The sequence below is a fragment of the Catellatospora chokoriensis genome (genome assembly GCF_011297315.1).
In the GTDB taxonomy this organism is placed as follows: domain Bacteria; phylum Actinomycetota; class Actinomycetes; order Mycobacteriales; family Micromonosporaceae; genus Catellatospora; species Catellatospora citrea.
Genome location: NZ_JAAOTI010000001.1, coordinates 168,396 through 283,738, shown reverse-complemented (window position 1 = coordinate 283,738; position 115,343 = coordinate 168,396). Strand labels below are relative to the sequence as shown.

Genomic DNA, 115,343 nt, shown 5'->3' with positions numbered 1-115,343 from the left:
GAACAGCGCGTCGGCGACCTGTCCGATGGGGACGGCGCGGCTGCCGAAGGCCAGCGAGAGCAGGCACAGCACGGCCAGCAGCAGCGCGGCCGCGGGCAGGTAAGCGGCGGCGCGGCGCGACGGGGCGGGTGGCGGGGGAGCGGGGGTCATACCGACCTCATGGCGGTCATCTTAAGGTGAGCCTTGCCTTACTGCGCGACAGGGCATGAGCTGGGCAAATGCGGTGAATCTTGAAATTAGGTTAGCCTTACTTTACCATCCCCTCAGTTGCCCACCCAAGCCGAGGGGAAGTCATGTCCACCCTGCCGAAGCACGTCGGCCCCGTGCGCGCACGTCGTCTGTGGCCGGTCACCGGCCGGCTGTCGGCGGCGCTCGCCGTGGCCGCGCTGGCCCTCACCGCCTGCGGCGGTGACCCGGCCGCGACGCCCGCGCCGGGTGGCTCCGCAGCTCAGGGCGCCGCGTTTCCCGTCACCGTGTCGCACAAGTACGGCGACACCGTCATCGACAAGGCCCCGACCCGCGTGGTCACCCTCGGGCTCAGCGACCAGGACCCGGTGCTCGCCCTCGGCGTGGTGCCGGTCGGCTCGATCGACTGGTTCGGCGAGCGCCCCTACGGCAAATGGCCGTGGGCGCAGCCGCTGTGGGGGAGCAAGGCCCCCGAGGTCGTCGGCGAGCGCGACGAGTACAACCTGGAGAAGATCGCGGCGCTGAACCCCGACCTGATCATCGGGATGTACTCCGGTATGAGCCAGGAGCAGTACACCAAGCTCACCCAGATCGCGCCGACCGTGGCGCAGGTCAAGGGCTACGACGACTACAGCGCGCCGTGGCAGGAGATGACCATGCACGCCGGCCGCGCGCTCGGCCGGTCCGCCAAGGCCGCCGAGCTGATCGCCGCGATCGACCGGCGGCTGGCCGACCTCAAGGCCAAGAACCCGCAGTTCGCGGGCAAGACCGTGGCCGTGGTCGAGCCGTACGAGCCGGGCAAGTACGCCGTGTTCGCGCCCAGCGACCCGAAGGTCGTGCTGCTGACCCAGCTCGGCTTCACCGTGCCGGAGGCCATCGTCAAGGCCGCCGGCAGCGAGTATGCCGCCGAGATCGGCTCCGAGCGGCTCGACCTGATCGACGTCGACAAGCTGGTCTTCCTCACCGCCGACGCGTCCACCGAGAAGACCGTCAAGGCCGACAAGGTCTACACCACGCTCAAGGTGGCCAAGGAGAACCGGGCCGTGTTCCTGCCGTACGAGACGCCGCCGGTCGGCGCCGCGCTGTCCTTCGGCACGGTGCTGAGCATCCCGTACGCGCTGGACCAGCTGGTCCCGCTGCTCGGCTGAGCCCCCGTCCCACCGTTACCACCGCGCCACCCGTACCGCCCCCGAAAGGTGTCTCCCCGTGACCGAGACCGTGTCCCAGCCCGTATCGGACGAGGAACTGCACCGCATCCTCGTGGCGTGGAACGACACCGCCTGCGGCCAACCACCCGCGACCTGGCCGGAACTCTTCGCCGGCCAGGTCGCGGCGCGGCGTGACGCCATCGCGCTGGTGTACGAGCAGACCAGCCTCACCTACGGCCAGCTCGACGCCGCCGCGAACCGGCTCGCGCACGCGCTGCTCGCGCGCGGCGCGGGCCCGGAGCGGGTGGTCGGCCTGTGCCTGCCCCGCTCCGCGGAGATGATCGTCGCGCAGGTGGCCGTGATCAAGGCCGGTGCGGCCTACCTGCCGCTGGACCCGGACTACCCGGCCGACCGCATCGCGTACATGGTCGCCGACGCGCGCCCGGTGTGCCTGGTCACGACCGTCGACCTCGCCGCTGTCCTGCCGGGGCAGGCCGACCCGGCGACCGCCGGGCCGGACCGGGCGCAGCGGTCGGCCGTGCCGGTGCTGCTGCTCGACGACGTCTCCGTGCAGGCCGAACTGTCCGCGTCAGCCGAGACCACGCCGTCCGATGAGGAGCGCGGCGGGCCGCTGGGCCCGCTCGGGGCCGCGTACGTGATCTACACGTCGGGTTCGACCGGGCGGCCCAAGGGGGTCGTGGTGTCCCATGCCGGTGTGGTGAAGCTGCTGGCCACGGCCACCAAGCGGCTCGGCGTCGGGCCGGACAGCCGGGTGCTGCAGTTCGCCTCGCCGAGCTTCGACGTCGCCTTCTTCGACCTGTGCCTGGGCCTGCTCACCGGGGCCCGGCTGGTGGTCCTGCCCGCCGAGCGCCGCGTGCCCGGACCGGAGCTGACCGACTACGCCCGCGCCCACGGCATCACCTTCATGATCCTGCCCCCGGCGCTGCTGGCCGCCCTGCCGGAGGGCTGCGACCTGCCCGAGGGCGCGACCCTGCTGGCAGGCACCGAGCGCATCTCGACCGCGCTGGTGGCACGGTTCGCCCGCGGCCGGGAGATGTTCAACGCGTACGGCCCGACCGAGGCGACCGTGAACTCGACGCTGGGCCTGTGCGACCCCGACATGGACCCGCTGGCCGGCGTGCCGATCGGCGGGCCGGACCCGGGCACCCGCTGCTACGTGCTCGACGCCGAGCTGCGCCCGGTGCCCGTCGGCGAGCTGGGCGAGCTCTACCTCGGCGGGCCCGGACTGGCCCGCGGCTACCTCAACCGGCCCGGCCTGACCGCGACCCGGTTCGTCGCCGACCCGTTCGGCGCGCCCGGGGAGCGCCTCTACCGCACCGGTGACCTGGTGCGCTGGCTGCCCGACGGCCGGCTGGACTTCACCGGCCGCGCCGACGACCAGGTGAAGATCCGCGGGTACCGGGTCGAGCTGGGCGAGGTCGAGTCGGTGCTGCTGCAGCACGAGACCGTCGGCCAGGCCGTGGCCGTCGTGCGCCAGGACCGGCCCGGCGACACCCGGCTCGTGGCGTACGTGGTGGCCCGGGACGGCCAGTCCGCGGCGCCGGCGGAGGTGCGGGCGTACGCCCAGGGGTTCCTGCCCGAGCACATGGTGCCCGCGGCCGTGGTCGTGCTGGACCGGCTGCCCGTGACGACCAGCGGCAAGCTCGACCGGGCCGCGCTGCCCGCGCCGGACTTCACCGCGCTGACCGGCGGCCAGGCCGCCCGCGACGCGCGCGAGCAGCTGCTGTGCGACCTGTACGACCAGGTGCTCGGCCTGACCGGCGTCGGCGTCGACGACGACTTCTTCGCCCTCGGCGGCGACAGCATCGTGTCCATCCAGCTCGTCATCGCGGCCCGCCGCGCAGGGCTGACGGTCACCCCGCGGCAGGTCTTCGAGCAGCGCACCGTCGCCCGGCTGGCCCGGGTCGCGGTCGCGGCCGACCCGGCCCGCGAGGACGACCCCCTCGCCGGGGTCGGCGAGCTGCCGCTGACGCCGATCATGTCCTGGCTGGACGGCTGCGGCGGCGAGATCGACGCGTTCAGCCAGTGGCTCGCCGTACGCGTGCCCGCCGGGGCGACCCGGGAGACCCTGGTCGCGGCCCTACAAGCGGTCACCGACCGCCACGACGTGCTGCGCTCCCGGCTGGACCGGGCCGCGCCCGGCCGGGCCGGACGGCTCGTCGTCGCCGCCCCCGGTGCCGTCCCGGCAGCCGACCACCTGCACCGCGTCGACCTGACCGCCGTGTCGGTGCCGGCGGACAGCCCGGCTACCGGCGAGGTAGCCGAGGCCACGCGGCCAAGCGGCGGCCACGAGCCCTCCGGCGGGCAGGCGAGCCGCACGCCCGACCGCGCGCTCCGCGCGCACCTGGACGCGGCCGCGCACGAGGCCGGGCAGCGGCTCGACCCGACTCGCGGCGTGATGTTCCAGGCCGTCTGGCTCGACGCCGGGGCCGACGCCGCCGGACACCTGCTGGTCATGCTGCACCACCTGATCGTCGACGGCGTCACCTGGCGCATCCTGCTGCCCGACATCGCCGCCGCGTACGCCGACGCCGCCGCGGGACGCCTGCCCCGCCTCGCCCCGGTCGGCACCCCGCTGCGCACCTGGGCCCAGCAGCTGACGGCCGCCGCCGAAGACCGGCTCGCCGAGCTGGACCTGTGGACCGGCATGCTCACCGGCGACGACCCGGCGCTGTCGCACCGCGCCCTCGACCCGGTCGGCGACCTGGCCTCGGTGCGCCACCTCACCCTGCACCTGCCCGCCGCGGCGACCGCGCCACTGCTGACCACCGTGCCCGCCACGTGGCACGCGGGCATCAACGACGTGCTGCTGACCGCCCTGGCGGTGGCCGTCACCCGGTGGCGTGCCGCCCGCGACACCGCGACCCCGCCGGTGCTGGTGGCCCTCGAAGGCCACGGGCGCGAGGAGGACGTCGTGCCCGGCGCGGACCTGTCCCGCACTCTGGGCTGGTTCACCAGCATCTTCCCGGTGCGGCTGGACCTCGGACCCGACCCCGACGACCTCGGCGCGGCACTCCAGCACGTCAAGGAGCGGCTGCGCGCCCTGCCCGACCACGGCGTCGGATACGGCCTGCTGCGGCACCTGAACCCGGAGACCGCCCCGCTGCTGGCCGCGCTGCCGCAGCCGCAGCTCAGCTTCAACTACCTGGGCCGCTTCGGCGTCGACGAGGCCGGTGACTTCACCGCGCTGCCGGGCGTCGGCATGCTGGCCGGCGGGTACGACGCCGCGATGCCGGTCGCCCCGTACACGCTGGAGGTCAACGCGTTCGCGCAGGAGGGCCCGGACGGGCCGGCGCTCGGGGTCACCTGGGCGTTCCCGGCGGACCTGCTGACCGAGGACGCGGTACGCGAGCTGGCCGAGGGCTGGTTCGCCGCGCTCGGCGAGCTGGCCGAGGCCGCCGCCGTGCCGGGCGCGGGCGGGCACACCCCGTCGGACTTCCCGCTGGTCGAGCTGTGCCAGGCCGACGTCGACGGGCTCGCCGCCCTGGTGCCGGGGCTCGACGACGTGCTGCCGCTGTCGCCGCTGCAGGAGGGGCTGCTGTTCCACGCGTACGCCGGGGACGGCAGCTACCAGGTGCAGCAGGTCGTCGAGCTGCACGGACCGGTCGACGCCGACGCGGTCCGCCGTGCCGTGGACACGATCGTCGCCCGCCACGCGCCGCTGCGCGCATCGTTCCACGAGCTGGCCGACGGCCGACTCGTCCAGGCGGTCTCCGCGACGGCCGTCGCACCGTGGCGGCAGGTGGACCTGTCGCGGATGGACGCCGGGGCGGCCGCGGAGCTGTTCGCGCACCTGCTCGCCGACGAGAAGGCCGACGTCTTCGACCCGGCCGTCGCGCCGCTGGTGCGCCACCTGCTGGTCGACCACGGCGACGACCGGCACACGCTGGTCTTCACCCACCACCACATCGTCACGGACGGCTGGTCGGCGACGGTCGCGCTGCGCGAGCTGATGGCGCTGTACACCACCGGCGAAGGCACGGTCCGGCTGCCCGCCGTGACGCCCTACCGCGAGCACTTGAGCCACCTGGCGGTCCGCGACCAGGCGGCGGCCGAAGCCGCGTGGCGCGCGGCGCTGTCCGGTGTGGATGGCCCTACGCTCGTCGCGCCGGGGTCCGCAGGTTCGCCCGTTCCGGACGCCGAGCAGGCGCGGACGGGATCAGCCACGGACGCCGCCGAGGCGCATCAGGTGGAGGTCGCCGTCGCCGACGGCACGGGCGCGCGGCTGGCCGCGACCGCGCGGGCGTGCGGCGTGACCGCGAGCACCCTGCTGTACGGCGTCTGGGGCCTGCTGCTCGGACGCCTGACCGGGCGCCGGGACGTGCTGTTCGGCAGCACCGTGTCCGGCCGCGACGGCGACACCCCCGGCGTCGAGTCGACGATCGGCCTGTTCATCAACACGGTGCCGGTCCGGGTCAGCTGGGCCCCGCACGAGCCGCTGCGCGAGATCCTGTCCCGGCTCACGCGGTCGCAAACCGCCCTGCTCGACCACCAGCACCTGGGCCTGACCGCGATCACCCGCCTCGCGGGCGGCGGCGAGCTGTTCGACAGCCTCGTCACCGTGGAGAACCTGCCCGCCGACGGCGACCTGCGCGACGCCTCCGGCGCGGTACGGGTCGCGGGCGTGTCCTACCGCGAGGCCACGCACTACCCGGTCAGCCTGCTCGCCACCCCGGGAGAGGCGCTCTCGCTGGTCATCGAGTACGACCCGGCTCGCCTTCCCGAGGCGGCCCTGGCACGGCTGCGCACCGGGCTGCCCGCGCTGCTCGACGCCGTGCTGGCCTCGCCCGACCTGCCCGCCGGTGCCGTCGACCTCGGCGGCGCGCCCGAACCGCTGCGCGGGGAACCCGCCACCACGAGCGGCCTGGGCCTGGCCGCGCTGGTCGCCGCGCAGGCGGCCCGCACCCCGCACGCGGTCGCCGTCATCGCGGCCGACGAGCAGCTCACCTATGCCGCGCTGGCCGGTCGCGCGGCGGCGCTGGCGGCGCGCCTGACCGCCCGGGGCGCCGGGCCCGAGCACGTCGTCGCCGTCGCGCTGCCGCGCTCGGCCCGTCAGGTCACCGCCACGCTCGGCGTGCTGTACACCGGAGCGGCGTACCTGCCGGTCGACCCCGCCCAGCCGAACCTGGACGCCGTGCTCGCCGACGCCGGGGCCACCACCGTGGTGACCACCCCGGACCTGCTCTCCCGCCTGCCCCGCCGCGCCGGGCTGTCCTTTGTGCTGGCCGGGACCGACGAGATCGCGGGCACACCCGTCGCCGTCGACCCCGAGCACCCCGCGTACGTCATCTACACCTCCGGCTCCACCGGCCGGCCCAAGGGCGTGCTGGTCACCCACCGGGCGATCGGCAACCAGCTGGAGTGGTCGCAGCGCACCTTCGGGCTGCACACCGCCGACCGGATGCTGCAGCTCGCCCCGGCCACCTTCGACGCCTCGGTGTGGGAGCTGTTCTGGCCGCTGACCGCCGGTGCGGCGGTGGTGCTGCCGGAGCCCGGCGCGCAGCACGACCCCGCCGAGCTGGCCGCGCTCATGCGCGCCCACCGGGTCAGCGCCGCGACGTTCGTGCCGTCCATGGCGGAGGCGTTCCTGCTCGCCGACGACGTGCTCGCCGACACCTCGTGGGCCCGCGACCTGCGCTGGGTCTCCTGCGGCGGCGAGGCGCTGACCGGTGACCTGGCCCGGCGCTGGGCGCAGGCGACCGGCACCCGCCTGGACAACTTCTACGGGCCCACCGAGACCGCGGTGCAGGTCACCTGGTGGCCGAACGGCGGGGAGCACGGCGCGGCCGTGCCGATCGGCGGCCCGGTCGCCGGCACCGGGCTGCACGTGCTCGACGACTGCCTGCGCCCGGTGCCCGCCGGCGTGCCCGGCGAGCTGTACGTCTCCGGCGCGCAGCTGGCCCGCGGCTACCTGGGCCGTGCCGCGCTGACCGCGTCGCGGTTCGTCGCGGACCCGGCCGGTGCGCCAGGCGAGCGCATGTACCGCACCGGCGACCTGGTCCTCCGCGACGCCGACGGCACGCTGACCTACCTGGCCCGCACCGACCACGAGATCAAGATCCGGGGTGTACGCATCGACCCGGCCGACGTCGAGTCGTGGCTGACCAGCCGCCCCGACGTCGTCCAGGCCGCTGTGATCGCCCGCGCCGACGGTCCCGGTGTCCAGCTCGTCGCCTACGCGGTCCCGGCCGCCGGACGCGCGCTCGACCCGGCCGCCCTGCGCGACGCTGCCACGTCCGCGCTGCCCCCGGCCCTGGTTCCCGCCGCGTTCGTCGTGCTCGACGCCCTCCCGCGCACCGCCAGCGGCAAACTCGACCGCGCCGCCCTGCCCGTCCCGACGCCACCCAGGCCGTCGTCCCTCGATCACCCGGCCTCGCCGAGGCCGACGTTCCTCGATCACCCGACTTGCCAGGCATGTGGGCGAAAGCACGCCCAGGATACGCACGAGTGCCAGGCAACTCCGACGATCACCGGCGCGGCCGTGACCGGACCGGTCGCGACGCTGTGCGAGATCGTCGGGGCGGTCCTCGGGGGCGTGGCGGTCGGGCCGGACGACGACTTCTTCGCCCTCGGCGGCGACAGCATCCTGTCCATCGGGGTGTCCAGCCGCGCCCGCCGGGCCGGACTGCCGGTCAGCCCGCGCGACGTGCTCGGCGCCCGCACCCCGCGCCGCCTGGCCGAAGTCGCCGCGGCGGCAGGCGTCCAGCCGCCGCCCCGCGCCACGGCTGATGTGGCCACGACATCCGGGATGTCGCCGCACACCGAGACGTCCGGCACAACGGCAGCCGTGTCGGCTGGTGACGGCGTCGGTGACGTGCCGTTGCTGCCGATCGTGCACTGGCTGCGTGACAGCGGCGCGGCGATCGACCGGTTCACGCTGCCGATGCTGCTGGTCACTCCTGCCGGGGCGGACCGGCGGTCCATCGCGGCGACGCTGCAGACCGTGGTCGACCACCATGACGTCCTGCGGCTGCGGCTGCAGCGCATCGCGTCCGTGCTGTGGACGCTGCGCACCGAGCCCGCCGACACGTTGACCGCAACGGACCTTCTGGTCCGCGTGGACGTGTCCGGGGTGGACGACGGCGCACTGCCCGGCCTGCTGGCCGAGCACGCCGCGACGGCCACCGCGCTGCTCGACCCCGACGCGGGCACGATGCTGCGCGCGGTCTGGTTCGACGCGGGCGACCGTCCGGGTCGCCTCCTGCTGGCGGTGCACCACCTCGCCGTCGACGGCGTGTCCTGGCGCATCCTGTTCGAGGACCTGGCCACCGCCTGGCAGGCGGCCACCTCGGGCGTCGCCGCGGCATTGCCGCCGGTGGACACCTCACTGCGCAGGTTCGGGCAGGTCGTCACGGCCCAGGCCCAGCAGCCGCAGCGCCTTGCCGAGCTGGAGCATTGGGCGCGCACCCTCGCCCCCTGCGCGGACCTGCTGCCGGGCGTGACCGCAGCCGAGGCCGTCGCCAGCCGGACCACTACGCTGCCCGCGGACGTGACCGCGTCGCTGCTGGCGGCGGTGCCCGCGCTCGGCGGGGAGATCACCGACGGGCTGCTGGCCGCGTTGGCCACCGCGGTGCGCGGCTGGCAGGAGCGGCACGGCCGGGTAGCAGGCGAGCTGCTCGTCGATGTGGAGCGCCACGGGCGTGAGCAGGTGGAACCTGACCTGGACCTGTCCCGTACCGTCGGCTGGTTCACCAGCGTGCAGCCGGTCCGGCTGCCGGTCGCCGGCGCCGACCCGGCCGCGCTGATCGCGGCCGTCGGTGAGCGGGTGCGGGCGGTGCCCGACGGCGGCATCGGCCACGGCATGCTGCGCCACCTCAACGCGCAGACCGCACCTCTGCTGGCCCGCCTCGCCTCGCCGCAGGTGCTGTTCAACTACTTCGGCCGCTTCCCGGCGGCGACCGGCGCGCCGTGGTCACCCGCGCCGGAATCCGCCGCGATCACCCCGCTCAACGGCGGCCTGCCCGCAACCCACCTGCTCCAGCTCGACATCGTCGCCGCCGAGGGCCCACACGGCACCACTCTCACCACCACCTGGACCTGGCCCTCGGGCACCCTCTCCGACACCGACCTCACCGACCTCGCCACCTTCTGGCACGACGCCCTGACCGCGCTGGCGACCGCCGCAGGCGACGTGCAGTTGCAGGGAAACAGCACGAATGACGGACCGCTTTCACGCAGTTTCCGCGAAACTGCAGGCGCGGACCCGTCGGGGCCGCTGTTGGAGATGACAGCGGAGGAGATGCGGCGGCTGGCGGTGGTCAGCCCGGGGCCGGTGTCTGAGGTGTGGCCGTTGTCGCCGCTGCAGGAAGGGTTGTTCTTCCACGCCAGTTATGACACGGCGACGCTGGACGTCTACACCGGACAGGACACGTTCGACCTGGGCTACCGGGTCGACGGGGAGCGGCTGCGGCGGGCCGGGCGGGTGTTGCTGGGCCGGAACACGGCGATGCGGGCGGGGTTCACCAGCGAGGGGCTGCCGAGGCCGGTGCAGTTCGTGGCCGACGACCTCGATCTGCCGCTGACCGAGGCCGACCTGTCGGACCTGAGCGAGGAGCAGGCCGCGGCGCGTACCGCGGAGTTGACGGCCGCCGACCGGGTCGCCCGGTTCGACCTGGCCCGGCCGCCGCTGTGCCGGATGCTGCTGATCCGGATGCCGAGCGGCCGCGACCGGCTCGTCATCACGCACCACCTGATCCTGTGGGACGGCTGGTCCGAGGAGCTGTTCGTCGAGCAGCTGTTCACCCTGTACGAGCGGGACGCGGACGCGACCGGGCTGCCGGTGCCGGGCTCGTACCGTGATCACCTGGCATGGCTGGCCGCCCAGGACGAGCAGGTGGCCGCGGCCGCGTGGCGCGAAGCGCTGGCGGGACTGGCCGAGCCGACGCTGATCGGCCCGGCGGACCGCATCCCGGCCCCGGCCGTGCCGCAGCGCGTCGAGGCCGTGCTGCCCGAGCAGATCAGCGACCGGGTCCGCCAGGTGGCGCAGGCGCACGGGCTGACCTTGAACACGGTGCTGACCACCGCGTGGGGCCTGACCCTGGGCGCGCTGACCGGCCGCCCGGACGCGGTGTTCGGCATGACCGTCGCCGGGCGGCACAGCGACGTCGAAGGGGTCGAGGAAGTCATCGGCCTGTTCCTGAACACCGTCGCCATGCGGATCGCACCGGCGCCCGGCGAGCGGGTCGGCGACCTGCTGGCCCGGGTGCAGGAGCAGCGCCTGGCGCTGATGCCGTACGACCACGTCGGCCTGGGCCAGGTGCAGCGCGGCAGCGGGCACGCGACCCTGTTCGACACCCTCTACGTGCTGCAGAACTTCGTGGACGAGGACGGCAGCGCCGACCTGCGCGCCCGGCACGGCATCGAGGCCGTCGACGGCGTCGACGCCACGCACTACCCGCTGACGCTGGAGGTGACGCCGCAGCGGGCCATCCGGGTGGCGCTCGACCACCGGCCCGACATCGTGGACGGCCCGGCCGCCCAGGCGGTGCTGGACCGGCTGCTGACGATGCTCGACCGGCTCGTGTCCGACGTGGACGCGCCGGTGCGGGGGCTGGACCTGCTGCTGGCCGAGGAGCGGTCCGCACAGACGGCAGAGTGGGCGCGGACCGAGCACGACATCGGCGAGCTGACCGTCGCCGACCTGCTCGCCGAGCAGGCCGCCCGGACGCCGGACGTGACCGCGCTGGTCGACGGGGCGCTCACGCTGACCTACGCCGAGTTCGACGCGCGGATCAACCGGATGGCGCGGCTGCTGCTGTCCCGTGGCGCAGGCCCGGAGACGGTGGTGGGCCTGGCGCTGCCGCGCACCGTGGACATGGTGGTGGCGCTGTTCGCGGTGCTGCGCACCGGTGCGGCGTACCTGCCGCTGGAACTGGACCTGCCCGTCGAGCGCCTCGGTTTCATGATCGAGGACACCTTGCCGATGTGCGTGCTGAGCACGTCCACGGTCGCCGACCGCCTGCCGGGCGGCCTGGCGAACCTGGTGCTGCTGGACGACGCGGACACCCGCGCCGAGCTGGCCGCCCACGCGGGAGGGGACCTGGCGGACGCGGAGCGGCCGCTGTTCGCGCCCGGAGTGGCCGGGCGGTTGGACCACCCCGCATACCTGATCTTCACGTCGGGGTCGACGGGCCGCCCGAAGGGTGTCGTCACGGCGTACCGCGGCTTGACGAACATGCAGCTCAACCACCGGGAGGCGATCTTCAACCCGGTGATCGAGGCCGCGGGCGGACGCCGCCTGAAGGTCGCGCACACCGTGTCGTTCGCCTTCGACATGTCGTGGGAGGAGCTGCTCTGGCTGGTCGAGGGCCACGAGGTGCACGTCTGCGACGAGCAGCTGCGCCGCGACGCGCCCGCGCTGGTGGCGTACTGCGACCGGCACGGCATCGACGTCGTCAACGTGACCCCGACCTACGCCCAGCACCTGATCGAGGAGGGGCTGCTGGCCGACGGGCCGGGCCGGCACCGGCCGCCGCTGGTGCTGCTCGGCGGCGAGGCCGTCTCCGACGCGGTCTGGGCCGCGCTGCGCGACACCCCCGGCACGCTGGGCTACAACCTGTACGGGCCGACCGAGTACACCATCAACACCCTCGGCGGCGGCACCCTCGACAGCGACACCCCGACCGTCGGCGCGCCGATCTGGAACACCCGGGCGTACGTGCTCGACGCGATGCTGCGCGAGGTGCCGCCCGGCTCACCCGGTGAGCTGTACATCGCCGGCGTCGGCCTGGCCCGCGGCTACCACCTGCGCCCGGACCTGACCGCCGAGCGTTTCGTCGCCGACCCGTTCGGCGCACCGGGCGAGCGCATGTACCGCACCGGTGACCTGGTGCGCCGCCGCGCGGACGGGAACATCGACTTCCTCGGCCGCACCGACGACCAGGTCAAGATCCGCGGGTACCGGGTCGAGCTGGGCGAGATCGAGTCGGCGCTGGGCACCCACCGGGCCGTCGCGCACGCGGCGGTGATCGTGGACAGCTCCGGCGACGGCGCGAAGCGGCTGGCCGGTTACGTCGTACGCGGCCCCGGCTGGGACGGCACCGACGAGGTCGTGCTGCCCGCGCTGCGGGAACACCTCAAGCGCACGCTGCCCGACTACATGGTGCCCGCGGCCCTGATGGCGGTGGAGCGGCTGCCGCTGACCGTCAACGGCAAGCTCGACGTACGCGCCCTGCCGAAGGCGACCGTGGCCACCGGCGCGGCGAGCCGCCCGCCGGCCACACCCGCCGAGCAGACCCTGTGCGAGCTGTTCGCGCAGCTGCTGGGCCTGCCCGCGGTCGGCGTCGAGGACAGCTTCTTCGACCTGGGCGGCCACTCGCTGCTGGCGATCCGCCTGGTCAGCCGGGCCCGCACCGCGCTCGGCGCGCAGCTGTCCATCCGGGACCTGTTCGAGGCCCCGACGGTGGCGCAGCTCGCCGCCCGGATCGACCCGGCGGCAGCCACTGCGCGGGCCGAGCTGGTGGCCCGTCCTCGCGAGGGCGAGCTGCCGCTGTCGGCGGCACAGCAGCGGCTGTGGCTGCTGGACCAGCTCGCCGGTCCGTCGGCGGCGTACAACTTCCCGCTGGTCGTGCGCCTGCGCGGCCCGCTGGACCGGGCCGCGCTGCACGACGCGCTGCACGACGTGGTCGCCCGGCACGAGTCCCTGCGCACCGTGTTCACCACGGTCGAGGGCGAGCCGCACCAGCGCATCCTGCCCGCCGACCAGGCCCGGCCGGTGCTGGACCTGGTCACGGCCCCCGCGTCGACCGTGGCGCAGCTGATCGACGAGGTGTTGGCGCGGCCGTTCGACCTGAGCGGTGAGCTGCCGCTGCGCGGCGCGCTGATCGAGGCCGGGCCGGACGAGCACGTGCTGGCGCTGCTGCTGCACCACATCGCGACCGACGAGTGGTCCGACGGCCCGTTCCTGCGCGACCTGGCCACCGCCTATGAGGCCCGCCTCGCCGGGCATGCCCCGGACTGGACGCCGCTGCCGGTGCAGTACGCCGACTACACGCTCTGGCAGCGTGACCTGCTCGGCGACCCGGCCGACCCGGCCAGCCTCGCCGCCAGGCAGCTCACGTACTGGACAAAGACCCTGGCCGGGGCACCCGAGGAGCTGACCCTGCCCACCGACCGGGCCCGCCCGGCGGCGCCGGACGCCCACGGCGGCTCGATCTCCCTCGGCCTGCCCGCACCCGTGGCCGCGGGCCTGCGGGAGCTGGCCGCCCGGTCCGGCGCGAGCATGTTCATGACCGCGCACGCGCTGACGGCGGCGCTGCTGCACCGCGTCGGCGCGGGCGACGACCTGCCGCTCGGCGCGCCCATCGCGGGCCGGGGCGAGGAGGGCCTGGACGACCTCGTCGGGTTCTTCGTCAACACGCTGGTGCTGCGCACCGACCTGACCGGGTCGCCGTCGTTCACCGAGCTGCTGGCCCGGGTGCGGGAGACCGACCTGGCCGCGTTCGCCAACGCGGATGTGCCGTTCGACGCGGTCGTGGAGGCGGTCAACCCGGCCCGCTCGCCGGGTCGCAACCCGCTGTTCCAGGTGATGGTGGTGCACCGCAACCACACCGGCGACTGGTCCGGTCTGGCCGGGCTGGCGGTCGCCGACGAGCCGCTGGACACCACGACCGCCCGGTTCGACCTGGTCGTGGAGCTGCTCGACGGTGCGGACGGCGAGCTGGAGTGCCTGCTCACCTACCGCAGCGCGCTGTTCGACCGGGGCACGGTCGAGCTGCTCGGGCGGCGGCTGGCGCGCCTGGCCGAGGCGGTCTGCGCCGCACCGGACCAGCCGCTGGCCGACCTGGACCTGTTCGTCGACAGCGAGTTCGACCAGGTGCTGCGCGGGTTCAACGCGACCGCGCGGCCGGTGGCCGAGCTGACCCTGCCCGAGGCGTTCGCGCTGCGGGTGGCGCGGGCCCCGGAGGCCGTCGCGGTCATCGACGGCGAGCGCGAGGTGTCCTACGTGGAGCTGGCCGCCCGCGCCGGGCGGCTCGCGCGGGTCCTGGCCCACCAGGGCGTACGCCCCGAGAGCGTGGTCGGCGTCGCCGTGCCCCGCTCGCTGGAGACCATCGTGACCGTGCTCGCCGTCAACCGGCTGGGCGCCGCGTTCCTGCCGCTGGACCTCAACCACCCGGCCGACCGCCTCGCGTACATGATCGAGGACTCCGGCGCGGCGCTGGTGGTGACCACCGGCAAGGCCAAGGGCCTGCTGCCGGAGACGGCCGCGCCGGTGCTGGTGCTCGACGACATCACCGAGGTGACCCCGGTGCGCCCGGTGCTGCCCGCGCCGCATGGCCTGGACCACGCCGCGTACGTCATCTACACCTCCGGCTCCACCGGCCGCCCCAAGGGCGTGACGGTGTCGCATGAGGGCATCGGCAGCCTGGTCGAGACCGCGGTCGACCCGATGGGAGTCACCGCGGACAGCCGGGTGCTGCAGTTCGCCTCGATCGGCTTCGACGTGTTCGCGTTCGAGGTGTCGATGGCGCTGTGCACCGGGGCCGCGCTGGTCATCACGCCCGACGAGGCCCGCACGCCCGGGGCGGCGCTGTCCGAGCTGCTGTACGCCCACGGGGTCACCCACGCGATCCTGCCGCCGTCGCTGGTCTCCATCCTGCCGCCCGACGCCGACCTGCCTGCGGGGCTGTGCGTGCTGGTCGGCACGGAGACGGTGCCCGCCGGCCTGATCAACCGCTGGGCCGGGCACCTGAACCTGTTCGCCGCGTACGGCCTCACCGAGGCCACGGTCAACTCGACCCTGTGGCGGGCCGTGCCCGAGTGGGACGCGCCGGTGCCGATCGGCCGCCCCGACCCGAACACCCTGGCCTACATCCTCGACGAGTGGCTGCGGCCGGTGCCGGTAGGCGTCGTCGGTGAGCTGTACGTCGGCGGTCGCGGCCTGGCCCGCGGCTACCTCGGCAAGCCGGGCCTGTCCGCGCAGCGCTTCGTCGCCGACCCCTTCGCCGGGCCGGGGGCGCGCATGTACCGCACCGGCGACCGGGCCCGCTGGCAGGCCGACGGCAACATCGACTTCCTGGGCCGGTCCGACAACCAGGTGAAGATCCGCGGCTTCCGGATCGAGCCCGGGGAGATCGAGGCGGTGCTCGCCGGGCACGAGACCGTACGGCAGGCCGCCGTGGTGGCCGACCGCACCGGCGACACCACCAGGCTCGTCGCGTACGTGTCGCCCGACGGCCCCGCCGACCCGGCCGTGCTGCGCGCCCACGTCGGCGCGGTGCTGCCCGAGTACATGGTGCCGTCGCTGGTCGCGGTGCTCGACGGGCCGCTGCCGGTCAACCCGAACGGCAAGGTCGACCGCCGGGCGCTGCCCGCGCCGGACTGGGGCTCGCTGGCCGGTGACGCCAAGCCGGTCACGGCCCGACAGCACCAGCTGGCGGAACTGTTCGCCGAGGTCCTCGGCCTGCCCGAGGTCGGCATCCACGACAACTTCTTCCACCTGGGCGGCCACTCCATGGCCTCGATGCGCCTGATCGGCCGCGTGCGCACCGCGCTCGGCGCTGACCTCGCGATCCGGGACGTCTTCGACGCCCCGACCGTCGCCGAGCTGGCCGAACGCCTCGACCGCGCCGTCGCGGGCGACCGCCCGCAGCTGGTCCGCGCCGTGTCGACCACCGTCGACCCACTCGGCACAGGCAAGGCCACCGGCCGCGACAGCACCGTTCAGGGCGGCACTGGCCAGGGCGGCACTGGCGGGCTTGCCGATCGGCTCGCGCCGGTGCAGCTGCACCCGTGGGGGCTGCACCGGGTCGTGGACCGGCCGGGCTGGGACATCGCGTTCGCGGTGCCCGCCTCCGAACTGGACGTGGTGGCGTTGGAAGCGGCCCTGCGGGACGTGATCACGCGGCATCAGCCGCTGCACACCGTGACCGGCTCCGACGGCACGCTGCGCTGCGTGCTCGGCGAACGCGTGCTCGAACCGGTCGCCGACGACGGAACCCCCCTCGCTCGGCGCCTCGACGCCCTGGCCCGGGAGACCGTCGACCTGACCGAGCGTCCGCCGCTGCGGGCGCGCCTGGTCATCGGCGCCGACGAGCACGGCACGCCACAGCGGGCGCTCCTGCTCACCACCCACCACCTGGGCGTGGACGAGTGGTCGGTGGTCCCGCTGCTGCGCGACCTGGCGACCGCCTACCAGGCACGGCAGCGGGGAGCGGCTCCGGACTGGCAGTCGCTGCCGGTCGACTACGCCGACTACACGCGGTGGGCGTACGCCCTGCTGGGCGACCCGCAGGACCCGGCGAGCAGGCACGCGCGGCAGCTGGCGTACTGGCGCGACACCCTGGCGGGGATGCCGGACCTGGACCTGCGCGCCGACCGTGCCCGCGACGGGGGCGTGTCGCGGCGCGGCGAGACGGTCGAGTTCCTGCTCGACACCGACCTGCACCGCGGCATCGACGAGCTGGCCCGCCGCACCGGCACCAGCATGTTCATGGTGGTGCAGGCCGCGTTCGCGACCCTGCTCACCGGGTACGGCTGCGGCACGGACCTGCCCGTCGGCAGCCTGGTCGCGGGCCGGACCGAGGAAGCGCTGACCGACCTGGCCGGATGCTTCTACAACACCGTCGTCATGCGCACCGACACCTCCGGCGACCCGACGTTCCGCGCGCTGCTCGACCGGGTCCGGGCGACCGACCTGGCCGCGCTTGACCACCAGGACGTGCCGTTCGCGACCGTGCTCGACGCCGTCGCGCCGGGCGTCGACGGGCCGCGGGTGATGGTGGTGCACCACGAGGAGGCCCGCCTCGGCGACGGCGTGCTGCGCTTCGACCAGATCCCGACCGGCACCGTGCGCGCCGAGCTCACCGTCAGCTTCTACGAGCCCGCCGGGGACAGCCCGGTGCACGTGGAGCTGGAGTACGCCACGGCCCGCTTCGACCGGGCCACCGCACAGCGGATCGCCGCCGACCTGGTGGGCGTGCTCACCGCGGCGGTGGCGTCGCCCGTGACGACCCTGTCGGGGCTCGCCCCGCTCGCAGAGTTCCCGCCGGCCGCGGCCGGCACCGATGTTCAGGAGATGAAGCAATGACCAACCCGTTCGAAGACGCCGACGGCCGCTACCTCGTGCTCGTCAACGACGAGGACCAGCACTCGCTGTGGCCCGCGTTCGCGGCCGTCCCGGCGGGCTGGCGCACCGTGTTCGGCGAGGACACCCGCGAGGCGTGCCTCGCCTACGTCGAGACCCACTGGACCGACCTGCGCCCGCGCACCCTCCGCGAGCGCATGAAGGCCGCCACGGCCTGACCCGGCCCACCGCCCGACCAAGGTCGCGTCCAAGGGCATCCGACTTGCCGGGCACCTGTGCGTATCTTGCACGTTGATTCGCACAGGTGCCCGGCAAGTTCAGCGATCATGACCTGGTGAGGCGGGTTCGATGACCGCGGCTTGGTCGGCGGATGCCGGGGATGAAGCGCGTCGATTGCCTGGATTGGCCAGGGCGAGAAGGTCATCGGTGACGTTGTCACCGGCCATGATCTGTTTTTGTGGACGCTAGGTGTTGCTATAGCGACATTCAGCGTCCACAAAAACAGATCATGGAGGCACCGGCACGCCGGCGGTGCGTGCTTCAATCGGTGCATGGGTCTTGCTGAGCTGCGTGCGTTGCTGGATCGGCACGCCCGGCCCGACATGAGCACCGCGATCGAGGGCGTGCTCGTCTCGAAGGTCGACCGGCAGAGCCAGCCCGCGCCGTCGATGACCGGCAGTGTCATGGCCCTCATCGCCCAGGGCGCGAAGCGCATCGCACTCGGCGACCGGGTGTACGAGTACCGCGCCGGCCAGTACCTCGTCGCCTCGGTCGACCTGCCGGTCACCGGCCACTTCACCAAGGCCAGCCCCGACCGGCCCGCGCTGGGCTTCGGCCTGGTCCTGCACCCGGCCACCGTGGCGGAACTGCTGCTGCAGGCCGGCCCCGGGGACATGCCGCCCGCGGCTGCGGGCACGCCGTCGGCCCTGGCCGTCAGCGACGCGCCCGACGAGCTGGTGGACGCGGTGATCCGCCTGCTGCGCCTGCTGGACCGGCCCCGCGACGCGGCCGTGCTCGCGCCGCTGATCAAGCGCGAGATCCTGTGGCGGCTGATCACGGGCGAGCAGGGCTCCGTCGTACGCCAGCTCGGCCTGGCCGACAGCAGCCTCACCCATGTCGCGCGGGCGGTCCGGTGGATCCGCGAGCACTACGCGCAGGCGTTCCGGGTCGAGGAGGTGGCGCAGCTGGCCGGGATGAGCGTGTCCGCGTTCTACCGCAACTTCCAGGCGGTGACCGCGATGAGCCCGATCCAGTTCCAGAAGCAGATCCGGCTGCAGGAGGCCCGGCTGCTGCTGGCCACGAACCCCGGCGACGTGACCGGCGTCGGCGCGCGGGTCGGCTACGACAGCGCGTCGCAGTTCAGCCGCGAGTACCGCCGCCAGTTCGGCGCTCCGCCCAGCCAGGACGCGGTACGCCTGCGTGATTCGGCGTTCGGCACGGTGCCGGCTCTGATCTGACGGGCGTGCCGGGAGCTCCGGCGCGGCGCGCGGGCTCCCGGCACGTCTGCCGTCAGAGGTTGTAGCCGCCCGCGACCTCGATGTTCTGGCCGGTGACCCAGCGGCCCTCGGTCCCGAGCAGAGCCGCGATCAGCACACCGATGTCGTCGGGTTCGCCCATCCGGCCGAGCGCGGTCCGGGCGGTGATCGCGGTGATCGCCTCGGCGTGCTGGTCCCAGTCGGCGATGCCGGTGCGGGTCGGGCCGGGGGAGACGGCGTTGACCCGGATGCCGCGCGGACTCAGTTCCTTGGCCAGGTATCGCGTCAGCACCAGCAGCCCGCCCTTCATCGAGGCGTACGCGGAGTAGCCGGGCTCCATACCGGACAGCAGCGCCGAGTTGCTGGCCACGTTGACGATCGCGCCGCCGTCGGCCAGCAGCGGCAGCATGGCCTGGGTCAGGAAGTACGGGCCCTTGAGCAGGACCCGCAGGAACGTGTCGAACAGCTCCTCGGTCGTGTCCTCGAACATCGACATCTGCCCGAAACCGGCGTTGTTGACCAGGTAGTCGAACGTGTCCCGGCCCCACGTGTCGCGCAGCGCGGCGACGACCGAGGCGCGGAAGGCCGGGAAGGCCGCGCTGTCGCCGACGTCCAGCGGGAGCGCGACGGCCGTGCCGCCCTCCTTCTCGACGGCCGCCACCGTGTCCAGCGCCCCGGTCGGGTTGCCGCGGTAGGTCAGGATCACGCCCGTGCCGCGCTTGGCGAGCTGGACGGCCGCACTCTGCCCGATGCCGGAACTGGCCCCGGTGATGATCGCGATCTGCATGGTTTCCGCCTGATTCACTCGCGGGGCGCTCTCGCACCCCTGCTATATCGACGTAACCAGCTAATCAACCTGATCTGGGGGAACGTTAGAACCATGCTCCCCACCTCTTGCCTGATCCTACCGATCGTGCGAATCGGCAGCGGTGGCGGCGAGCAGCAGGCCGTCGAGCAGGACGCGGGTGTGCGGCTCGTCGAGGACCTCGCCGATCCATGCGGCGGAGTCCTCGCGCCGGCGGTTCCGGGCGTTCGGGTGGAGCCAGTCGGTGGCGGCGATCTCGGTGATGTGCCCGAGTTGCGCGATCAGCATGGCGAAATGTCCGCGCCGGGACACGTCGCCGGGTCCGCCCGCCTGCCGGTAGGCGGAGGTCAGCGCACGGGCCCGGCCGGGGTCGGTGCGCGTGAAGTCGAACAGCACGCAGGCCAGTTCCTGGCTCGGGTCGGCCGGGCCGCTGTTCTCCCAGTCGATGACGCACAGGCCGCCGTCGGCGGTGGGCAGCACGTTGTCGGCCCACAGGTCGCGGTGGCAGGTCCGCAGCGCCGTGGGCGGCTCCAGCCACGACTCCAGCGCCACCAGCTCGTCACGCAGCGCGGCCAGCCGCCCGGCGAACGGGGCTCCGGCGGCGGACAGCTGCCCGACCAGCTCGTCCCAGCGGTCGGGGCCGACGGGTTCGCGATACCACGGGTGCACCGGCCCGTCCTCGGTCCACGGCACCTGGTGGACGGCGGCCACCACCTCGCCGACCAGCGCCGGGTCGAGGCCGGGGTCGCACTCCTTCAGATCCTTCCATTCGTACACCCGGACCTGCGCCTCCCCGACCCGGGCGAACACGGTCCCGGTCGCGGTCCGGCGCACCCGCGGAGTCGGCACCCCCGCGGCGTGGGCGGCCTCATGGAACAGGGTCGCCGGACGCACCTCGTCCTCACCGACCGGCTGGAAGAGCACCTTCACCGCCCAGCGGCCGTCGGATGTCTCCAGCCGCCACACGGCGCCCTGGCGGCCTTGGGCGACCGGCCCTGCCGACAGCCTCGCGCCCGCGCCGAGATCGAACTGCGCGGCGATGTCCCTGGCGTCCACCGGTCCACTTCAGCACATCGCGACCCGGCCCGGTGGGGCGGCGGGTGTGCGCCCTGGCAGGATGATCTACATGACTGGGCGCGCGGTGCTGGTGACAGGGGCCTCCCGAGGTATCGGAAAGGCGGTGGCGGAAGCGTTCGCGCACAGCGGCGACCGGGTGGCGATCCACTGTCGACAGTCGGTCGAGTCGGCCGAGCAACTGCGGGACTCGCTGCCCGGCGACGGCCACGTCGTGGTGCGGGCCGACCTGGCTGACCCGGACGCGGTCCGCGCCATGGTCGACGGCGCCGCGTCCGCGCTCGGCGGGCTGGACGTGCTGGTCAACAACGCCGGCGTGTTCACCCCGCATCCGATCTTCGACACCTCGTACGAGGACTGGCAGCAGCAGTGGCGGGCCACCCTCGACACCAACCTGGTCGGCGCGGCCAACGCGATCTGGTGCGCGGCCCGGCACATGCGCGAGCGCGGCGGCCGGATCGTCAACGTGTCCTCGCGCGGCGCGTTCCGCGGCGAACCGGGTCAGGTGGCGTACGGCGCGAGCAAGGCCGGTCTCAACTCGCTGACCCAGTCGCTGGCGGTGGCGCTCGCCCCGTACGGGATCGCCGTCGCCGCGGTCGCGCCGGGGTTCGTCGAGACGGACATGGTCAGCGAGCACCTCAAGTCCGACCGCGCCGACGAGATCCGGGCGCAGAGCCCGTTCCGCCGGGTCGCCCAGCCGGCGGAGGTCGCCGCCGCCGTGCACTGGCTCGCCTCGCCCCAGGCGGAGTGGGCGGCGGGCACGATCATCGACCTCAACGGCGCGTCGTACCTGCGTACCTGAGCCGCAGGTCAGCCCACGGCCTTGGCCAGGACGTCGGCCACGGCGACGCGGGCCGGGTCCGGGTCGGCCCAGCTCCAGTTGGGGTGGGCGCGGTTGGTGAGCAGGGCCAGCACTAGCCTGCGGGTGGGGTCCACGACGAGCGACGGCCCGGCGAAACCGGTGTGGCCGAAGGTCCGCGCGCCGCTGAGACGGCCCATGAACCAGCGCTGGTCGAGCACCACACCGAGGCCGTGCGCGGAGGTCCGGTTCGGGCGCTCCGGGTCGATCGCGGGTTTGCCGGTGTTGGCGTTGGTGAGCATCTTCCGGACGGTCGCTTCGGCGAGGATTCGCCTGCCCCGGTGGACGCCGCCGTCGAGCAGGAGCTGCCCGATCGCGGCGACGTCGGCCGCGCTGGCGAAGATGCCGGCGTGCCCGGCGATGCCGCCGAGGTGGTTGGCGACGTCGTCGTGGACGGTGCCGCGCAGCAGGCCCCGGGAGGAGCGGGCGTCGGTGGCCACGAGCCGGGTGCTCCGCGTGGCGGCCGACAGCCGGCTGTTCGGGGTGAAGCAGGTGTCGCGCAGCCCGAGCGGGCCGGTGAGGTTGGTGCTGAGCACCTGGTCGAGGCGCTGGCCGGTGACCTTCTCGACGATCTTCCCGGCGACCATGAGGCCGACGCTGGAGTAGCGGAACGTGCTGCCGGGTGCCGCGCCGGAGACCAGCGGAGTGGCCAGCACCGCCTGCCACCGGGCGGCGGCGTCCGGCAGGCCGGTGACCTTCGCGCCGACGGGCAGTCCGCTGGTATGGGTGAGCAGCATGGCGACGGTGATCGTGCTCTTGCCGTCGCCGGTGAACCCGGGCAGGTACTCCACGACCGGCGCGTCGAGCGCGACCTTGCCCTTGTCGACCTGTTGCAGGAGCAGGATCGCGGTGTAGACCTTGGTGACCGAGGCCAGGTCGAAGATCGAATCGGGGCGCATGGGCACCCGCCGGTCGGCGGGCAGCAGCTTCGGGCCGGCGTCGTAGCGCAGCGCCTCGCCGACGGCGGTGTGCACGGTGGCCTTGCCGTCGACCAGGACGAGCGCGACCGCCCCGGGGAAGCCGTGGTGCTGCACGGTCTGCGCGGTCGCCGGCAGGTGGCGGCGGAGCGCCTTGGTGACGTCGACGGCGTACGCGGCCTGGGTCGACGTGGTCGCCGAGGCCGAGGCACTGGACGAGGTCGTCGGGGTCGAACTCGGGCGGATCAGGTCGGCGCCGGTCGGCACGCCGTCGGGTTCGACCCAGGCGGGCGTGGTGCTCGGGGCAGGTTCGCCGCATCCGGTGACCGCGGCCCCCACCGCGGCCAGGCCTGCTCCGAGCAGCGTGCGGCGACCGACCAGCATGAGGAGATGATGGCACCGCGCCGGGAGTCGCGCCACCGGTGGGAGGCGGGTGCGGGACGTGATTCGAGTCCATGATGGACGGTGACGGAGGAGGACTGCCATGGAGGCACACCGCTCGGACGCCGTATCCGACCAGACGACCCGGCCGACCATCGAACTCGACCATCACGGCGCGGACTACCGCGACCGCTGGCAGGAGATCTCCGACGGCAACGTGGTCTCGTGCCCGGTCGCGCACACCGCCGCGTACGGCGGGACCTGGGTCGTCTCCGGCTACGTACCGGTGGTGGAGGCGTTGCGCGACCACAGCGTGTTCTCCTCCTTCCAGGACCACACCGATCCGTCCGGCCCCATGCGGGGCACCAGCAACCCGCCGATCGCGTATCTGAACGTGCCGCAGGAGCTGGACCCGCCGCTGCACACCGTCTACCGGCGGTTGCTCAACGGACCCCTGTCGCCGGAGCAGTCGCGCCGCCGCGAGCCGTTCATCCGCCAGGTCACGGCCGCCTGTCTGGACCGGTTCACCGAGCAGGGGCAGGCCGACCTGGTCACCGAGCTGACCAACCCCGTCCCGGCGATCGTCACCCTCGGCATCCTCGGCATGCCGCTGGCGGACTGGGAGCGTTATGCCGGGCCCATCCACCTGCTGACCTACTCGCCGCCGGGCAGCCCGACCTGGACGGAGGCGATGACCGCGGTCGGCGAGATGATGGCCATGCTCGGCGCGCTGGTCGTGGCCCGCCGCGCCGAGCCCGCCGACGACCTGGTCAGCGTGCTGGCCACGGCCACCGGCGACGACGGCGAGCTGCTGCCGCTGGATCACGTCATCTCGACCGCCGGGCTGGTCGTCGCCGGGGGAGTGGACACCACCACCGCCCTGGTGTCGCACGCCCTGCACTGGCTCCACCGCAATCCCGCCGAGCGGGCCCGGCTGATCGCCGACCCGGCGCTGCTGCCCAGCGCCGTCGACGAGTTCCTGCGCGTGCTGGCTCCGGTGCAGTTCATGTCGCGTACGGCCACCCGCGACGTGGAACTCGGCGGCCAGCGCATCGCGGCGGGCGAGCGGGTGATGCTGGCCTTCGCCGCGGCGAACCGGGACCCGGCGGCGTTCGACCGCCCCGCCGAGATGCGGCTGGACCGCAGCCCGAACCGGCACGTCGCGTTCGGTTCCGGGGTGCACCGGTGTGTCGGCGCGCACCTGGCGAAGGTGGAGGCGGTGGTGATGGTGGAGGAGATCCTGCGCCGCATCCCCGACTACGTCGTCGACGAGCACGCCGCGCGGCGTTATCCGTCGATCGGTGCGATCAACGGCTACATCGGCATGCCGGCGACCTTCACCCGGTCGCCCGCGGTCGGCGCGACCTTCCCGGTGTCCGCATGAGGCGCGAGGTGTCCGTATCGGCGCCGGACGGCGGTCGGTGCGGGCCCGTATAGTCCCCGCTCGCGATGATCGTTTCGAGCGAGGAGCTGTCCAAGGTGAGAAGACGCGCTGCCGGTGTCGTGACCGCGCTGGCCACGGTGCTGATCGGGCTCGCGGGATGCGGCGGCTCGGGCGAGCCCGCCGCCCCGGCGACGTCGGCGCCCGCGCTCGCGGCCGAGGAGGTGTTCGCCACAGCCGCCGAGGCGCTGACGACCCAGCCCCTGCAGTTCAAGATGGAGATGCGGGGCCTGTTCTCGATCAACGGCTGGATGGACGTGACCGCCCGTACGGCCGAGGTCATGGGGTCCATGCCGATCGACGGCAAGAGCACCGCGGTCCACATGCTCGGCACGGCCGACGACGTGTGGTTGAAGATCGATGCCGATTCGCCGTCGGAGAAGTGGATGCACGCGACCGCCGCGCAGCTCGCGGGCACCACCTTCGACTTCACCGCGCCGGACAACCCGGGTGGGGTGCTCGGGCTGGTCAACGCCGTGAACAAGGTGGAGAGCGCCGGCACGCGCCGGTACCAGGGGACGGTGGACATGACCACGTCGCCGACGTACGACCCGGCCACGGCCGGGGCGCTGGCTGACAAGTTGAGCGCGGTGCCCTTCCAGGCGACCGTCGACGAGCAGGGCAGGCTGTCCACGTTCCGGGTCGACCTGACCGGGTTGACGCCGAACCTGGTGATGACGGCGTCGTACACCTATGGTGTGCCGGTCGTGGTGAAAGCGCCGCCGGCCGCTGAGGTGATCGAGATGCCGGCCACGATCGTGGCGAACCTCCGGTCGTGACGCGGCGGGCCGCTCACCCGCGAGGGCGAGCGGCCCGCCACGCGTCATCCGTCGAACGCCGCGGCGATGTTCGGCGGCGGCGGTGGACTCGGCCCGTTGCCAGGGTTCCCGCCGTTGCCCGGGTTGCCGGGGCTCGGGGGTGAGTTGGGCGGGGCGCTGGGCTTGGCCTTGCTGCCGTTGCTGATCTCGATCACCACGACGCCGTTCTTGATGGTCCGGCCCGACGGGCTGGTGCCGGCCGCGGTGCCCTTCGGGCAGTCGGAGTCGACCTGCTTGGGCGCGACCTCGGGCTTGAAGCCCTTGCCGTTGAGGATCGACCGGGCCTGCGGCAGCGTCTTGCACGTCACCGCGGGGATGGTGACCTGCGAACCGGTGATCAGGCGGGTGTTGCTGGGCCGGGAGAACTGGATCGACTGCTTGCCCTTCATCGCGTCGCGCAGCGCGTACTGCACCGCCGGGTTGATGACGCGGTGCGACATCTGGTGGTTGACCTGCGCCCAGTCGGGGTCGGTCTGGAAACCGGAGATGGCCAGCTGCTTGGTCGTGATGGTGAGCGTCACCGACTTGGAGTTGTCGGTGGTGCCGGTCTTGCCGGCGATGTGCTTACCGATGATCTCGCGGGAGTCGCGCGCGGTCGCGCCCTGGCACTTGCCGTACAGCGACTGGTCGCCGACCGGGCAGCGGGCCGCGTCGATCGCCGCGCGGGCGACGTCGACGGCGATGTTCTGCTTGCAGCGCGGGTCGCCGACGTTCAGCTGCTCACCCTTGCTGGTCGTGATCGACTCGACGGGGATGGGCTCGCAGTAGAGGCCGTCGGCGGCCAGCGTGGCGAAGGCGTTGGCGATCTGCAGCGGGGTGTGGTCGGAGGCGCCGAGGGTGAACGGTCCCCAGCCGTCGGCGGCCTGGGTGGAGTAGTAGAAGTCGTCGAGCGTCGCCCGCGGGTTGTCGTAGAAGGTCAGGCCCATCCGCTTGGCGGTGTCGATGACCCGGGACCCGCCGGTCATCTCGAACAGCGGCACGAAGAACGTGTTGATGGAGCTGCCGAAGCCGTTCCACATGTTCTGCGCGCCGAAGTTGCGCCCGCCGGAGTTGGTCGGGCACCAGTAGCCGCCGCAGTTCGGGGAGCCCGTGATCCTGGTACGGGACACGTACGGCGCGCGGGTGTTGATGATTGTCGACAGCGGGTAGCCCTTCTCCAGGGCCGCCACCAGCGTGAAGATCTTCATGACGGAGCCGGGCTGGTAGCCGCCGATGTCGGGCCCGCCGGTCAGCAGCGGGTTCGTGGTGTTCGGGTAGCTGCCCCGCACGCCGCGACGGGCCAGCGCCGGGTTGGACGCCTTGCCGTTCTGCGGCTTCTGCTTGCTGTCGATCCGGAAGTTGCGGTTGGCCGCCAGCCCGCGCACCTTGCCGCTGCCGGGTTCCACGGCGGCCAGCAGCACCGCGTCGGACGGATACTTCCACTTGCCGCCGGGCAGGTCGGGGTTCTTGTTCACCGCCCGGTCGATGCCGCGGTCCATCGCGGTCTGCGCGGTGACGTCCAGCGAGGTGACGATCCGGAACCCGCCCGACTTCAGCGAGCGCTCGCGGTCGTACGGGGTGACCCCGAACACCGGCTGCTGGTTCCACCAGCGCTGGAAGAAGTCGCAGAAGAAGCCCCATTTGATGTTGGTGGACTGCACGCAGCCGTTCGGCGTGAACTTGCCGGTCACCTTCAGCGGCTCGTTCTGGGCCACGGCTGCCTGCTGCGCGGTGAGCGCGCCGGTCTCCACCATCTCGCCGAGCACGTAGTTGCGCCGGTCCACGGCCAGCGCCTGGCCCTTGAGGCTGATCACGTCGAAGCCGCCCGGGAACTTGACCAGCGCGGCCAGGAAGGCGGCCTCGGCGGCGGTCAGCGTCATGGGCTCCTTACCGAAATAGACCTGAGCTGCAGCAAAGATTCCGTATGCCCGGTTACCGAAGTATGCGGTGTTGAGGTAGCCCTCGAGGATGTCGTCCTTGCTCATCCGCTGCTCGATGGCCATCGCGTAGCGCATCTCGCGCACCTTGCGCTTGGCCGTGTCCTCGGTCGCGTCGACGACCTCCTGCGCGGTGTCGGCCGAGTACGAGATGGACAGCCGGACGAACTGCATGGTCAGCGTCGAGGCGCCCTGCTCGACGTCGCCGGCCTTCTTGTTGGCGATGTAGGCGCGGGCGATGCCCTTGATGTCGACCCCGTTGTGCTCGTAGAACTTCTGGTCCTCCGCGGCGAGCACGGCTTGGCGGACGATCAGCGGGACGTCGGCCAGTGGCAGGTCGCGCCGGTTCTCGTCGTACATGGTGGCCAGCAGGGTCTTGCCGTCGGCCGCGTAGAGGTAGCTCAGCTGCGGCGAGCGTTTGACGATCAGTTCGTCGGGCAGCTTGCCGAAGGCGTCGCCGCCGACGATCGCGGCCATGCCGGACAGGGCCACCGCGGGGAAGACCGCCGCGGCGACCACCACCCCGGCCAGCAGCCCGCAGATCAGCATGGACCCAAGGTTGACCAGTGGGTTGCGGTAGCGCGAGCTCATGGGGTCACCGCCTTGGTCAGGTGCGTTGGCTCGAGCCCCCGCAAACCGCATCAGATCAGGCGATCAGCGGGCATTGCGCCCGTACGGTGTCGGGACTCACACCACCCGCGATCACCTTGAGGATGCGTCGCGCGTGCAAGCCGCACAAGGGCTTTCGGCGGGTCGTCGCCGAACGGCCGCCAGGAGGCTGAGCGGCCACTTGGGACGGCATAACGCTTCGGCATGGGCCCGCTTCCGTGAGTTGTGCGGAGCAGCCCGGCGCAGGCATGATCTGCACTGCGGTGGGGAAACCGTGTTCATTGCCGACCGGCGGCACGAGACGTTGGGGAATTCATGTTCACCGCTGCATCCGTGCCGACCCAGCCGCGGGGACCGGCCCGGCTGACCCGGTTGCGCGTGCTGCTCATCGAGGACGACGAGGGCGACGCGTTCCTGGTCGAGGAGCTGCTGCGCGAGCAGGACGCGGCGATCCAGCTCACCGTCGCGCGCAGCCTGCGCGACGCGCGGGCGCTGCTGGGCGAGGTCGACTGCATCCTGCTGGACCTGGGGCTGCCCGACGCGCAGGGCATCGACGGACTGCGCCGCGTGCTCGCGGACGCGCCCGGCACCGCGGTGTGCGTGCTCACCGGCCAGCAGGACACCCACATCGGCATCAACGCCGTCGCCGAAGGCGCACAGGACTACCTGGTCAAGGGCCAGGTGGACGGCGCGCTGCTGGAGCGCGCGGTGCAGTACGCCGTCGAGCGCAAGTACGCCGAGGAGAACGCGCGCCGGCTGCGCGAGGTCGAGCTGCGCCAGGTCGAGTCGGCCCGGCTGGAACGCGGCCTGCTGCCCCAGCCGCTGATGACCACGGACAAGCTCGCCGTGCACACGTTCTACCGCCCGGGCCGTTACGAGGCGACGCTCGGTGGGGATTTCTTCGACGTGGTGCAGACCAGCCCGGAGACCGTACACGTGATGATCGGCGACGTGAGCGGCCACGACGTCGACGGCGCCGCGCTGGGCGTCGAACTGCGGGTGGCCTGGCGGGCGCTGACCCTGGCCGGGGTCGCCCCCGAACAGACGCTGACCGCGATGGAGCAGGTGCTCAGCAGCGAGCGCAGCCACCCGAGCACATTCGCGACGATGGCGGTGGTGCGCATCGACCTGGCCGCCTCACGGGCGTCGTGCTGGCTGGCCGGGCACCCGCCGCCGCTGCTGCTGTCCGGCACGCGGGCCGCACCGCTCGACGTGCCGTACGGGCTGCTGCTCGGCGTGGGCGACGCGCCCCGCGAGCGGGGCGACGCCGACCTGCCCACCGACTGGTCACTGCTGCTCTACACCGACGGCCTGGTCGAGGGCCGGCTGGGCGACAGCCCAGACCGGCTCGGCGATGAGGGCCTGGTCGGGCTGTGCGGCACCCGGCTGGCCCGCGGCGACACCATGGAACGTCTGCCCGCGAGCCTGGTCGAGTCCGCGGAGACGCTCAACGGCGGCCCGATGGCCGACGACATCGCGATCGTGCTGCTGAGTAAGGAACCAACTCCGTGATCAAGCGCGTGCAGTTCACCCACCCGCGGACCTGGTCCCTGCGTGCTCGGGTGACGGCGCTGGCCGGCGCCACCGCGGCGCTGCTGGCCGTGCTCGCCGTCAGCGCCGCGCTGCTGGCCACGGCCAACCTGGACCAGCTCGACGTGGTGCTCAACAAGACCGGCGTGCTGCGCCTGTCGGGCGAGCAGCTCGGCATGGCCCTGGTCGACCAGGAGACCGGCGTGCGCGGATACGCGCTCAGCGGAGACTCCGCGGACCTCGGCCCCTACCGCACGGGCCGGGAGGCCGAGGAGCGGCTCTACGAGACGATGATCCCGCTGCTGGCGGACGAGCCGGGGATCCGGGCGCAGCTGGAGCGTGCCCGTGCCGCAGCCACCACCTGGCGTACGACCGTCGCCGAGCCGGCCATCACGGCGACCGGCGACCAGGGTCCCGAAGTCGGCCAGCAGCTGCTCAACGAGGTCGGTGGGCGAGAGCGGTTCGATCAGGCACGGGCGCAGGTCGCGACGTTGCAGCAGGAGATCGTGACGCTGCGCAACATAGCGGTCGCCAACGTCCAGTCGGGCAGCGAGAACCTGGTCGTCCTGCTCATTGCGGCGGGCCTGGTGGTGCTGGTCATGGGCGCGAGCCTGGTCGTGCTGATCAACCGGATGGTGAGCCGGCCGGTGACCGACCTCGCCGAGCAGGTGCGCCACGTCGCCGACGGCGCGTACGACACGGAGATCGTCGCCACGGGTTCGCCGGAGCTGGAGCGGCTGGGCCGCGACGTCGACGCGATGCGCCGCCAGATCGCCGCCGACCTGAGCGAGGTCCGCCAGGCCAGGCAGGCCGTCGAGGCGATCAACCAGCAGCTGCAGCTGCAGGCGTCCGAGCTGACCCGGTCGAACCGGGACCTGGAGCAGTTCGCCTACGTCGCCTCGCACGACCTGCAGGAGCCGCTGCGCAAGGTGGCGAGCTTCTGCCAGCTGCTGCAGCGCCGCTACGCCGGGCAGCTCGACGAGCGCGCCGACCAGTACATCCTGTTCGCGGTCGACGGCGCGCAGCGGATGCAGCGGCTCATCAACGACCTGCTGGCCTTCTCCCGGATCGGCCGCAACACCAGCGGCTTCCAGCAGGTCTCGCTCGACGCCGTGATGCGCGACGTCGCCGAGCAGCTCAACATCGAGGAGAAGTACGGCGCCGACGCCGTCACCTGGCACGACCTGCCGACGGTGGCGGGCGAGCAGGCACTGCTGGAGACGCTGCTGGCGAACCTGGTCGGCAACTCCCTCAAGTTCCGCCGGACCGACGTGCCGGTGCGCATCCAGGTCGACGCGGTGCGCACGGACGACGCCTGGGACATCACGGTCAGTGACAACGGCATCGGGATCGAGGCCGAGTTCGCCGAGAAGATCTTCATCATCTTCCAGCGCCTGCACGCCAAGGACGCCTACCCGGGCACCGGCATGGGACTGGCCATCGCCAAGAAGATCGTGGAGTATCACGACGGCCGCATCTGGGTGGACTCCGCCCGGACCGACGGTGCGGCCATCACGTTCGCGCTGCCGATCAGCGAGAACTCCGGCGCGGCGACCCTGCCCGCCGTGCCGACGCAGCACAGGGAGCTGACCGCATGACCATCGACGACAAGGGTGGGCGTCCCATCGAGGTGCTGCTGGTCGAGGACGACCCGGGTGACGTGCTCATGACGCGCGAGGCGTTCGAGGAGTACAAGATGCGCAACACCCTGCGCGTCGTCAGCGACGGTGTGGAGGCGCTGGCCTACCTGCGCAAGGAGGGCGAGTTCGCGGAGGCCAACACCCCCGACCTGATCCTGCTGGACCTCAACCTGCCGCGCCGCGACGGCCGTGAGGTGCTCCGCGAGATCAAGAACGATCCCGAGCTGTGCCGCATCCCGGTCGTGGTGCTGACCACCTCGCAGGCCGAGGAGGACGTGCTGCGCAGCTACCAGCTGCACGCCAACGCGTACGTCGCGAAGCCGGTCGACTTCGAGCGGTTCATCTCCGTGGTCAAGCAGATCGACGACTTCTTCGTCAGTGTGGTCCGCCTGCCCAGCCGCCGCTGATCCCTGCGCGGCCGTGCTCCGTTATGGACAGACGGCTGTCAGCGGGCTCGTGTGCATGGGTTAAGGTCGCGCCCGTGGCGAACTGCGTGCAGTGCTCGAACGAGGTCGTCGTCGGCGAACGGTGCCTGACGCACCACATCGAGAACTGCGCGACCGACGAGAACGACCGGCGCGTGCTCGCCGAACTGGACCTCAGCGGCATGAGACTCGACGAGGTCCAGCTCGCCAACTTGGTGATCACCGGCGATCTGAAGTGTGCCGGCACGGTCTTTCGCGGCACGCTGCGGATCCGGGACGTCACGGTCGGCGGGCTCGCCGACTTCAACAACGCGCAGATGCAGGCGTACGTCTCGATCTCGGGCCTGGCCGTCGGCGGCGCGCTGCGCATGCGCGACGCCCTGCTGGAGCGCGACGTCTACCTCTCCAGGGTGGCCAGCGAAGGCGTGACGACACTGGCCCGCGCCACCTTCGCCGGATCCGTCGAGATCGACGGCCTGCGGGCGCACAGCCTGGACCTGCGCCGAGCCACCTTCCAGCATCGCGCCCTGCTGCAGCTCGGCGCCGTGCCCCGGGTCTACCTGCAGCGGTCGGGCTTCCAGCGCGGCGTGCGCCTCACCTGCGCCGGACCGACCCGGCTCGACCTGGTCGAAGTCGACCTCGGCGGGCCGTCCGCGATCGCCGCCGCCGCCTCGACTGTCGAAGCCTGGCGGATGCAGGACCGGCCGATCCTCGGGCGCACCCTCGGCACCGACCTCAGCCAGGTCCGGCTGTCCTACGTAGACCTTTCCGAGTGCTCCTTCACCGGCGCCCACCACCTGGACAAGCTGACCGTCGACGACTGGCACAGCTGGCGCACCTCACCGCGCGGCCTGTGGGTCACCCACCGCGTCACCCTCGCCGACGAGCACCGCGTACGCGGCCACGCCCGGTGGGCGCTGCCCGGCACCGACGGCCGTGAAGCGCCCTCGGTCGACAGCGTGCAGACCGACTACCACTCGCTGCGCAGCATGATGCAGGACCGCAAGGACCAGCGGGCCGCGTCCGACTTCTACTACGGCGAGATGGAGATGCGCCGCATCGGCCTGCGCCGCAGCGTGCGCGCCGATCTGCGCGCCCGCGACTGGCGGGCGGCGTTCAGCACCCTCGGGGAGTGGCTGCTGCTGTGCCTGTACTGGCTGCTGTCCGGCTACGGCCAGCGCGCCTGGCGGGCCTTCGTGACCCTCGGGCTGGTCGTCGCCGCCGCGAGTGCGGCCCTGGCCCGCTGGGGCTTCCAGACCCCCACCGGGTACGGCGACTCGCTGCGCTACACCCTGCGCGCCGCCTCCACACTGCTGCGCGGCTCGGATGTGGCGCTGACGCCGACGGGCGACTGGATCGAACTCGTGTTGCGCCTGGTCGCACCGCTGCTGCTCGCCCTCGGACTGCTCGCCATCCGTGAACGGGTGCGCCGCTAGCCGCAGCGGTACGGGAGCAGCGTCAGTAGTCGCGACCCCAGCCGGGGACCGGTGGCTGCTGCCAGGTCGGTGGGGTCGGCAGGGCCGTCGGTGGAAGGTCGGACGCCAGCCCGTCGGCGGACGCCCTGCCACTGAACCAGCCGAGCAGGACGTGTCCCGGGGCGGCGACGGTGGGGCCGTCGCCCGCGATGTCCCAGGTCCGGCCGAGATCGGTGGCCTTCACCCGAGCAAGTGGAAAGCCCTGCGCTTGCAGCGCGGCGAACGTCTCCGCGAGCGCCCACGTGACGTATCCGGCCGGCCAGTCCGCTGTCCGGTAGCCGACGTCGAGATCCAGGTGATGGGTTTCGAGTTCGCGCAGGCACCGACGGAGGGTGTACCAGGCAGGGTGGCGCCAGCCCGCCAGTGCCGTGACCATGCCGTCCCACGCGTCCGTCGACATGGTCCGTGCCTCGTGCGTGAACCGCTCCAGGCCGTCGTTCAACTGCCTGACGAGTGAGGCGGCAGGCAGGGTGGCGCCTTCCTCGGCGGCGTGGGCCAGCACGGCGGCGTCTGCGGGACGGCGGGGCGAACGATGGTCCGTGCGGGCCGAGCGCAGCAGGCGCACATAAGCGTCGGCACTGACTGCTACGTGGGCCAGCACATGCGCCCGCGTCCAACGCGCGAGGCCCGAAGGAGCTCGCAGGCCGGTGTCGGTCAGCGCGGCGGCGGCCGCGGTGAACCGGGCAGCCGACCGGACGACATCGTCGACCATGCCGTCGACAGACTGCATACCTCGATTCTCACACGGTCGGCACGTCGTCCAGCCACCGCGCGGGCAGCGCACGGCAGGGATCCGGAGCGGCGCGTCGGTGGTCGGCGTCAGGCCGTCGGCTCGACGATGACCACCGGGATCTGCCGCTCGGTCGTCTCCTGATAACGCTGGTAGCTCGGCATGGTCTCGACCATGAGCCGCCAGAGGCGCGGCCGCTCCGCCGCGGTGGCGGTGCGGGCCGTCGCCGCGAACGTCTGCGAGCCGACCTGGACGGTGACGGCCGGATCGGCGGCCAGGTTGAGATACCAGGCCGGGTGCCGGTCCGCTCCGGCGTTGGAGGCGGCGACGACGTAGCGCTCGCCGTCGCGGGCGTAGACCAGTGCGGTGCGGCGCAGGGTGCCCGTCCTGCGGCCACGGGTGGTCAGCAGCAGGTCGTTCATGCCGGGCCGGGCCTGGCCGCCGGTCTCGACGAAGCGCCGGATGTGCCCGGCCACCCACGGGACCGGGCTGTCGGTGACCTCCTCGGCGCTCATCCGGCCTCGACGCCCAGGTGGACGTGGCGGCGTGCCGGATTCTCGATCTCGTCGAGGACGGCGACGGCGAAGTCGGGGTAGCTGATGCGGCTGGCGGCGTCGGCCGCGGCGACGCGGTGCAGGCCGGTGCGTCCGGCGGCGTGGTCGAAGTCCCCGGCCGGGCTCAGGACCAGCCAGTCCAGGTCGGTCGCCGCCGCCCGCAGCTCGGCTGTGCCCGCCGCGTGGCCGAGGTAGAAGGACCGGTATTCCTGCGGGTAGCCGGGCGTGTCCATCAGCGGGGTGCCGGACGCCGTGTCCAGCACCGATGCCAGGCCGACGGTGACGAGCCGGTCGACCCGGGCCCGGGCCAGCCCGTCGAGCAGGGCCTGTGCCGCCGCCGGGAAGAACGTCGCGGGATCCGCCGCGAGGTCGGCGGACGCGTTGACAGCGGCGTCGTGCCCGGCCGCGACCCGGGCGACGTCGGCGGGATCGGTCACGTCACCGGCCAGCACCTCGTCGGCGGCGAGGTCGACGTGGCGCGCGGGATCGCGTACCACCGCGGTCACCCGGTGTCCCCGCTGCCGTGCCTCGGCCGCGACGGCCCGGCCAGCCCTGCCGCCGGCTCCGAAGATGACGATCCTGCTCATGACGCCGCCTCTCGATGGTGTGGGCCGGGCGTGTGCCGGCCACGCAGCGGACGTTATCCAGCGGCGTGGTATCCGTTCGGATACCGGCTACCATCGCCCGCGTGATCGTGCCCCTGGCCCCGGACATGTTCGACGAGATCTGCCCGTCCGACCTGTCGCCGATCCGGTTCGGTGACAAGTGGACCGGCATGGTGATGCGCTGCCTGGAGGGCGGGCCGCGGCGCTTCTCCGAGTTGCGGGTGCCGCTGCGCGGCGTCACCGCGAAGGTGCTGACCAAGTCGCTGCGCTTGATGGAACGCGACGGTCTGGTGCGCCGCCGCGTCGCGGACCGCCAGGTGTCGTACGAGCTGACTCCGCTGGGCCGCAGCATGCTCGCCCCGATGGACGCGGCGTGCGCGTGGGCGCGGGAGCACTGGGACGAGCTGCTCGACGCTCGCGAAGGCGTCCCCGCCGAACGCTGACGGGATCATCGTGCGTCAGCCTGGCAGACCCTGCCGCCGGGCCGCTTTCGGCCGTGGTGACGGGAGCCGATCATCCATGGTGATGGAGGGAGTCCCGCCGTGCGCCCACTCGCGCTGAGCCTGCCGCTGCATGTCGAGCGGCCGTTCCGGCCGTGGGTGTACACGGTGTCGCACCGCACCCTCGTCCTGCGCAGCCACGGCCGCACCGACCCCGGCCACGGCACCAGCGAGTTCGAGACGTCGGTCGACGTCGTGTTCGTGGATGTGCTCGCCATGAACACCAGGGCCTACTACCGCGAGCTGTTCATCGCCGACCTGGGCGATCTCACCGAGGTCGACGGCTTTCCCGAGATTCCGGAGCGGATCCGGCACCGGTACGCGTACCTCACGGTGTCGGACGGGACACACGACGGGTTCGTCGTCTGCGGCAACCTCAACGTCGATGAGTCCGGGGAGCTCGGCCTCCGGTGGGCCTCCCACGCCAGGCGATAGCCGGCTGGTGTTCCGCTACCGCAGGGCGTGGCCGGCATTGCCGAACTTCCTGGTGATGGCCGCCGAGCGCGCGCAGCGCCCGACGACGCACCTGTTAAGAAGGGCACCTTCCACTACGGAATCCGATGGGAAGGTGCCCTTCCTTCGTCACTGGAAGCGGGTGCCGGTGGTGGGGCTCCAGGTGCCGTCCACGACGGCGGGGGGAGCGGTCTGCGGGGAGAGGGTCTGGGCGGTGAGGCCGGAGGCGGGGGCGATCGGCAGCTTCAGGACGCTGGCGGTCAGGTCGATGGTGGCGGTGGCGCCGGTGGAGTGGGCGGTGGCGAACTCGGGGTCGGTCAGGGTGAGGACCAGGCCGAGGCGCTGGCCGGCGGGGATGATCTGGTCGATGGGGCGCAGCTTCCAGGTGATCGTGTAGTAGGTGCTGGTGTTCATGGCGGTGGTGGTGGTCAGCGAGTCGCGGTGCTGGCCGTCCATCCAGCCGCGGGACAGCACCTGGTATGCGGCGCTGGACACGACCTTCGCGGTGTTCTTGTAGCAGGCGTCGTCGGTGCTCGACGAGGAACCCCAGCAGGACTCGGTGGTCAGCGTGCTGATGCCCTCGCCCGAGGCGCGGTAGTTGACGCGGGTGGCGGTGCCGTACGTGACGAGCTTCGCGGTCAGGGTGGTGGTCGCCTTGCTGGAGCGGACCCGCAGCGTGATCGTCGGAGTGCCGGAGATGCGCAGGTCAGAGGTCAGCACCGGGGTCTGGTAGACCTTGCGTCCGGTGCGGGCGGTCGTCGGCGAGCTGACCGCGTTGGCCTCGCTGAGCGACGGCGCGTCGGTCAGCGACAGGCTGCCCGAGCCCGCGCCCGACGACGCCAGCACGCCCGGGTTGCCGGTGCCCTGGAGCACGTAGTTGGTCGTGGTGGTGCCCGACGGCGGCCACAGCGCGCTGGTCTGCCAGACGTCGGCGGCCCGTTCGACGTCGGCCATCGGCTCGCTCATGATGCCGTTGTCGATGCCCTTGAGCCAGAAGTCGAACCAGCGGTGCAGCGTGTCCACCCACGCGGCACGCCGGAAGTCGAACGGGTCGACGTGGCCCTCCTGGGAGAGCCAGATCTTGCGGGGCACGTTGTTGGCCGCGAGCGCGTCCCACCACTGTCCGAAGTGCACGCCCTGCACGTTCAGATCGTTCATGCCGTGTACGACGAAGACGCTCGCGTGCACCGACGCCGCCGAGGGGACGTAGTTGCGGGCGGCCCAGAACGAGTTGTAGTTGCCGTTGCTGACGGCTCCGCTGCTCAGGGCGCTGGACACGGCGGTGCAGGTGCCCGAGGGCCGGCCGTTGACGGTGGTGTGCAGGCTCGGCACGGAGCTGACCTTCGGGTTCACCATGCCGTTGACGCGGTTGTAGTCGTACCAGCTGGAGATCGCGCCGATCGGCACGATGGTCTCCAGGCCCGGCACGCCGGTGGCGGCGACCGCGTTGGCGACGGTGCCGTCCCACGACTTGCCGATCATGCCGACCTTGCCGGTGGTCCAGGTCGTCGCGTTGACGACGGTGCCGCTCGCGGTGCGCCCGACGGCGTTGCCGTTGAGCCATTCGATCACCGCCTTGGCGCCCTGCACCTCCTCGGTGCCGCCGACGTCCTCGCAGCCGGTGGAGCGGCTGGTGCCGGCCAGGTCGGCGGCGATGAACGCGTACCCGCGCGGCACGAAGAAGTTGTCGTAGTACAGCGGGAACTTGGCCACCGTGCCGTCGGCGGCGTAGGCCTTCTTCTCGGACTCGTTGCCGCGCCCGCAGCACTGGTAGTAGGGCGAGGCGTCCATGATGACCGGCACCTTCACCCCGGCCGTGGCGGCCTCGCGGGGCCGGATGATGTCCGCGACGACCTTGTCGGGGGTGCCGTTGCCGTCGTTGTCGAGGGTCGTCTCGACGTACACCGTCTCGCGGATGGCGGTGGCGTAGTCGTAGACCGGGTCGCTGAGCAGCGCGACGGGTGCAGCGGATGCGGGTGCGGCCAGCACGGTGGTGCCGAGCATGGCGAGCACGCACAGGAGGGGTATGCGACGCATCGACATATGGTGTCATCGCCATGTATCACTGTCCATGTGCCTGCGACGGTGGCGTGAAGCCGTTTCACGCCAGGCTTACCGGCCCCGCCGCACGGGCCCGTCGGCCGGGCGATGTCGGTCGTCCGTGCCAGGCTGAGACAGTGACGAAGACGCAGTACTACACCGCGACCAGCGCCGACGGCTTCATCGCCGACCAGGACAACTCGCTGGACTGGCTGTTCGTCGTCGACCGCAGCGGCCCCGACCGGTTCAAGGAGTTCTTCGCCGGGGTCGGCGCGATGTGCATGGGCGCGACGACGTACGAGTGGGTGCTCGCTCACGACCAGTTGCTCGACCATCCCGAGGGGTGGCAGGTCTACTACGGCGATACGCCCTGCTGGGTGTTCAGCCATCGGGACCTGCCGCCGATCCCGGGCGCGAACCTGCACTTCGTGTCCGGTGACGTCGCCCCGGTGCACGACGCGATGCTCGCGGCCGCCGGTGCGGCGAACGTGTGGCTGGTCGGCGGCGGTGAGCTGGTCGGCCGGTTCGCCGACCAGGGGCGGCTCGACGAGATCATCATGGGGGTCACGCCGGTCTTTCTCGGCGGGGGAGCGCCGCTGCTCCCGCGGCGGCTGCTGTCGTCGCAGGTGCGGCTGACCCGCATCGTGCAGGACGGCCAGATCGCCGAGCTGACCTATGAGCTGGTCCACGACCTGCGGGGCCGTGCCTGAACGTGCGATGCGAGACAGGCGGCACCCCTGCGTCCAGGGGCACCGCCCGCCGACGCCGCGGCGATCTGGCGCGAGAGCGTGGAGGAGCGGCGGCGCGGCATGACGATGTTCGCCGCCGAACTCGTCGCGACCGGCGGCGTGCCTCCCGAACACGACGTGGACAGCGTCGCCGACGTGCTGTGGCTCGCGATGGACGCGCGCAACTACGACTGGCTGGTACGCACGCGCGGCTGGTCCGTCGAACGGTTCCAACGCTGGTACGCCGACACCGTCAGCGCCGCCGTGCTGGCGTGAGCCGGGCTCATCGTCTGCGCCGGTCGGTGTAGTCCGGCAGGTCGATCCGGTCGGCGGGCGGCGACAGGAAGCGGGCGGCGACGCGCTGCACCAGCGGGTTGGCGGCGGTGGCCAGCAGCATGTTGAGCACACCGATCCCGACCCGGCTGCGCGGGTGCGCGATGCGCGGCGTGAACGGCGGCAGCTGCTGGGCCTGCGCGACGTACGGCCGCATGATGCGCTCGTACGAGGCGAACGCGTCGCGGTGCGAGCTGTGCGAGGCCAGTTCACCGGCCAGCACGTACGCCCCGACCAGGGCCAGGCTGGTGCCCATGCCGCTGATCGGTGAGGCGCAGTAGCCCGCGTCGCCGACCAGGGCGACCCGGCCCCTGCTCCAGCGCGGCGCATGCACCTGGCCGACCAGCTCGCAGTAGAACTCGTCGGCGTCGCCGAGTGCGCGCAGCACCCGCGGCGCCTCCCAGCCGACACCGGCGAAGACGCGGCGGAGCAGTTGCTTCTGCTCGCCGACCGGGAGCCGTTCATAGCCGCGAGGCGGGCACAGGAACGACATCAGCGCCCTGGTCGTGCCGAGGTTGTCCGGGCGCAGCGCGACGACCCGGCCGCCGGGCGCGTTGTGCCAGCGCGCCCACGAACCGTCAGAGGCGGCGCGGGGGACGGTGAGATAGGACGTGTAGAGCCCGAGCGGCACCACCCGCGCCTCTCCGCCGAACACCAGCCCTCGCGTCGTGGAGCCGATGCCGTCAGCCGCGACGACCAGGTCGAAGGACCGGTCGGCGCCGTGCGCGAACGACACCCGGACCCCGTCGTCGCGGTCGTCGACCGCGGTGATGCGATCGCCGAAGACGTACTCGGTGTGCCCGCGGGTGCGCTCGTGGAGCAGCCCGGCCAACTCGCCCCGCAGGATCTCCAGCTCGGCGACGAAACCCTCCCCGCCGAACGCCTGCGCGGGGAACGCCGCCTTGACCCGGTTTCGCGCGTCGACGAAGGCGACCCCGTCCTCGCCGGTGGAGCGGGCCCGGACGGCATCCTCGATGCCCATCCGCCGGGCCACGGTGCGGCCCGCACCGCGCAGGTCGACGGTCTGCCCGCCGGGACGGATGCCGTCATGCCGCTCGACGACCACCGCGGTCATCCCGTACTCGTGCAGCCAGTGGGCCAGCGCGGGACCGGCGATGCTCGCGCCGGAGACCAGGACCCGGCGGCCGGCCATCACTGTTCCTCCTGTGCCCTGTGCGCCGGTCACCGCCCTGCGAGCCACGACCGGCCGGCACCAGTGTTCCCGACACCGAGCAGGTGATCCAGTGACGTGGCCGTGGCGTCGGGCAGCGGTGCGCATCCGCCCGCCCGATCCCGATGAACCCGTCGACGGACGCGGACGGCACCGACTGCACCGCCGGGAGCAGCGGGGACTACCGTTGCCGGGTGGACCCTGATCAGCGCGCACTCAAGGACGGCGACCTCGACACGCGTGAGGAGCACCTGTACCGCCTCCTCGACCGCGCGAAGGCGGACGGCGACGCATCCGCGCTGGCCGCACTGCGCGCCCTCGTGCGCGACTACCCGAACTACCACCGCTCGCTCTACAGCCGGGCGATGAACCAGGCCGAGGTCTTCGTCGACGCGTCGCTGGCCGAGCCGCTGCTCGCCGCGCTGGCCGACACCCGCTACAACTGCCAGGCCTGGGCGGCGATGGGCTGCGCCGCGCTGCGCCTGCCCGAGGCGGTGCCCGGCCTGGTGGCGTTGCTGGAACGTGGCGACTGGATGGCCCAGGAGCAGGCCGTACGCGCGCTGGGCAGCATCGGCGACGAGTCCGCGGTGCCCGCACTGGTCCCGGCGCTGTGGTCCGAGCCCGAGTGGCTGCGCGAGCGCGCCGCCGACGCGCTGGCCTCGATCGGCGGCGAGGAGGCGCTGACGGCCCTGTGGGAGGCGTTCGAGCACCGGGGCTTCACCCGGATCGGCTACGTCGCCAGCGCGCTGTCGAAGTTCACGCCCGACGTCATCCCGAGGCTGCTCGCCGCAGCCGACGACGACGACCCGGACCTGCGCTACTGGGCCGCCGTCGCGCTCGGCTCGACCGGTGACCCGAGCGTGGTGCCGACGCTGGAGCGCCTCATGGACCAGGACAAGGGCCAGACGGTGTTCGACGGCTGGGTCAGCGTCGCGGCGAAGAAGGCCCTGCGCACCCAGCGCCGCATCCAGGCCGCGATCGCGGCCCGGTCCGGCGAGGACGGTGGACAGTCCGACGGCGACGAGGCCCCGCCCCGGTAGCCGGCGAGAGCCCGCAGCAGGCAAGCTGCGGGCTCGGCGTGGTCATGAGTCGCGGCGGCCGGACCAGGCGCGCCACAGTTCGGCGTAGCGGCCGTCGGGGATCTCGCGCAGCTCGTCGTGGGAGCCGCTCTCCACGATGCGGCCCTCGTCGAGCACCACCACCCGGTCGGCGAGCGCCGCCTGGGTGAGCCGGTGCGCGACCAGCAGGCCGGTGCGCCCGTGCAGCGCGGCGACGACCGACGCCTCCAGCACCCGGGCGCCGGCGCTACCCGCCTCGGCGGTGGCCTCGTCCAGCACGGCCACGGCCGGGTCGGCCAGCACCAAGCGGGCCAGGGCGAGCTGCTGCGCCTGGGCGGCAGTGAGCCGGTGCCCGCCCTCACCGACCACGGTGGACAGCCCGTCCGGCAGCGCGGTCACCCACTCCGCCGCGCCGACCCGCTCCAGCGCGGCGGTCAGGTCGGCGTCGGCGGCGTCGGGGCGGGCTAGGCGCAGGTCCTCGGCGAGCGTGCCCGCGAAGACGTACACCTCTTGCGTGATCAGCGCGACGGCCCGGCGGCCGGCCGGGTCGAGGTCGCCGATGCCGACCCCGCCGACCCGGATGCTGCCCGACGTCGGCTCGTGCACGCCCGCGAACAGCCCGGCCAGGGTGCTCTTGCCGGCGCCGCTCGCGCCGACCAGGGCCACCCGCTGCCCGGCGGGCACCGCGATGGTGACGGCGTGCAGCACCGGACGGTCCGCGGTGTACGCATGGCTCACCGCGTCGGCGTGCAGGGACGCGTCGGCCGGCGTACGCGGCGCGGGCGGCGCCACCGGCTCGGGCAGGTCGGCGACGCCGACGATGCGGACCAGCGCGGCCGTCGCCGACTGCACGTCGTCGATCAGCCCGAGCGCGATGTTGACGGGCGTGAACAGGTTGTGGAAGTACAGCGCCGCGGCCGTGGCCGCGCCGATGGTGACCTCGCCCGAGCGCACCAGCAGGAAGCCGGTGGCCAGCACCGCGGACAGGCCGATGAACTCGGCCAGGTTGAGCCGGGCGTAGAAGCGGGTGACCAGGTTGACCCCGCGCATGGTCAGGTCGACGGCGTCCTGCGAGCGCCCGGTGACCCGGCCCAGGTGCTGCTCGCGGCGGCGCAGCGCGCGGACCGTCGGCGCGCCGCCGATGGTCTCCAGGAGCTGCTGCTGCTGGGCGCCGACGGCGATGCGCTGGCGGGCGTACAGGGGCAGGGCCCGGCCGCCGTACCACCAGACGGTGTACAGCTGCACGGGTGCGGCCAGCAGCGCCGCGACCATGAAGCGCCAGTCGAGCACGGCCAGCCCGGCCAGGGTGAGGCCGATCGCCAGCAGCGACCGGGCCAGCTCGGGCAGGCCGGAGCGGACGACGGAGGCGACCGCGTTGAGGTCGTTGCCGGCGCGGGAGGTCAGGTCACCCGAGCCGGCCCGCTCGACCTGCCCGAGCGGCAGCCGCAGCGCCCGGTCGAGGAAACGTTCCCGCAGCTCGGCCAGGGCCCCTTCGCCGAGCCGGGCGATCAGGGTGAGGCCGTACGCGGTGGCGGCTCCGGACAGGACGGCGATCACGGCGAGGGCGACGACCGGGGTGGTGATCGCGGACGCGGGCGCGCCGGTGGTGACGAGGTCGACGACGTGGCCGAGCAGCGGCGCGACGGCGAGCCCGACGGCGGTGGCGGCGGTCAGCACGAACAGCCCGGCCGCGGCCAGCCGGCGACGCGGCCGCAGCAGCGCGCGCAGCGCCGTGACGGCCTGCCGGCCGGTGGCCGTGGGCAGCAGTTCCCGCTGCTCGGTCATGGGGGTCGCCTCCCGGCCGGTCATACCAGCACCGTCGCGCGGTAGCCGGTGTGCTCGCGCACTAGTTGCTCGTGGGTGCCGGACGCGGTCAGCGCGCCGTCGGCCACGAAGTGGACGGTGTCGGCGGCGGCCAGCAGCGCCGGGCTGGTGGTGATGACGATCGTGGTGCGCCCGGCGCGCAGGCGGCGTACGCCGTGCACGATGCGCAGCTCGGTGACCGCGTCGACGGCGGTGGTGGGCTCGTGCAGCACCAGCACCGGGGCGTCGGCAGCCAGGGCACGGGCCAGGGCGACGCGCTGGCGCTGCCCGCCCGACAGGGACCGGCCGCGCTCGGCGAGCGCCCCGTCGACGCCGCCGGCCATGGTCGCGGCGACCTCGTCTGCGCCGGAGGCGGCCAGCGCGGCGGTGAGCAGGTCGTCGGCCCCGGCCGAGGCCGCGGCGAGCGAGCCGTCGCCGCCGGACGCGGCCGGGGTGTGCGGCCCTGCCGGACCGGTGCGCTGCTGGGGCAGGCCGCCACGGTCGGCGGTGCTCGCGACCGTCGGGGCCATGACGTTGTCGCGCAGGGTGCCCTCGAACAGTTCGGCGTCGTGGGCGGCGACCAGCAGCGCGGCCCGTACCGCGTCGGGGTCCAGGGTGGACAGGTCGTGGCCGTCCAGGGTGATGGTGCCCGCCTCGGGTTCGCGTTCGCGGCCCAGCAGGTCGACCAGCGTCTCGGCGTGGGCGGGGTCGGCGGTGACGACGCCGACGAGCTGGCCGGCGGCGACGTCGAGGTCGAGGTCGCGCAGCCCGGCGTGCGTCAGGCCGCGTACGGCGAGGCGGCCCGTGATCGGGCCGGGCAGCGGGGCGTCGCCGCCGACGGCGGCGGGGGAGGCCAGCACCTCGGCGATGCGGGCGGCGCTGCCGCGGCCCTGGGCGAGTTCCCCGTTGACCCAGACCAGCATGGACAGCGGCCCGATCAGGTACTGCGCCATGCCGACCGCGGCGATCAGCGCGCCGACGCTGATCGTGCCGTCGGCGGCCAGCCGTCCGCCGACCAGCGCCACGACGGCCAGGAACAGCCCGTTCACGGCGAGCAGGGTGCCGTCGTGCCAGCTCTTGGCGCGGGCGGCGTGCACGGTCGCGGTGAGCGCTGCCCGGCTGCTGAGCCGGTAGCGCTCAGCAGCCGCGCGTTCGGCGCCGATGCCCTTGAGCACGCGCAGGCCGCCGACCATGTCGGCGGCGAGCCCGGCGGTGTGCGCGATGCGGTCCTGCTCCACCTCGCTGCGGCGCTGCAGGGGACGGCCCAGCAGGTGGGCCAGGCCCATCATGAGCGGGGTGCCGAGCAGCACCAGCAGGCCGAGCGGCAGCGACACCCGCAGCAGCGCGACCGCGCCGACGGCCAGGCCCAGGACGCCGGCCACGCCGAGGGGCAGGGCGAGCGCGACCATGCCGACGCGTCCGGCGTCGCTGGTGGCGACGCTGGCCAGCGCGCCCGGCAGCCGGCCGGCGTCCGCCCCGCCGCGCCGGTCGAGGACCCGGTCGGTCAGGCGTACCCGCAGCACGTGTCCTGCCTGCTCGGCGGCGCGTTCGCCGAGCCGCGCGCCGAAGCGGAAGCTGAACGACAGGGTGACGAACACCGCCCCGAGCACGGCGAGCCATACCAGCAGCTCGGAGCTGGAGCCGGTGCCGACGGCGCGGTCCACCACCACGCCGATCACCACCGGCACCATGGCCTCGCCCGCCTGGTGGCCGGTGCTGAGCAGCGCGCTGCCGGTGATGCGGCCCGCCTGGCCGCGCAGGGCTTCGCGCAGGACGCGACCGCCGGTCAGCTGTGGCATGTCCCCTCCTGGGGGTCGGTGTGTCGGGGCGGCAGGTCGAACCGCCTTGCGTGCGGGCGATGATCGGTGCCCGGAACGGCGTGTGCGCCCGCCACCGGCAGCAGGCCGGTGCCGGTGCGCCGCCGCGGGCGGGCCGGGTGTGCTTCGGTCAGGCGCAGTGCGCCGCGGCGAGCCGGGTGAGGGTGGCGCGGGCCGCGACCACCTCCGAGACCGGCACGTACTCGTCGGGGGCGTGGGCCAGCTCGATCGAGCCGGGTCCGTACTGGACCGTGGGGATGCCCGCCCCGGCGAGCAGCCGCAGGTCGCTGCCGTATGGCGCGCCCCACTGCTCGGGCGTGACCCCGGTGGCCCCGACGACGGCCGCGGTGAACGCCGGGTCGGGGTTGCGGCCGGGCAGGAACTGCCCACCCCACCACTCGACGGTGACCGGGTGCTCGGCCAGCCACGGGTCCGCGGCGCACGCCTTGCCGACGGCCGCTTCGAGCGCCGCCTTGGCCTGCTGCGCGGACTCGCCGAGGGCGACGCCGAAGCGGCCCTCGGCGACCAGCACATCGGGCACCGACGACGACCAGTCGCCCGCGTGCACGGTGCCGATCTCCAGCGCGTACGGCACGTCCCAGCGCTTCATCAGCGGGTCGACGTCGCGGTTGCGGGCCGCCTCCAGTTCCCGCAGCGCGGTGAAGACGGGCAGGAACTTCTCCACCGCGCTGACGCCCGCGGTGCGCCGGGACGCGTGCGCCGACACACCCGGCACGCGCAGCCGGAACGTCAGCGCGCCCGCGTTGGCGGGCACCACGGCCAGGCCGGTGGGCTCCGGGATGACGCACGCGTCGGCCCGCCACCCCCGGTCCAGCAGGCCGTACGTGCCCAGCCCGCCGTCCTCCTCACCGGCCACGCACGCGATCAGCACGTCGCCGCGGGGACGGTCGCGCTTCAGCTCGCGGACTGCGAGCAGCGCTGCGACCAGGCCGCCCTTCATGTCGCAGGCGCCCCGGCCGTAGAGGCGGTCGCCGTCGACCCGGCCGCTGTACGGGTCGTCCGTCCAGGCGGCGAGGTCACCGGGCGGCACCACGTCGACGTGCCCGTTGAACATCAACGACCGGCCGCCGCCGGTGCCGGGCAGCCGCCCGACCAGCCCGTACGCCCGCTCCCGGGGGACCTCCATGCCGGGGAAGGCCGGCTGGGCGGTCAGCTCCGGCAGCGGCAGCTCCCATAGGTCGACGTCGAGGCCCTCGGCGCGCATCCAGTCGGCCAGCATCGCCTGGATGCCCGCCTCGTGCGGCGAGCCGCCGACGCTCGGGACGCGGACGAGTTCGGACAGCAGCTCGGTCAGTTCGGTCATGACGGGGAGTGTCCCAGGTAACCGCCCATGGTCCGGAACAGCTCGGTGGCCGCCAGCTCGGTGCCGTCGTCGAGGCGTACCCGCTCGATGACCAGGCCCTTGCTCCTGCCGCGCCGGGCATCGGCGCCCGCGACGATGGCGACGCCGTCGCCTTCGCGGTAGAAGATCCGGCCGGGTGTGCCGCCGTAGACGGCCTGCGAGACCGAGGCCTTGAGCACCCGGATGCGCTGACCGCGGTAGTAGGTGTAGGCGTTCGGGTACGGGTCGCACTGGGCGCGGACCAGGCGGTCCAGCTCCTGTGCGGTCCACGTCCAGTCGATGCGCAGGTCCTCGTCGGCGCGCTTGTGGAAGAAACTGGCCTGCGAGCGGTCCTGCGGCGTCCAGTCGGTGCGGCCCGACGCGATCAGGCGCAGCCCGTCGACCGTCAGCGGCCCGAACAGGGCGAGGGTCTTGTGGAACAGGTCGGCGGTGGTGTCGCGCGGCCCGACCGGCACCGAGCGCTGCAGCACGATGTCACCGGCGTCGAGGGTGTCGTCCATCATGTGCGCGGTCACGCCGACCTCGGGCTCGTCGTTGAGCAGCGCCCAGATCAGCGGGGAGAAGCCGGCGTACTTCGGCAGCAGCGAGTCGTGGATGTTGAGGGTGCCGTGCCGGGGCAGGTTGAAGACCTGCGGCGGGATCCAGGTGCGCCAGTTGGTGGCCACGATGACGTCGAGGTCGGCCTCCTTGAGGGCCGCCATCAGCTCCTCGTCGTCGGGGCGCTCGCGGATCAGCACGGGCACGCCGTGCTCGGTGGCGAGGTCGGCCACGGAGTCGCTCCAGATCCGCTCGTACGCGTGGTCGCTCCTGGGATGCGTGACGACGAGGACGACCTCGAGGTCTGGCGCCTCCAGCAGCGCCTGGAGCGTGCGGTGCCCCCAGGTCTGGTAACCGAACATCGCGACCCGCATGGGTGCCCTCCTCTGGACCGGAACACTGAACCGTCGCGGCCCGCTGACGCGAACCGAAAGGCAAGGCTTACCTTGCTAAGGTAACCCTAATGTAATCTTCGGGGGCCGCACACGGAAGGGGTCATATGTCCACGTCGGACGCACATCTCCACGATCTCGCAGGGATCGGCTTCGGCCCTTCCAACCTGGCCCTGGCCATCGCGTTGCGCGAGCTGGACCGTCCGGTGGACGCGGACTTCCTGGAGAAGCAGCAGCGGTTCGAGCAGTGACCTGCTGCGCCGCCTGCCCGGGCTGCGTGACCCGCGCCGCGTGCTGGTCATCGGCGCCGGCCAGTCCGGCGCGGAGGCCGCCGACCACCTGCACCGGACGTTCCCGCAGGCCGAGGTGTGCGCGGTGTTCGCCGAGCTGGCCGAGGAGGCCGACCGGGTGCGGGTCGTGGTGGAGTTCCTGCCCACCGGCGAGCGCACCGTGCTGGAGGCCGACGCCGTGGTCTGCGCGACCGGCTACCGCAGCAGCGACCCGCTGCAGCTGCTCGGCGAGCTGGGCGAGCACTGCGCCCGCCGCGACGACGGTCAGCTGCAGGTCGAGCGCGACTATCGGGTCGCCACCACCGGCGACGTCCGCTGCGGCATCTACGTCCAGGGCCCGACCGAGCACACCCACGGCATCAGCTCGACCCTCCTGTCCAACACCGCCGTCCGCGCCGGCGAGATCGCCCACTCCCTAACCCGACTCACCTCGCCCGCCCTGGCCTGACCCGAGCGGCAACTTTTAAAGACTCGCGGCCTCTGAAGCGCTAGGAGGCCGCGAGTCTTGAAAAGTTGCGACGGGGGCTAGGCGGACGCGATCGGCTGCGGGGGGCGGGTGGTGCGGCGGCGGTGGCGATCGGCGGGTACGACCATCGGGGTGCCCGTCTGGGGGTCGGTGATCACTTGGCTGGCGACGCCGAAGACGTGTTCGACCAGGTCGGCTGTCATCACCGTCTCGGGCGTGCCCTGGGCGACGATCTCGCCGCCGCGCATGACGATCAGGTCGGTGGCGTAGCGGCAGGCCTGGTTGAGGTCGTGCAGCACGGCGACCACGGTGCGGCCCTGCTCGTGCAGCTCGGCGCACAGGTCGAGGACCTCGAACTGGTGCGCCAGGTCCAGGAACGTGGTCGGCTCGTCCAGCAGCAGGATCGGCGTCTGCTGAGCCAGCGCGACGGCCAGCCAGACGCGCTGGCGCTGCCCGCCGGACAGCTCGTCGACGAACCGGTCGGCCAGATCGGACACCTCGGTCACGGCCATCGCGTCGCGCACGGCGGCCTCGTCGTCGGCGGACCACTGGCGCAGCAGACGCTGGTGGGCGAACCGGCCCCGGGCGACGAGGTCCTCGACCACGATCCCGGCGGGCACCACCGGTGACTGGGGCAGCATGCCCAGCTGCTTGGCGACCTGTTTGGAGGGCAGCGAGGCTATCGCCGCGCCGTCCAGGTAGACGGTGCCCGCCTGCGGCTTCAGCACCCGCGCGAGGGCCTTGAGCAGGGTGGATTTGCCGCAGGCGTTGGGGCCGACGATGACCGTGAACGAACCGTCGGCGATCTCGACGCCGAGGTCGCGGGCCACCACCCGGCGGTCGTACGCCAGGGTCAGGTCCTGCGCCCGCAGCCGTGCCTGCATCGCGTGCTCCTTCGTGCTCATCGGCCGCGCCGCCATTCGCGGGCCAGCAGCCAGGTCAGGTAGAGCCCGCCGATCGCGGCGGTGACCACGCCGGCGGGGATGTCGTTGTCGGGCAGCACGCGCTGGGCGGCCCAGTCGCTGCCGGCCAGCAGCGCCGCGCCCATCGCCGCCGCGGGCAGGATGCCCGGCCCGGGGGAGCGGGTCAGCCGCGCGGCGAGCTGCGGCGCGGCCAGCGCCACGAACGCGATCGGACCGGCGGCGGCGGTCGCGCCCGCGGCCAGCCCCACGCTGGCCAGGGCGAGCACGGCCCGGCTGCGCTCGACGCTTACGCCGTGCAGGGTCGCGGTGTCGTCGCCCAGCGCCAGCATGTTCAGGTGGCGGCCGTAGTAGAGGACCACGGGCAGCAGCGCGGCGAGCGTGATCGCGACGATGGTCACCTCGGTCCAGCCACGGCCGCCGAGGCTGCCGATGAGCCAGACCTGCGCGGCGAGCGCCTCGTCGAGGCGGCCCTTCACGATGAGGTACGAGTTCAGCGCCTCCAGCAGCGCGGACACCCCGACGCCCATCAGGATCAGGCGGAACGCCTGGGTGCCGCGCTGGAACGCGAGCAGGTAGATGGCGATCGAGGTGAGTACACAGCCGACGATCGCGCCCAGCGCGACCTGCAGGCCGCTGCCGTCCAGCAGCAGGATCACCACGAGCGCGCCGGTGGCCGCACCGACCGTCATGCCGACGAAGTCGGGGCTGCCCAGCGGGTTGCGGGTCAGGCCCTGGAACACCGCGCCGCTCGCGCCCAGCGCCGCGCCGACCAGCAGCGCCACCAGGGCACGGGGCAGCCGCAGTTCGTGCACGATGAAGTCGGTGCCGGGGTCGCCCTGCCCGACGAGGCTGCGGAGCACGTCGCCGACGGGGATCGGGAAGTCCCCGCTGGACAGGTTGACCACGGCGATCGCGGCCGCCGCGAGCATCAGCACGGCGCCCACGAGCAAGGCGCGGGTCCGAACCCGCAGTGACAGCGTGCCACCCGGGGTGCGCAGTACGAACTGCCGCGCGCGGCGGCGGGAGCGCCCGGTCGACGAGACCGTCGTGGCTGGACGCCGGTCGGTGGCCTGGGCGTCGCTCGTGCTCGCGCTCGACGTGGTGTCCGGCGCAGGTTCGGTGATGATGTTCACAGGGCACCCAGCTTTCGGCGGCGGCACAGGGCGATGAAGACCGGCGCGCCGAGGAACGCGGTGACGATGCCGACCTGCAGTTCCGACGGTGCGGTCAGCACCCGCCCGAGCACGTCCGCGCCCAGCAGCAGGATCGGGCCGAGGACCACGGAGTAGGCGAGGATCCAGCGGTGGTCGGGTCCGGTGACCAGCCGCGCGATGTACGGCACGGCCAGCCCGAGGAACCAGATCGGGCCGCAGGCGGCGGTGGCCGCGCCGCACAGCAGCGTGATCGCGACGACGCCGAGCACGCGGATGCGGCCCGGGTGCGCGCCGAGCGCGGTGGCGGCCCCGTCACCCATGCTCAACGCGTTGAGCCGGCCGCCCAGGGTCAGCGTGAGCAGGACACCGGCGATCAGGAACGGCGCGACGCGCAGCAGGGTGTCGCTGTCGCGATCGGCCAGCGAGCCGACGTCCCAGTGCCGGTAGCGGTCGAACGTGCCGCGGTTGGTGACCAGCACCGCCCAGACCAGCGCGCCGAGCACGGCCGTGATGGACACCCCGGCCAGCACCTGGCGTTCCGGGGTGGGGAAGCGGCCGGACCCGCCGAGGGCGAACACGGCCGTCGCGGTCAGCGCCGCGCCGCCGAAGGCGAACCACACGTACGCGCTGGGCGAGGTCAGGCCGAGGAAGGCGATCGCGACGACGACGCCCGAGGACGCGCCCAGGTTCACCCCGAGCAGGCCGGGCTCGGCCAGCGGGTTGCGGGTGAGCGCCTGCATCAGCGCGCCGGCCAGCCCGAGCGCCGCGCCGACGCCGAGGCCGAGCAGCGTGCGGGGGATACGCAGCTGGTGGACGATGTCCGACTGCGCGGAGCCGTCGTCGTGCCAGAGCACGTGCCACACCGTGTCGAGCGGGATGGTGCGGCTGCCGACCGCGATGCTCAGCGCGAGCACGCAGGCCAGCGCGAGCACGCCGAGCACCAGCCCGGCGCGGCGCCAGGCGTGGCCCGCGCGCGGCGCACGGACCGGCTCGGCCGCGTGCGGCGCGGGCAGCACGCCGGTCGTCTGGGTCATCACCGCTCCTCGTATCAACCCCGTGTTTGAGATTAGGCGAGGCTAACCTATGCTCCTCGCCGGGACCTGCCAGGGGGCGGCTCCCACCAGCACAGAAAGGACCAACCGTGCGGCTTCTCTCTCCCGTCCGTACGCTGACGGCCACCGCCACCGCGGTGATCCTCGGCCTCGGCCTCGCCGCGTGCGGCACCGGCCAGGAGCCGTCCGGCACCTCCGGCAGCCAGGGCGCGACCTCGGCGGCCTTCCCCGTCGCGATCGAGCACAAGTACGGCACCACCGAGCTCAAGGCCCAGCCCAAGCGGGTCGTCGTGGTCGGCCTCGTCGAGCAGGACGCCCTGCTGGCACTGGGCGTCGTGCCGGTCGCCACCACCGAGTGGTTCGGCGGCCACCCCGGTGCGGTCTGGCCCTGGGCGAGCGACGAGCTCGGCTCCGCGGCCAAGCCCGAGGTGCTGACCAACACGGACGGCATCAAGTTCGAGAAGGTCGCCGCGCTGCGCCCCGACCTGATCGTGGGCCTGTACTCGAACCTCACCGCCGAGGACTACGCCACCCTGTCGAAGATCGCGCCGACGCTCGCCCAGCCCAAGGACACCATCGACTACGGCGTCTCCTGGCAGCAGGCCACCCGCATCGTCGGCACCGCCGTCGGGCGCAAGGAGCAGGCCGAGAAGGTCGTCGCCGACGTCGAGGCCGAGTTCGCCGCGGCCAAGGCCGCCAACCCGAAGTTCGCCGGGGCCACCGCGCTCGTCGCGACGCAGTGGGAGGGCTACTACGTTTACGGCGCGCAGGATCCGCGCGGCCGCCTGCTGCAGGACCTCGGCTTCAAGATGCCCGACGGCCTGGACGCGATCACCGGCAAGGAGTTCGGCAAGAGCATCAGCCGGGAGCGCACCGACCTGCTCGACACCGACGTGATGATCTGGCTGGTGGACAAGCACGACGCCGACAAGGCCAAGATCCACGCCGACCCGCTGTACGCCAAGCTCGACGTCAAGACCCAGGCCCGCGAGGTGTTCCTGGAGAACGGCGAGCTGCTCGGCGGCGCCACCTCGTTCATCACCCCGCTGAGCCTGCCGTACCTGCTCGACGGCCTGGTGCCGCAGCTGGCCGCGGCGGTCGACGGCGACCCGGCGACCGAGGTCAAGCGCGCCCCCGCGAAGTGACCCGCTGACGGCGAACGGGGTGGACGGATGTCCACCCCGTTTTCCGTACTCGCGTTGACGCGCGGCCACCGTCGGGTAATGGTGATCACATGCCGAAAGACGGTGAGACCCGCGACGGGGTGGCGCTGACCAACCTCGACCAGCCCCTGTTCGACGAGTCCGGGGCGACCAAACGCGACCTGGTGGACTACCTGGACGCGGTACATGAGCGGATCATCCCCGCGCTGCGGGACCGGGCCCTGTCCGTGATCCGGATCCGCCCCGGTCAGCCGGCGTTCATGCAGAAGAACCTGCCCAAGTACACACCCGACTGGGTGCCGCGGGCCGCGGTCTGGGCCGAGGCGTCGCACCGCGAGGTGACGTACGCCCTGGGCAACGACCGGCGCACGCTGATCTGGTTCGCCAACCAGCGGGCCGTGGAGTATCACGCGGCGCTGTCCCTGGTCGAGTCCCCGCTGTCACCGACCCACCTGATCCTCGACCTCGACCCGCCGGAGGGCGACGACACCTTCGGCAAGGCGGTGCAGGGCGCGCTGCTCGTGCGCCAGGCACTGGCCGACTGCGGGCTCGACGGCGCGGTCAAGACCAGCGGCAGCAAGGGCGTGCACGTGTTCGTGCCGCTCGACGGCAAGGCCGACCCGGAGGAGGTCGCCGCGGCGACCCGGGCCGTGGCCGCCCGTGCCGAACGGCTCGACCCGCAGCTCGCCACCACCGCGTTCATCCGCGAGGACCGGCACGGCAAGGTCTTCCTCGACGCCACCCGCTCCGGAGGCGCGACGGTCGTCGCCGTCTACAGCCCGCGCATCCGGCCCGGCCTGCCGGTGTCCTTCCCGGTGTCCTGGGCGGACCTGGACAGCGTCAAGCCCGCCGACTTCACCATGCGCACCGTGCCCGACCTGGTCGCCAAGACCGACCCGTGGGCCGACCTGATGCCCGCCCCGCAGACCCTGCCCGCCGACCTGATCGCGGAGGGCCACACCATCCCCATCGCCCGCGTCCAGGCCATGCACGAGGGCAAACGCCGCGCCAAAGCCCGCCGTGAAGCCGAAACCGACTCCTGACCCCGCCCCGCCCCGCCCCGCCCCGCGCGGCGCGGCCTTGATCATCGGACTTGCGATCTTGGCCGGCGTGGGCCGTGCGGAGCGGGCGGGACCGGGGTCAGGCGGTGCGGAGGGTGAGTTCGGTGATCTCGCTGGGGGCGAAGACGCGCAGCGGCGGGCCCCAGAAGCCGGTGCCGCGGCTGGTGTAGAGCTGCGTGCGCGCGCCGTGGCGGGACAGGCCCTGCACGGCGGGCTGGTCCAGGCGCACCAGGTAGTGGAACGGCCAGATCTGGCCGCCGTGGGTGTGGCCGGAGATCTGCAGGTCGACGCCGTGCGTGACGGCCGTGTCGATCTGCTTGGGCTGGTGGGCGAGCAGCAGCACCGGCAGGTCGGGGTCGGTCCCGGCGAGGGCGGCCGCGTGGTCCATGGAGTGACCCGTGCGCGAGTGCGACGCGGTGATGTCGTCGACCCCGGCCACGACCAGGCGGTCGCCGCCGCGCTCCACCACCAGGTGGCGGTTGTGCAGGCACTCCCAGCCCAGGTGCTGCATGTGCGCGAGCCAGCCCTCGGCCTCGCCGTAGTACTCGTGGTTGCCGGTCACGTAGGTGCGGGCCAGCTTGGCGCGGATGTCGCCGAGCGGCGCGGCCTGCGCGGTCCGCTGCGCCACGGTGCCGTCGGCGATGTCGCCGGTGTGGCAGACGATGTCGGGGTCCAGCGCGTTGACCGCTCTGGTCACCCCTGCTGACCAGCGGGAGCGCTCGATCGGGCCGTAGTGCGTGTCGGTCAGCAGGACGACCTTCAGGCCGTCGAGGCCCTTGCCCAGCCGGGGCAGGACCACCTCGACGCGGCGCACGCGAGGCACGCGCATGGCTTCGGCGTACCCCCAGAGGACCAGGACCAGGGCGACCACCGCGACCGCGGCGGCGGTGATCCGGGAACGCAGCGGGTCGGCGACGCCACCGAACGCCAGCGCGGCCCGCAGCACGTTGCCGAGCAGCGCCCACACGAACAGCACCCACATCACGCCGAGCGTGGTGTCGGCGATCCGGGACGCCCAGTCCTTGCCGCGGGCGTGGCCCTGGAACATCAGCACGGGGAAGGCCAGCGCCGCCATGGCGAACACGGCGGTGCCGGCGGCTACCACGGGGGTCGGCCAGTGCGTGCCGGCCAGCAGCAGCGTCCACCAGGGCACGCCGAACAGCAGGCCCAGCACGGTGGTCACGGTCAGGCCGAACAGCAGCGGTCGCAGGGACCGCCGTGCCGGGGCGGCCTGTACGGCCTCGCCAGTCGACACGTGTACTCCTTGTTCAATGGTCGGACTGCCAAGCATGCCACGCCTGGACCAATGCCCGCCCGCGTCGACCGATGGGCGCTTTATCCCAATTAGCGCCGTGCGTGCCGGCCGGTGCCCGTCCTCGCATCTGGATCTAGAAGAGTTGTGGTCGCTGGCACGACAGTCGCCGGCACGAGCACAACTCTCCTAGATCCATTTCTGGGTGGCCGAGTGCGGGGTGGGGGAGGGTGCGGGGTAGAACGGTGTCGTGATTATTCGCAGTGGGGTCGGACGGTGGCGTCGGTGAATCGCGTGTTGGTGACCGGGGCGGCAGGGCGCCTCGGGCGGGCCACGCTCGAACTGCTCGCCCGGGAGGGGGTCGCCGTCACGGCGCTCGACCTGCACGATCCCGGTGACCTGCCCGCGGCGCGGGTCGTCGTCGGTGACACGGGCGACGTGAAGGCGGTCCGTGAGGCGCTGGCCGGGGTGGACGCGGTGGTGCACTGCGCGGCGATCCCGTCGCCGACGCTCGGCACGCCGGAGGACGTGTTCTGCGGCAACACCCGCAGCACGTTCGTGGTGCTGGAGGAGGCGGCGCAGGCCGGGGTGACCCGGGCCGTGCTGGCCGGCAGCCAATCCGCGCTGGGCTTCGCCTGGTCGCCGCAGCCGATCGCCCCGCTCTACCTGCCCGTCGACGAGGCGCACCCGCTGCTGGCCGCCGACCCGTACGCACTGAGCAAGCAGGTCGACGAGCAGATCGGCCAGATGATCGCGCGCCGCTACGGCATGACCGTGGTGACGCTGCGGTTCCCGCTGCTGGGCGGCATGACCGAGCGGCTGCCCACGTTCGCCTCGCACTACCGCGCCGACCCGGTGCAGGGCGCCCGGTCCCTGTGGGCGTACCTGGAGGACCGGGACGCGGCGAAGGCGAACTGGCTGGCGCTGACCCGTCCGCTGTCCGGCGCTCATGAGATCTTCGTGGCGGCCCCGATCACGCTGGCCGCGCTGCCGACCGAGGAGCTGCTCGACCGCTTCCACCCCGGGGTGCCGCGGCGCGCGCCGATGCCGGGCCGCACCGTCCCGTTCGACCTTTCCCTGGCCGACCGCCTGCTCGGCCTGGTCCCGGAGCACCTGTACGGCTGACCCGCCGCACGACCGCGGCCCCGTGACCACGGACCGCGCGTCTCTCAGGTTTGCCTTGCCTAATTCATCGAGGTGGATGAGAATTCCATTCACGACCTGCGTTGAAAGCGGCCCCGTATTGGCAAGGCGAATGGCGTAGGTTAGCCTAACCTAAGTGCTGGCGAGGAGGCGCGCCGGCGATGCTTAGGAACGGGACCGCAATGACAGAACAATCGTTTGGCGGGGACGTCGTCCATGACATCGTGGGCGTGGGATTCGGTCCGTCCAACCTGGCCCTGGCGATCGCCGCCGCGGAGAGCCCAGCACCGGTGAGCGCGGTCTTCCTGGAGCGCCAGGCCGCGTTCGGCTGGCACCGGGGCATGCTGCTCGACGACGCCACGATGCAGGTCTCGTTCATGAAGGACCTGGTGACCCTGCGCAACCCCGCGAGCCGGTTCAGCTTCCTGTGCTACCTGCACAGCCGCGGTCGCCTGATCGACTTCATCAACCACAAGAGCCTGTACCCGCTGCGGGTCGAGTTCCACGACTACCTCGAGTGGGCGGCGGCGCAGGTCAGCGGCATGGTCCGGTACGGGCACGAGGTAGTCGACGTGCACCCGGTGTACGAGCGCGGCCGGGCCGACCACCTGATGGTGGTCGCGCAGGGCCCGCGCACCGCGACGGCGCTGCGGGCCCGCAACGTGGTGTTCGCGACCGGCCTGTCCCCGCAGCTGCCGGACGGCGTGACGGCGTCGCCGCGGGTCTGGCACAGCCAGGATCTGCTGCACCAGGTCGGCCAGTGGTCCGGCGCGCGGCGCCTCGTGGTGGTCGGCGCGGGCCAGAGCGCGGCCGAGGCGACGGCGTTCCTGCACGAGCGCTTCCCGGCGGCCGAGATCTGCGCGGTCTTCTCGCGCTACGGCTACAGCCCGGCCGACGACAGCCCGTTCGCCAACCGCATCTTCGACCCGGGCGCGGTCGACGACTTCTTCACCGCGCCGCCGCAGACCAAGCAGATGCTGCTGGACTACCACCGCAGCACGAACTACTCGGTGGTCGACCTCGACCTCATCAACGACCTCTACCGGCGCGTCTACCAGGAGAAGGTGCGCGGCCAGGAGCGGCTGCGCATCCTCAACGCGAGCCGGATGACCGGCGTGCGCGACGACGGCGACCGGGTCCAGGTCGAGGTGTCCTCGCTGCTCACCGGCGAGCAGACCACGCTGGACGCGGACATCCTGGTGTGCGCCACCGGCTACCACCAGGCCGATCCGTCGGGGCTGCTCGGGGATCTGGCCGGGCATCTGCGCCGTGACGGCGACGGCCGCCTCGCCGCCGGGCGGGACTACCGCCTGGCCGCCGGTGCCGAGCTGGCCTGCGGCGTGTACCTGCAGGGCGGCACGGAGCACTCGCACGGCATCACGTCCTCGCTGCTGTCGGCGACCGCGGTGCGGGCGGGCGAGATCCTGCAGTCCGTTGTCGACCACCGGGACGGGCCCGCGGCCACGCTCACCGCGGAGGTGCCGGCTCTGATCACTCGCCCGAGGGCCGCCGCGGCGCAACCGGCCGTCCTGGGTGGAGCACTCTGATGATCTGTGCGTAGCACTTCCGTGGCTGTGGGTGTGGCCTGACGCGACCGCTCGGGTCTATGCTTCCGCTGCATCACCACGACGGTCAATGGAGGCGTCAGTGTCGCAGGGCGGCGGTCCGGGTGCGGGTGGCGAGGAGGTCGCGCCGCCGGGCGTCGACACGAGCACGCCGCACTCGGCGCGGATGTACGACTGGTGGCTGGGCGGCAAGGACAACTTCGCCGCGGACCGGGCCATGGGTGACGCCTTCATCCAGGCGATCCCCACCATCAAGACGATGGCCAAGGAGAACCGGAAGTTCCTCGGTCGCGCGGTGAATTACCTGGTCGCCGACGCGGGTGTCCGGCAGTTCCTCGACATCGGCACCGGCATCCCGACACGGCCCAACCTGCACGAGGACGCGCAGGCCGTCGCGCCGGAGACCCGGGTGGTCTACGTGGACAACGACCCGATCGTGCTGGCCCACGCGCGGGCGCTGCTGGTCAGCTCGGAGCAGGGCCGCAGCGAGTACATCCACGCCGATTTGCGCAAGCCGCAGGAGATCCTGTCCGACCCGGCCCTGCTGCAGACGCTGGACCTGAGCAAGCCCGTGGCGCTGATGATGGTCGCCGTGCTGATGCTGCTCAAGGACGCCGAGGACCCGTGGGGCCACACCCGCGAGCTGATGGACGCGCTGCCCTCGGGCAGCTACCTGACCATCACCCATCCCGGCCGGGAGTTCGACGAGGAGGCGATGGAGGTCATCCGCTCCTCGGCCGAGCGCGGCGGCATGACGGTGATCCCGCGCACCAAGGCGGACGTGGCGCGCTTCTTCGAGGGCTGGGACCTGGTCGAGCCGGGTGTCGTGCCGGTCATGGCCTGGCACCCCGACGGCGAGCTCGCGGACCCGAACGGCGCCTTCTACTGGGCGGGCATGGCCCGCAAGCGCTGACCTGCTGACCGGTCACCGGTCGTCCTGGACGACCCGCCGCCGGGCGGGGAAGGGCAACTCGCACCGTTGTCCATCCCCGCCCGGCGGTGACCTGAGGAGGGTCAGACGTAGCTCAACGCGTCGATCGACAGGTCGATGAGGTCGCGCCGGGCGACGTAGCGCGCGGTTCTGATCTCGACTTCCGTGCCGCGCGCCGTGGGCGAGCGGCAGATGACGGTGGCGGCGTGGCTGCTGGCCTCATAGACGATGCCGGCGCGCCACTGGCCGTCGCGGTACACCCAGACCCGGTCGTGGGGCGCGTACGCGTCGGTGGGTACGACGTCGGCCACGGATCGCGAGTCGGGGTGCGTCTTCGGTGGTGCCATGGATCGGGTGTCCTCCTGTGGGGCGGAACAATCCGAACGTGGCTCGTGCCGCGCGTGCCGGCGACTCCCCACGCCCGTGGACAAGGCCGCCTTCGGTCACACCGCGTAGCGCGACGCGCCCGGGAGGTAGCCGCATCCCGAGAAGGCTGAGCCTGCCGGTCCGGGAGGGGGTCCGTGCCGTCTGCCCAGGTGGAGGGGGGTAACGCTGCCGCGGGGGTGGCCGACGGAAGCGCTTCCATTGACTGTGTTCGCTTAGCCGACCCCATGATGCACGGCTATCCTGTGCAAAAGCAAGCGCTGATGCACGTGCAGATGATCGTGTCGTCTGCACGGGGCGGTGACGTTTTCTCTCTGGGGGCGGAGGATCGCGATGACGCACATGCACGGCGGGGCACCGGAGCTCGCCGCGATCGCGTGGCGCAAGAGCGTACGCAGTGGAGCTGACGGGAACTGTGTGGAGATCGGCCGGCTGCCCGGGGGGTCGGGTTTCGCCGTACGCCATTCGCGGGACCCGCTGGGCCCGGTGCTGCTCTACACGAGGGCGGAGATGAACGCGTTTCTGCTGGGTGTGTACGACGGTGACTTCGACGATCTACTTTCTTGACCGTTGATCCTCGACAGTCCGTCCTCCCTTTGCGACAGTATGCGCAGGAGTGCACACGGGCGGGCAGGCGGAGGGCGCACGTATGGCGGCAGACCCGGAGAGTGGGTCGGGCGGCGGTCCTACCGTGCTGCGCATGCTGCTCGGGGCACAGCTGCGCAGGTTGCGGGAGTCCCGCGGGATCAGCCGGGAGGACGCGGGCTGGCAGATCCGGGCCTCGGAATCGAAGATCAGCCGGATGGAGCTGGGCCGGGTCGGCTTCAAGGAGCGTGACGTCGCCGACCTGCTCACCTATTACGGGGTGACCGACGAGGCCGAGCGGGAGGCGATGGCCGCCCTGGCCCGGCAGGCCAACGAGCCGGGCTGGTGGCACCAGTACGGCGACGTCTACCCGGCCTGGTTCCAGTCCTATCTGGGCCTGGAGTCCGCCGCGCAGATCATCCGGACCTACGAGGTGCAGTTCGTGCCCGGTCTGCTGCAGACCGCCGAGTACGCCCGTGCCGTCATCATGCTGGGTCACGGCGGCAAGCCGGAGCCCGAGGTGCGCCGGCGCGTCGAGCTGCGGATGACCCGGCAGCAGATCCTGCACCGGCAGCAGCCGCCGCACCTGTGGGCCGTGGTCGACGAGGCGGCGCTGCGCCGGCCCGTCGGCGGGCGGGCGGTGATGCGCGGCCAGCTCGAAGCGCTGCTGAAGGCGACCAAGCAGCCGAAGGTCACGCTGCAGGTGATGCCCTTCGACAAGGGCGGCCACGCGGCGCACAGCGGTGCGTTCTCGCTGCTCCGCTTCCCCGACCACGACCTGCCCGACGTCGTCTACCTGCAGCAGCTGACCAGCGCGCTCTACCTCGACAAGCGCGAGGACGTCGAGCAGTACGTCGCGGTCATGGAGCAGCTGTGCGTCGACGCCGCGCCGCCCCAGGACACCCCGGGCATCCTGGAGGGCATCCTGCGCGACCTCGACTAGCCGCGGCGGCCGGCGGTCATTCGGCGGGCGCTTCGATCGGCAGCACCACCCGGAAGCGCGTGTCGCCCGGCTCCGAGGTGACCCGGATGTCGCCGTGGTGCTTGTTGACCACGATGCGGTACGAGATGTCCAGGCCCAGCCCGGTGCCCTCGCCGACCGGCTTGGTGGTGAAGAACGGCTCGAAGATGCGCGGCCGGATCGCCGGGTCGATGCCCGGACCGGTGTCGCCGATCTCGACGAACACGCAGTTGTTGTCCCGGCCGGTGCGGATGGTCAGCGTGCCGGATCCCTGCATCGCGCCGAGCGCGTTGTCGATGAGGTTGGTCCAGACCTGGTTAAGTTCCGCGGCGTACGCGGGGATCTTCGGCAGCGTGCGGTCCAGCTCCTTCACCACGGTGAGGTCCTTGGTGACCTTGCCGGCGAACATGGCGAGGGTCGCCTTGACCAGGTCGTTGACGTCGACCTCCTGGTACGGCGCGCGGTCCAGCTGCGAGTACTGCTTGGCCGCGGCGACCAGGCCCGAGATGCGGGTGACCGAGTCGTCGATCTCGCCCATCAGCAGCTCGGTCTCCAGGGTGTAGGTCAGCCAGCGCACCGCGGACTCGAAGTTCTCCGCGCCGACCGTGTCGGACACCTGCTCCAGCCACTCCTCGTCGACGCCGCCCGCGACCAGCGTCGGCGCGATGTCCCACGCGCCGGTGATGTCGCGCTCCTCCAGCCAGTCGGCCAGGGCGTCCTCGGCGTCGGACGTCTGCACCGGGGTCAGCTGGGCCGCCCCGTCGATCCGTTTGACCGCCTCCTCCTGCAGGTCGACGAGCTGGCGCAGCCTGCTGCCGTCGAGCCGGCCGTCGGCGATCAGCGACAGCTTGTGCCGCATCCCGGCGACCCGCTGGCGCAGCACCGAGGTGGCCCGCACCGCCGCGGCGGCGGGGTTGTTCAGCTCGTGGGTCAGCCCGGCCGACAGCGAACCCAGGGCCAGCAGCCGTTCCCGCTCGCCGACCAGGGTCTGCATGCTGCGCATGCCGAAGAACAGGCCTTCGAGCAGGTGCATCGCCATCGGGAACCATTCGCGCATCACGGTGCCGAAGTCGGCGGCGGGCAGCACGAAGAACTCGGTGTCGGTGACCGCGAGCAGGGAGTGCACGTACTTCTGCGGCACCCGGTCGCCGAGGTATGCCTGCGTGGCGCCGGCGTACACGCCGCGCTGGTCGGTGCGGCTGACCTCGATGCTGTCGCCGTGCACCTGGCGGCTGAGCGCGACGGTGCCGGACAGCAGCACGTAGAAGCAGTTCGCCTCGTCGCCCTCGGCGAAGACGGGGCCGGCGGGGATGCATTCGATGCGGCCGTGTTCGGCCAGCCAGGCGAGCTGGCCGTCGCTGAGCGATTCGAACAGGAACAGCTCGCGTAGCAGCTCGGGGGTGAGTTCGATGGTCACTGCCCCTCCAGGTATCGGTGTACGAGTGAGATGGCCATGGCGCCCTCGCCGACGGCGGAGGCGACGCGCTTGACCGAGTCGGACCGCACGTCGCCGGCGGCGAACACGCCCGGCACGCTGGCTTCCAGGTGGTAGGGGTCGCGGTCCGGGCGCCACCCGGCGGGGCGCTTGCCGCCGCTGAGCAGGTCGGGCCCGGTGAGCACGAAGCCGTGCTCGTCGCGGGCGACCACCCCGTCCAGCCAGTCGGTGCCCGGCTCCGCGCCGATGAAGATGAACAGCCAGGACGCGTCGACCCGGGTCTCGGTGTTCGTGCGGGTGTCGACCAGCGTGAGGTGCTCCAGGTGGTCGTCGCCGCCGCCCTCGCGGACCTGGGTGAACGGGTGCACGGTGATGTTCTCGATCGCGTCGATCTGGTCGATCAGGTAGCGGGACATGGACCGGCGCAGGTCCTCGCCACGGATCAGCATGTGCACCCGGCTGGCGTACCGGGAGAAGTAGACGGCGGCCTGGCCGGCCGAGTTGGCCCCGCCGACGATGTAGACGTCCTGGTCCTTGCAGCCGGGCGCCTCCGTGGCCGCCGAGCCGTAGTAGACGCCGCGGCCGGTCAGGTCGGCGCAGCCGGGCACGTCGAGCATCCGGTACGACACACCGGTGGCCAGCACGACGCTGTGCGCGGCGATGCGGCTGCCGTCGGCGAAGTGCACCACCCGGGCCGAGCCGCAGGTCTCCAACGCGGTGACCTCGCGGGCCGACAGCAGCTCCGCGCCGAACTTCAGCGCCTGGCGCCGGGCCCGCTCGGTGAGCTGCGCGCCGGACACGCCGTCGGGGAAGCCGAGGTAGTTCTCGATGCGGCTGCTCTGCCCGGCCTGCCCACCGGTCGCGCGGCGCTCGACGAGCACGGTGCGCAGGCCCTCGGAGGCGGCGTACACGGCCGAACCGAGCCCGGCCGGGCCCGCCCCGACGACGATCACGTCGTAGAAGTCCGAGGCCGGGTTGGTGGTCAGGCCGATGTTGCCGGCCAGCTCGGCCTCGTTGGGCTGGACCAGGGTCTTGCCCTCGGCGGTCACCACCAGCGGCACGTCGTCGGCGGTCAGGCCGGCCGCGGCCAGCAGGCGGGCGCCCTCCGGGTCGTCGGCGACGTACCAGCGGAACGGGACCAGGTTGCGGGCCAGGAAGTCGCGGATCTTGTAGGAGTGCGCGGACCAGCGGTGGCCCACCACACGCAGCTCGGCGGTGGCCGCGTCGGGGGTGGCCAGCCAGGACTGCAGCAGGTCGTCCACGACGGGGTAGAGGTGCTCTTCCGGCGGGTTCCACGGCTTGAGCAGGTAATGGTCCAGGTCGACCAGGTTGATCGCGTTGATCGCCGCGTCGGTGTCGGCGTACGCGGTCAGCAGCACCCGCCGGGCGCGCGGGTAGAGGTCCATCGCCGATTCCAGGAACTCGATGCCGTTCATCTGCGGCATCCGGTAGTCCGCCAGCAGCACGGCCACCTGCTGCCCGCGCAGTTTCAGCTCGCGCAGCGCGTCGAGGGCCTCGGTGCCCGAACTCGCCCGCACCACCCGGTAGTTCTCGCCGTAATGCCGGCGCAGGTCACGCGCCACCGCGCGGGAGACGTTCGGGTCGTCGTCCACGGTCAGGATCGCCGGAGTGCTCATGTCACCTATCAAAACACCTTCGGCGGCCGTTTCCATGGCGGGTTGATCACAATGACACCCCCGGTCACATCGGTAACTTTCATACCGCGGCGAGCCGGTCGAGATCGGCGGCGAGCTGTCCGCCGGCCATGGCGAGCAGTTCGGCGTTCTCCTTCTCGGGGTAGCCGCGCACGGCCGTCTCCGCGACCAGGATCAGCCACAGGTAGACCCGGTACAGGGTGAGGCGGGTCTGCTCGTCGGCGGTCAGCGGCCGGCCGAGGAAGCCGTCGATCGCCGCCGCGGCCTGCTCCTCGGGAATCCATGTCGCCAGCGAGACCAGCTCGGCGATCGGGTCGCCGTAGAACGCCCGCTCGCCGTCGATGATGGCCTCGACCCGCCAGCCGTCGCCGTCGCCCAGCACGAACACGTTGCCGTCCCACAGGTCGAAGTGCACCAGCGCGGGCGCGGTCACCGCGTCGAGCAGCGGCGCGTGGCGGGCGACCAGCTCGCGGATCTCGGCGGCGGGACGGGCCAGCGGCCGGTCGGTGGCCGTCGCGTCGGCCAGGATGTCGTCGACGAAGCACAGGAACGACTCCCGCCAGGACGTCGAGCGGGTGCGCCCGTCGCGGCGCGGGTAGCCGAAGCGCTCGCCGGTGACGGCGGTGACGGCAGCGGCGACACGGCCCAGCTCATGGCGCACCGCGAGCACGTGCTCGGCGGCCATGGTCTGCTTGGCCTGCTCGAAGGACACCCCGCGCAGCCGGTCCATGACCATGACCCCGCCCTCGGCGTCGGCGTGCCACATCGTCGGCAGCGGCACGCCCGCCGCGGCGGCCCGCTCGAAGAACTCGATCTCGGTGTGCATCAGGTCGACCTCGTAGGTCAGCATCGTCAGGCCCTTCTCCGGCGCGACCTTGAGCACCACCTCACGGCCGTCGGTCAGGCGCACGGCGTGGGCGGCGTTGAAGAAGCCGTCCGTGAACTCCTCGTGCCCGGTGACGACGGCGTCGTCACCCAGGCCCTGCCTGATCAAGCGGGTGATGTCGGCATCGGACAGGACGGGCTTGGTGATACTGCGCATGGGTCGGATCGTGCCGTGAGAGCGCTTCCTGTCGCAACCGCCTTCGGCCCGGGTCGGGCGCGAGATTGACGCAGACTGTTGCGTCCGGGTTACGGGAGCCTTACGCTCCAACACAAATGGGAGCGCTCCCGTTCACTGTCGTCGATGCCTGGTCCACTCCGGAGAGTCGTCGACAGGGTCGGGAGCCGGGCGGAACCGCTTCGGCGGGCCGCTCGTGTCACCCCCGGTGCCCGCCGGGGGAGTGGGCGTACCCGGCCCGTGACTGGGAGCGCTCCCGACCTGCGGCGGCCACCGATCGCCGACCGCACCACCGCTTCCGGAAGGTTCTCCATGGCACTCAGTAGGAAGGCGGGGATCCGCAGGCGACTGCGCATCCCCCTCGCGCTGGCCACGCTGGCCACGACGCTGGCGGCCGGCGCGGCCGTGCTCGCCCCGACCACCGCCGCCGCCGCGGTGCCGGAGAAGGACTGGCTGCACGTCCAGGGCAACAAGGTGGTCGACGAGGCCGGCAACGAGGTCTGGCTGACCGGCGTCAACTGGTTCGGCTTCAACGCCTCCGAGCGGGTCTTCCACGGCCTGTGGTCGGGCAACATCACCACCATCACCAAGGGCATGGCCGACCGCGGCATCAACCTCGTCCGCGTGCCGATCTCCACCCAGCTGCTGCTGGAGTGGAAGAACGGCCAGACGGTCGCCGCGCCGAACGTGAACACCTACGCCAACCCCGAGCTCGCCGGCAAGAACAATCTGCAGATCTGGGACTACTGGCTGCAGCTGTGCGAGCAGTACGGCATCAAGGTCATGCTCGACGTGCACAGCGCCGAGGCCGACAACTCCGGTCACATCCACCCGGTGTGGTGGAAGGGCACGATCACGGTCGAGCAGTTCTACCAGGCGTGGGAGTGGGTGACCAACCGGTACAAGACCAACGACACCATCGTCGCGATGGACATCAAGAACGAGCCGCACGGCACGCCCAACTCCCCGCCGCGGGCCAAGTGGGACAACAGCACCGACCAGGACAACTTCAAGTACGCCTGCGAGACCGCGGGCAGGCGCATCCTGGCGATCAACCCGAACGTGCTGATCCTGTGCGAGGGCATCGAGGTCTACCCGCGGCCGGGCGAGACCTGGAGCTCCCCGAACACCGACCCGGACCTGACGCCGAACTACTTCTACAACTGGTGGGGCGGCAACCTGCGCGGCGTGCGCGACTACCCGGTCAACCTGGGCGCGAACCAGGACCAGCTCATGTACTCGCCGCACGACTACGGCCCGCTGGTCTACGAGCAGCCGTGGTTCCAGGGCACGTTCGACAAGACCACGCTGACCAACGACGTGTGGCGGCCGAACTGGCTCTACATCCACGAGAACGGCACCGCGCCGCTGCTGATCGGCGAGTGGGGCGGCCGGCTCGGCCAGGACGCCCGCCAGGACAAGTGGATGACCGCGCTGCGTGACCTGATCGTGCAGTACCGCCTGCACCAGACGTTCTGGGTGCTCAACCCGAACTCCGGCGACACCGGCGGTCTGCTGCTCGACGACTGGGCCACCTGGGACACCACCAAGTACAACCTGCTCAAGCCGGCGCTGTGGCAGCACCAGGGCAAGTTCGTCAGCCTCGACCACCAGGTCCGGCTGGGCGGCGCGACCAGCACCACCGGCTACCACCTGGCCGACGTGTACGGCGGCGGGGGCACCGGCGGCGACACCATCGCCCCGTCCGCGCCCGGCAACCCGTCCGTCACCGGCGTCACCAGCAGCTCGGTGTCGCTGTCCTGGGGCGCGGCCACCGACAACGTCGGCGTGACGGCGTACGAGGTCTACCGCGCCGGGACCAAGGTGGCGACGGTCTCCGGGCTGACCTACACCGACACGGGGCTGTCCGCGTCGACCGCGTACCAGTACACGGTCCGGGCGCGGGACGCGGCGGGCAACATCTCGGCGGCGTCGGCCGCGGTCACCGGCACCACGTCCGGTGGCGGTGGGGGCGGCGGCAGCGGCTGCACGGCGACCCTGCGGGTGACCGGCTCCTGGCAGGGCGGCATGCAGGGCGAGGTGACCGTCACCAACACCAGCACCATGACGTCGGCGGCCTGGTCGGTCGTGCTGAACATCCCGGCCACGCTGACCATCAGCAACCTGTGGAACGGCAACCGGACCGGCAACACGGTCACCAACGCGCCGCACAACGGCTCGCTGGCCCCGTCGACCAGCACGACCTTCGGGTTCGTGGCCAGCGGCTCCGGCACGGTCACCGTGACCAGCTGCGCCATCGCGGTGCCGTGACCAGTCCGGCCGGCGGCGGGCCCCTCACCGCCGCCGGCCGGCCGCCTGTCCGAAGCGGCCCGACCAGGGCAGGTGCGTCCTGGTCCGCGGGCCCGGCGGGCCGCCCGGCCCGCGGAACGCGTCCTCCTCCCCGGCGCGTTCCGCGGGCGCGGGACTCCCCACCATCCAGCCGATCACCGGAGTCAACGATGAGACGTCCCACCCACCGGCGGCTTCGCCTGGTGCTCGCCACCGCTGCCGCCGCCCTCCTGCTTCCGCTGCCCGCCGCGCCCGCGGCGGCCGACGTCGACACCAGCCCCGTGCGGGTCAACCAGGTCGGCTACCTCACCGGCGCGGACAAGATCGCCACCGTGGTCACCACGGGCGGGGCCCGCGCCTGGCAGGTGCGCCAGGCTTCCGGCGGCGCCGTCGTCGCGTCCGGCACCACCACCGTGTACGGCAGCGACCGTGCCTCCGGCGACACCGTGCACCAGGCCGACTTCAGCGCGCTCAGCACGCCCGGCGACTACGTGCTGTGGGTCGACGGGGTCGGCACCAGCGTGCCGTTCACCGTCTCGGCGTCCTCGCTCTACCCGGCCCTGGGCCGCGAGGCGATGCAGTACTTCTACTTCCACCGCATGGGTGCGGCCGTCGAGGGCCAGTACCTGCAGAACGCCGGGCACGCCCACGCCGCGCTGCACCCCGGCGACGAGTCGGTGCCCTGCTACAACAGCTGGTGCGGCAGCCAGCGCCTGAACGTGCGCTACTCCTGGGCCGACGCGGGCGACTTCGGCATCTACGCGGTCAACCACGCGGTGTCCGCGTGGACGCTGCTCAACCTGCTGGAGCGCGAGCCCGCCGCGTACGGCGACGGGTCGCTGGCGATCCCGGAGCGTGCCAACGGCCGCCCGGACCTCCTGGACGAGGTCGAGTTCGGCTCGCGCTGGATGGCGGGCCTGCTCCCGTCGACCGGCCTGGCCTCGCACAAGGTGCACAACCACGCCTGGAGCGCGTTCCCGGTGACCTCGGTCGACGCCGAGAACGGCCTGGCCCGCTCGGCGATGGGCCCGTCGACGAACGCGACGTACGCCGTGGCGCGCACCAACGCCCAGCTCGCGCGGGTGCTGGCACCGTATGACGCGGCCCGCGCGGCGACCCTGTGGGGCATCGCCAAGGACGCCTGGACCAGGGCCGAGGCGCAGCCGAACGTGGACTACAACACCACCTCCGACGCCGAGGGCGGCGGCGACTACGGCGACACGAAGAACAGCGACGACCGGTACGCGGCCGCCGCCGAGCTGTACCTGACCGCGCTCAAGCGCACCGACACGGCGCTGTCGAGCTACCGCAGCGCGGTGACCGGCTCGCCGCACTACCGGGAGATGGGTCAGTTCGACTGGGCCGAGGTCGCCGCGACCGGGACCCTGTCGCTGGTCAGCGTCACCAACGACCTGCCCGCCGCCGACGTGGCCACGATGCGCGCGAACGTGCGCTCCTTCGCGGACCAGATCGTCACGACGCTGCGCGGCGAGGGCTACCCGTCGCTGATCGGCGGGGCGTCGGCGTACCCGTGGGGCTCGAACTCGTTCATCGCCAACCGGATGCTGGTGCTCGGCGTCGCCTACGACGACTCGGGCAGCCTGGCCTACCTCAAGGCGATGAACCGGGCCATGGACTACCTGATGGGCAACAACGCGATGCGCCTGTCGTACGTCACCGGCTACGGCGAGTACGCCGAGACCGACCTGCACGACCGCTGGGCGTGGGGCAGGTACCCGGGGCTGGCGTACCCGAAGGGCTGGCTGGCCGGCGGGCCGAACAACGAGCTGATCAACGACCCGGCCACGCCCACCGGCCGCCCGGCGGCGAAGTCCTACGCGCCGAAGAACACCGCGCCCGACGCGTGGGGCTCCAAGGAGAACACGATCAACTGGAACGCCCCGCTGGTCTGGGTGGCCACCCACCTCGATCGGAACGCGGCCGACCTGACCGGCGGCACCCCGCCGGTGGACGTCACCCCGCCGACCGTGCCCGCCAACCCGCGGGTCACCGCGACGTCGGCGACGTCGGTCTCGCTGGCCTGGGACCCGTCCACCGACAACGTCGCCGTCGCCGGCTACGACGTCTACCGCGGCACGGCCAAGGTCGGCACGCCGACCGGCACGTCCTACACCGACACCGGCCTGACCCCGTCGACCGGGTATCAGTACACGGTCCGGGCACGCGACGCGGCCGGCTACGTCTCGGCCGCGTCGGCGGCGGTGACCGCGACCACCCAGGGCGGCGACGTGGTGCCGCCCGCGACCCCGGCGAACCTGCAGGCCACCGCGGTAGGCAGCAGCACGCTCACCATCAGCTGGGACCCGGTGCCGACCGCGGTGTCCTACGCCGTGCGGCGCGGCAGCGTCCAGGTGGCGGTGGTGACCGGGACGTCGTACACCGATACCGGGCTGAGCCCGAGCACGGCGTACACGTACACGGTGCAGGCCCGCAACGCCGCCGGTGACGCGTCGGCATGGTCCGCGCCGATCACCGCCACCACCTCCGCCCCGCCGACCGGCGGCGGGCTGACAGTCCGCTACAAGAACAACGACGGCTCGCCGACGGACAACTCGATCCGGTTCGGCCTGCAGGTGGTCAACAGCGGCACCGCCGCGATCGGCCTGACCACGGTCACCGCCCGCTACTACCTGACCCGGGACGGGTCGGCGGGCGTGACGGCGTACTGCGACTGGGCCCAGGTCGGCTGCGCGAACGTGCGTACCACCGTGGTGAGCCTGCCCAGCCCGGTGGCCGGTGCGGACACCTACGTCGAGGTCGCGTTCACCGGCGGCACGCTCGGCGCGGGCGCGTCGACCGGGGAGATCCAGCTACGCCTGCACAAGGCCGACTGGAGCCCGTTCAACGAGGTCGGCGACTACAGCCGGGGCACCAACACCGCGTTCGCGGACGCGCCCACCATCCCCGGATACGCGGGCGGCGTGCTCTCCTGGGGCACCCCGCCGGCGTGACCGGCCCGCCCGAGGGCTCCCCCCGCCAGGGGAGCCCTCGGGCTCCTCGCCGAAGCCGCCCGGTGCGGTATTGCGCACGGCGGTCCGTGCGAGACGGGCGGGAGCAAGCTGCTGACCTGCATCTTTCCGGTGAACTGTCGGTGCGGCCCGTTCGTTTTCCGGTCAGAAGCCTGCACAATGGACACATTGCTGCCGGCCCGTCGGGGGCGGGCACGTGCCCTCGGGAGTGTTCATGCGGCTCCGTGTCCGCCGTTCCGGCGCTGTCCTCACCGTCCTGGCCGCGGCAGGCGCGGCCCTCGTCCCCGCCGGCGCGCCCGCGGTCGCGGTGTCCGCGGCCAACGCGGTCGTGGTGTGGAACCAGCACACCGAGGACACGATCCGCAACGCCGGACCGTTCGTGCCGCACGTCGCCCTGATCAACCGGGCCATGGTGCACGGCGCGGTCTACGACGCGGTCAACGGCATCGTCCGCACCCACCGGCCGTACCTGGTGCAGGTCGACGCGCAGCCCGGCGACTCGGTCGACGCCGCCGCGGCCACCGCCGCGTTCCGGATGCTGACGCACCTGTTCCCGGCGCAGGCGGCGGCGCTGCAGGGCAAGTACGACACCGCGCTGGCGGCGGTGCCCGACGGGCCCGCGAAGCTGGGCGGCATCACCGACGGCGAGCAGGCCGCCACCGCGATGATCGAGGCGCGCACCGGGGACGGTCGTGGCGGACCGGCCGACGTGGTGATCGGCACCGAGCCGGGGCAGTGGCGGCCCACGCCGCCCGCGTTCGCGATCGACCCGGCGCCCTGGGCGGGCAATGTCAAGCCGTTCCTCGTGCCCGACGTGGCGGCGCTGCGCTCGGGCGGCCCGAACCCGCTGACCAGCGCGGCATACGCGGAGGAGTTCAACGAGGTCAAGTCGGTCGGCTCGCGTACCAGCACCACCCGCACCGCCGACCAGACCGACGCGGCCCGCTGGTGGGCCGCGGTGCCGCAGGAGGCGATGCTGCGCGCGCTGGCCACCGGCCACGGGCTGTCCGCTCCCGACAGCGCCCGGCTGTTCGCCCAGGTCGGCCTGTCCACCGCGGACGCCGTGATCGCCTGCCACAACGACAAGGCGCACTGGAAGTCCTGGCGGCCGGTCACCGCGATCCACGAGGCCGCCGACGACGGCAACCCGGCCACCGCGCCGGACCCGTCCTGGGTCCCGCTGCTGGACACCCCGCCCTGGTACGAGCATTCGTCCGGGCACTCCTGCAACATCTCCGCCTGGTCGTACGCGCTGACCGACTTCTTCGGCACCGACAAGGTCGCCTTCTCCGGCTTCAACGCGGTCACCGGCACCACCCGCAGCTTCACCCGGTTCTCCCAGGCCCGCAAGGAGATCATCGACGCCCGGGTGTGGGCCGGCATCCACTTCCGCACCGCCGACCACCACGGCGCGGTCATCGGCAAGAAGGTCGCCCACTACGGCGCCAAGCACTACTTCCAGCCGGTTCGCTGACCCCCGGTTCCCTCATCCGGCCCCCGTCCGGATGAGGGGACCGGCTCACTCACGGGGCCGGTTCTCCGCCGGTCCCATCGCGTCGGCGAGGTGGCGGGCGGTGTCGATCAGCGGCACGTGGCTGAACGCCTGCGGGAAGTTGCCGACCTGGCGGCGCGCGTCCGAGTCGTACTCCTCGGCCAGCAGGCCCACGTCGTTGCGCAGGGCGAGCAGCCGCTCGAACAGCTCGCGCGCCTCGTCGACGCGGCCCATCAGGGCGTAGTTCTGCGCCAGCCAGAACGTGCAGGCCAGGAAGGAGCCCTCACCGGGCGGCAGCCCGTCCACCGTGGACCCCGGGTGCTGGGTGTAGCGCTGCACGAAGCCGTCCTTCATCAGCTCGCGCTCGATCGCGGCGACCGTGCCGCGCACCCGCTCGTCGGTGGCGGGCAGGAAACCGACCAGCGGCATCATCAGCAGCGACGCGTCCAGCTCCGCGGAGCCGTAGAACTGCGTGAACGTCTTGCGGCGCGGGTCCCAGCCCTTGTCGAGGATGTCGGCCCGGATCTGCTCGCACAGCTCGCGCCAATGCTCCACCGGCCCGGTCTGGTCGAACTGCTCGGCGTCCTTGACCGCACGGTCGGCCGCGACCCACGCCATCAGCTTGGAGTGGGTGAACTGCTGCGCGCCGCCGCGCACCTCCCAGATGCCGTCGTCGGGCCGGTGCCAGTTCTCCGAGACGAAGCTCATCAGGGCCCGCTGCAGGTCCCAGGTGTGCTGGTCGTACTCCAGCCCGGCCTTGCGGGCCTGGTGCAGCGCGTCCATGACCTCGCCGTACACGTCGAGCTGGAACTGCTCGGAGGCGGCGTTGCCGATGCGCACCGGCCGGCCGCAGTAGCCGGGCAGCCACTCCGCGATGCGCTCGGTGAGCAGGCGCTCGCCCGCGACGCCGTACATGATCTGCAGCTGGGACGGGTCGCCCGCGATGGCCCGCAGCAGCCAGGACCGCCACGCCCGGGCCTCGTCGACGAACCCGGCGTACATCAGCGACTGCAGGGTGATGGTGGCGTCGCGCAGCCAGCAGTAGCGGTAGTCCCAGTTGCGGACCCCGCCCAGCTCCTCGGGCAGCGAGGTGGTCGCCGCGGCGACGATGCCGCCGGTCGGGCCGTAGGTCAGGCCCTTGAGGGTGAGCAGTGAGCGGACCACGGCCTCGCGCCAGGGCCCCTCGTACTTGCAGCCCGCGATCCACTCCTCCCAGTAGGAGACCGTGCCCTCCAGGGCCACGATCGGGTCCACCGGGTGCGGGGTGGGCAGGTGCGACTCGCGCCAGGTCAGCACGAACGGCACGTGGAAGCCCGCGCCGACGCTGAAGTCGGCGACCGTGGCCAGGTTCTCCCCGTGCAGCGCGACCGGGGTGCGCAGCCACACCGCGTCCGGCCCGGCGATGGCCACCGTGTCGGTGTCGACGCGGCGCACCCAGGGCACCACGTGCCCGTAGTCGAAGCGCAGCCGCAGATCCATCCGCATCGGCACCCGGCCGTGCACGCCCTCGACGATGCGCACCACGTCCGCGGCCTCACCGCGCGGCGGCATGAAGTCGACCAGCCGCACGGTGCCCTCGTCGGTGTCGAACTCCGTCTCCAGCACGAGCGTGTCCCCGCGGTAACGCCGCCGCACCGCGCGCACCGGCGTCGCCGGGGCGATCTGCCAGCGGCCGTGGTCGGGGTCGCCGAGCAGCGCCGCGAAGATCGCACCGGAGTCGAACCTGGGCAGGCACAGCCAGTCGATCGACCCGTCGTTGCCGACGAGCGCGGCGGTCTGGGTGTCGCCGATGACCGCGTAGTCCTCGATGCGAAGTGGCATGGCACCGACCGTACCCCCGCGACGGCCTGCGAAACGGCTCCGATGCCGACCGCCGCGTCGCTCGCCGTGACAGAGCTCCTGGTCACCGGCCGGGGGTCAGCAGGACGGCTCGGGAGTCCACGTTGAGCACATGCCCGCCGCCGAGCGCCGACAGCGGCTCGGGCCAGTGCACGTGGCCGCAGACGGTGATCGGCGGCGCACCACGGCGTATCCGCTCCGCGATCACCGGGTTCCCGCGCTGGTCCGGCCGGCTGCCGGTGGGGCCTTCGTGCAGCACGAGCACGTCGGGTGCGGTGGCCAGCGCACGGCCGAGCCGGGCGAGCTGGTCGGCTTCGGCGCGGCGGCCCGGCCGGGCGGGATCGCCGACGATGCCGCCCACCCCGGCGAAGCGCACCCCGCCGTGCTCGACGGCGTCGCCGTCGAGCAGTGTCGGGGCCGGGTCCAGCCCGGCCAGATCGGACGGTCCGAGCACGTCATGGTTTCCCCGCACCCCGGTGACCAGGCGGCAGCCGGCGGCGGCGAAGGCGAGCCAGACGTCGGCGACGTCACCGGACGCGCCGCGCACGTCGGCCGTGGGCGCGGAGTAGAGGTCACCGGCGAGCACCACGGCGAGCCGGTCCGGCGGTGGCACGAGTCCCTGCTGCGCCCAGCCGGCCAGGTGGTCGGCGAGCGCGACACCGAGCAGCACGGCCGCGCCGCCGTACGGTGACGGGGCGACGCCCTGCAGGTCACCCGCGACCAGGACGGCGTCGCAGCCCTCGGGCACCCGGTCCACGGCCAGCCGCTGCACCGGCAGCCGCACCGACTCGGTGCCGCCACCCGATCGGGCCTGCCGGTACGCCAGGCCGGTCACGGTCGTCAGCTCGGTCCCCGTCACGCGCATCGCCTGACGGTAGCGGGCGTCCGGCCGCCGGAGCAGCTGGCTTTCTGCGCACCGGCGGTTCTCGGCACCCAAGTCGACAAGCTGCTCGACGCCGGGCGGATTGATCTCGTTCGCCGGTGCGGTGGCGGGCTCGTAGGATCCCACTGTGACTTCTGGGCTCGACAATCTGACACCGCAGCAGCGCAGCCTGCTGGACCGATGGCTGCCGGGCGCGCGCGTCGAGCGGGACCACAGCTGGGGCCTGGTGGCGACGACGGTGCTCGAGCTGACGCACGGGGGGTCACGGTTCATCGTCAAGGCCGGTGGCCACACCGACGGTCACATCGAGCGTGAGTTGCACGCCCATCGACACTGGTCGGCCCCGTGGACCAGCATGGGCCGCGCGCCGATGCTGGCGCACGGCGACGCGGAGGCGAAGCTCCTCGTCACCACATACCTGCCCGGTGAGCTGGTGCTCGGCAGCGAGCACGCCGACATCTGCGCCACCTACCGGCAGGCAGGCGAGCTGCTGGCACTCTTCCACGCCCAAGCCGCGGTCGAGGACGACGACTACGAAGGACGCGAGAACGCCAAGGCACTGGCGTCGCTCAGCGGGTCGCACCGGATCGGCGCGGCCACGGTGGAACGGCTGCGAGCCGAGATCGCCGCATGGCCGACACCGGCCGTGACCCTCGTGCCCACCCACGGCGACTGGCAGCCCCGAAACTGGCTGGTCCACGAGGACGTCGTGAGCGTCATCGACTTCGGCCGCGCGGCGCTGCGGCCGGCGTCGACGGACTTCGCCCGGCTGGCCGTCCGGGACTTCCGCCGCGATCCGGCACTCGAGGAGGCGTTCCTCGACGGCTACGGGACCGATCCGCGCGAGGCCGACGCCTGGCACCGCAACCAGGTCCGCGAGGCGATCGGCACGGCGACCTGGGCCTACCGGGTGGGCGACGAGCAGTTCGAAGCCCAGGGCCACCGCATGATCGAAGCGCTGGCGCTCGCCTGACCCGGCGTACGCCGCACAATCTGCACCCGCCCTGACGGGAGCGGTGGTTCCCGATCCGACACGGTCGCCGCTGACGTCGTGGACGCGTCAGCGGTTTGCCCTGCGTCTCGATGTGATCAGGGTCTGCAGGCCGTCGAGGATGCGGTCCAGGCCGAACTCGAAGGCCTGGTCCTGGCCGCCCTCGGCGGCGACCGCGGCCATCGTCTCGGCCAGCAGCGGGAAGCGGTCGCCGTGCTCGGCCAGCACGGCGACGACCCCGGCGCTGAACTGCGCGTCGGGATCGCGCATCGCGGCCGCCTGCTGAGCGATCATGCGGACGTGCCCGGCCAGTACGGCGATGGCGTCGAGGCGTTCGGCGCCGGACAGCCCGGTGTCCGCCAGTGCGGTCAGCGCGCACTCCATCCAGCCCAGCTCGTGCGGGCCCAGCGGACGCGGTCCCACGGTCGCCTCCAGCGCCCAGGGATGCCGCAGGTATGCCGTGAGCAGCCCGTGCGCCCATTCGCGGAGCGCCGCGCGCCAGTCACCGGGGTTCGGCGGGGGCGGCGCGCCGATCGCCCGCTCGACCATGAGCGCGACCAGCTCGCCCTTGCCGGGCAGGTACCGGTACAGCGACATCTTGGTGAAGCCGAGTTCGGCGGAGACCCGCTGCATGGAGACGGCGGCCAGGCCCTCGGCGTCGGCGATGGTGATCGCCGCGTCGGTGATCTGGAGCAGGGTCAGCGAGGGTTTGGGCCCGCGGGTGGGTTGGGCGCGTGCGCCCCAGAGGAACTCCATCGACACCGGCTTGCCCTCCTCCGAAAACTGTGTCTAGCATACACAGTTGAAACAGTGTCCAGTGGACACAATTAGGGGAGGCGTCATGCGCAGCGTGCTCATCTCGGGGGCCGGCATCGCCGGTCCGGCTCTGGCCTACTGGCTGGGCCGGGCCGGATACCGGCCGACGGTCGTGGAGATCGCGGCGGCCCCGCGCCGGGGCGGCAGTGCCGTCGACTTCCGCGGCGGGCACCTGACCGTGCTGGAGCGCATGGGCTTGCTCGACGCGCTGCGCGAGGTGCAGACCGGCGGCAGCCCGATGCGCTTCGTCGACGCGGCCGGGCGGCGGCTGATGGAGCTGCCGGGCGACTTCGCCGGGGGAGAGGTCGAAGTGCTGCGCGGCGACCTGGCCCGCGTCCTCTACGAGCACAGCCGCTCCCACGCCGAGTACGTGTTCGGTGACACGGTGACCGCGCTGGCGCAGACGCCGGACGGGGTCGACGTGACGTTCGCCCATGGCCCGGCGCGCACGTTCGACCTGGTCATCGGGGCCGACGGGGTGCGCTCCACGGTGCGCCGGCTGGCCTACGGGCCGCATGAGCGGTACGTGTCGCACCAGGGTTACCACGTGGCGAGCTGGGAGGTGCCCGGCTTCTCCGGGCTGGGCCGCGGCAGCCTGCTCTACAACGAACCCGGTCGCATGATCAGTGTCGGCGGCGACCACCGCGACCCCGACCGGGCGTACGCCTTCGCCGTCTTCGCCTCGCCGCCGATCGACCACCCGCGCCGCGACCTCGACCGGCAGCGCGCGATCATCACGGCCGCGCTCGGCGGCCTGGGCTGGCAGGCGTCGCGGCTGCTCGCCGCCCTGCCGCAGGCGTCCGACCTGTACTTCGACGCGATCTGCCGGGTCGACGTCACGCCGTGGTCGCGCGGGCGGATCGCGCTGCTCGGCGACGCCGCGTGCGGGGCGACGATCGGCGGCATGGGCGCCGGGACCGCGATCGTCGGCGCGTACGTGCTCGCCGGTGAGCTGGCCGCCGCGGGCGACGACCACACGGTCGCGTTCGGACGCTACGAGGCGCTGCTGGGCGACTACGCCCGGCGCGGCCAGCAGGGTGGCGAGAACACCGGCAGGTTCCTCGCACCACGCCGGGCCTGGACGGCGCGCGCCCGCAACGCCCTGCTCAACCGCCGGTACTTCATGAACCTGCTGCTGAAGGCGGCCGAAGACCGCACCAACGCGCTGGACCTGCCGGACTACCCGGCCCTGCGCACCGGGCAGCAGCACGGCACCAGGTGAAGCCATCCACGGGATGAGACCGCGGCAGGCGTCGGGCCACGCTGCGTGAGAGACTGCGGCGCGTGACCGTCACCTCGGCTGTCGTCTCGTTCGCGCTCGTCGCCGGAGTGCTCACGATCATTCCGGGCGTGGACACGGCGCTGGTGCTGCGCGTCGCGGTGGCCCGGGGGCGCCGGCACGCCTACGCCACCGCCGCGGGCATCTGCACCGGCGCGCTGGTCTGGGGCGCTGCCGCGGCCGCCGGGGTCTCCGCCCTGCTGCTGGCCAGCACGACCGCGTACACGGTGATGCGTGTGGTCGGCGGTGTCTACCTGGCGGTGATCGGCGCGCTGATGCTGCGCGACGCCTGGCGTTCCCGCCGCGCGGGGACCGCCGCCCAGGACGCGGCCTCGGCCACCGACGCCACGACGCCGTCGCCGCCGACCGGCTCAACCTGGCGGGCGTTCGGCGCGGGTTGCCTGACGAACCTGCTCAACCCCAAGGTCGGCCTCTTCTACGTGGCGATGCTGCCCCAGTTCCTGCCCGACGACGTCGCCGCACTGCCGATGGGCCTCCTGCTGGCCCTGGTCCACGACATCGAGGCGATGGTCTGGTTCGCCCTGCTCATCGGCGGCATCGGCCTGGCCCGCCGCTGGTGGAGCGGCGACACCGCCACTCCCGCCCGCCTCCGCCGCACCGCCGACGCCCTCGCCGGCACCCTCCTCCTCACGCTCGGCCTCCGCCTAGCCACCGACCGTTGAAAGGAAGGGCACCTTCTTATCGCTATCCGTAGCGGAAGGGCACCTTCCCAACGCGGGATGCGCTGCTGGGTGCGGTAGAGCGTTCTGAGCTGGGGGCCGGGCCGGGCCGGAACGGGGCGGCCCGCGCGCGGCAGCGGCCGCCGGGCGAGAATGGAGCAGTGTTGAAGGCCTCGTCGCTGGTGCGCCCGGCGCTGATCGTGCTGCTGGTCATCGTGGTGCTGGTGACCGCGTTGTGGCTGCTGCAGCGGCGGCTGATCTTCCTGCCCGACACCGCGCACCCCGGCCCGGCCGCCGAGGCGATCTCGGGCGGGCGCGACGTCACCCTGCACACCGCCGACGGGCTGGCGCTGACCGCCTGGCTGGTGCCGCCGGCCGGCCCGAGCCGGGACATGACCGTGCTGGTCGCGGGCGGTAACGCGGGCAACCGTGGCGGCCGGGCTCCGGTCGCGCGGGCGCTGGCGGCTCGCGGGTTCGCCGTGCTGCTGCTCGACTACCGCGGGTACGGCGGCAACCCGGGCAGCCCGAGCGAGGCCGGGCTCGCGCTGGATGTCCGGGCGGCGTACCGCCACCTCGTAAACGAGGCGAAGGTCCGCCCGGATCGGATCATCTACTTCGGAGAGAGCCTGGGCTGCGCCGTCGTCACGGGCCTGGCCGTCGAACACCCGCCCGCCGGGCTGCTGCTGCGCTCGCCGTTCACGGACCTGGCCGCGACCGCCGCGGAGCACTACCCGTTCCTGCCGGTGCGGCTCATGCTGTGGGACCGGTTCCCGGTGGCCGAGCAGATCGCGGGGATCACGGTGCCGACCGCCGTGGTGTACGGCACCGAGGACTCGATCGTGCCCGCCGAGCAGAGCCTCGCGGTGGCGAAGGCGGCGGCCGGCGCGGTCGAGATCACGCCGGTCGAGGGCGCGGATCACAACGACGCGGTGTTGTTCGAAGGGGACGAGCTGATGGCCGCCGTCGACCGGCTCGCCGACCGGATCGAGGGCGAGTCGTGAGCGGCCTGCGCGGGTGCGGGACGGCGCGCTGAGCAGCGCGCACGATCGACTTCTGCTTTAGTGGGCGCGGGAGGCACGCCATGAGTGACGATCACCGCCACGGCCGTCGTGGCCGCACCGAGCACCACCACCCGCACGACCACGGCGCGCACGGCGCAGACGAGCATGACGACCGACCCGACCACGATCATGCGGACGTGCGGCGCGACGCCGGGCACGGCCACGGCGAGTACGGCCACGGCGAGCACGGCCATGACGGGTCCAGCCATGACACCCACGACCACGGGCCGAACGGACACGATCGTGCGGACGGCCACGGCCATGCGGACGCGGGTCTGTTCTCCCGGCTGAGGCACCAGGTCGGCCACCTGCTCAGCCCGCACTCGCACGACACGGCCGACAAGGTGGACTCCGCCCTGGAGTCGTCCCGCGAAGGCCTGCGCGCCCTCTGGATCTCCCTGGTCGTGCTCGGCGTCACCGCGGTGATGCAGGCCGTCGTCGTGTACTTCTCCCACTCGGTCGCCCTGCTCGGCGACACCCTGCACAACGTGGCCGACGCGCTGACCGCGGTGCCGCTGGGGGTGGCGTTCCTGCTCGGCCGCCGCCGCCCGACCCGCTCCTACACGTACGGCTTCGGCCGGGCCGAGGACCTGGCCGGCATCTTCATCGTGCTGACCATCGCGGCGTCGGCGGCGCTGGCCGGCTACGAGGCGTTCCGCCGGCTGCTGAACCCGCAGGAGGTACGCCACCTGCCCTATGTCGCCGCGGCGGCGCTGATCGGGTTCGCGGGCAACGAGCTGGTGGCCCGCTACCGCATCGTCGTCGGGCGGCGCATCGGCTCGGCGGCGCTCGTCGCGGACGGGCTGCACGCGCGTACCGACGGCTTCACCTCGCTGGCGGTGCTGCTCGGCGCGGGTGGCGCGGCGCTGGGCTGGTGGTGGGCGGACCCGGTGGTGGGCCTGCTCATCACGGTGGCGATCCTGCTGGTGCTCAAGGACGCCGCGCGGGAGGTGTACCGGCGGCTGATGGACGCGGTCGACCCGAAGCTGGTCGACGCGGTCGAGCAGACCCTGCGCGGCACCCCGGGCGTACGCGACGTCGGCGAGGTGCGGCTGCGCTGGATCGGGCACCGGCTGCGCGCGGAGTGCGCGGTGGCCGTGGACGCCGAGCTGACCGTCGCCCGCGCGCACGCCATCGCCGTCGACGCCGAGCACCGGCTGCTGCACGCCGTGCCGAAGCTGACGGCCGCGATGGTGCACGCCGACCCGGCGGGTGCGCCCGCCGATCCGCACGCGGTGCTCCATCACCACCGTGATCCCGAGGTTGGCGGGGCGCGCGACCGGGTATAGCCGCTGCCGAGGCGATAGTCGCCAGAAGGAGGCTGACATGGGTATCGGTGCGAGCCTTTTCCTGATCGCGCTGGGCGCGATCCTCACATTCGCCCTGGACGTGCGCATCAGCGGGCTGGACCTGGACGTGGTCGGCTGGATCCTGATGGTCGTCGGCGTGCTCGGGATGGTGCTCACCCTGACCATCTGGAGCAGCCGCCGCCGCAGCGTCGTGACCACCGCGCCCACGGAGCGGCGGGTGATCGAGGAGACCCGCGACACCGTGCCCCCGGGCACGGTCTGACCGACTTCACGAAGGCGGGGCCCTGGCAGGCCCCGCCTTCGTGGCTGTCCGGTCGACCGGTCAGCCCTTGTACGCCTCGGCGGCCTTCCACGCCACAGCCCGGTTGACCCGGTCGGGGTAGCGTTCGATCATCACGTCGTACAGCTGCCGGGCACTGCCCGCCCGCTGCTGCGCTTCGTCGAAGTAGCGCAGGTAGTCGCGGGTGTGCCCGATGTGGTCCGGGCTGTCGTCGGCTCCTTCGCGCTTGTGCCCGGCGATCACCGTGGACGGCCGCAGCGCGCTGATCGTGTCGAGGGCCGCGAGCCACGCCGCGATCCCGCCGCCACGGGATTCGGCGAGGTGCGGGTGGACGTCGTTGTAGACGGAGTCCCCGGCCACCACGAGCCCGATCGACGGCACGTGCAGCGCGGTCGTGCCGTCGGTGTCGGTGTGCCCGAGTTCGACCGCGACCAGGTCCGTTCCTTCGAGCTCGACGGTGTGGCCGGTCAGCGCCTCGGCGACGGGCGGCCGCTCGGCGAGCTGCCCGGGGAATCGCGGTCGCCAGACCCCGTCCAGGACCTGGTCGTCGACCTGCTGGCGCATCTTGTCGAGCACGGCCGGGAGGGCGACCAAACGCGCCGACGGGAAGCGCGCCAGCACGGCCGCCGCGCCGAAGAAGTGGTCGCCGTGGCCATGCGTGATGTAGATCGTCGTGAGGTTCCGGCCGGCGGCGGCGACCCAGTCGGCCAGCGCCCGGCCCTCGCGTACGGTCAGCAGCGCGTCGACGAGCACCGCGTCGCGCTCGCCCTGGATCAGCGTGGCGCTGGTCGGCGACCAGACCTCGGCGGTCTCGCCGGGCGCGAACCGCTGCGCCACGACCGGTTTCGGCGGGGCGAGGTACGTCGACCAGGTCAGAGATGCCATTGGTGCTCCGTGGCTGAGGTCGGGGTCGGATGCCCCCGCGTGCCAGTGAACCAGAGCACGCGCCGGTCCGGGCGACGTCGGTGAAAGCGAGGCCGCCGCGCCCCGCGATGTCGGCGGATTCGGGCTCGCCGCGCACGAGTTCCGGGAAGACTTGACCGAGGGCCGCCGTGGGCAGGCCGGCCGAGCACCGGGGAGCGTCAGATGAGCGCCAGGACGACGACGACCGTTCCGCTGGAGCGGGTCACCTTCACCTCGCAGCGTGCCTTCGACGACGTCGTCACAGGCATCTACCAGGGCATCGGGCGGCCGGATTTCGGCGCCTTACTGCGTGACCTGGACGCCGCGAAGGACTTCGGTGCGTACCGGCGGATCGTCGAGGACGCGGTGGGGCCGATCGGCCTCATGCGATTCCTGGAGCTCGACGAGGGGGCCGCGCTGGCGATCAACCCGGAGATCAGCGCGTTCCGCCTGGTGCGGATCATCGCGGGCAACCCGCTGACGATGAGCCAGATGGCCCGGTACGTGCCGGACGCGGGCACGTACGCCCCGGTCACGATCCTGGTCCATGAGGCGCCGGACGGGGTCCGGGTCGGCTACGACACCGTCGCGAGCGCGCTGCGGCCCTACGGCGACGAGCGGGCCCTCGCCGTCGCCGAGGAACTCGACCGCAAGGTGCTCGCCCTGCTCGACGCGGCGACGACCGGCTGACCGACAGGCCGAAGCCGCACCCCGAAGCGGGATGCGGCTTCGACCGGGGCCAGGTCACTGCCAGCGGAACAGCCGGACCGCGAGGATGCCCGTGACCACGGCGTACCCGGCGGTGACGGCCAGGTGCAGCGGCTGGGGCCAGTCGCCGTACCAGGCGGCCTGCAGGGCCTGCGACGCCGCGCCGAGCGGGGTGAAGTCGGCGACGCGCTGCGCGCCCTCGGGCATCATGTCGCCCGGGGTCCACACCCCGGCGAAGAACAGCATCGGGAAGTAGATCAGGCTGCCGATGCCCGCCGAGGCACGGGAGTTGGGCGTCACCGCGGCGATGAACAGCGCCACCCCGATCATCGCCGCGCTGCCGAGCAGGAACGCGACCACCAGCGCCGGCCAGTTCTCGGGCCCGCGGCTGCCGAACGCCACCGCGGCGGCCGCCATCATCAGCGCCGAGCCGGCCACCAGCGCCGCGATGTTCACCACGAGCTGCGCGCCGATCAGGGCGGACGGCTTCACGGGGGTGGTCGCCAGCCGCTTGAGCACGCCGCGCTCGCGGTACTGCGAGAGCACGGTGAGCAGGCTGGTCATGGTGACCGTGCCGACGGCGAGAGCCAGCACGATGGGCAGGTAGAGGTTGATGGGGAGCTCGCCGCCGAAGTCGGCCGACGGCTCGCTGAAGGCCGGGATGGCATTGCCCATCACGACCACCAGCACCGAGGGGAAGGCCAGCGCGAAGAACACGCTCATCGGCTCGCGCAGGAACAGCCTGGCCTCGCTGCCGGCCAGTCGGGTCAGGGAAGACATGGTCGCTCCTGTTCAGTTGTCGCGGCCGGAGCCGGTCAGGGCGAGGAACGCGTCCTCGAGGTTGGCGCGGTAGCCGTCGACGTCGCCGACGTTCGCGATCAGCGCGGCCGGGGTGTCCAGCGCGACGATCTTGCCGCCGTCGAGCACGGCGAGCCGGTCGCAGAGCCGCTCGGCCTCGTCCATGAAGTGCGTGACCAGCAGGACGGTCACCCCGCGGTCGCGGATCTGGCGGATCAGCTTCCACGTCTCGCGCCGCGCCCGCGGGTCCAGGCCGGTGGTGAGCTCGTCCAGGATCGCCAGGCGCGGGTTGCCGATCAGCGCCAGCGCGATCGACAGGCGCTGCTTCTGCCCGCCGGACAGCTTCGCGTACGGCGCGTTGACGTGCTCCTCCAGGCCGACCCCGGCCAGCAGCTCGCGCCAGTCCGCGGGGTCGGTGTAGAACGAGGCAAACAGCTGCATGGCCTCGCCGACGCGCAGCCGGTCCTGCAGCTGGCTCTCCTGCAGCTGCACCCCGATCAGCCGGCGCAGCTGGTCCCGCTCGGTGCGGGTGTCCAGGCCGAACACGCTGATGCTGCCCGCGTCGGGGGTGCGCAGGCCGGAGATGCACTCGACCGTGGTGGTCTTGCCGGCGCCGTTCTCGCCGAGGATGCCGAAGATCTCGCCCTCGGCGACGGTGAAGGAGACGCCGTCGACGACCGTGCGGTCGCCGTACCGCTTGGTGAGCCCGTTGACTTCGATGACTGTCATGCCGACAGACATTAGGCGCGCCGTGCCAGCGCCGGTATGCGGCTGCGCGCCGAGCAGGGGTGTAGGAAACCCCACCCCTTCCCGGGGCTCACACCCAGTGCCGCGAGCACGGCCGATCGGCGACGATGTGTCGCATGTTCCGGTCGTACGCCCTCGCCCCGCTGCGCTGCGTCGCCCTCGCGCTGCTCGCGGTCTTCGGATTCGCCGCCTCGCTGCCGCTGATGACGGCGATCGGCGCGGTCGTCACCTACCCACACGTGCTGCAGGTGGTACGCCGGCTGGCCGGGCTGTCCCGACGGCTGGCCCGCGCCTGGAGCGGCATCGTGATCGACCCGCCGTACCGCGAGGGTCCGGTGCCGCTGCCGCCGCGCCGCCCCGACGGCTGGTACGAGCACGACGGCCAGCTTTTCAAGACCCGGCACTACCCCGCGTTCTTCCTGCGCATGCAGTGGCTCAGCGACGACCCGGCGACGGCCCGGGACTGGATGTGGCTGATCCTGCTCGCGCCGATCGGCGGCCTGGTCGCGCTGCTCGCGCCTGCCCTGATCGTGGCGGGCGTGCTGCTGGCCGCGAGCGTGACCGGCCCGGGACGCCGGGCACTGGCCGACACCGGACTGACCGGCCTGGTCACCTGGCCTGACCTGAGCGTGCCCGGATGGGTCGTGCTCGCGGCGGGCGTCGCCGCGATCGTCACCGGCGTGCTGGCAGGCCCCGCGCTGCTGCGCGCTCACGGCCGGTGGGCGCGGACCTGGCTCGGGCACCCGGCCCTGACCTGGTGGCAGTCCTCCGGCATCGGGGACTGGCTGCGCCGCGGCGGCCACGACACGTGGAAGGCGGCGCTGCTGCTCGGGCTGTCGCTGACCGGGCTCGCCGTGTTCCTGCTGACAGTGCTGCTGGCCCTGGTCAGCGGCGGGTTCGGCATCGCCTGGGTGGCGTACGCGATCCGGCCGATGCTCAACCACTACCGGCGGCTGTGCGTGCAATGGGGCGGCGGCGAACCGATGCCGGACCCGTACCGGCAGCGCGAAGCCGTGCCGGAGCCCGGCCCCGACGGCCGCTACCGCGTCGGGCGCACCCTCTACGCCACCCGCGACGGCGCACGCCGGGCCGGCTTCTTCCCGTGGATCCTGGGCGACCCGGCCACCTGGCGCGACCTGGCCTGGATGGCGACCGCACCGCTGGTCGCGCTGCTCGCCGTGGTCCCCGGCGTGCTGATCGGCGCGGGCTACTTCGGGCTGTTCTGGCAGGCCCTGTTCTGGCCGCTGTGGGCGGTGCCGTTCGGCCTGGTCACCGGCGTATGGATCAGCCCCTGGTACGTCTGGCAGCTGTTCACCCTGGGCGTGCCCGCCGCCGACCTGGTGCCCGGCTGGGTGTCCATCCCGATCGGCCTCGCCATGGGCCTGCTGGGCGTGCTGCTGGCCGGTCCGGTGCTGCGGCTGATCGCCGGCTGGGCACGGCTGCTGCTCGCGCCGAGCCGCTCCGCCCGGCTCACCCAGCGGGTCGAGCACCTGGCGCAGACCAGGGCCGAGGCCGTCGACGCGCAGAGCGCCGAGCTGCGCCGCATCGAACGCGACCTGCACGACGGCGCGCAGGCCCGGCTCGTCGCGGTCGGGCTGAGCCTGGGCACCGTCGAGCAACTGATGGACCGCGACCCGGCCGCCGCCCGCGTGCTGCTGGCCCAGGCCCGCGAGACCTCCGCCGCGGCCCTGGCGGAGCTGCGCGACCTGGTGCGCGGCATCCACCCGCCGGTGCTCGCCGAGCGCGGCCTCGCCGACGCGGTGCGCGCGCTCGCCCTGGACGCCGCCCTGCCGGTCGACGTGCGCGCCGAGCTGGCCGGGCAGCCGCCCGCGCCGGTCGCCACCGCCGCGTACTTCGCCGTCGCCGAGGCGCTGACCAACGCCGCCCGGCACGCGCAGGCCGGCCGGGTCGGTGTGGACATCCGGCACACCGGAGGGCTGCTGCGGGTCACCGTCACCGACGACGGTCGCGGCGGGGCGGTGCCGTCGGACGGCGGCGGGCTGCACGGGCTGCGCCGGCGACTCGCTACATTCGACGGAACCCTCGCCCTGCACAGCCCGCAGGGCGGCCCCACCGTGCTCACCCTGGAGATACCGTGCGCGTTGTCCTCGCCGAGGACCTCTACCTCCTGAGGGAAGGGCTGGTCCGCCTGCTGGAGGCGCACGACTGCACCGTCGTGGCCGCCGTGGAGACCGGCCCCGACCTGCTCGACGCCCTGCTGGCGCACCGGCCCGACGTGGCGGTCGTCGACGTGCGGCTGCCGCCGACCAACACCGACGAGGGGCTGCAGGCGGCGCTGACGGCGCGGCGGCAGGTGCCCGGACTGCCGGTGCTGGTGCTGTCGCAGCACGTCGAGCAGCTGTACGCCCGGGAGCTGCTGGCCGACGGCACCGGCGGGATCGGGTACCTGCTCAAGGACCGGGTGTTCAACGCCGACCAGTTCGTCGACGCGGTGCGCCGGGTCGCCGGGGGCGGCACGGCGATGGATCCGGAGGTCATCGCGAAGCTGATGCAGCAGCCGGTGCGCAACGTGCCGCTGGCCAGGCTCACCCCGCGCGAGCGGGAGGTGCTGGAGCTGATGGCGGAGGGGCGCTCGAACGCGGCGATCGGGCAGCGGCTGTTCCTGTCGGAGAGCGCGGTCGGCAAGCACACGGCCAGCATCTTCGGCAAGCTCGACCTCGCGCCGTCCGACGACGACAACCGGCGGGTGCTGGCGGTGCTGGCATACCTCAACGGCGGGGCCTGAGCCGCACCTGCGGACTGTCGCCGATGCGGCGTTGTCACCCGCCGCAGGCCGCGCACCAGCCGATGTCCGGTTGCGGAAGGTGGTCCAGGTGGTCGGGGTCCAGACCGCTGCCCTCGGGCATGTGCCGCGCGCCGACGACCAGCGCGATCAGCGGCAATGCCACCACGGCAGCGGCGCTCGCCACGAGAAACGTATCCACCGGCACACGGTGGCGTCGGCGGGTGAAGCACGAGGGGACGGTCCCTGAACTGCGGCGGGCATGCGCCCGAACTCACCGCGCGTCCTCCGTCCCGCCCGGTCGGGTGCCGCGCGGCGGCACGTCAGGCGCGACGCGCGTTAAGAAGGGCACCTTCTTTAACGCGTAGCGATAAGAAGGTGCCCTTCCTTTGTTCTCAGGCGTCGTCCCAGCGGAAGAGGGTGGCGGCTACGGCGGAGAGGACGAGGGTGAAGGCGAGCAGGAGGCCGATGTCGGGCAGGGTGACGGCGAAGCTCTCGCCGCGGACCATGACGTCCTGCATCGAGGAGACGAGGTGTTTGAGGGGGAAGAACTCGGAGAGGTTCTGGAGCCACTCCGGGGCGCCGTCGAGGGGGAAGAAGGCGCCGGAGAGGAAGGCCATGGGCAGGGTGATGAGGTTGGCGATGGCGCTGGCGGCCTCGGGGGTCTTGGAGGCGGCGCCGGCGACCAGGCCGATGGACAGGAAGGCCAGCGTCCCGGCGATCATGACGGGGATGAAGGCCCACCACTGGTCGGACAGCTGCAGGCCGAAGTAGGGCAGCAGGGCCACGCCGATGAACATCGCGCACTGCGCGCCCGCGATGGCGATGCTGACCGCCACCCGCGCGCCGATGATCGAGGCGATGGGCACCGGAGACAGCCGCAGGCGGCGCAGGATCTTCTTCTGCCGCCAGGTGACCAGGGTCAGCGCCGCGCCGAACGTCGCGCCGGTGGCGATCGCCCAGCCCAGCAGGCCCGGGGTCATGTACTGGATCGCCTTGAGCGACTGGTCCTCGACGGGCTGGGTGCGCAGGGTGACCGCGGGTGTGGTGACCCCCGCGGCGGCGAGGTTCGCCTGCTGCACCAGGGACTCCACGATGCCGCGCACGGTGGCGGCCTTGACCGCGTCGGCGGCGGAGTAGTGCACGATCAGCTCACCGCCGACCTGCTCGATCGCGGCGGCCTTGTCACCCTTGCGCACCTCCTCCAGCGCGGCGGCCCGGTCGGACGTGCGGGTCACCGCGAGCACCTGGTCGAGCCCGGCGGCGGCCTCGGCGGGCAGCTGGTCGACGACCGGCACCGCGCCGATCTGCAGGATGTCGGTCTTGGACGCCCCGGCGTCCTTGAACAGGCCGCCGAACAGCACCAGGAACATCAGCGGGAACAGGATGGTGAAGAACAGGGCGGTGCGGTCGCGGAAGAAGCCGCGGGCCATCGCCGAGGAGAGGCTGACGAAGCTGGTCACGCGCGGTACTCCCGTCCGGTGAGGTGCAGGAAGACGTCCTCCAGGGTCGCCCCGCGCACGGACAGGCCGCGCAGCGCGTCCCGCTCGGCCAGGGCGGAGAGCACGGGCGCGGGGGCACGCGTCGCGATGGTCAGCGACACACCGTCGTCGCTGACCTCCAGCCCGTCGGCGAGCCCGCGCGCCGCCTCGGCGGTGATCGTGCCGGTCTCCACCGAGATCCGGGTGGGCGCGTCGAGGTCGCGCACCAGCGTGGCGGGCGGCCCCGACTCCAGGATGCGGCCGTGGTCCATGATGGCGACCCGGTCGCACAGCGACTCGGCCTCGTCCAGGTAGTGCGTCGTCAGCACGACGGTGCGGCCCTGCGCGCTGATGTCGCGCAGCACGTCCCACAGGTTGCGGCGGGCCTGCGGGTCCAGGCCCGACGTCGGCTCGTCGAGGAACACCAGGTCCGGCCCGTGCGCCAGGGCACAGGCGATGGACAGGCGCTGCTGCTGGCCGCCGGACAGGTCCTCATTGCGCTTGCCGGCCATGTCCTCCAGCCCGACCACGGCCAGCCACTCGTCGGCCTTGCGGGCGGACACGCCGTACAGCGAGGCGAAGGTGCGGATCTGCTCGCGTGCGGTCAGCCGCTCGAAGAACGCGCTGGCCTGCAGTTGCACGCCGATGCGGGGGAGCAGGCGCGGGTTGCGCGGCCAGGGGCTCTCGCCGAACAGGGTGACGCTGCCCGAGTCGGGCTTGCGCAGCCCTTCCATCATCTCCAGGGTGGTGGTCTTGCCCGCGCCGTTGGGTCCGAGGATGCCGAAGAACTCCCCGGGTTGCACGTCGAAGGAGACGCCGTCGACGGCGCGCAGCTCGCCGTACGACTTGCGTAGTTCCTCGACCTTGATCGTCGGTGACATGGGCTGCACGGTACTCCTCACTCGCCAGGACGATCTGTCGCGTTCGGACGGCCGGCGGGGGTTTCGCGCATGCCGAACAGAAATCGGGTGATCCGGGTACGCCGCACCAGCAGGTCGTAGGCGGCGAGGGTCAGCACGAGCGCGATGGCGACCAGTGCCGGGTATTTGACGGCGATCGGGGCCTGCCAGGACACGACGCCGTAGGCGACCGCGACCACGATCGGCTGGTGCAGCACGTAGATCGGCAGCGCGCCGAGCGCGAGATACAGGTAGACCCGGCGGCCGGGGCCCGGTGGCGCGTCGCTCGCCGGACGCCGGTGCGAGCGCCGGTCGAGCAGGCCGAGGATGGCGACCACGCAGCACCAGCCGGTCATGCCGTAGAGCGCCCGCATGGCCAGGGCAGTCCCGGTGAGGTCGGTGAAGGGGTCGCCGCCGCCCTCGCTGATGACGAAGAACAGCGGCATGCCCACGGCCATCAGCACCACCCCGCCGATTGCCGCGAGCACGGCGTCCCGACGCATCGCGTCGCGGAACCGGTCGTCGGCGGCCAGCACGGCGCCGTACAGGAAGAACAGCAGGTAGGCCCAGCGGCTCCAGCCGGCGAGCCCTTCCTCCATGCCGTCCAGGGCGCTGATCAGCGCCAGCGGCAGCGCGGGCAGCAGCAGCACCAGGCCGCGCTGCCCGGTGGCGGCGGCCAGCCGGTCGCGAACTCTTCGCACCCGGTCGCGGGACAGCACCCGGACCGCGCCGGCCAGCATCAGCGCCCAGACCAGCAGCAGCACCACGAACCACAGGTGACCGGTCTCGAAGTGCTCGCCCTGCAGCACGAACGGGAACTCGCCCAGGTCGAGCGTCACGTCGAAGAAGCGCGGCAGGAAGCGCCAGTACGACTCGTGGTAGCCGGGATCGGCGGCCTTGAGCCGCAGCCACTGCGGGATCGGCAGCAGCGCGACGATCGCGAACAGCAGTGGCACCCCCAGCCGCAGCAGCCTTTCCGTCGCGAAGCCGCCCGGCCCGCGACGGCGCAGCGAGTGGCGCGCACCGAACCCCGCGATGAGGAACAGCGCGGGCATGGCCCACACCACGGCCAGTCCGGACAGGATCGTGGTGACCTCGGTGGTGTCGGCGTTCTTGACGTAGTAGTCGTCGCGTTCGTCGAACACCAGCGCCGAGTGGAAGAAGATCAAACCCACGACCACCAGCGTGCGTATCGCATCCAGCTCCGGCCGCCGCGGCGTCGCCGCCCGCACCGGGACAGCGGTGTCCTGATCGTTGGCCATGCCCCCTCCTTCGCCGCCGACGCGTCCAGCAGATGGACGCGCCGGGCAGCGCCGGAGGTGGTTGGCGCGATCAGTCGACTTTCGACACTTCCGGCAGCGGCTGTTGCTCTGGCGCGGGCGGCGACTGGTGGCCCGTGCGGAAGCCGGTGACGGCGGCCAGCCGGGCGCGCGGGTCGTCCAGGGTGATGATGACCCGCCGGGTGCGGATCGTGGGGAAGGCATGCCAGCGGCGTACGCCCACGGTGTGCCCGGCCGCGACCACCGCCTCGCCGCAGCGGACCTCGTGCGCGCCCGCCCACTGCCCGGTGGCCAGCTCTTCGCGCAGCTCGACGTGGTCGAGCTCGACCTCGGTGGCGAACTCGGCGACGACCCGGCCCGGCTCGTGGGTGAGCCGGGCGGCCAGCGGCGTCGCGAACCTCCGGCGCAGCTCGGCGGTGACCGCCAGCAGCCGGGCGGTGTCGTGCTCGTCGAGCCGCCCGCGCCGGTCCGGCGGCACGTTGAGCAGCAGTCCCGCGCCCAGCCCGACCGACCGGTACCAGATCGCCAGCAGGTGCTCGGCGCTCTTTAGCGTGTCGAGGTCGTCGGGCTGCCAGAACCAGTGCGCCCGGACCGGCACGTCGCACTCCGGCGGCAGGTAGCGGGCGGCGTCGAGCCTGTCGGCGGCGGCGGTGAACATCGACCTGCCCAGCCGGTCGACGGCGTACGTGCACGGGTCGGCGGCCAGGCCGTCCTCGTTGCCGACCCAGCGGATGGTGGGCCGCCCCATGTTGAAGACCATGGCCTGGGGCTGGTGCGCGTCGATCACCTTCATGATCGCGTCCCAGTCGTAGCCGCGCCCCTCCGAGCCCGCGCCGTCGAACCACAGCTCGAACAGGGGCCCGTACCGGGTGCACAATTCGGTGAGCTGGCGCAGGTAGAACTCGTCGTACGCGGCCGGGTCGGGGTAGCAGGTCGCGTTGCGGTCCCATGGCGACAGGTAGAGGCCCAGTGGCATACCGGCGGTGCGGCAGGCCTCGGCCAGCTCGCCGACCACGTCGCCGCGCCCGCCGCGCCACGGCGAGGAGGCGACCGAGTACGCCGTGGTGTCGGTCGGCCAGAGGCAGAAGCCGTCGTGATGCTTGGCGGTGAGGACCAGGTAACGCGCCCCGGCCCGCCGCGCGACGTCGACCCACTGGGCCGCGTCGAGGTCGGCGGGGTCGAACGTGGCCGCGTCCAGGGTGCCGTCGCTCCACTCCCTGCCGTGGAACGTGTTGAGGCCGAAGTGCAGGAAGAGGCCGAAACCGGCCTCCTGCCAGGCGAGCTGGCCGGCAGTCGGGACAGTGCTCATGCGCGGGGCTCCTCGCCGTGGTGCGGGTGGTTGTCACCGCGTAGCAGCGTGCCGCAACAGTAACCGGTTACACAAGAGGATCGTATAGGAAATCTGCGCGGAGGTGCGGTTGCCGCCGAACCCGGGGTCGGGCCGATCATGCCGTGAAACGATGAGCCGGTGCTGGTGTTGAGCCTGTGCGGGGCGCTGGCCGCGGCCGTGTGTTTCGGGCTGTCGTCGGTCTTGCAGGCCGTCGGCATGCGCGGGGCGGGGCCGGTCAGCGAGCTCGAACCGAAATCCATGCTGCGTGCCTGGCTGACCGTGCCGTTCCTGGCCGGGGTCGGTTTGGACCTGCTCGGCTTCGGTTTCGAACTGGTCGCGCTGCGACATCTGCCGCTGTTCCTGGTGCAGGCCGCGATCGCGTCCGCGCTGGCGGTCACGGCGATCGCGGCCGCCGTCGTGATGAAGGAGCGGCTGGGCCGCGGCGAGAAGTGCGCGGTGGCCGCCGTCTGCGTGGGACTGGCGCTGCTGGGCGTGTCCGCCGGTCCCGAGGGTGCGAACCGCGCGCACACCGACTTCTACACGGCCCTGGCCGCCTGCCTGATCGGGCTCGCCGTGCTGGGCGCGGGCGCGGGACGACTGCCGGGCAGGTGGCGGACCGTGACCCTGGGGCTGTGCGCGGGCCTGTGCTTCGGGGTGCTGGCGCTGGCCGCGCGCACCCTGCCCGAGCTGGATCCGGCGCGCATGGTGCGCGAACCGGCGACCTACCTGGTCGCCGCCTCCAGCCTGATCGCGCTGGTGCTGTGGACGATGGCACTGTCGGGCGGCTCGGTCACCACGGCCACCGCCGCGATGGTCATCGGGGAGACCGTGCTGCCTGCCGTGGTCGGGGTCGTGGTGCTCGGCGACGAGGCGCGGCAGGGCTGGGTGCCCGTCGCCGTCGGCGGCTTCCTGCTGGCGGTCGGCGGTGCGCTGGCGCTCGCGCGGTTCGGCGAACTGGGTAATGCGCCTACCGGAGCCGCCCCGCGGGCCGCACCGGCGGCCGGCCGGGCATCGGCTGAGACGGCGCCGTAGCAGCCCCGCAGGTCACCCGGGCAGCGTGTAGCGGACCTTGGGCGCGGGGTGTGCGCCGAACCGCTCGTAGAAGCGCTGGGCGTCGGTGTTCCAGACCGGCGTCTGCCACTGGATCTCGTCATCGCCCGCCTCGGCGATCACCGCGTCGAGCAGCCCCCGGCCCAGGCCGCGGCCCCGGTGGGTGTCGGCCAGGTAGAGGCAGTCCAGGTGGGTGTAGTGGCGGCCGGTCCAGGTGGCGAAGTCGCGGGTCCAGGTCGCGTAGCCGACCAGCGTCCCGGCGTCGTCGGCGACCAGGCAGCGCAGCCGCGGCGGGTCGGTGAACAGCGCGGGCGCGAGCCGTTCGCCCAGGTCGGGCGGCACGGGCGCGGCCCTCTCGTACGCGGCGTGGTCGGCGATCAGGGCCAGCAGCGCGGGCAGGTCGTCGGGTCGGACGGAGCGCAGAACGGTCACGTGTCGATCTTTTCCCACGGATTGGGACGTCGGCCAGCCCGGTGACCGCCATGTCTCATCAGGATGTCGCCCGCGTTACGCCAGGCAGGTGACGCTCTGTACGGGTGAGGAATGCCAAAAGTCATCTGCACGTGCATCCGGCGCTTGCGCCTGCACAGGATCATCTGCATTATGGGAGGCGCAACGACCTGACGTTTGCATTGTGGCACTTGCATCTGTGGCCCGGACGACGTGGTGACACGGCACCGGGCGGACGGCACGGACTCAACCCGGACCGGCCGGCTCCACCCCCCATCCGCGAGCACGACGTTCGCCGCAGTGAGGCACGTATGCCAGCTCCCAGGATCAACCCCGCCCGGCGCGCTTCCGCCGAGATCGCGGCCACTGACTCGTACCAGTCCGGAGACCGGGTCTGGGTGTATCGCGAGCGCAAGTGGCAGGCGGGGATCATCTCCGACATCTCATCGGACAACGCCGTGGTCATCTGCGGCGGCGACTCCGGTGTCGTGGAGGAGACCATGACCGCGCCCCACCTCATGGTCCGTGACGACGTGTACCTCTACATCGACACGGTGACCTACGTGTGAGGCGCCCGCAGACCGAGCCGGCTCTCGCGTAGCCTCGGGGGCCGGACCGGGCCAGGCGGGTGGCGCCGACGATGCCGGCGCCACCCGCCCCGGCTTTCTCAGCCCCGGCGGGAGCGCCGGCGGCGCTGCCACTTCTCGCGGAACTCCAGCGGCACGAAGACCAGCGTGGTGAGCACCGCGGCGACGACCGCCCACAGCGCTACCTGGCTCGGGCGCAGGTGGGCGACGCCCATGTTGCCCGTCCACACCGGGTTCAGGCCGAGCGGCGGGAAGCCCTCCCAGAACAGCACCCACAGCAGCGGCACCAGGCCCATCGCGATGCCGTACGCGGTGAAGTGGCCGGCCTGCGAGAACAGCACGCCCATCACCACCGCCGCGATCATGTAGATCAGCACCGCGGTGCGCTGGCCGCCGTCCGACGGGATGCGGTCGATCAGGTAGTTCCAGATGTCCACGATGGTGGACAGCACGGGCTGCCAGTACACCGCGATCAGCACCAGGGACACCACGATCACGATCGCGATGCCCAGGCCTTTGAGAATCTTGAATGCGCCGGCTTCTGCCTGCGTCACAGCGTTCCTCCCTCACCGATACCGTTCGCGCCGGCGCTCCCGCGACGCGGGGCCCCTGCGGCCGCGGAAGTCCAGTTCGGACGGGGTCCGGCCGAGGTGGACGTACGGTGCTGCGAGGGTCGCGCGGCACCGATCCGGTTGTGCTGAGGGGCATGTCGCGGACGGGGCCGTGCGAGCGGCGCGCCGATCATCCCACCAAGGTGTGTCGACGGCGAGAGCTGTCCGACCGGTTCCCGCTGCCGCAACGGCCGACCTGCGAGAAGATCTTCCGACGGGTTCGCGACAGTACGCGCGCGGTGCCGCGGTCAGCTGGTGAGCGCCGCCGCGAGGAAACGGTGCACGGCGGCGTTGGCCGGACCGGACACCGACAGCGGCATCATGTTGAAACTGTGGCCCGCGCCCGGCACCACCTGGACCTGCGCGGGCGAGCGCGCGGCGAGCAGGCGGGCGTACAGGAACAGGGTGTCGTCGAGCAGCGGGTCCTCGGTGCCGACGGTGAGCAGCGCCGGTGGCAGCCCGGTGAGCCGGGCGTAGAGCGGGGAGGCGGCGGGGTCGAGGCGGTCGGCGAGGTCGGGCACGTACTGCTCGGCGTACCAGCGCATGCGGGCCGTGGTGAGTATGCCGCCGCGGGCGTCGTCCCAGTCGCGGGCGCTCGGGGTGAGGCTAAGGTCGTACACGCCGTAGCACAGGTTCAGCGCCCGCAGCGCCACGGCGGCCGGGCGCTCGCCCAGCCGCAGCGCCACCGCCAGGGCGAGGTTGGCCCCTGACGACTCGCCGCCCAGGGTCGCCGCCGTGACGCCGAACTGCTGGGACGCGTGGTCGAGCAGATGCCGGGCGGCCGCCTCGCAGTCGTCGAGCATGCCGGGGAAGCGCCGTTCGGGGGCCAGTGGATAGTCGAGGCTGACCACGGTCTGGCCCGTGCCGCGTACCAGGTCCTCGAGGTAGGCGTCCTGCTCGTCGGCCGCGCCGACGACCCACCCTCCGCCGTGGACGTGCAGGAAGAGACCGGTCGGCGCGGGCGCGTCGAACACCCGGGCGCGCATGGACCCGTCCGCCAGCGGCACCGTGATCTCGCGCGCGAGCGGCGAGCGGGGCAGCACCCCGCCCGGCGACAGGTCGGCGAGCCGCTCGCGGGCCTGTGCCCGGAATGCCTGCGCGCTCTGTGGCGGCCAGCCCATCTCGCGGACCAGCGCCCCCAGCCGCGCGTTGAACGCCACCACGTCGGGGGCGTACTCCGTCTGCACGAACGTGCCTTCGTCGAGTCCCACACCGCCTCCTCGGCTCTCCTTCAATGTGCGCCCCGCCCGCGTCGACCGCGCGACCTTCGGCGGATCTCCCGGGCCGGGCCCTGCGGGGCGGTGCGGTAGCCGCGGCCTTCCTGCGCCTGAGCAGCGCGTGTGCGGTTCCCGTCGGCGCTGCGTGACCGATAATGGGTGGGGAGACACGATGAGCGAGCAGGCGATGGTCGCGGTCGGCGTCGACGGTTCGGCGACGGCTCTGGAGGCGGTGCGCGAGGCTACCCGCGAGGCGGCGTGGCGCGGGTGCGGGCTGCGTATCGTGCACGCCTTCATCTGGCCGCTCATGCATGTCGAGACAGGCGCGTCGGAGGCGGTGCCCGAGGGCGGGCTGCGCCACGACGCCGAGCGCATCCTGGCCGAGGCGACGGCGGCGGCGAAGGCCGCGAACGGGCGCGTCGAGGTGAGGGCGGATCTGGTCACCGGCGGCCCCGCGGGCGTGCTGCTGGCGGCCGCCCGGGCCGCGCAGCTGCTCGTGCTCGGCGACCGCGGCCTGGGCGGGTTCGCCGGCCTGCTGCTGGGCTCGGTCGCGGTAGAGGTGACGGCGCACTGCACCACGCCGGTGCTGGTGGTGCGGGGTGAGGGACGGCCCGGCCCGGTGGTGCTCGGGGTGGACGGTTCGGCGGGGTCGGCGGCGGCCGTGCGGGAGGCGTTCACGGAGGCCCGGCAGCGTGACGCCGAGCTGCTGGCGGTGCGGGTATGGCACGACGCCGCCACGACGCTGTCCTACTCGGTGCCCGCGCTCTACGACGCCGACGCCGCACGCTCGGCCGAGCAGCACGAACTCGACGCGGCCCTCGACGCCGAGCAGAAGCGCCAGCCGAACGTCCGGGTCCGCACCCAGCTGGTCACCGGACGGACCGGTCGGGAGCTGGTGCGCCTGAGCGAGCAGGCGCAGCTGATGGTCGTCGGCGCGCGGGGCCGCGGCGGGTTCACCGGCCTGTTGCTGGGCTCGGTCAGCCAGCAGTTGCTACACCACGCGGCCTGCCCGGTGCTGGTGGTGCGCCACACGTCGTGAGGCGGGCCGGACCGGGCGGGTGACCGGGGCGGGTCAGGAGCGAGTCATGGACAGGCGGATCGCACAGGGCCGGCCGGACCGGGCAGCGGGACTGGCCTGGCGGCAGATCAGCGAGGTGATGAGCGCGCCGCCGCACTGCGTCGCGACGTCGACGACGCTGGGCGACGCGCTCGCGGTGATGGTGCGGGACGGGCTGCGGCATCTGGTCGTCACGGACGAGGGCGGTCGATGCGTGGGCGTGCTGGCGGACCGATCCGTGGTGGCGGCGTGGGCCGCCGAGCCGACCACGCTGTCGTACCGGCGGGTCTCGTCGGTGCTGGACCGCACACCGGCGGTGGTCGCCACCGGGGCGGCGGTGGTGGACGCCGCGCGTCTGATGCGTACGGCCTGCGTGGACGCCGTGGCGGTGGTGGACACCCGCGGCGTGGCGGTCGGCGTGGTGACGGGCAGCGATCTCGTCGCACTGCTGGCCCGGTGACCGGGCGGGAGCGGGGGAGACGGCTCCAGCCGCCTCCCCCGCCGCGATCACGCCAGCGTCAGGCTGGCGCGTCTGCGCTCACGATCGATCTCGAGGATCCGTACCGTGATGCTCGAACCGACCTGCGGTCCGGTCTCGCCGTGCAGCAGCCCGTGGGCGTCGTCGGCGATGCTGACGAAAGCGCCGAACGGCACGATCTTGACGACCTGGCCTACCAGGACGTCACCGGCGTTGAGTTCTTCGAAGCGGGACATGCGATCACCTCCTTCCTCGGCAGGCTCCGCTCATGCGGGCGTCGACGAAGGAGGGCGGGCCACGGGCCCGCCGGGCGATCACGGCTCAGCCGGATGCCTCATCTGATCACGGCACTGGGCCGACCCGGCAGTCACAGCGCATGACCCTAGTTACGGTTCCGCCCCTTGGCAACCGGGTTGCCCGCTTTCCGAAGTGGCGCTGCCCGGCCGGGGGACACGGGCGTAAATAAACTTGCAGCCACTGCAAGTTTAAGGTTTGATCGGCGCGTGACCCCGATCGAGCAGGATGCGCCACTGGGTCGGCGCGACCTTCGCAAGCAGCAGACCCGCGCCGCGCTGACCGGCGCGGCGCTGCGACTGTGCGCGCTGCGCGGCTTCGACCAGGTCACCGTGGACGACATCAGCACCGAGGCGGGCGTGTCCTCGCGCACCTTCTTCAACTACTTCGCCTCCAAGGAGGACGCCGTGCTCGGCGACCACCTGGTGGAGGTCGACGCGATGCGGGCCCGGCTGGCCGTGCTGCTGCCCACGATGCCGGTGCTGGAGGCGGTGCGCCGCGCCGTGCTGCTGGTGGTCGCCGCCATGGAGGCCGACCGCGATCACTGGTTCCTGCGCATGGAGATCATCCAACGCAGCCCGCAGCTGCTGCCGAGGCTGGTGCTCAGCAACGCCGAAGCCGAGCGGGCCACCACCGAGCAGATCGCCGCGCACCTCGGTGTCGACCCGGTCGCCCATGGTTACCCGGCGCTCGTCGTGGCCGCCACCAGCGCCTCCTTCCGGGTCGCGGCCACCCGCTGGATGGCCGCGGCCGGCGCGCTGTCCCTGGGCGCGCTGGTGGACGAGGCGTTCTCGGGCCTGGCCGCCGGCCTGCCCGACCCTGACTGATCCCGCGATTCCGCCGCCGCGCCCGCGCCCCGGCGCCCCTGTTCCCCCCGGGTGATCCTCACCCGGTAGTCGCACCACGTGAGGAAGAGAATGACCGCGACCGAGATACCGGCGCAGAACGCCGGACCGGACCCCGACACGGTGCCCATGTCGCGCCGTGAGGTGATGCAGGCGCTGTCCGGCCTGATGCTGGGCATGTTCGTGTCCATCCTGGCGGGGACGGTCGTGGCCAACGCGCTGCCGCGCATCATCGCCGCCCTCGACGGCAGCCAGTCCGTCTACACCTGGATCGTCACCACCGAGCTGCTGGCGATGACCGCCACCGTGCCGCTGTGGGGCAAGGCGGCCGACCTGTACAGCAAGAAGCTGCTCATCCAGCTGTCGCTCAGCCTGTTCGTGGTCGGCTCGCTCATCGCGGGCTTCACCCCGAACGTGGAGATCCTGCTCGTCAGCCGGGTCGTGCAGGGCGTCGGCGCGGGTGGCATGACGGCGCTGGCCATGATCGTGATGGCGGCGATGATCCCGCCCCGGGAGATGGGCCGCTACTCGGGCATCTTCGGCGCGGTGTTCGGCATCGGCACCATCGCGGGCCCGCTCATCGGCGGCGTGCTGGTCGACACCTCCTGGCTGGGCTGGCGCTGGACGTTCTTCATCGGCGTCCCGTTCACCCTGCTCGCCATCTACCTGCTGCAGCGCACCCTGCACCTGCCAACGACCCCGCCCGGCAAGGTGAAGATCGACTACCTGGGCGCGTTCCTGATCACCGCGGGCGTGTCGACGCTGCTGATCTGGTCGACGCTGGCGGGCAACAAGTTCGCGTGGGCGTCTGGCTGGACCGCGGCGCTGGTGGCCGGCGGCCTGGTGCTGCTGGCGCTGGCCGTGTGGGTCGAGTCGCGGGCCGCCGAGCCGATCATCCCGCTCGGCATCTTCCGCAGCCGCACCGTCACCCTCACCACGATCGCCAGCGTGCTGGTCGGTCTGGCGCTGATGGGCGGTGCGGTGTTCCTGTCGCAGTACTTCCAGATCTCGCTGGGCAAGTCGCCGACGGTGGCGGGCCTGATGAGCCTGCCCATGATCTTCGGTCTGCTGTTCTCGTCCACCATCGCGGGCGGGCTCATCACCAAGTTCGGCAAGTGGAAGATCTACCTGGTCGTCGGGGCCGTCGTGATGACGGTGGGCATGCTGCTGCTGGGCACGATCGACCACACCACCAGCGTGCCGCTGGTGTCGGTGTACATGGCGGTGCTCGGCATCGGTGTCGGCCTGCTCATGCAGAACCTGGTGCTGGCCGCGCAGAACGACGTGCCCGCGCACGACCTGGGCGTCACCACGTCGGTGCTGACGTTCTTCCGGAGCATGGGCAGCGCGGTCGGCGTCAGCGCGCTGGGCGCGGTGATGACCGCGCGGATCACCGACCTGCGTGAGGAGCGGTTCGGCCCGGCCCCCGCGGGCAGCAGCAACAGCCAGGTCCCCGACCTCGCCTCGCTGCCGCCGGAGATCAAGGCGATCGTGGCCGAGATCTACGGCCTGGCCACCGCGGACCTGTTCCTGGTCGGCGCGCCGATCGCGGCGCTGGCGTTCGTCGTGGTGCTGTTCATCAAGGAGAAGCCGCTGAGCACGCTCAGCGGCGCGGACCGGCTCGCCATGGAGTCGGCGGCCGCCGACGCCGCCGACCTCGGCGTCGAGGGCGGCGCCGAGACGCCGGCGAAGCCCGACGAGCGGGTGCGGGTGGAGTGACCTCTGCCGCTGGAGGGCGTCCGTGTCTCCGGGCACGGGCGCCCTTTCGCGTTCCGGACAATCCGCGCACCGGGTCTGACCCGGCTCGGGTAGAATTGATCTTTCTGGATCGGGGGCCAGCCATGCAGCCGATGACTCCGATGTACCGCGATGAGGAAGACCTGCGCCACGATGTGCGGGCCGCCTGCGTGCGGGCGTGCAACCTGTGCGCGGAGGCCTGCAACTCCTGCGCCGACGCCTGCCTGGGCGACCCGGCGGTGGCCGAACTGGTGATCTGCATCCGGACGAACCTGGACTGCGCCGACATGTGCGCCACCGCGGCCGAGATCCTCGACCGGTTCCGCGGCTACCACCCCGAGCTGGCGCGGGCCGTGATCGAGGCGTGCGCGACCGTCTGCGACGTGTGCGCGCAGGAGAGCCGCAGCCAGGCCGACCGCTACCGGCACTGCGAGATCGCCGCGGACGCGTGCGAGACCGCCCGCGACGCCTGCCGGCAGATGCTGGCCGAACCGGCACTGGCCTGAGCGCCGCCGTCCGGCGGACGTGTGCTGCGTCGCAATACCGCCCCGAGGTGTCACAACCGGATCGGGTTGTCCTGTCGTTCCTGAGGCGGCGACCGCCGGTTGCCGTGACAATGGAACACGGAGGGGCAAAACGATGGATCAGCGGATGAACCTGGGCGAAATCGCACCCGAGGGCTACCGGGCAGTGCTGGGGCTGGAGAAGTACCTGCACAAGAGCCTCGACGCCCGGCTGCTGGACCTGGTGAAGCTGCGCGCCTCGATCCTGAACGGCTGCGCGTACTGCGTCGACCTGCACGGCACGGACCTGATCAAGCAGGGTGCGGACATGCGGCAGGTGCTCGGCGTGAGCACGTGGTGGGAGTTCCCGGGCTTCGACGCCCGCGAGCGCGCCGCGCTGGCGCTCACCGATGCGGTGACCAAGCTGGGCGAGTACGGCGTCTCCGACGAGGTGTGGGACACCGCCCGCGCGGCCTTCACCGACAAGGAGGTCGCCGATCTCATCCTGGCGATCGGCACCATCAACCTGTGGAATCGCATCGGCGTGACCACCCGATTGCACCCGGCGGTGTGATGACGGCATATGTGGAACTGCGTCCGGCGGACGTGGCGGTCTTCGAGCAGCACCGGCCGGTGCTGCTCGGGGTCGCCTACCGGATGCTCGGCAGCTGGTGGGACGCCGAGAACGTGCTGCAGGAAGCCTGGCTGCGCTGGCACGGCGCGGACCGCGAGGCGATCGCGGACCCGCGGCGGTGGCTGGTCACGGTGACCATCCGGCTCGCCCTCGACCAGCTGCGCTCGGCCCGGCACCGCCGGGAGACGTATCCGGGCACCTGGCTGCCCGAACCGATTCCGGTCGGGGTCCAGGTCGGAGACCCGGCCGAGACCGCCCGGCAGCGCGACACGCTGTCGCTGGCGGCGCTGCGGCTCATGGAACGGCTCACGCCGCCCGAGCGGGGGGTCTACCTGCTACGGGAGACGTTCGAGTGGCCGTACGAGGAGATCGCGGACGTGCTCGGGCTGACCGAGACCAACGCCCGGCAGCTGCACCGCCGCGCCGCCGACCGGATCGGCGACGACCGCGAGCGCTTCGGCGTGGCCGGCGCGGAGCACCGGGCCCTCGTCACGCGTTTCCTGGGTGCGGTGGCCGCCGGCGAGCGGGCCGGCCTGCAGGCGGTGCTGGCCGAGGAGGCCACGTTGTGGAGCGACGGCGGCGGCAAGGCCCGCGCCGCGGTCAACCCGGTCGTCGGCGCGCCGCGCGTGGCCCGCTTCCTGGCCGGGGTCAGCGCCAAGGCCGCCGACCTCGAGTGGCTGCTGCTCGAAGTCAACTGCGGGCCGGCCGCGCTGGTGCGGCTGGGCATGCGGTGGTCGTTGATGACCTGGGAGACCGACCGCGGCCGGCTCGCGGCAATCCAACTGCTGAGCAATCCCGACAAGGTGTGCGCGCTGGGCCTGTTCGCGGACGACCGGAACTCCGCGGCGCAGGCCCGTGCGGCCTGGGCGCTGCTCTGACGGTGCCGACGCGGGCGCCCGCCGAAAAGCGGTTGCCCCGTTCCGGCCGGCCGGTACCTTGGCCGGTGTGCTGACACCTCCCGCCGACCTGTCCGAGGAACTGCTCGTCAAGACGCTGGGCGATGGCTGGGGGATGGACGTGGCCGAGCTGGGCTACCGGCCCGTCGGCTGGGGCAGCCACCACTGGTCGGTCACCGACGCCGCGGGCGGCCGCTGGTTCCTGACCGCCGACGACCTGACCCTCAAGCGCCGCACCCCGGCGGAGACCCTCGACGAGGCGTACCAGCGGCTGCGGGGATCCTTGCGCGCGGCGGCCGAGCTGCGTGACGCGGGTCTGGCCTTCGTCGTGGCGCCCGTCGCGGCGCGCGGCGGCGAGCCGCTGGCCAGGGCAGGCGAGTGCTACACCGTGGCCGTCCACCCGCACCTGGACGGGCGCAGCTTCGGCTGGGGCGAGTACGACGTGCCCGGACACCGGGAGGCCGTGCTGGAGATGGTGATCGCCGTGCACGCCGCACCCGCGGCCGCCCGCCGCCACGCGCCCGCCGACGACTTCACCGTGCCGCACCGCGACGGGCTCGCCGCCGCGCTCGCCGGGGACCTTCCCGACACCGGCCCGTACGCCCGGCCGCTGGCGCGCTTGCTGGCCGAACACGAACGACCGGTCCGCGACCTGCTGGCCCGCTACGACCGGCTGGTCGCCGAGAACCGGGACCACCCGGCCGTGCTCACCCACGGCGAACCCCACCCCGGCAACACCATGCTCACCTCCGACGGCTGGCGCCTCATCGACTGGGACACCGCGGCCACCGCCCCGCCCGAACGCGACCTGTGGCTGCTGGCAGCCGACGACGACACCGTCCTCGACGCGTACGCCGCCGCCACCGGCCGCTCGGCGCACCGTCCGCTGCTGGACCTCTACCGGCAGCGCTGGGACATCGCCGACCTGGCCGTCGACATCGCCCGCTTCCGCGCCCCGCACACCGGCACCCCCGAGGACACCAAGACCTACGAGATCCTCACCCGCATCCTCACCACCCTCCGGTAAGGAAGGGCACCTTCACATCGCCATCCGTAGCGGAAGGGCACCTTCTTAACGGGAGCCTTGGGCTGAACTGCGCGGAGTTCGGCTCGCGGCAGGGCACGGCGCGGGTTAACCTCGGCCCGGTGCGTATCACCCCGCTCCAGCGTGCCCTGACCGAAGCGACCGATCCCGACCTGCGCGCACTGCCGGAAAGCGTCGCCGCGCTGCTCGCCGAGCTCGACGCGCCGCCACGGCTCGGCGCGCATCTGCGGGCGGTGCACGACGTGGCCGCCCGACTGCTCGCCGATGTGGGCGAGGCGTGCCCGGGGCTCGCCGTGTCGGCCGACGAGGTGCTGTTCGGAGCGGCCACGCATGACATCGGCAAGGTCGTGCATCCGTCCGAACTGTCCGGACCCGGTTCGGCACACGAGCCGGCGGGACACGAGCTGCTGATCGAGCGCGGCGTCGCACCGCGCCTGGCCCGGTTCGCCCTCGATCACGGGTCCGTGGCGTACGACGGGCTCAGCATCGAGGATCTGCTCGTCGTGCTCGCCGACAAGGTGTGGAAGGGCAAACGGGTGCCCGGACTGGAGGACGAGGTCACGGCCCGGTGGTGCGCGGCGAGCGGCGAGCAGCCGTGGGAGGCGTTCCTTCGCCTGGACGACCTGCTGGAGCGGCTGGCCCGCGACGCCGACGCCCGCCTGGCATTCCAGGCCCGTCACCCGCTGTAGCGCGACGCCTGGCTTGCTGGTTCGGCAACAATGTTTGCCGAAATGGCGCGGGGCGGCGCAGGGTGGTCCCGGAGGTGGTCGAGATGACCTTTGAGGCGTACGACGTGGTGGTCGTCGGCGGCGGGGCCGCCGGATTGAACGGGGCGCTGACCCTGGCGCGGGCGCGGCGCTCGGTGCTGGTGGTCGACGGCGGCGAGCCGCGCAACGCGCCCGCCGCGGCGATGCACGCGTTCCTTTCCCGCGACGGGATGCCGCCGGGCGAACTGCTGAAGATCGGCCGGGAGGAGGTACGCGGCTACGGCGGCGAGATCGTGTCGGGCCAGGTGGTCGCGGCGGTACGCGAGGACGGCGGCTTCGCCGTGACCCTCGACGGCGGCCGGGTGGTCCGGGCCAGGCGGCTGCTCGTGGCCACCGGCGTCGTCGACGAGCTGCCCCCGGTCCCGGGACTGCGCGAGCGGTGGGGCCGCGACGTGCTGCAGTGCCCGTACTGCCATGGCTGGGAGGTGCGCGACCAGGCCGTCGCCGTGCTGGCGACCGGCGCGCACGCGGCCCAGCAGGCGCTGCTCTACCGGCAGTGGACTCCGGACGTGACCCTGCTGCGCCACACCGGCCCCGAACCGACCGAGACGGAGCTGGCGCAGCTGACCGCGCGCGGAGTGCGGCTGGTGTCCGGTGAGGTCGCCGGGCTGGCGGTGGCCGACGACCGGCTGACCGGGGCGCGGCTGGCCGACGGCACGGTGGTGCCGTGCCAGGCGCTGGTGGTGTCCGCGCAGATGGTGCCGCGGGCGGGGGTGCTGGAGTCGCTGGGCGTGACGCTGACCGAGCACCCGTTCGGCGCGTACGTCGCCGCGGACCCGAGCGGCCTGACCGAGGTGCCCGGGGTGTGGGTGGCGGGCAACGTCACCGACCTGTCCGCGCAGGTCATCCACGCGGCGGCGGGCGGCTCCCGGGCGGCCGCTTTCATCAACTTCGACCTGGTCGCCGAGGACACCGCGCGGGCGGTCGCCGCTGCCGGCGCAGCCGGGTTTCAGGTGGCGGGCGGGCGGTAGCGCAGGCCGTCCATGAGCAGGTCGAGCAGCCGTCCGGCCTGCTCGGCCTGCGCCGGGTCGGCGGTGGCCAGGCTGACGCCGCTGAGGCTGACCAGCACGTCCTCGGGCCGGATGTCGGCGCGTACGGTGCCCGCGGCGCTGGCCGCGTCGAGCAGGGTGCCGATCGCGCCGAGCAGCCGGTCGCGGCTCTGCGCGAACGGGTTGCCGCCGGAGGCGATCACGGCGCGCAGCGCGTCGGCCATGCCGCGCTTGGTGGTCAGGTACTCGGTGAACAGGTCCATCCAGGCGCGTACGGCCAGGTCCGGCGGCATGGTGTCGAGCAGGCCCGGGGCGGCGTCGCACAGCCGGGCCAGCTCCTTGCGGTAGGCCGCCTCGACCAGTGCCTCGCGGGTGGGGAAGTGCCGGTAGAGGGTGCCGATGCCGACGCCCGCCTGCTTGGCGACGGCGTCCATGGAGACCTGCGGCCCGTCGTGGGCGAACGCCTGGGCGGCGACCTCGAGCAGCCGCTCGCGGTTGCGTTGCGCGTCGGCGCGCAGTGGCCGGGTCACGGCTCCTCCTTCCGGCCGGTGGTGACGCAGCTCATTGTGCGTGCCGGCGATGCGGTTGCAAAACGGAGGATCCTCCGGTTAGCGTGGAGGGCGTAACGGAGGGGCCTCCGGTTGTTGACTGTACCGGAGGACCCGACCCGGCAACGCCGATCAGGACGGAAAGATCATGAGCGTACGTATCACCACCCCGTTCTCCGCCACCTCCACCGCCGCCGAGGTGGTGCAGGGCATCGACCTCACCGGCCGGCGGGCCGTGGTCACCGGCGGCGCGTCCGGCATCGGCGTCGAGACCGCCCGTGCCCTGGCCGGCGCGGGCGCGGAGGTCACCCTCGCGGTGCGCGACACCGCCGCCGGCGACCGCACCGCCGCCGACATCACCGCCACCACGGGCAACAAAGCCGTCTTCGTGTCCCGGCTCGACCTCGCCGACCAGGACTCCGTCGCCGCCTTCGCCGCCGGCTGGGACGGCCCGCTGCACATCCTCGTCAACAACGCCGGGATCATGGCTTCGCCGCTGATGCGCACCCCGCAGGGCTGGGAGATGCAGTTCGCCACCAACCACCTCGGACACTTCGCCCTGGCCCGCGGCCTGCACGGCGCGCTCGCCGCGGCCGGCGGCGCCCGGGTGGTCTCGGTCAGCTCCTCGGCGCACCTGCGCTCGCCGGTGGTGTTCGAGGACATCCACTTCACCGAGCGCGAGTACGAGCCCTGGGCCGCGTACGGGCAGTCGAAGACCGCCAACGTGCTGTTCGCGGTGGAGGGCACCCGGCGCTGGGCCGCCGACGGCATCACGGTCAACGCGCTGATGCCCGGCGCGATCCAGACCAACCTGCAGCGTTACGTGTCCGAGGAGGAGCTGAACCGGCTGCGAGCGCAGATGGGCGGCGGCGACTTCCTGTGGAAGACCCCGGAGCAGGGCGCGGCGACGTCGGTCCTGGTGGCGACCTCGCCGCTGCTGGACGGCGTCGGCGGGCGCTACTTCGAGGACTGCGCCGAGGCCGAGCCGAACGTGGCGGGCAGCCGGCGCGGGGTGGCCGCGTACGCCCTGGACCCGGCTGCCGCGCGGCGGCTGTGGGAGGTCACCGAGCAGACCCTGGCGGCCTGACGCGCCGATGCCCTTCCGGCCTGGCCGGAAGGGCATTTCGGTCAAGATGGTGAGATGGACCTTCCGGTGGGCGGCGCGGCGCACCACACGCACATCCGAACTCCGGACCAGCGGCTACGCGTCTTCGTCAGCTCCACGCTGCGGGAACTGGCCGTGGAGCGGCGGGCCGTGGAGCGGGCCGTCACCGCGATGCGGCTGACGCCGGTGATGTTCGAACTGGGCGCCCGCCCCCACCCGCCCCGCGACCTGTACCGGGCCTACCTGGCGCAGAGCGACGTCTTCATCGGGCTGTACTGGCAGGAGTACGGCTGGGTCGGCCCCGACATGGCCGTCTCCGGTCTGCAGGACGAGCTGGAGCTGTCCCGCGACCTGCCCCGCCTGCTCTACGTGAAGACCCCCGCCGACGACCGCGACCCCCGGCTCGCCGACATGCTGGCAGGCGTGGAGCAGGAGGCGGCCACCTCGTACCGCCTCTTCACGACGGCGACCGAACTCGGCCGGCTCGTGCGCGACGACCTGGCGACCCTGCTCAGCGAACGTTTCGCCGCCGGTGCCTCCGCCGCGCACGCCCCGCCCGCGGCAGCCCGGGCCCGGTTCGCGGCAGCCGAGGCCCAGCCGATCGCGCCGACGCGCGGCCCGCGGGTGCTGCCGATGGGGGCGACCTCGCTGGTCGGGCGCGAACCCGCGATCGAGGAGGTGGCGGCCCTGCTCGACCGGCCCGAGGTGCGGCTGGTGACGCTGACCGGACCCGGCGGGATCGGCAAGTCCCGGCTGGCGCTCGCCGTCGCCGACCGGATAGGCGAGCGGTTCACCGAGGGCACCGTGTTCGTCTCGCTGGCCGAGTTCACCCGGCCGGACGCGGCGCTGGCCGCGATCGGCCGGGCCGTCGGCGCGTCGATCGGCGCGGGACCCTCCCCGCTGGACGCCATCGGCGAGCACCTCGGCGACGACCGCTGGCTGATCGTGCTGGACAACGTGGAACAGGTCGACCTCGCCCACAGCATCGACGAGCTGCTGACCCGCTGTCCCGGCACGGTGGTCGTCGCGACGAGCCGAAGGGTGCTGCGGCTGCGGGCCGAGTGGGAGTACGAGGTCCAGCCGCTGTCCGTGCCGGACGATCCGGACACGATGACGCTGCCCGAGCTGGCCGCCGCCCCGGCGGTGGCCCTGTTCGCCGAACGCGCCCGCGCGGTGCGCCGCGGCTTCGCCCTCACCGAGGCCAACGTCGGCGCGGTGGTGCGGATCTGCCGGCTGCTGGACGGCATCCCGCTCGCCATCGAACTGGCCTCCGCCCGGATCCGGCTCAAGGACCCCGAGATCCTGCTGGCGAAGCTCACCGACTCCCTCGGCGTGCTCGGGGCCGGACCGGTCGACCTGCCCGAACGCCAGCGGACCCTGCGCGCCACGGTCGAGTGGAGCGTCGGCATCCTGCCCGACGCGGAGCGCCGCCTGCTGCAGACCATGGCCGTGTTCGTCGACGGCTGGACCGTCGACGCCGCCGCCCACGTGGCCGGCCTGCCCGAGCACGAGACGCTCGAACTGATCGACACGCTGCACCAGCACAGCCTGGTGCACGTCGACATCACCGAGGCCGGTCCGCGGTCGCGGCTGCTGGTCATCGTCCGGGACTTCGCCGCCGAGCAGCTGTCCACCAGGGACGACGGCCCCGAGGTCCACCGCCGCCATGCCGAGTACTTCCGGCAGCTCGCCGGACGGGCCGACCACCCGCTGCGCGGCGCGGGCCAGCACGAGTGGGGGGAGCGGCTGCAGACCGAGGCGGGCAACCTGTCCGCGGCGGTGCGCTGGCACCTGGCGCACGATCCGGGTCCGCTGCCGCACCTGTTCCGGCAGCTGTGGCCGTTCTGGTCGCTGTGGGAGCACCTGGCGGAGATCCGGCCCTGGGTGCGCCGGCTGTCGGACGACCTCGACGCCTTCGACCTGGAGTCCCGGGTGGAGTTGCTGTGGACGGCAGCGGTGCTCGGCGACAACACCGGCGACGACGCGGGCGCGCTGTGGGCGTACGAGCGCCTGGGGCCGCTGCTGGACCGCATCGGCGACCCGTTCCTGCGGGCGATGGCGCACCTGGCGATGGCCTGGACCGCGCCGCTCGCCGACGACCTGGACCGCGCGCTGCGCGAGGCGCTGGCGAGCCTGGAACTGTTCCGCGACCTGGACGAGCCGTTCTGGACCGCCCTGGTGCTCACCGCGACCGGCACCATGCAGTGCAACCTCGGCCGTCATGACGACGCGGCGGTCCACCTGGCGGAGGCCGACGAGCTGGCGCGGCGGATCGACAACGCGTGGCTGTGCGCTTGGGTCCGCAGCCAGCGGGGCATCATGGCCGTCGAGATCGGGCACCCGCAGCAGGCCAGAGAGCTGCTCGACCAGGGGCTGACGCTGGGCCTGCAAGCCAACAACGTGCGCAGTCTCACCCTGTGCCTGGCGGGTTACGCGCAACTCGCCGCAGGCGACGGGGACTTCGCGCGGGCGACCCTGCTGGGTTGCGCGGCCGATGCGCTGCGGCGGCGCACCGGCATTCACCTGTGGCCGATGCTGCGCCGGCACCGGGAGCAGCGGCACGCCCAGATGCGCGCGGCGCTCGGCGACGAGCGCTACGAGCAGATCTGCGCCGCCGGCGGCCGGCTCGGCCACCGGGAGGCGATCGCCGCCGTCAACGGCGAGCTCGACGCCGCCGTGGCATCGTCATGACCACGACAGGAAGTCGCCGATCGCGGCGATGAACGCGGCCGGGTAATCGCGGCGTACGCAGTGACCGGCGCCGGTGACCCGCAGCGCGGTGAACGGCCCCGCGGCGGCGTCGGCGCAGTCGTCGGCGTCGGCCTCGGCCAGCAGGCCGCCGCGGGCGACCTCGCCGTAGATCAGCAGGGTGGGGCACGCGACCCCGGCCAGCGACTGCAGCAGCGACGGGCCCGGCTCGTACGGCAGGTCGTAGAACCGCGGGTCGAACTCGCCCTTGCTGACCGCCCACGGCCGGTATTCGGTGTCGGGCCAGCCGGGGTTGTCCGCGCGGCCCTTGGCGATCCGCGCGTCGAGGTCCAGCGCCTGCAGCTCGGCCAGCCAGGACGGCATGCCGTCGGCCGCGAGGGTGTGGTGCGGACCGGGCGGGTCCTCCAGCACCAGCGCCCGGACAAGGTCGGGCCGGGCGGCGGCCAGCGCGGCGGCGGCCAGCGCGCCCATCGAGTGCCCGATCACGACGACCGGCCCCAGCCCGAGGCCGTCGAGCACGAGCGCCGCGTCGGCGGCGTTGGCGGCGGTGCCGGTGGGCTCCTCCGGCAGCCCGGACGAACCGTGGCCGCGGGCGTCCAGCGTGATCGCGCCGGTGTGCGCGGTCAGCGCCGGGAGCACCGGGTCCCAGCACGCGCCGGAGTCGGAGAAGCCGTGCAGGAGCAGCAGTCCCGGCTCGCCGCCGTGGCGCTCCCAGGCGAGGTGAGCGGTACGCACCGGGGACCTCCCAAGAAGATGATCAGCCTGACCCTACACCGCCTGCAGGCCGACCGCGTCGGACCGCGCGGGTCGCCGCGACGGTGATCCGGTCGCCCGCGCTCGGCGAGCCTGACATGACGTGCGGCGGAGCCGAGGGCTCCGCCGCACGTGATCGGGTGGTACGCGGTTACGAGGCGGTGCAGGAGTACGCGGTCGGCAGCGCCGTGTTGCCGTTGGGACGGCTGGCCTGGAAGCCCCACGACGCGGTCTGGCCCGGCGCGAGGCTGCCGTTCCAGTTCTGGTTGGTCTCGGTCACGTTCTGCCCGCTGACCACGGCGGCCTGCGGCCAGGAGCCGGTGTGCGCGTGGCCGGACGGCAGGGTCGCGGTCGACGACCAGCCGTTGATCGTGCTGGAGCCGGTGTTGGTGACCGTCACCTGCATGACGTAGCCGTTGTTCCACTGGCTCTGCACCGCGGCGGTGGTGGTGCAGCCGCCCCCGCCCCCGCCGCCGGTCGTGGTGACGTTGACGATGCCGGAGTAGCCGGAGGTGCCCGCCGAGTTGGAGGCGCGTACGCGGTACCGGTACGTGGTGTTGGCGGCGAGCCCGGAGTCGGTGAACGACGGCGAGGACGAGGTGCCGACCTGGCTGAAGCTGGTGCTGCTGGCGCCGGTGGCCCGCTCGATCAGGTAGCTGCTGACCGTGCCGGAGGACGCCGACCAGCTCAGCGATGCGCCGCTTGCGGTCACGTTCGACGCGCTCGGCGTGCCGGGCGTGCCCGGGACCTGCGTGCCGCCGCCCGTGGTGGTGGTGACGTTGACGATGCCGGAGTAGCCGGAGGTGCCCGCGGAGTTGGAGGCGCGTACGCGGTACCGGTACGTGGTGTTGGCGGCGAGCCCGGAGTCGGTGAACGACGGCGAGGACGAGGTGCCGACCTGGCTGAAGCTGGTGCTGCTGGCGCCGGTGGCCCGCTCGATCAGGTAGCTGCTGACCGTGCCGGAGGACGCCGACCAGCTCAGCGACGCGCCGCTCGTGGTCACGTTCGACGCGCTGGGCGTGCCCGGGGTGCCGGGCGGCTGGGTGCCGCCGCCGGTGGTGACCGAGGACGAGAACGAGTTCACGGCCAGGCCGACACCGCCGATCCACGGCTCGAATCCCGCCTGGACACTGGTCAGGTACCAGCTGTTGTTGCCGTACTGGGAGCCGCGCGTGAACGTGTCGCGGACGAAGTCCATCACGTCGAAGCTCAGCGAGGTGATCGGAGAGCCGGTGAACAGGTAGGACACCACGTTGTTGGCGCCGTTGCTGCCGGTCCAGACGGCCCAGCTGCGCCCGGCGATGTTCGCGGTGCCGGTCTGGGAACCGATGGGCTGGATGCTGCCCTGCCGGTTGGCCCAGATCATGATCTCGGTGTCCTGGACGCCGGAGACGTTGGTGTCGGCGTTGAGCCAGATGTCGTACGCGGCGTCGTAGGTGCCGCTGCCGGGGTACGAGAAGCTGATGCTGCTGGGCGCGGTGCCGATGGTGCTCAGCTGCTTGGGCAGCGGCGAGCTCGGGCTGCAGTTGGAGTAGTGGCAGCCCAGGAAGATGGACGGGTAGGACACCGGCGCACCCGAGGTGTTGCCGACGCCGTCCTGCTGGGTGATGCTGAACCCGTTGCTGGTGGTGTTGATGCACTGGGTGGCGCTGGTGCCCCACCGGTTGTTCTGGATCACGTAGTTGCCGGCGACCACGGTGCCGTACTGCTCGCAGATGGTCGCGGCCTGGGCGGGCTGCGCCGCGAGAAGGCTCACGGCGGTGGCGGCGACGGTCAGCGCGATGGCTGAGACGACTGTAGCGAGGCGATGCTTTCTGCTCGTCGTGGCGTGCATGTCACTCCTTGGGCAGGGGAGGAGAGATCGGGAGGTGCCATGACTGGGAGCGCTTCCACCGGACACCATAGGCCATCGTCGAAGTGCCTGTAAACAAAACCATTGACGGTAATCAGTTTCATGGAAGTTACATGCGCGCCAAGGTTTCGTTACCTTTCGGACCGCTGCGGGCCGCCTGCGCACCGGATGGGAGGATGCGGGTTCGAGTCTGGGGAGGAGCACGAGGTGGGAGATCTGCAGCGGCTGCGCGAGGTCGCGGCACAGGTGTACGGCTGGACGGCGCTGCGCCCGGCGCAGGAGGAGGCGATGGCCCACGTGACCGCGGGCCGCGACACGATCGTGGTGTCGCCGACCGGCTCCGGCAAGTCGGCCATCTACCAGGTCCCGGCCCTGGTCGTGGGCGGGCCGACGATCGTGGTGTCGCCGCTCATCGCCTTGCAGCGCGACCAGGTCAAGAACCTCGTCGACCGCGGCGCGCCCGACGCGCACGTGGTCAACTCCGCGCGCAGCGCCCGGGACAACGCGGCCGCGTTCGACGCCATCCAGGCCGGTGACGCCGAGTTCCTGTTCCTGGCGCCGGAGCAGCTGGCCAAGGACGAGGTCGTGCAGCAGCTGCTGGAGGCCAAGCCGTCGCTGTTCGTGGTGGATGAGGCGCACTGCGTCTCCTCGTGGGGCCACGACTTCCGGCCCGACTACCTGCGCCTCGGCGAGGTCATCGAGCGGCTGGGCCACCCGACCGTGCTGGCGCTGACCGCCACCGCGTCGCCGCCGGTGCGCGCCGACATCGTCGAGCGGCTGCGCATGCGCGACGCGGTGCAGCTGGTCAAGGGCTTCGATCGGCCCAACATCCGGCTGGAGGTGTCCCGCGAGATCACCGAGCGGGAGAAGCGCCGCGAGATCATCGAGCGCGTCATCGCCCTCGACCCGCCCGGCCTGCTCTACGTGCAGACCCGCGGCGAGACCGAGGAGTACGCCCAGGCGCTGCGCGAGGCGGGCGAGGAGGCGTACGCGTACCACGCGGGTCTGAGCTCCGCGGAGCGCTCGGCGGTGCACGACGCGTTCCTGGCCTCCGACCGGGTCGTGGTCGTCGCGACGTCGGCGTTCGGCATGGGCATCGACAAGCCGAACGTGCGCTTCGTGGTGCACGCCGCGCCCGCCGAGTCGCTGGACTCCTACTACCAGCAGATCGGCCGCGCCGGCCGCGACGGCGACCCGGCCACCGCCGTGCTCTACTTCCGGCCCGAGGACCTGCGCCTGCCGCGCTTCTTCTCCTCCGGCACCGTCGACGAGGAGCTGCTCACCCGCGTCGGTGCGGGCGTCATCGCGGCCGACGGCCCGGTGCGCATCGACGACCTGCTCGAAGAACTCGACGTGACCCGCTCGCGGGTCACCCGCTCGGTCAACCTGCTGCAGGAGGCCGGGGCCGTGCTCACCACGGGCAAGGGCGTGCGGTGGACCGGCGGCGAGCTGGCCGCCGCCGTCGCGGCGGCCGCGGTCGAGGCCGCGCAGATGCGCACCGTCGAGCTGACCCGCGTCGAGATGATGCGGGGGTACGCCGAGACCGACGACTGCCGCCGTCAGTTCCTGCTCGGCTACTTCGGCGAGGACCTGGTCGACACCTGCGGCAGCTGCGACACCTGCACCGCGGGCACCGCCGACGCGCAGTCCGACGTGGACACCGGCTTCCCGGTGCAGTCGCGGGTGACCCACGCCGAGTGGGGACCGGGCGTGGTCATGCGCGAGGAGAACGACCGGATCACGGTGCTGTTCGACGAGGTGGGATACCGCACCCTGTCACTGAAGGCGGTCCGCGCCCGCAACCTGCTCACCGCGGCCTGACCCTGGTGGTGCCGCCGGGGCCTCGCGGCGTTCGCGAGCGCCCCGGCCGCACCGCCCAACGGCCCGGGCGTCGCAGGGGATCGATCGATGTCGTACGGCTCGGTTATGGTGACCGCGATGCTGTTCGACGGAGTGTTCACCTCGGCCCTGACCATCGGATACGCGGTCGTGCTCGGGCAGGCGCTGCGGATGCTGGTGCAGTACCAGATCTGGCTGCACCGCTGGCGGCAACCGGAGCGGCGGACCATCCGCGTCCTCGGACATAGTGAGTGGCTGATCCCGCCGGCCCACGCCCGCGCCTGGGTCGGCCTGACCATCGTGGTGGCCGGCTGTGCCACGTACCTGTGCCTGCCGGGCGAACCCGATCCCGCGGCGGACGTGTTCGTCAAGGCCATGCTGCTGCTCGGGCTGGCCGCGAGCCTGCTGCTCATCGAGGACGGCTGGCGCATGCCGCGCCACGAACTGCGGCAGATCCGGCAGGTGCGCGGCCTGGTCCGCTTCACCCGCGCCCGACTCGAGAAGCACAGCATCACCGAACGGCTCAGGTCCCCGAACGAGGGCGAGCCGGCCGGCACGCGCGAGGAGCTGGACCGGCTGCTGGCGCTGCTGGAGGAGGAGCCGTGGGAGCGAGCGGCCGCGCCGCGGTCCTGGCGTGTCGTCGCCCTGATGCTGCCCACCGTCGAGGAGTCGGCGAAGTCCACGATCCGCCTCATGCGCTACCGCTACGGCATCCGTGACGCCGAGCTCGGCGCGCACATCTGGGACGAGCCGAGCAGCGGCTGAGAACCGGGCCGCTGAGCGACGTGCACATCGGACCGTGCGAGCTTCGAAACATTTACGAAAACTAGGGACCTCCGCTCGGGGGCGGGTTTAGCGTCGGGCACCCGCACGGCTCCACCCGACCATTCGGAGTAAGTGATGACCCGTTCCCTGTACGGGCGTGGGCGGCTCGCGGCTGCCCTCGCCCTGGCGACCGCCGCGCTCACCATGCTCGTCGCGCCCCCGGCGCACGCCGCCGTCAGCGGCCGCAACCTGCCCGCCGACGGCAAGATCCGGCTGTTCATGGGCCAGGACTCGACCACCCTGGCCGACTACAAGCGCGACGTGCTCGACCCGGCCCCGTCGGCGCCCCGGCCCGGCGGCGTCACCCTGTACACCAACCTCATCCTGGGCGGCACGCCCGGCCCGCTCGCCGGTTTCTACGGCCCCGTCGACTACGGCTCGGGCGTCTACGACTTCCCTGCCACACTCAGCCAGTACCCGGGTGCGTCGCTGGCCGTCGGCCTGTACCTGTCCGACGCCACGGCCGGCTGCGGCAACCAGCCGCTGCGCGCCATCATGGGCCGCAACGACGCTGACGTCACCGCCGGCAACCCCAACCTGATCACGTCGTACCGGGCCAAGGTCGACGAGATGGTGACCTGGCTCAAGAACACCGGCCGGGAGGTGTTCCTGCGTATCGGGTACGAGTACGACGGTCCGTGGAACTGCTACAACGCCGACTTCTACAAGGAGGCGTTCCGCTACATCAAGGGCCGCATCGACGCCCTCGGCGCGACGAAGGTCGCCACGGTGTGGCAGTCGGCGGCCTGGCCGATCGACGAGAGCCCGAACAACCCGGAGTACCACTACATCGTCACCGCGGCCAACCACTTCGACGTGTGGTACCCGGGTGACGCGTACGTGGACTGGGTCGGGATGTCGGCGTTCTATGGTGCGACGTACAACCAGGTGCAGTGGGCCTGCAAGACGCCGTCGATCTCGCCGCGCGCGCTGCAGGACCGGGTGCTGAACTTCGCCCGCGGCCACGGCAAGCCGGTCATGATCGCTGAGGCGTCGCCGCAGGGCTTCACCACCGGCGCGAAGACCCGCAGCTGCATCTTCAACAAGAGCCCGCAGGCGACCACCGCCGACGCCATCTGGAACACCTGGTACGCCGACTTCTTCGGCTACATCGCCGCGAACGCCGACGTGATCCGGGCCGTGGCATACATCAACACCAACTGGGACGCCCAGCCGAACTGGCAGTGCAACGGCGCTCCGGCGGGCCAGCCGGGCTGCGCTAACGGCTACTGGGGCGACTCGCGCATCCAGGCCGACGCGACGATCCGCAGCCGGTTCCTGGCCGAGCTCGGCAACTCCCGCTGGGTCAACGGATCCGGCAGCACCAATCCGGAGCGCACCGTGCGAGGCGTCGGGTCCAACCGCTGCCTTGACGTGTCCGGTGGACGTACCACCGACGGCACCAAGGTGCAGTTGTGGGACTGCCTGAACAACCCGGCGCAGAAGTGGCGGGTCGAGGCCGACGGCTCGCTGGTCAACCCGAACTCAGGCAAGTGCCTGGACGTGGCCGGGGGCGCCACGGCCAACGGGACGATCGTGCGGCTGTGGACGTGCCTGGGCAACGGCGCGCAGCGCTGGACGGTCAACGCCAACGGCACCATCGTCAACCCGCAGTCGGGCAAGTGCCTGGACGCCGACGGCTGGGGCACCGCCAACGGCACCCAGATGATCATCTGGACCTGCGGCAACCCGGTCCAGTCCAACCAGAACTGGATCGTGTCCTGACAGACCACCGGTGACACCGGCGCCCGGTGCCGGTGGCCGAACGACGCCCGGCCGTGGTGGGTTCCACCACGGCCGGGCGTCACCGGTCCTGGCCGCATCGACGTGACCGCGACCGTCAGC

Annotated in this window: 94 protein-coding genes and 1 pseudogene (1 of these 95 only partly in view); 54 read left to right on the top strand and 41 right to left on the bottom strand. The window is 72.6% G+C overall.

Going from position 1 to position 115,343, the window contains the following annotated elements; genetic code table 11:
* On the bottom strand, window positions 1-150 hold the 5' portion of the coding sequence (locus HAV39_RS01250; RefSeq protein WP_191837276.1) for a FecCD family ABC transporter permease. It extends 882 nt beyond the left edge of the window; only the first 150 of its 1,032 coding nucleotides appear in the window; it begins with the start codon at window positions 148-150; the stop codon falls past the left edge of the window.
* Window positions 151-293: 143 nt separating this feature from the next.
* On the opposite strand from HAV39_RS01250, the gene HAV39_RS01245 reads away from it, so the two are divergent.
* From HAV39_RS01245 to HAV39_RS01230, 4 genes are all read left to right on the top strand, one after another.
* A complete protein-coding gene (locus HAV39_RS01245; protein ID WP_191837275.1) occupies window positions 294-1,334 on the top strand; it encodes an iron-siderophore ABC transporter substrate-binding protein in 1,041 nt (346 codons plus the stop codon).
* 58 nt (window positions 1,335-1,392) lie between these two features.
* The gene (locus HAV39_RS01240) at window positions 1,393-17,382 is read left to right on the top strand and encodes a non-ribosomal peptide synthetase (protein WP_191837274.1); all 15,990 of its coding nucleotides are present in this window, start codon (window positions 1,393-1,395) and stop codon (window positions 17,380-17,382) included.
* Window positions 17,379-17,597 carry an MbtH family protein gene (locus tag HAV39_RS01235; RefSeq protein ID WP_191837273.1) on the top strand — a complete coding sequence of 73 codons (219 nt, stop codon included), beginning with the start codon at window positions 17,379-17,381 and terminating at the stop codon, window positions 17,595-17,597. The genes HAV39_RS01240 and HAV39_RS01235 overlap by 4 nt, the downstream gene beginning before the upstream one ends.
* A gap of 333 nt (window positions 17,598-17,930) precedes the next feature.
* Window positions 17,931-18,836, top strand: a complete 906-nt coding sequence (locus tag HAV39_RS01230; protein ID WP_191837272.1) for an AraC family transcriptional regulator — start codon at window positions 17,931-17,933, stop codon at window positions 18,834-18,836.
* Between the two features lie 52 nt (window positions 18,837-18,888).
* Here the strand turns inward: HAV39_RS01230 and HAV39_RS01225 are convergent, their stop codons facing one another.
* Entirely contained in the window at window positions 18,889-19,641 is a 753-nt protein-coding gene (locus HAV39_RS01225; RefSeq protein ID WP_191837271.1) for an SDR family NAD(P)-dependent oxidoreductase, read from the bottom strand.
* Window positions 19,642-19,758: 117 nt separating this feature from the next.
* Window positions 19,759-20,715 (bottom strand): phosphotransferase, encoded by a 957-nt coding sequence (locus tag HAV39_RS01220; protein WP_191837270.1) that lies wholly within the window; start codon window positions 20,713-20,715, stop codon window positions 19,759-19,761.
* A gap of 61 nt (window positions 20,716-20,776) precedes the next feature.
* Between HAV39_RS01220 and HAV39_RS01215 the strand changes: the two genes are divergently transcribed.
* The gene (locus HAV39_RS01215; RefSeq protein WP_280528729.1) at window positions 20,777-21,535 is read left to right on the top strand and encodes an SDR family NAD(P)-dependent oxidoreductase; all 759 of its coding nucleotides are present in this window, start codon (window positions 20,777-20,779) and stop codon (window positions 21,533-21,535) included.
* A gap of 8 nt (window positions 21,536-21,543) precedes the next feature.
* Here the strand turns inward: HAV39_RS01215 and HAV39_RS01210 are convergent, their stop codons facing one another.
* Window positions 21,544-22,893 (bottom strand): serine hydrolase domain-containing protein, encoded by a 1,350-nt coding sequence (locus HAV39_RS01210; protein ID WP_191837268.1) that lies wholly within the window; start codon window positions 22,891-22,893, stop codon window positions 21,544-21,546.
* A 100-nt stretch (window positions 22,894-22,993) separates the two neighbouring features.
* Between HAV39_RS01210 and HAV39_RS01205 the strand changes: the two genes are divergently transcribed.
* Entirely contained in the window at window positions 22,994-24,274 is a 1,281-nt protein-coding gene (locus HAV39_RS01205; protein ID WP_191837267.1) for a cytochrome P450, read from the top strand.
* Window positions 24,275-24,339: 65 nt separating this feature from the next.
* The gene (locus HAV39_RS01200) at window positions 24,340-25,110 is read left to right on the top strand and encodes a hypothetical protein (RefSeq protein WP_191837266.1); all 771 of its coding nucleotides are present in this window, start codon (window positions 24,340-24,342) and stop codon (window positions 25,108-25,110) included.
* Between the two features lie 44 nt (window positions 25,111-25,154).
* On the opposite strand, the gene HAV39_RS01195 is transcribed toward HAV39_RS01200, so the two are convergent.
* Entirely contained in the window at window positions 25,155-27,656 is a 2,502-nt protein-coding gene (locus HAV39_RS01195) for a transglycosylase domain-containing protein (protein WP_191837265.1), read from the bottom strand.
* 333 nt (window positions 27,657-27,989) lie between these two features.
* On the opposite strand from HAV39_RS01195, the gene HAV39_RS01190 reads away from it, so the two are divergent.
* The 4 genes from HAV39_RS01190 to HAV39_RS01175 all read left to right on the top strand — a co-directional run bounded on the left by HAV39_RS01190 (window position 27,990) and on the right by HAV39_RS01175 (window position 32,705).
* Entirely contained in the window at window positions 27,990-29,186 is a 1,197-nt protein-coding gene (locus tag HAV39_RS01190; protein ID WP_191837264.1) for a PP2C family protein-serine/threonine phosphatase, read from the top strand.
* Window positions 29,183-30,802 carry a sensor histidine kinase gene (locus HAV39_RS01185; RefSeq protein WP_239120788.1) on the top strand — a complete coding sequence of 540 codons (1,620 nt, stop codon included), beginning with the start codon at window positions 29,183-29,185 and terminating at the stop codon, window positions 30,800-30,802. The genes HAV39_RS01190 and HAV39_RS01185 overlap by 4 nt, the downstream gene beginning before the upstream one ends.
* Window positions 30,799-31,251 (top strand): response regulator, encoded by a 453-nt coding sequence (locus HAV39_RS01180; protein WP_191837263.1) that lies wholly within the window; start codon window positions 30,799-30,801, stop codon window positions 31,249-31,251. The genes HAV39_RS01185 and HAV39_RS01180 overlap by 4 nt, the downstream gene beginning before the upstream one ends.
* 74 nt (window positions 31,252-31,325) lie before the next feature.
* Window positions 31,326-32,705 (top strand): pentapeptide repeat-containing protein, encoded by a 1,380-nt coding sequence (locus tag HAV39_RS01175; protein WP_191837262.1) that lies wholly within the window; start codon window positions 31,326-31,328, stop codon window positions 32,703-32,705.
* Window positions 32,706-32,727: 22 nt separating this feature from the next.
* Here HAV39_RS01175 and HAV39_RS01170 read toward each other — a convergent pair whose 3' ends face one another.
* The 3 genes from HAV39_RS01170 to HAV39_RS01160 form a co-directional block, all read right to left on the bottom strand.
* Window positions 32,728-33,474 (bottom strand): maleylpyruvate isomerase family mycothiol-dependent enzyme, encoded by a 747-nt coding sequence (locus HAV39_RS01170; RefSeq protein WP_191837261.1) that lies wholly within the window; start codon window positions 33,472-33,474, stop codon window positions 32,728-32,730.
* An 89-nt stretch (window positions 33,475-33,563) separates the two neighbouring features.
* Window positions 33,564-33,989 carry a nitroreductase/quinone reductase family protein gene (locus tag HAV39_RS01165; protein ID WP_191837260.1) on the bottom strand — a complete coding sequence of 142 codons (426 nt, stop codon included), beginning with the start codon at window positions 33,987-33,989 and terminating at the stop codon, window positions 33,564-33,566.
* Window positions 33,986-34,615, bottom strand: a complete 630-nt coding sequence (locus HAV39_RS01160; RefSeq protein ID WP_191837259.1) for an NAD(P)-dependent oxidoreductase — start codon at window positions 34,613-34,615, stop codon at window positions 33,986-33,988. The genes HAV39_RS01165 and HAV39_RS01160 overlap by 4 nt, the downstream gene beginning before the upstream one ends.
* Before the next feature lie 101 nt (window positions 34,616-34,716).
* Here HAV39_RS01160 and HAV39_RS01155 point away from each other — a divergent pair, with 101 nt between their 5' ends.
* Window positions 34,717-35,076 carry a winged helix-turn-helix transcriptional regulator gene (locus HAV39_RS01155; protein ID WP_191837258.1) on the top strand — a complete coding sequence of 120 codons (360 nt, stop codon included), beginning with the start codon at window positions 34,717-34,719 and terminating at the stop codon, window positions 35,074-35,076.
* A 99-nt stretch (window positions 35,077-35,175) separates the two neighbouring features.
* Window positions 35,176-35,568, top strand: a complete 393-nt coding sequence (locus tag HAV39_RS01150) for a hypothetical protein (RefSeq protein ID WP_191837257.1) — start codon at window positions 35,176-35,178, stop codon at window positions 35,566-35,568.
* 147 nt (window positions 35,569-35,715) lie between these two features.
* On the opposite strand, the gene HAV39_RS01145 is transcribed toward HAV39_RS01150, so the two are convergent.
* A complete protein-coding gene (locus HAV39_RS01145) occupies window positions 35,716-37,623 on the bottom strand; it encodes a Xaa-Pro dipeptidyl-peptidase (RefSeq protein ID WP_191837256.1) in 1,908 nt (635 codons plus the stop codon).
* 140 nt (window positions 37,624-37,763) lie between these two features.
* On the opposite strand from HAV39_RS01145, the gene HAV39_RS01140 reads away from it, so the two are divergent.
* Window positions 37,764-38,336: a dihydrofolate reductase family protein gene (locus tag HAV39_RS01140; RefSeq protein ID WP_191837255.1), complete on the top strand. Its 573-nt coding sequence runs from the start codon at window positions 37,764-37,766 to the stop codon at window positions 38,334-38,336.
* A 99-nt stretch (window positions 38,337-38,435) separates the two neighbouring features.
* A complete protein-coding gene (locus tag HAV39_RS01135; protein ID WP_191837254.1) occupies window positions 38,436-38,630 on the top strand; it encodes a hypothetical protein in 195 nt (64 codons plus the stop codon).
* Window positions 38,631-38,637: 7 nt separating this feature from the next.
* Here HAV39_RS01135 and HAV39_RS01130 read toward each other — a convergent pair whose 3' ends face one another.
* Window positions 38,638-39,840, bottom strand: a complete 1,203-nt coding sequence (locus tag HAV39_RS01130; RefSeq protein WP_191837253.1) for an FAD-dependent monooxygenase — start codon at window positions 39,838-39,840, stop codon at window positions 38,638-38,640.
* A 212-nt stretch (window positions 39,841-40,052) separates the two neighbouring features.
* On the opposite strand from HAV39_RS01130, the gene HAV39_RS01125 reads away from it, so the two are divergent.
* Window positions 40,053-40,898 (top strand): HEAT repeat domain-containing protein, encoded by an 846-nt coding sequence (locus HAV39_RS01125; RefSeq protein ID WP_191837252.1) that lies wholly within the window; start codon window positions 40,053-40,055, stop codon window positions 40,896-40,898.
* Between the two features lie 42 nt (window positions 40,899-40,940).
* Here HAV39_RS01125 and HAV39_RS01120 read toward each other — a convergent pair whose 3' ends face one another.
* The 4 genes from HAV39_RS01120 to HAV39_RS01105 form a co-directional block, all read right to left on the bottom strand.
* A complete protein-coding gene (locus HAV39_RS01120; RefSeq protein ID WP_191837251.1) occupies window positions 40,941-42,701 on the bottom strand; it encodes an ABC transporter ATP-binding protein in 1,761 nt (586 codons plus the stop codon).
* A gap of 20 nt (window positions 42,702-42,721) precedes the next feature.
* The gene (locus HAV39_RS01115; protein WP_191837250.1) at window positions 42,722-44,518 is read right to left on the bottom strand and encodes an ABC transporter ATP-binding protein; all 1,797 of its coding nucleotides are present in this window, start codon (window positions 44,516-44,518) and stop codon (window positions 42,722-42,724) included.
* A gap of 148 nt (window positions 44,519-44,666) precedes the next feature.
* Window positions 44,667-45,860: an ArgE/DapE family deacylase gene (locus tag HAV39_RS01110; protein ID WP_191837249.1), complete on the bottom strand. Its 1,194-nt coding sequence runs from the start codon at window positions 45,858-45,860 to the stop codon at window positions 44,667-44,669.
* Window positions 45,857-46,810, bottom strand: a complete 954-nt coding sequence (locus HAV39_RS01105) for a methionyl-tRNA formyltransferase (RefSeq protein WP_191837248.1) — start codon at window positions 46,808-46,810, stop codon at window positions 45,857-45,859. Before HAV39_RS01105 ends, HAV39_RS01110 begins: the two co-directional genes overlap by 4 nt.
* 125 nt (window positions 46,811-46,935) lie before the next feature.
* On the opposite strand from HAV39_RS01105, the gene HAV39_RS42465 reads away from it, so the two are divergent.
* Complete coding sequence (locus HAV39_RS42465) at window positions 46,936-47,079, top strand: SidA/IucD/PvdA family monooxygenase (RefSeq protein WP_191837247.1); 144 nt, start codon at window positions 46,936-46,938, stop codon at window positions 47,077-47,079.
* A gap of 40 nt (window positions 47,080-47,119) precedes the next feature.
* Window positions 47,120-47,566 (top strand): hypothetical protein, encoded by a 447-nt coding sequence (locus HAV39_RS01095; RefSeq protein WP_191837246.1) that lies wholly within the window; start codon window positions 47,120-47,122, stop codon window positions 47,564-47,566.
* Window positions 47,567-47,643: 77 nt separating this feature from the next.
* On the opposite strand, the gene HAV39_RS01090 is transcribed toward HAV39_RS01095, so the two are convergent.
* The 3 genes from HAV39_RS01090 to HAV39_RS01080 form a co-directional block, all read right to left on the bottom strand.
* The gene (locus HAV39_RS01090) at window positions 47,644-48,468 is read right to left on the bottom strand and encodes an ABC transporter ATP-binding protein (RefSeq protein WP_203736450.1); all 825 of its coding nucleotides are present in this window, start codon (window positions 48,466-48,468) and stop codon (window positions 47,644-47,646) included.
* A gap of 17 nt (window positions 48,469-48,485) precedes the next feature.
* The gene (locus HAV39_RS01085; RefSeq protein ID WP_308440901.1) at window positions 48,486-49,505 is read right to left on the bottom strand and encodes a FecCD family ABC transporter permease; all 1,020 of its coding nucleotides are present in this window, start codon (window positions 49,503-49,505) and stop codon (window positions 48,486-48,488) included.
* 131 nt (window positions 49,506-49,636) lie between these two features.
* Window positions 49,637-50,695 carry a FecCD family ABC transporter permease gene (locus HAV39_RS01080; protein ID WP_191837244.1) on the bottom strand — a complete coding sequence of 353 codons (1,059 nt, stop codon included), beginning with the start codon at window positions 50,693-50,695 and terminating at the stop codon, window positions 49,637-49,639.
* A 107-nt stretch (window positions 50,696-50,802) separates the two neighbouring features.
* On the opposite strand from HAV39_RS01080, the gene HAV39_RS01075 reads away from it, so the two are divergent.
* Window positions 50,803-51,858 carry an iron-siderophore ABC transporter substrate-binding protein gene (locus tag HAV39_RS01075; protein ID WP_191837243.1) on the top strand — a complete coding sequence of 352 codons (1,056 nt, stop codon included), beginning with the start codon at window positions 50,803-50,805 and terminating at the stop codon, window positions 51,856-51,858.
* Window positions 51,859-51,947: 89 nt separating this feature from the next.
* A complete protein-coding gene (locus HAV39_RS01070) occupies window positions 51,948-52,919 on the top strand; it encodes a DNA polymerase domain-containing protein (protein ID WP_191837242.1) in 972 nt (323 codons plus the stop codon).
* 97 nt (window positions 52,920-53,016) lie between these two features.
* Here the strand turns inward: HAV39_RS01070 and HAV39_RS01065 are convergent, their stop codons facing one another.
* Window positions 53,017-54,192, bottom strand: a complete 1,176-nt coding sequence (locus HAV39_RS01065; protein ID WP_223124388.1) for a metallophosphoesterase — start codon at window positions 54,190-54,192, stop codon at window positions 53,017-53,019.
* A gap of 282 nt (window positions 54,193-54,474) precedes the next feature.
* Between HAV39_RS01065 and HAV39_RS01060 the strand changes: the two genes are divergently transcribed.
* The 3 genes from HAV39_RS01060 to HAV39_RS01050 all read left to right on the top strand — a co-directional run bounded on the left by HAV39_RS01060 (window position 54,475) and on the right by HAV39_RS01050 (window position 57,810).
* Window positions 54,475-55,314, top strand: coding sequence for an NAD-dependent epimerase/dehydratase family protein (locus tag HAV39_RS01060; protein ID WP_203736444.1), 840 nt, complete (start codon window positions 54,475-54,477; stop codon window positions 55,312-55,314).
* Window positions 55,315-55,514: 200 nt separating this feature from the next.
* Window positions 55,515-56,879 carry a lysine N(6)-hydroxylase/L-ornithine N(5)-oxygenase family protein gene (locus HAV39_RS01055; RefSeq protein WP_191837240.1) on the top strand — a complete coding sequence of 455 codons (1,365 nt, stop codon included), beginning with the start codon at window positions 55,515-55,517 and terminating at the stop codon, window positions 56,877-56,879.
* Window positions 56,880-56,967: 88 nt separating this feature from the next.
* Window positions 56,968-57,810, top strand: coding sequence for an SAM-dependent methyltransferase (locus HAV39_RS01050; RefSeq protein ID WP_191837239.1), 843 nt, complete (start codon window positions 56,968-56,970; stop codon window positions 57,808-57,810).
* Window positions 57,811-57,911: 101 nt separating this feature from the next.
* Here the strand turns inward: HAV39_RS01050 and HAV39_RS01045 are convergent, their stop codons facing one another.
* Window positions 57,912-58,175 carry a hypothetical protein gene (locus HAV39_RS01045; RefSeq protein WP_191837238.1) on the bottom strand — a complete coding sequence of 88 codons (264 nt, stop codon included), beginning with the start codon at window positions 58,173-58,175 and terminating at the stop codon, window positions 57,912-57,914.
* Window positions 58,176-58,545: 370 nt separating this feature from the next.
* Between HAV39_RS01045 and HAV39_RS01040 the strand changes: the two genes are divergently transcribed.
* Together HAV39_RS01040 and HAV39_RS01035 are read left to right on the top strand one after the other, a co-directional pair.
* Window positions 58,546-58,779, top strand: a complete 234-nt coding sequence (locus HAV39_RS01040) for a DUF397 domain-containing protein (RefSeq protein WP_191837237.1) — start codon at window positions 58,546-58,548, stop codon at window positions 58,777-58,779.
* Window positions 58,780-58,861: 82 nt separating this feature from the next.
* A complete protein-coding gene (locus HAV39_RS01035; RefSeq protein WP_191837236.1) occupies window positions 58,862-59,740 on the top strand; it encodes a helix-turn-helix domain-containing protein in 879 nt (292 codons plus the stop codon).
* Between the two features lie 16 nt (window positions 59,741-59,756).
* Here the strand turns inward: HAV39_RS01035 and HAV39_RS01030 are convergent, their stop codons facing one another.
* The 3 genes from HAV39_RS01030 to HAV39_RS01020 all read right to left on the bottom strand — a co-directional run bounded on the left by HAV39_RS01030 (window position 59,757) and on the right by HAV39_RS01020 (window position 63,890).
* Complete coding sequence (locus HAV39_RS01030) at window positions 59,757-61,175, bottom strand: ATP-binding protein (protein WP_191837235.1); 1,419 nt, start codon at window positions 61,173-61,175, stop codon at window positions 59,757-59,759.
* Entirely contained in the window at window positions 61,172-62,830 is a 1,659-nt protein-coding gene (locus HAV39_RS01025; protein WP_191837234.1) for an NAD(P)/FAD-dependent oxidoreductase, read from the bottom strand. Before HAV39_RS01025 ends, HAV39_RS01030 begins: the two co-directional genes overlap by 4 nt.
* Before the next feature lie 79 nt (window positions 62,831-62,909).
* Complete coding sequence (locus HAV39_RS01020) at window positions 62,910-63,890, bottom strand: phosphotransferase family protein (RefSeq protein ID WP_191837233.1); 981 nt, start codon at window positions 63,888-63,890, stop codon at window positions 62,910-62,912.
* Window positions 63,891-64,220: 330 nt separating this feature from the next.
* Here HAV39_RS01020 and HAV39_RS01015 point away from each other — a divergent pair, with 330 nt between their 5' ends.
* The 3 genes from HAV39_RS01015 (at window position 64,221) to HAV39_RS01005 (ending at window position 70,661) form a co-directional block, all read left to right on the top strand.
* Window positions 64,221-66,179: a cellulase family glycosylhydrolase gene (locus tag HAV39_RS01015; protein ID WP_191837232.1), complete on the top strand. Its 1,959-nt coding sequence runs from the start codon at window positions 64,221-64,223 to the stop codon at window positions 66,177-66,179.
* 188 nt (window positions 66,180-66,367) lie between these two features.
* The gene (locus HAV39_RS01010; protein ID WP_191837231.1) at window positions 66,368-69,169 is read left to right on the top strand and encodes a glycoside hydrolase family 9 protein; all 2,802 of its coding nucleotides are present in this window, start codon (window positions 66,368-66,370) and stop codon (window positions 69,167-69,169) included.
* A gap of 232 nt (window positions 69,170-69,401) precedes the next feature.
* Entirely contained in the window at window positions 69,402-70,661 is a 1,260-nt protein-coding gene (locus HAV39_RS01005; RefSeq protein WP_191837230.1) for a vanadium-dependent haloperoxidase, read from the top strand.
* Between the two features lie 45 nt (window positions 70,662-70,706).
* On the opposite strand, the gene HAV39_RS43170 is transcribed toward HAV39_RS01005, so the two are convergent.
* The 3 genes and pseudogenes from HAV39_RS43170 to HAV39_RS00995 form a co-directional block, all read right to left on the bottom strand.
* Window positions 70,707-71,933, bottom strand: a complete 1,227-nt coding sequence (locus HAV39_RS43170; protein WP_342355564.1) for a glycoside hydrolase family 15 protein — start codon at window positions 71,931-71,933, stop codon at window positions 70,707-70,709.
* Window positions 71,934-72,059: 126 nt separating this feature from the next.
* Window positions 72,060-72,512 (bottom strand): annotated as a pseudogene (locus HAV39_RS43165) (trehalase-like domain-containing protein); the annotation flags it as partial.
* Between the two features lie 70 nt (window positions 72,513-72,582).
* Complete coding sequence (locus HAV39_RS00995) at window positions 72,583-73,383, bottom strand: metallophosphoesterase family protein (RefSeq protein WP_191837228.1); 801 nt, start codon at window positions 73,381-73,383, stop codon at window positions 72,583-72,585.
* A gap of 145 nt (window positions 73,384-73,528) precedes the next feature.
* On the opposite strand from HAV39_RS00995, the gene HAV39_RS00990 reads away from it, so the two are divergent.
* Entirely contained in the window at window positions 73,529-74,374 is an 846-nt protein-coding gene (locus HAV39_RS00990) for a phosphotransferase (RefSeq protein ID WP_191837227.1), read from the top strand.
* Between the two features lie 87 nt (window positions 74,375-74,461).
* On the opposite strand, the gene HAV39_RS00985 is transcribed toward HAV39_RS00990, so the two are convergent.
* Window positions 74,462-75,148 (bottom strand): TetR/AcrR family transcriptional regulator, encoded by a 687-nt coding sequence (locus HAV39_RS00985; protein WP_191837525.1) that lies wholly within the window; start codon window positions 75,146-75,148, stop codon window positions 74,462-74,464.
* Between the two features lie 85 nt (window positions 75,149-75,233).
* Between HAV39_RS00985 and HAV39_RS00980 the strand changes: the two genes are divergently transcribed.
* The 5 genes from HAV39_RS00980 (at window position 75,234) to HAV39_RS00960 (ending at window position 79,800) form a co-directional block, all read left to right on the top strand.
* Window positions 75,234-76,430 carry an FAD-dependent monooxygenase gene (locus HAV39_RS00980; RefSeq protein ID WP_191837226.1) on the top strand — a complete coding sequence of 399 codons (1,197 nt, stop codon included), beginning with the start codon at window positions 75,234-75,236 and terminating at the stop codon, window positions 76,428-76,430.
* Window positions 76,431-76,492: 62 nt separating this feature from the next.
* Window positions 76,493-77,170: a LysE family translocator gene (locus tag HAV39_RS00975; protein ID WP_191837225.1), complete on the top strand. Its 678-nt coding sequence runs from the start codon at window positions 76,493-76,495 to the stop codon at window positions 77,168-77,170.
* 158 nt (window positions 77,171-77,328) lie between these two features.
* On the top strand, window positions 77,329-78,168 hold the full coding sequence (locus HAV39_RS00970; RefSeq protein WP_203736443.1) for an alpha/beta hydrolase: 840 nt from the start codon (window positions 77,329-77,331) through the stop codon (window positions 78,166-78,168).
* Between the two features lie 80 nt (window positions 78,169-78,248).
* Window positions 78,249-79,517 (top strand): cation diffusion facilitator family transporter, encoded by a 1,269-nt coding sequence (locus tag HAV39_RS00965; protein ID WP_191837224.1) that lies wholly within the window; start codon window positions 78,249-78,251, stop codon window positions 79,515-79,517.
* Window positions 79,518-79,554: 37 nt separating this feature from the next.
* Window positions 79,555-79,800: a DUF6458 family protein gene (locus HAV39_RS00960; RefSeq protein WP_191837223.1), complete on the top strand. Its 246-nt coding sequence runs from the start codon at window positions 79,555-79,557 to the stop codon at window positions 79,798-79,800.
* 60 nt (window positions 79,801-79,860) lie between these two features.
* Here HAV39_RS00960 and HAV39_RS00955 read toward each other — a convergent pair whose 3' ends face one another.
* The gene (locus HAV39_RS00955; protein ID WP_191837222.1) at window positions 79,861-80,703 is read right to left on the bottom strand and encodes an MBL fold metallo-hydrolase; all 843 of its coding nucleotides are present in this window, start codon (window positions 80,701-80,703) and stop codon (window positions 79,861-79,863) included.
* Window positions 80,704-80,904: 201 nt separating this feature from the next.
* On the opposite strand from HAV39_RS00955, the gene HAV39_RS00950 reads away from it, so the two are divergent.
* A complete protein-coding gene (locus HAV39_RS00950) occupies window positions 80,905-81,411 on the top strand; it encodes a DUF302 domain-containing protein (protein WP_191837221.1) in 507 nt (168 codons plus the stop codon).
* A gap of 54 nt (window positions 81,412-81,465) precedes the next feature.
* Here the strand turns inward: HAV39_RS00950 and HAV39_RS00945 are convergent, their stop codons facing one another.
* Window positions 81,466-82,209: an ABC transporter permease gene (locus HAV39_RS00945; protein WP_120320682.1), complete on the bottom strand. Its 744-nt coding sequence runs from the start codon at window positions 82,207-82,209 to the stop codon at window positions 81,466-81,468.
* Between the two features lie 12 nt (window positions 82,210-82,221).
* A complete protein-coding gene (locus HAV39_RS00940) occupies window positions 82,222-82,956 on the bottom strand; it encodes an ABC transporter ATP-binding protein (protein ID WP_191837220.1) in 735 nt (244 codons plus the stop codon).
* 134 nt (window positions 82,957-83,090) lie between these two features.
* Between HAV39_RS00940 and HAV39_RS00935 the strand changes: the two genes are divergently transcribed.
* Complete coding sequence (locus tag HAV39_RS00935; RefSeq protein ID WP_239120786.1) at window positions 83,091-85,106, top strand: sensor histidine kinase; 2,016 nt, start codon at window positions 83,091-83,093, stop codon at window positions 85,104-85,106.
* A complete protein-coding gene (locus HAV39_RS00930) occupies window positions 85,070-85,720 on the top strand; it encodes a response regulator transcription factor (protein ID WP_120320684.1) in 651 nt (216 codons plus the stop codon). Before HAV39_RS00935 ends, HAV39_RS00930 begins: the two co-directional genes overlap by 37 nt.
* 34 nt (window positions 85,721-85,754) lie before the next feature.
* Here the strand turns inward: HAV39_RS00930 and HAV39_RS00925 are convergent, their stop codons facing one another.
* The 5 genes from HAV39_RS00925 to HAV39_RS00905 all read right to left on the bottom strand — a co-directional run bounded on the left by HAV39_RS00925 (window position 85,755) and on the right by HAV39_RS00905 (window position 90,686).
* A complete protein-coding gene (locus tag HAV39_RS00925; RefSeq protein ID WP_191837219.1) occupies window positions 85,755-85,919 on the bottom strand; it encodes a hypothetical protein in 165 nt (54 codons plus the stop codon).
* 193 nt (window positions 85,920-86,112) lie between these two features.
* Entirely contained in the window at window positions 86,113-87,180 is a 1,068-nt protein-coding gene (locus tag HAV39_RS00920) for an ABC transporter permease (RefSeq protein WP_191837218.1), read from the bottom strand.
* On the bottom strand, window positions 87,177-88,079 hold the full coding sequence (locus tag HAV39_RS00915; RefSeq protein ID WP_191837217.1) for an ABC transporter ATP-binding protein: 903 nt from the start codon (window positions 88,077-88,079) through the stop codon (window positions 87,177-87,179). The genes HAV39_RS00920 and HAV39_RS00915 overlap by 4 nt, the downstream gene beginning before the upstream one ends.
* Before the next feature lie 17 nt (window positions 88,080-88,096).
* Window positions 88,097-89,359, bottom strand: a complete 1,263-nt coding sequence (locus tag HAV39_RS00910) for an acyltransferase family protein (protein WP_191837216.1) — start codon at window positions 89,357-89,359, stop codon at window positions 88,097-88,099.
* 70 nt (window positions 89,360-89,429) lie between these two features.
* On the bottom strand, window positions 89,430-90,686 hold the full coding sequence (locus HAV39_RS00905; protein ID WP_191837215.1) for an alpha-L-fucosidase: 1,257 nt from the start codon (window positions 90,684-90,686) through the stop codon (window positions 89,430-89,432).
* A 159-nt stretch (window positions 90,687-90,845) separates the two neighbouring features.
* Here HAV39_RS00905 and HAV39_RS00900 point away from each other — a divergent pair, with 159 nt between their 5' ends.
* The gene (locus HAV39_RS00900) at window positions 90,846-91,739 is read left to right on the top strand and encodes a hypothetical protein (RefSeq protein WP_203736442.1); all 894 of its coding nucleotides are present in this window, start codon (window positions 90,846-90,848) and stop codon (window positions 91,737-91,739) included.
* A 12-nt stretch (window positions 91,740-91,751) separates the two neighbouring features.
* Here the strand turns inward: HAV39_RS00900 and HAV39_RS00895 are convergent, their stop codons facing one another.
* Entirely contained in the window at window positions 91,752-92,189 is a 438-nt protein-coding gene (locus HAV39_RS00895) for a GNAT family N-acetyltransferase (RefSeq protein ID WP_191837214.1), read from the bottom strand.
* Window positions 92,190-92,518: 329 nt separating this feature from the next.
* Between HAV39_RS00895 and HAV39_RS00890 the strand changes: the two genes are divergently transcribed.
* Window positions 92,519-92,776: a hypothetical protein gene (locus HAV39_RS00890; protein WP_191837213.1), complete on the top strand. Its 258-nt coding sequence runs from the start codon at window positions 92,519-92,521 to the stop codon at window positions 92,774-92,776.
* Window positions 92,777-92,874: 98 nt separating this feature from the next.
* Here HAV39_RS00890 and HAV39_RS00885 read toward each other — a convergent pair whose 3' ends face one another.
* Both HAV39_RS00885 and HAV39_RS00880 read right to left on the bottom strand, forming a co-directional pair.
* A complete protein-coding gene (locus HAV39_RS00885; RefSeq protein WP_191837212.1) occupies window positions 92,875-93,348 on the bottom strand; it encodes a hypothetical protein in 474 nt (157 codons plus the stop codon).
* 305 nt (window positions 93,349-93,653) lie between these two features.
* Window positions 93,654-94,616 carry an alpha/beta hydrolase gene (locus tag HAV39_RS00880; RefSeq protein WP_191837211.1) on the bottom strand — a complete coding sequence of 321 codons (963 nt, stop codon included), beginning with the start codon at window positions 94,614-94,616 and terminating at the stop codon, window positions 93,654-93,656.
* Between the two features lie 178 nt (window positions 94,617-94,794).
* Between HAV39_RS00880 and HAV39_RS00875 the strand changes: the two genes are divergently transcribed.
* Both HAV39_RS00875 and HAV39_RS00870 read left to right on the top strand, forming a co-directional pair.
* The gene (locus HAV39_RS00875) at window positions 94,795-95,661 is read left to right on the top strand and encodes a universal stress protein (RefSeq protein ID WP_203736441.1); all 867 of its coding nucleotides are present in this window, start codon (window positions 94,795-94,797) and stop codon (window positions 95,659-95,661) included.
* A 46-nt stretch (window positions 95,662-95,707) separates the two neighbouring features.
* A complete protein-coding gene (locus HAV39_RS00870; protein ID WP_191837210.1) occupies window positions 95,708-96,139 on the top strand; it encodes a CBS domain-containing protein in 432 nt (143 codons plus the stop codon).
* A 47-nt stretch (window positions 96,140-96,186) separates the two neighbouring features.
* Here the strand turns inward: HAV39_RS00870 and HAV39_RS00865 are convergent, their stop codons facing one another.
* Window positions 96,187-96,393, bottom strand: coding sequence for a S1 RNA-binding domain-containing protein (locus tag HAV39_RS00865; RefSeq protein ID WP_191837209.1), 207 nt, complete (start codon window positions 96,391-96,393; stop codon window positions 96,187-96,189).
* 267 nt (window positions 96,394-96,660) lie between these two features.
* On the opposite strand from HAV39_RS00865, the gene HAV39_RS00860 reads away from it, so the two are divergent.
* The 8 genes from HAV39_RS00860 (at window position 96,661) to HAV39_RS00825 (ending at window position 103,849) form a co-directional block, all read left to right on the top strand.
* A complete protein-coding gene (locus HAV39_RS00860; RefSeq protein ID WP_191837208.1) occupies window positions 96,661-97,278 on the top strand; it encodes an acyl-CoA-like ligand-binding transcription factor in 618 nt (205 codons plus the stop codon).
* Between the two features lie 90 nt (window positions 97,279-97,368).
* Window positions 97,369-99,015 carry an MDR family MFS transporter gene (locus HAV39_RS00855; protein ID WP_191837207.1) on the top strand — a complete coding sequence of 549 codons (1,647 nt, stop codon included), beginning with the start codon at window positions 97,369-97,371 and terminating at the stop codon, window positions 99,013-99,015.
* A gap of 122 nt (window positions 99,016-99,137) precedes the next feature.
* Window positions 99,138-99,539: a four-helix bundle copper-binding protein gene (locus HAV39_RS00850; protein WP_203736440.1), complete on the top strand. Its 402-nt coding sequence runs from the start codon at window positions 99,138-99,140 to the stop codon at window positions 99,537-99,539.
* Between the two features lie 145 nt (window positions 99,540-99,684).
* Complete coding sequence (locus HAV39_RS00845; protein ID WP_191837206.1) at window positions 99,685-100,110, top strand: carboxymuconolactone decarboxylase family protein; 426 nt, start codon at window positions 99,685-99,687, stop codon at window positions 100,108-100,110.
* Window positions 100,110-101,048 (top strand): RNA polymerase sigma factor SigJ, encoded by a 939-nt coding sequence (gene sigJ / locus HAV39_RS00840; RefSeq protein WP_191837205.1) that lies wholly within the window; start codon window positions 100,110-100,112, stop codon window positions 101,046-101,048. Before HAV39_RS00845 ends, sigJ begins: the two co-directional genes overlap by 1 nt.
* A 67-nt stretch (window positions 101,049-101,115) precedes the next feature.
* Complete coding sequence (locus HAV39_RS00835) at window positions 101,116-102,093, top strand: phosphotransferase (protein ID WP_191837204.1); 978 nt, start codon at window positions 101,116-101,118, stop codon at window positions 102,091-102,093.
* Between the two features lie 119 nt (window positions 102,094-102,212).
* Window positions 102,213-102,800 carry an HD domain-containing protein gene (locus tag HAV39_RS00830; protein ID WP_191837203.1) on the top strand — a complete coding sequence of 196 codons (588 nt, stop codon included), beginning with the start codon at window positions 102,213-102,215 and terminating at the stop codon, window positions 102,798-102,800.
* A gap of 74 nt (window positions 102,801-102,874) precedes the next feature.
* Window positions 102,875-103,849, top strand: coding sequence for an NAD(P)/FAD-dependent oxidoreductase (locus tag HAV39_RS00825; protein ID WP_373311813.1), 975 nt, complete (start codon window positions 102,875-102,877; stop codon window positions 103,847-103,849).
* On the opposite strand, the gene HAV39_RS00820 is transcribed toward HAV39_RS00825, so the two are convergent.
* Window positions 103,828-104,397 (bottom strand): TetR/AcrR family transcriptional regulator, encoded by a 570-nt coding sequence (locus HAV39_RS00820; protein ID WP_191837201.1) that lies wholly within the window; start codon window positions 104,395-104,397, stop codon window positions 103,828-103,830. The two genes, HAV39_RS00825 and HAV39_RS00820, sit on opposite strands and share 22 nt — an antisense overlap.
* 166 nt (window positions 104,398-104,563) lie before the next feature.
* Between HAV39_RS00820 and HAV39_RS00815 the strand changes: the two genes are divergently transcribed.
* Together HAV39_RS00815 and HAV39_RS00810 are read left to right on the top strand one after the other, a co-directional pair.
* Window positions 104,564-105,502 (top strand): SDR family NAD(P)-dependent oxidoreductase, encoded by a 939-nt coding sequence (locus tag HAV39_RS00815; protein WP_191837200.1) that lies wholly within the window; start codon window positions 104,564-104,566, stop codon window positions 105,500-105,502.
* 54 nt (window positions 105,503-105,556) lie between these two features.
* Complete coding sequence (locus tag HAV39_RS00810; RefSeq protein ID WP_191837199.1) at window positions 105,557-108,211, top strand: DUF4062 domain-containing protein; 2,655 nt, start codon at window positions 105,557-105,559, stop codon at window positions 108,209-108,211.
* Here HAV39_RS00810 and HAV39_RS00805 read toward each other — a convergent pair.
* Window positions 108,206-108,964, bottom strand: a complete 759-nt coding sequence (locus HAV39_RS00805) for an alpha/beta fold hydrolase (protein WP_191837198.1) — start codon at window positions 108,962-108,964, stop codon at window positions 108,206-108,208. The two genes, HAV39_RS00810 and HAV39_RS00805, sit on opposite strands and share 6 nt — an antisense overlap.
* 169 nt (window positions 108,965-109,133) lie before the next feature.
* Window positions 109,134-110,816: a GH12 family glycosyl hydrolase domain-containing protein gene (locus HAV39_RS00800; RefSeq protein ID WP_191837197.1), complete on the bottom strand. Its 1,683-nt coding sequence runs from the start codon at window positions 110,814-110,816 to the stop codon at window positions 109,134-109,136.
* Window positions 110,817-111,041: 225 nt separating this feature from the next.
* Here HAV39_RS00800 and HAV39_RS00795 point away from each other — a divergent pair, with 225 nt between their 5' ends.
* The 3 genes from HAV39_RS00795 (at window position 111,042) to HAV39_RS00785 (ending at window position 115,223) form a co-directional block, all read left to right on the top strand.
* Window positions 111,042-112,655 (top strand): RecQ family ATP-dependent DNA helicase, encoded by a 1,614-nt coding sequence (locus HAV39_RS00795; protein WP_203736436.1) that lies wholly within the window; start codon window positions 111,042-111,044, stop codon window positions 112,653-112,655.
* Window positions 112,656-112,772: 117 nt separating this feature from the next.
* Entirely contained in the window at window positions 112,773-113,438 is a 666-nt protein-coding gene (locus HAV39_RS00790; protein WP_191837195.1) for a hypothetical protein, read from the top strand.
* Window positions 113,439-113,573: 135 nt separating this feature from the next.
* Entirely contained in the window at window positions 113,574-115,223 is a 1,650-nt protein-coding gene (locus tag HAV39_RS00785; RefSeq protein ID WP_244958729.1) for an RICIN domain-containing protein, read from the top strand.
* Window positions 115,224-115,343: the final 120 nt, after the last annotated feature.

Excerpts from the sequence above, each read along its gene's own strand:
- HAV39_RS01245 (WP_191837275.1), top strand. The coding sequence starts at position 294 with ATGTCCACCCTGCCGAAGCACGTCGGCCCCGTGCGCGCACGTCGTCTG.
- HAV39_RS01235 (WP_191837273.1), top strand. The coding sequence starts at position 17,379 with ATGACCAACCCGTTCGAAGACGCCGACGGCCGCTACCTCGTGCTCGTC.
- HAV39_RS01230 (WP_191837272.1), top strand. The coding sequence starts at position 17,931 with ATGGGTCTTGCTGAGCTGCGTGCGTTGCTGGATCGGCACGCCCGGCCC.
- HAV39_RS01225 (WP_191837271.1), bottom strand. The coding sequence starts at position 19,641 with ATGCAGATCGCGATCATCACCGGGGCCAGTTCCGGCATCGGGCAGAGT.
- HAV39_RS01215 (WP_280528729.1), top strand. The coding sequence starts at position 20,777 with ATGATCTACATGACTGGGCGCGCGGTGCTGGTGACAGGGGCCTCCCGA.
- HAV39_RS01210 (WP_191837268.1), bottom strand. The coding sequence starts at position 22,893 with ATGCTGGTCGGTCGCCGCACGCTGCTCGGAGCAGGCCTGGCCGCGGTG.
- HAV39_RS01205 (WP_191837267.1), top strand. The coding sequence starts at position 22,994 with ATGGAGGCACACCGCTCGGACGCCGTATCCGACCAGACGACCCGGCCG.
- HAV39_RS01200 (WP_191837266.1), top strand. The coding sequence starts at position 24,340 with ATGATCGTTTCGAGCGAGGAGCTGTCCAAGGTGAGAAGACGCGCTGCC.
- HAV39_RS01195 (WP_191837265.1), bottom strand. The coding sequence starts at position 27,656 with ATGAGCTCGCGCTACCGCAACCCACTGGTCAACCTTGGGTCCATGCTG.
- HAV39_RS01190 (WP_191837264.1), top strand. The coding sequence starts at position 27,990 with ATGTTCACCGCTGCATCCGTGCCGACCCAGCCGCGGGGACCGGCCCGG.
- HAV39_RS01180 (WP_191837263.1), top strand. The coding sequence starts at position 30,799 with ATGACCATCGACGACAAGGGTGGGCGTCCCATCGAGGTGCTGCTGGTC.
- HAV39_RS01170 (WP_191837261.1), bottom strand. The coding sequence starts at position 33,474 with ATGCAGTCTGTCGACGGCATGGTCGACGATGTCGTCCGGTCGGCTGCC.
- HAV39_RS01165 (WP_191837260.1), bottom strand. The coding sequence starts at position 33,989 with ATGAGCGCCGAGGAGGTCACCGACAGCCCGGTCCCGTGGGTGGCCGGG.
- HAV39_RS01160 (WP_191837259.1), bottom strand. The coding sequence starts at position 34,615 with ATGAGCAGGATCGTCATCTTCGGAGCCGGCGGCAGGGCTGGCCGGGCC.
- HAV39_RS01145 (WP_191837256.1), bottom strand. The coding sequence starts at position 37,623 with ATGCGTCGCATACCCCTCCTGTGCGTGCTCGCCATGCTCGGCACCACC.
- HAV39_RS01135 (WP_191837254.1), top strand. The coding sequence starts at position 38,436 with ATGACGATGTTCGCCGCCGAACTCGTCGCGACCGGCGGCGTGCCTCCC.
- HAV39_RS01130 (WP_191837253.1), bottom strand. The coding sequence starts at position 39,840 with ATGGCCGGCCGCCGGGTCCTGGTCTCCGGCGCGAGCATCGCCGGTCCC.
- HAV39_RS01120 (WP_191837251.1), bottom strand. The coding sequence starts at position 42,701 with ATGACCGAGCAGCGGGAACTGCTGCCCACGGCCACCGGCCGGCAGGCC.
- HAV39_RS01115 (WP_191837250.1), bottom strand. The coding sequence starts at position 44,518 with ATGCCACAGCTGACCGGCGGTCGCGTCCTGCGCGAAGCCCTGCGCGGC.
- HAV39_RS01110 (WP_191837249.1), bottom strand. The coding sequence starts at position 45,860 with ATGACCGAACTGACCGAGCTGCTGTCCGAACTCGTCCGCGTCCCGAGC.
- HAV39_RS01105 (WP_191837248.1), bottom strand. The coding sequence starts at position 46,810 with ATGCGGGTCGCGATGTTCGGTTACCAGACCTGGGGGCACCGCACGCTC.
- HAV39_RS42465 (WP_191837247.1), top strand. The coding sequence starts at position 46,936 with ATGTCCACGTCGGACGCACATCTCCACGATCTCGCAGGGATCGGCTTC.
- HAV39_RS01090 (WP_203736450.1), bottom strand. The coding sequence starts at position 48,468 with ATGCAGGCACGGCTGCGGGCGCAGGACCTGACCCTGGCGTACGACCGC.
- HAV39_RS01080 (WP_191837244.1), bottom strand. The coding sequence starts at position 50,695 with ATGACCCAGACGACCGGCGTGCTGCCCGCGCCGCACGCGGCCGAGCCG.
- HAV39_RS01070 (WP_191837242.1), top strand. The coding sequence starts at position 51,948 with ATGCCGAAAGACGGTGAGACCCGCGACGGGGTGGCGCTGACCAACCTC.
- HAV39_RS01055 (WP_191837240.1), top strand. The coding sequence starts at position 55,515 with ATGACAGAACAATCGTTTGGCGGGGACGTCGTCCATGACATCGTGGGC.
- HAV39_RS01050 (WP_191837239.1), top strand. The coding sequence starts at position 56,968 with ATGGAGGCGTCAGTGTCGCAGGGCGGCGGTCCGGGTGCGGGTGGCGAG.
- HAV39_RS01045 (WP_191837238.1), bottom strand. The coding sequence starts at position 58,175 with ATGGCACCACCGAAGACGCACCCCGACTCGCGATCCGTGGCCGACGTC.
- HAV39_RS01040 (WP_191837237.1), top strand. The coding sequence starts at position 58,546 with ATGACGCACATGCACGGCGGGGCACCGGAGCTCGCCGCGATCGCGTGG.
- HAV39_RS01035 (WP_191837236.1), top strand. The coding sequence starts at position 58,862 with ATGGCGGCAGACCCGGAGAGTGGGTCGGGCGGCGGTCCTACCGTGCTG.
- HAV39_RS01025 (WP_191837234.1), bottom strand. The coding sequence starts at position 62,830 with ATGAGCACTCCGGCGATCCTGACCGTGGACGACGACCCGAACGTCTCC.
- HAV39_RS01020 (WP_191837233.1), bottom strand. The coding sequence starts at position 63,890 with ATGCGCAGTATCACCAAGCCCGTCCTGTCCGATGCCGACATCACCCGC.
- HAV39_RS01015 (WP_191837232.1), top strand. The coding sequence starts at position 64,221 with ATGGCACTCAGTAGGAAGGCGGGGATCCGCAGGCGACTGCGCATCCCC.
- HAV39_RS01010 (WP_191837231.1), top strand. The coding sequence starts at position 66,368 with ATGAGACGTCCCACCCACCGGCGGCTTCGCCTGGTGCTCGCCACCGCT.
- HAV39_RS01005 (WP_191837230.1), top strand. The coding sequence starts at position 69,402 with ATGCGGCTCCGTGTCCGCCGTTCCGGCGCTGTCCTCACCGTCCTGGCC.
- HAV39_RS00995 (WP_191837228.1), bottom strand. The coding sequence starts at position 73,383 with ATGCGCGTGACGGGGACCGAGCTGACGACCGTGACCGGCCTGGCGTAC.
- HAV39_RS00985 (WP_191837525.1), bottom strand. The coding sequence starts at position 75,148 with ATGGAGTTCCTCTGGGGCGCACGCGCCCAACCCACCCGCGGGCCCAAA.
- HAV39_RS00980 (WP_191837226.1), top strand. The coding sequence starts at position 75,234 with ATGCGCAGCGTGCTCATCTCGGGGGCCGGCATCGCCGGTCCGGCTCTG.
- HAV39_RS00965 (WP_191837224.1), top strand. The coding sequence starts at position 78,249 with ATGAGTGACGATCACCGCCACGGCCGTCGTGGCCGCACCGAGCACCAC.
- HAV39_RS00960 (WP_191837223.1), top strand. The coding sequence starts at position 79,555 with ATGGGTATCGGTGCGAGCCTTTTCCTGATCGCGCTGGGCGCGATCCTC.
- HAV39_RS00955 (WP_191837222.1), bottom strand. The coding sequence starts at position 80,703 with ATGGCATCTCTGACCTGGTCGACGTACCTCGCCCCGCCGAAACCGGTC.
- HAV39_RS00950 (WP_191837221.1), top strand. The coding sequence starts at position 80,905 with ATGAGCGCCAGGACGACGACGACCGTTCCGCTGGAGCGGGTCACCTTC.
- HAV39_RS00945 (WP_120320682.1), bottom strand. The coding sequence starts at position 82,209 with ATGTCTTCCCTGACCCGACTGGCCGGCAGCGAGGCCAGGCTGTTCCTG.
- HAV39_RS00940 (WP_191837220.1), bottom strand. The coding sequence starts at position 82,956 with ATGACAGTCATCGAAGTCAACGGGCTCACCAAGCGGTACGGCGACCGC.
- HAV39_RS00935 (WP_239120786.1), top strand. The coding sequence starts at position 83,091 with ATGTTCCGGTCGTACGCCCTCGCCCCGCTGCGCTGCGTCGCCCTCGCG.
- HAV39_RS00915 (WP_191837217.1), bottom strand. The coding sequence starts at position 88,079 with ATGTCACCGACGATCAAGGTCGAGGAACTACGCAAGTCGTACGGCGAG.
- HAV39_RS00910 (WP_191837216.1), bottom strand. The coding sequence starts at position 89,359 with ATGGCCAACGATCAGGACACCGCTGTCCCGGTGCGGGCGGCGACGCCG.
- HAV39_RS00905 (WP_191837215.1), bottom strand. The coding sequence starts at position 90,686 with ATGAGCACTGTCCCGACTGCCGGCCAGCTCGCCTGGCAGGAGGCCGGT.
- HAV39_RS00890 (WP_191837213.1), top strand. The coding sequence starts at position 92,519 with ATGCCAGCTCCCAGGATCAACCCCGCCCGGCGCGCTTCCGCCGAGATC.
- HAV39_RS00875 (WP_203736441.1), top strand. The coding sequence starts at position 94,795 with ATGAGCGAGCAGGCGATGGTCGCGGTCGGCGTCGACGGTTCGGCGACG.
- HAV39_RS00870 (WP_191837210.1), top strand. The coding sequence starts at position 95,708 with ATGGACAGGCGGATCGCACAGGGCCGGCCGGACCGGGCAGCGGGACTG.
- HAV39_RS00865 (WP_191837209.1), bottom strand. The coding sequence starts at position 96,393 with ATGTCCCGCTTCGAAGAACTCAACGCCGGTGACGTCCTGGTAGGCCAG.
- HAV39_RS00855 (WP_191837207.1), top strand. The coding sequence starts at position 97,369 with ATGACCGCGACCGAGATACCGGCGCAGAACGCCGGACCGGACCCCGAC.
- HAV39_RS00850 (WP_203736440.1), top strand. The coding sequence starts at position 99,138 with ATGCAGCCGATGACTCCGATGTACCGCGATGAGGAAGACCTGCGCCAC.
- HAV39_RS00845 (WP_191837206.1), top strand. The coding sequence starts at position 99,685 with ATGAACCTGGGCGAAATCGCACCCGAGGGCTACCGGGCAGTGCTGGGG.
- sigJ (WP_191837205.1), top strand. The coding sequence starts at position 100,110 with ATGACGGCATATGTGGAACTGCGTCCGGCGGACGTGGCGGTCTTCGAG.
- HAV39_RS00815 (WP_191837200.1), top strand. The coding sequence starts at position 104,564 with ATGAGCGTACGTATCACCACCCCGTTCTCCGCCACCTCCACCGCCGCC.
- HAV39_RS00810 (WP_191837199.1), top strand. The coding sequence starts at position 105,557 with ATGGACCTTCCGGTGGGCGGCGCGGCGCACCACACGCACATCCGAACT.
- HAV39_RS00800 (WP_191837197.1), bottom strand. The coding sequence starts at position 110,816 with ATGCACGCCACGACGAGCAGAAAGCATCGCCTCGCTACAGTCGTCTCA.
- HAV39_RS00790 (WP_191837195.1), top strand. The coding sequence starts at position 112,773 with ATGCTGTTCGACGGAGTGTTCACCTCGGCCCTGACCATCGGATACGCG.
- HAV39_RS00785 (WP_244958729.1), top strand. The coding sequence starts at position 113,574 with ATGACCCGTTCCCTGTACGGGCGTGGGCGGCTCGCGGCTGCCCTCGCC.